Below are 115,343 nucleotides of genomic sequence, written 5' to 3'. Positions count from 1 at the left end.
AAGGCGGCGCGTTATCCAATCCGTCTCCGGATCACTATCTGCCATTACTGTACGTTTTAGGGGCGTGGGATGGTGCTGAGCCAATCACGCAGCCAACGGACGGGATCGTAATGGGATCGCTTTCGATGCTTTCCGTTCAGGTAGGTTAATTTGGCGAATAAAAAGGATAATGAATTTATTCATTATCCTTTTTTAGTTTTTTTATCCGACAATAGTATGCGGATAGAAACGTGACAGATCCTGGGTGATCAGTGCTTTATCTTCGCGGATGCCGATGCCGCAAGGTTGATCGTTGACCAGCCAGCTGCCGATCAGCGTGTAACTGCCTTCAAACACCGGCAGCGGATGGAACTGCTGCACGATCATGCCTTCCGCGCCATACGGGCCATCAACGCGGGCCACTTCCTGGCCTTTCTCGATGACTTTAATGTTCGCGCCTTCGCGGGAAAACAGCGGCTTCACCACGTAGTGATCCAGTTCCGGATGCGGGTCTTCGGCAAAATAAGCCGGTAACAGGTTCGGGTGATCCGGGAACATTTCCCACAACAGCGGTAACAAGGCTTTATTCGACAGAATGGCTTTCCAGGCCGGTTCCAGCCAGCGAACACCGGCATCTTCCAGTTTGGTCGCGAAGACTTCGCGGAACATGAATTCCCACGGATACAGCTTGAACAGATTCGAAATCACCTGATCCTGCGTATCGGTGAATTGTCCGCGTTCTCCCAGCCCGATTTCCTCGATAAACAGGAATTCGCTGGCCAGTTCTGCTTCCAGCGCGCAGTCCTGCAAATATTGCACCGTACCGCGATCTTCTTCAGTGTCCTGACAGCAGGCGATGTGCAGCAACGAGAAACCATGCTGATTTTTCAGCTCGGCAAAACGCTCAATCAGCTTTTCCTGCAGACTGTTGTACTGATCAGCGTCTTGCGACAAATTGCCTGCAGCTATCTGATCTTCAAGCCATAGCCACTGGAAGAAAGCGGCTTCATACAAAGACGTCGGCGTATCGGCGTTATTTTCCAGTAGCTTCGGCGGATTGACGCCGTCATAGGCCAGATCCAGACGTGAATACAGCGAAGGCTGTTGCGTGCGCCATGAACTGCGGACAAATTCCCAGACATGTTTTGGGATCTGGAATTTCGCCATCAGTTTGTCGTCATTCACCACGCGCTCAACGACCTTCAGGCACATCTGATGAATCTCCGCCGTCGCGTCTTCGATCTCTTCGATCTGCGCCAGCGTGAACTGGTAATAAGCATCTTCACACCAGTAGGGTTCGCCATACATGGTGTGGAAGTTGAAGCCAAACTCCGTGGCTTTTTCGCGCCAGTCCGGGCGCTCGTTAATGGCTAAACGTTTCATCAGAGTCTCTTAGCCACCCATGCTGCGGCCAGGGCTGCGTGACGTGGCAGAAGAGCTGCGTTGCATCGACGTTTGTTTTGCCACGCTGTCGCCAAAACCGCCACGGGTGATGGTGTTGGTCACGGCAGGTTTAGGGGCCATCGCCGTTCTCGGAACGTTCATGGTCCGGCCGCCCGCAGTTGCCGGGCCGTAGTTTTTACCGGTCGCATCGACGAATTTACCGTTCGCCGGGCTGGCCGGGTTTTTTGAGCTGAATAATGGCTGTTGCGCGTAACCGCCACCGCTCATCATGCGGCCCATCATGTAACCTGCCATCAGCGGCATCCACATGCTGCCACCGCTGCTCTGGTTTTCAGCCGTCGCGACGCCAGACTGTGCCGGAGCCTGAGTACACTGGCCTTCGCCGAATTCAGCGATACAGTCTTCGCGGCTGGCATATTTTGGTGCGGTTTTAGCCGCTTCCTGTTTCGCTGCATCATACGCTGCGACACATTGCGCGCTGCCGGAAGGATTGGCTTTCGAGCAGTCATCAGCGTTCTGATACAGAGAAACGGTTTCGTCGGTTTTCTCGCAGCCGGCCAGCATAAAGACTGCGCTGACTGCCAGAGCGACAGGAGTGATTCGAGAGCTACGCCATGATTTACGGAAGGTAGCCAGGTTAACGCGTTGTGTCCGTTTCATCGTTCTTATCCCATGTGTAGGGCTTTTTTGCCCTTTCCCAGTAGGGCCTAAGAATAGGGGAAAGCGGCTGATTGTTAAAGCAGCGACAGGCAATTGTTACGAGACTTTACAGAGCGGCGTGACACAGGCAAAAAAAAGCAGCCTTTTCAGGCTGCCTTAGTCGAAACGCAGGGAAACTTTTCCGTATCAGTTCTGGAAAGGATTGCCGCTTTTCTTCGGTGTGGTCGTTGCTGTGGATGCGCTGGCTTGTTGAACGCGTGGTACAGGTGCAGCCGCGGTTTTGTTGCCGTAACCGTCTGCAGCGGCATCCTGATCTGGCGTTTCTGGCGCAACCTGATCGGGGGCTGTCGGAACAGGTTTACCCAAAGCACCGTTCAGTGCCAGCAGGTCGCTTTCGTTCAGCGTACCCAGCGCTGATTTAATGTTCAGCTGATTAATCAGGTACGTGTAACGTGCGCTGGAAAGCTGTTGTTTGGCGTTGTACAGCGTGGTGGTGGCATCCAGCACATCAACGATGGTACGGGTACCGACCTGGTAACCGGCTTCCATCGCATCTAAAGAACTCTGTGCAGAAACAACGGCTTGTTTATAGGCGTTGATGCTGCTGATCGAGGCAGAGATGTTGTTGAAGGAAGACCGAACGGTTTGCACGACGCTGCGGTGTGCGCTTTCAAGCTGTTCGCTGGCACCCACGAAATTATACTGCGCCTGTTTCACCTGAGAGGTGACAGAACCGCCGCTGTACAATGGCAGGGAGAAGCTCAGACCAATTTTGTTCTGGCCTGCGTCAGCATCCTGATAGCTTGAAGAACCGCCGGTTTTGTCGCCGTGGTATTTGGTATTGCTGATGCCGGTAGAGGCCGTCAGATCAACCGTTGGCATGTGGCCGGTTTCCGCATAGCGGATTTGCTCACGTGCCAGATCCTGTGACAGACGCGCAGACAGCAAGCTCAGGTTACGGCTTTCTGCTTCTTTCAACAGCGTGGCGACCGGTTGCGGACGCGTGGTGTTGAAGTTGTCGACATTCAGGGAAGACAGTTGCGGATAATACATACCGGTAACCTGACGCAGGGATTCCAGCGCGTTATCCAGGTTATTACGGGCAGTCACTTCGTTTGCCAATACGGTGTCGTATTGTGAACGGGCGTTCTGCACGTCGGTAATAGCCACCAGGCCCACGTTAAAACGTTGAGTGGTTTGATCCAGCTGACGGTAAATAGCCTGTTTCTGCGCTTCGGTATACGAGAGTGAATCGATCGCACTCAGGACGTTGAAATAAGCCGTTGCGGAATTCAGGATCAGTGATTGTTGATCAGTCTGATAAGACACATCCTGAATACCGGCAGTTTTTTCCTGCAGCGTCAGGGCGCGCCATTTTGACATATCAAAGATGGTCTGCGTTAATTGCAGGCTGGCGCTGCCAACATCGCTGTTAACGCCATTCGCATCACGGTAGCCATTGGTATAATTGTAATCCGCACCTAATCCGAGTTGCGGTAATAAAGGACTGCGGCTTTCGTTAATTTTTTCGAATGCAGCATCCCGGTCAGCAGCAGATTTGCGCAGGTCCGGGTTACTTGTCCTGGCTTGCTGATAGACCTGCATCAGGTTTTCGGCCTGGCTTATCGTACTAAAGCCGCCCAGGCTGAGTCCGATGAGAAGGGGGAGCAGTTTCTTCATTTGCATTCCTTGTTGTGCAGCAATGTTGTTATGTATGGTGGCGCAGTCAAATTAACCAATAGACGCGGATTCTAGCAGAGTCAGGCTAGCGGGGCGGTTGGCTTAACGTGCCTTCCCGAGTGAATGAGCCTAAATCTATCACAAACAACCTTGATTATTATTAACGCATTTTCATCAAATTGACCTCAAAGGGCGATAAATTACCTTTATGAGGGATAAGGAAACATTCCATGTCTTCATTTAAACGGTCACCGGTTACTTTCGGCAAAGATGATGTAGAAATTATTGCACGTGAGACGCGATATAAAGGTTTTTTTTCTATTATTGCATATCGGTTTCGCCATCGGCTGTTTAATGGGGAAATGAGCGGCGAAGTCGTCCGTGAAGTCTTTGAGCGCGGTCATGCCGCCGTATTATTACCTTATGATCCGAAAAGGGATGAAGTCGTGCTGATCGAACAGATCCGCATCCCGGCTTTGGATTCCAGTGATACTCCTTGGCTTCTGGAGATGGTCGCCGGTATCATTGAAGAAGGCGAGACAGTTGAAGATGTTGCCCGCCGCGAAGCACTCGAGGAAGCGAACATTGTGGTGAAACGCTGCAAACCGGCTGTGAATTACCTGGCAAGTCCGGGCGGAACCAGCGAGCGTCTTTCCATTATGGTCGGTGAAGTCGATGCCACGACGGCAGAAGGAATTCACGGTCTGGAAGCAGAGAATGAAGACATCCGGGTACATGTGGTCAGCCGTGAACAGGCTTACCGCTGGGTGGAAGAAGGAGCGATAGACAATGCGGCGTCAGTGATTGCCCTGCAATGGCTGCAGCTGCACCATGAATCCCTGAGAAAAGAGTGGGCCAACTAATGATTAAGCGCTATACCCCTGATTTCCCTGAAATGATGAGATTGTGCGAAACCAATTTTGCACAATTGCGCCGTTTGATGCCACGTACCGATGAACCTGGTGAAACTGTGGCATATCAGGTGAGTAGCGCAACGTATTGCCTGACGATCCTCGAATCAACGCGTTACACATCCCTGATAGAAATCAAACAGACCGCACCGGCGGTGAGTTACTGGAGCCTGCCTTCGCTCACCGTTCGCCTGTACCATGATGCGATGGTGGCCGAAGTGTGTGCGAGTCAGCAGATCTTTCGCTTTAAAGCACGCTATGATTATCCGAATAAAAAGTTGCATCAGCGTGATGAAAAGCATCAAATTAACCAGTTCCTTGCGGATTGGCTGCGTTATTGCCTTGCGCACGGAGCGATGGCAGTTCCGGTTTGTTAGACAGACTTCAACAACAAAGGAAACGATTTGGAAAGCCTGTTTACACTGCCTTTGGTGAATGGGGCCAAAGTCAGGATTCTACAGATTACTGATACCCATCTTTTTGCCGGTGAAGATGAAACGTTGTTAGGCGTGAATACGTTTAACAGCTATCGCGCGGTGCTGGACGCCATCAAAGCGCAGCAGCGTGAAGTCGATATTATCGCGGCAACAGGTGACCTGGCACAGGATCAGTCGGTGGAAGCCTACCATCAGTTTGCCCGCGGCATCAGCGAGCTGACAGCGCCCTGCGTCTGGCTGCCGGGCAATCATGATTTCCAGCCTGCCATGGTCAATGCCTTGCAGGATGCGGGGATCAGCCCTTCTAAACACGTTCTGCTCGGTGAACACTGGCAAATTATCCTGCTTGATACGCAGGTGTTCGGTGTGCCGCACGGCGAGCTGAGTGAATATCAGCTGGAATGGATGGAGCGCTGTCTGAATGCGTACCCCGATCGTTTCACTCTGCTGATGTTACATCATCATCCGCTGCCTTCTGGCTGCACTTGGCTCGATCAGCACAGCCTGCGCAATGCGCATATGCTGGCGAACACCCTGGTAAATTACCCGAAAGTGAATACGCTTTTGTGCGGACATATTCATCAGGAGCTGGATCTCGACTGGTATGGCCGCCGTCTTTACGCCACGCCGTCAACCTGCGTACAGTTCAAACCGCATTGCACCAATTTCACGATTGATACCGTTGCGCCGGGCTGGCGCTACCTTGATTTGTATCCGGATGGCCGTGTGGAGACTGAAGTCTTCCGTCTGGAAACCAATGAGTTTCATCCTGACACGGAGTCGGACGGCTACGAATGAACACCTTACTTTACCTGCACGGATTCAACAGTTCTCCCAACTCGGCGAAAGCCACGGCGTTAAAAAACTGGCTGGCGGTTAATCATCCCCATATCGATATGGTTATCCCGCAATTACCGCCTTATCCGGCCGAGGCTGCCGAAGAACTCGAGAGTCTGGTGATCAGCAATGCAGGTAAAAAACTGGGGATTGTCGGCTCCTCGCTGGGCGGCTATTACGCTACCTGGTTGTCGCAATGTTTTGCCGTGCCGGCTGTGGTGGTGAACCCCGCCGTGAAGCCGTATGAGCTGCTGATCGACTTCCTGGGACAAAACGAGAACCCCTACACCGGCCAGCAATATGTGTTAGAGTCACGCCACGTTTACGATCTGAAAGTCATGCAGGTCGAACCGCTGGAGTCGCCGGATTTACTCTGGTTACTGCAACAAACGGGCGATGAAATTCTCGATTACCGTCAGGCTGTGGCGTACTACACCACCTGTCGCCAGACGGTCGAACCCGAGGGGAATCATGCATTTGTCGGCTTTGAACGCTATTTTTCGCCGATTGTAGATTTCCTGGAACTGGCCGCAGACTAACATCGTCAGGGTGACTTTTTCCCCCGGATTTATAGCGTCTGCTTGCTGCCAGAGCTTCCACCCGCCCACATACTGTATCGTTAGCCCACAAACCTATGAGCCACGAATAATCAACGATGAGCCAATCAACTTATAACGCGGATTCCATAGAGGTCCTCAGCGGACTCGAACCGGTACGCCGCCGTCCGGGCATGTACACCGATACAACCCGGCCAAACCATCTCGGCCAGGAAGTTATTGATAACAGCGTGGATGAAGCATTAGCTGGCCACGCCAAACGCATCGAAGTGATCCTTCACGAAGACCAGTCTCTCGAAGTCATTGATGACGGTCGCGGCATGCCGGTGGATATCCACGCGGAAGAAGGCGTTCCGGCGGTCGAACTGATCTTCTGCCGTCTGCACGCGGGCGGTAAATTCTCCAACAAAAATTACCAGTTCTCCGGCGGCCTGCATGGCGTGGGGATTTCGGTGGTTAACGCCTTATCAAAACGCGTCGAAGTGGCGGTAAAACGCGGTGGCGAAGTATATGAAATGGCGTTTGAAAATGGCGATAAAGTGCAGGATCTGCACGTTACCGGTACCTGCGGCAAACGCAACACCGGAACCAGCGTTCATTTCTGGCCTGACGGCAGCTTTTTCGACAGCCCGCGTTTTTCGGTCAGCCGCCTCAGCCATTTGCTGAAAGCGAAGGCCGTACTGTGTCCTGGCGTAGAAATCCTGTTCAAAGACAAAGTGAATAACACCGAGCAACGCTGGTGTTATGACGATGGTCTGACTGATTACCTGATGGAAGCGGTCAACGGCCTGATTACTCTGCCTGAAAAAGCGTTCGTCGGTAATTTTGCCGGTGATACAGAAGCTGTCGACTGGGCGCTGTTATGGCTGCCGGAAGGCGGTGAATTGCTGACCGAAAGCTACGTCAACCTGATCCCAACCATGCAGGGCGGTACACATGTTAACGGTCTGCGCCAGGGTCTGCTCGATGCCATGCGTGAGTTCTGCGAATACCGCAATATTCTGCCACGCGGCGTCAAGCTTTCTGCAGAAGATATCTGGGAACGTTGTGCGTATGTGCTGTCGGTAAAAATGCAGGATCCGCAATTTGCCGGCCAGACCAAAGAACGTCTGTCTTCGCGTCAGTGCGCGGCCTTCGTTTCCGGTGTGGTGAAAGATGCCTTCAGCCTGTGGCTGAACCAGAACGTTCAGGCGGCAGAACAGCTGGCGGAACTGTGCATTTCCAGTGCCCAGCGCCGTCTGCGTGCCGCAAAAAAAGTTGTGCGTAAGAAACTGACCAGCGGCCCTGCGCTGCCGGGCAAACTGGCTGACTGCACGTCACAAGATCTGAACATGACAGAATTGTTCCTGGTGGAAGGGGATTCCGCAGGCGGTTCTGCCAAACAGGCGCGTGATCGTGAATATCAGGCGATCATGCCGCTCAAAGGTAAGATCCTTAACACGTGGGAAGTCTCTTCTGATGAAGTGCTGGCCTCGCAGGAAGTGCACGATATTTCTGTGGCGATCGGTATCGATCCGGACAGTGAAGATCTGACGCAACTGCGTTACGGCAAAATCTGTATCCTGGCGGATGCGGACTCCGACGGCTTACACATCGCCACCTTGTTGTGCGCGCTGTTTGTCCGTCACTTCCGCTCCCTGGTGCGTGGCGGTCATGTGTATGTGGCAATGCCGCCTTTATACCGTATCGATCTGGGCAAAGAAGTGTTCTATGCGCTGGATGAGCAGGAAAAAGAAGGCGTGCTGGAGCAACTGAAACGTAAGAAAGGCAAGCCGAACGTGCAGCGTTTTAAAGGTCTGGGTGAAATGAACCCGCTGCAGCTGCGCGAAACCACGCTCGATCCGAACACCCGTCGTCTGGTGCAACTGACCATCGATGAGGACGATATCGACCAGACGCTGCGCATGATGGATATGCTGCTGGCGAAGAAACGGTCTGAAGATCGCCGTAACTGGTTGCAGGAAAAAGGCGATACCGCCGAACTTGACGTCTGATCCTTTCGCCGTCGCCATAAAAAAATGCCGGACGCTTTGCAGCGCCGGCATTTTTGTTTCCGAATTTAGCGATGTTCAGAAAATCAGACTTTCTCAATAATGTGGATCACCACATCCAGCACGTCGGCTTTGATGTTTTCACGGTGCTTATCCATGTGCTCAGCCTGCTGATGCGCTTCGAGGTGCGCCAGGCTTTCCCAGTCTTCCAGCATGAAAATGGAATCAGGTACTGTTTTACGCCAGGGGATCTGGCCGTTGAAATCAACATATGGCTCATAACGATGACAGCCTTTCTCTGCCAGAACGCTGGGCAGCAGTGCTGTAATTTTTTCTATAACCGAATCGCGACGGCCTGGTTTTACTTTGATTTCAGCAATAACAGTGATCATAAAAACCTCTTTCCCGGGTGACCTTCAACCTTAGGCCTGACCGAATACATTTTCAAGGTGAGCACGATAGCGTGCGAAATCGCCTTCCACATCAGGTTGTTTGATCACGTCGTTACACATAAAGGTTGGCAATGTATCAAGGCCGATAAACTGGTTGGCTTTGTGCTGTGCCATGTATACGCCGTCAACGCCCACGCCGTGGAAGAACTGTTCTTTATCTTCGAACGCTTCCAGCGGCGCGTTCCAGGTCACAGACAGCATGTAGCATTTGCCGTGCAACAGGCCGCCGGAACCGTATTTTTTCGATTCATCAGAACGGGTACGGCCATCGCTGGCGTACAGTTTACCGTGGCCTTCTGTGAACACTTCATCGATGTATTTTTTCAGTGTCCATGGCATCCCCATCCACCAGCCCGGCTGCTGATAAATGATGGCGTCCGCCCACAGATAGCTTTCAATTTCGGTCTGCACGTCGTAACCGTCTTCCAGAACAGTCACGCGCACGTCGTGGCCTTTGTCACGCAGAAAGCCGGTGGCGACGTCGGTCAGGCTGTTGTTCAGCGCCCCTTTGGAATGGGCAAAGGTCTTACCGGCGTTGATTATCAGGATGTTGCTCATGGTTTTTTCCTTATCGGGAATACTTAAATTCTGGTGGTCAGGCTGTTACCACGTAGTGTACTGAACTCTGCATGACAGAAAAATGTGATATTGCGCACAAGACTATTGACTCAGATGCAATAATTGAAGAAAGAGCGCGGCAATTTAACCAGTTTGTTGTGCAAAAACTGTTTAAAAATAAGGCATGAACACAGCAACTGTGACAGTCATACGGCAGATGATGTACTATCGCGAACATCATTGCCTCGCGGCAGCGGACATCGCGCGCCTGCGGGTGCAAGCTTCCTTAATTTCCAAAACGATAACGCCACGGGTCTGAGGATTAAACATCAATGAGCGAAATGACTCATGACGGAACAGAACGTTTAGCTCTGCACACGTTTACTGAGAACGCCTATCTCAACTATTCCATGTACGTCATCATGGACCGCGCGCTGCCGTTTATCGGTGACGGGCTCAAGCCAGTGCAGCGTCGTATTATTTACGCGATGTCCGAGCTGGGCCTGAGTAATAACGCCAAATTCAAAAAATCCGCGCGTACCGTCGGTGACGTGCTGGGTAAATATCATCCGCATGGCGACAGCGCCTGCTACGAAGCCATGGTTCTGATGGCGCAGCCATTCTCTTACCGCTATCCGCTGGTTGACGGGCAGGGAAACTGGGGCGCGCCGGATGACCCGAAATCCTTCGCCGCGATGCGTTATACCGAATCGCGCCTGTCAAAATATGCCGAAGTTCTGTTACGTGAATTAGGTCAGGGCACGGTCGATTATGTGCCGAACTTTGACGGCACCATGCAGGAGCCGAAAATGCTGCCTGCGCGTCTGCCGAATATTCTGCTTAACGGTACGACCGGCATCGCGGTCGGGATGGCGACCGATATTCCGCCGCACAACATCCGTGAAGTGGCTGCCGCTGCGGTGGCATTACTTGAGAAACCGAACAGCTCGCTCGAAGATCTGCTGGAATTCGTACAGGGGCCTGATTTCCCGACAGAAGCTGAAATCATTACGCCGCGCAATGAAATTCGCAAAATGTACGAGTCGGGTAAAGGCTCGGTGCGCATGCGTGCGGTCTGGCACAAAGAAGACGGCAGTGCGGTGATCACTGCGCTACCGCATCAGGTTTCCGGCGCGAAAGTGCTGGAGCAAATTGCCAGCCAGATGCGTGCCAAAAAGCTGCCTATGGTTGAAGACCTGCGTGATGAATCAGATCATGAGAACCCGACCCGCCTGGTCGTCGTGCCGCGCTCCAACCGTATCGATCTGGATCAGGTGATGAATCACCTGTTTGCGACTACCGATCTGGAACGCAGCTACCGCATTAACATGAACATGATCGGTCTTGATCATCGTCCGCAGGTCAAAGGGCTGCTTGAGATCCTGACGGAGTGGCTGGCTTACCGCCGCGATACCGTACGCCGTCGTCTGAACTTCCGCCTTGATAAAGTGCTGAAACGCCTGCATATCCTCGAAGGTTTGCTGACCGCGTTCCTTAATATCGATGAAGTGATCCACATCATCCGTACGGAAGATGAGCCGAAACCGGTACTGATGCAGCGTTTCGAACTGTCAGATACGCAAGCTGAAGCTATCCTTGAGTTGAAATTGCGCCATTTGGCGAAACTCGAAGAAACTAAAATCCGTGGTGAGCAGGATGAACTGGCGAAAGAGCGCGATCAGTTGCAGGCGTTGCTGGCGTCAGAACGTAAACTCAGCACGCTGATCCGCAAAGAGATTCAGGCGGATGCCGAAGCCTTTGGTGACGAGCGACGTTCGCCGATCACTGAGCGTGAAGAAGCCAGGGCGATGAGCGAGCACGATTTTATTCCGTCCGAGCCGGTGACCATCGTGTTGTCAGAATCAGGCTGGGTGCGCAGCGCCAAAGGCCACGACATCGATGCTTCCGGCCTGAGTTACAAAGCCGGTGACAGTTTCCGCGCTGCGGCCAAAGGCAAGAGCAATCAGCCCGTGGTGTTTATGGACTCCACCGGCCGCAGTTATGCGCTTGATCCGACCACGCTGCCTTCTGCGCGCGGCCAGGGCGAACCGCTGACCGGTAAACTGACACCACCGCCGGGCGCAACCATCGAGCACGTACTGATGGCGGCGGACGACCAGAAACTGCTGATGGCATCGGATGCCGGTTATGGCTTCGTTTGTACTTTCAACGATTTAGTGGCCCGTAACCGTGCCGGTAAAGCGATGATTACCTTGCCGGATAACGCCAAAGCCTTCACGCCAATGGAACTTCATGGCAGTGAAGATATGCTGTTGTCGATTACTGCAGCGGGACGTATGTTGCTGTTCCCGGTGGCGGATCTGCCACAGTTGTCGAAAGGCAAGGGTAACAAAATTGTTTCAATTCCGGCAGCGCAGGCGGCCAGTGGCGAAGATAAACTGGCGTGGTTGCTGGTTCTGCCACCGCAAACGTCGATCACGCTGCATGTCGGTAAACGTAAGCTGGTTCTCCGTCCGGAAGACCTGCAGAAATTCCGTGCCGAACGTGGCCGCAAAGGAACGCTTCTGCCGCGCGGGCTGCAACGTATCGATCGTGTTGAAGTCGATTCACCTGTTCGCATCAGCGGCGGTGACAGCGAAGAATAAGACCGCTGTTAATCGGCAAAAGTCAGGGCACATTTGTGCCCTGAAATCTTTCGATGGAATTCAGTGGTCTGAGACTGTCGCGCAGTGCAAAGATTTTACATTTGTATTAATAAAACCGTTGTGCCGTGTTGAATGAGGCTTGAGAATAGTTCACCGCACAGGGAGCGAAACTGCACAGGTTTCTTACCGGCTTCGGCTGTAGTTTTAAGAGGATGTTATGTTATTTATTTTGCGTCTGATTATCGTGGTGATTTACTCGATTCTGGTCAGTGTCTTTGGTTGCATCTACTGTCTTTTCAGTCCGCGGAACCCGAAACATGTGTCGACTTTCGGTAAGCTGTTTGGTCGTCTGGCACCGGTATTTGGTCTTCGTGTTGAAAAACGTATTCCTGCAGAAGCAGTGAATAACGGCAACTGTATTTATATTGCCAACCATCAAAACAATTACGACATGGTGACGGCTTCGTCCGTCGTCATGCCAGGAACGGTGACCGTTGGCAAGAAAAGCCTGGCCTGGATCCCGTTCTTTGGTCAGCTTTACTGGCTGACGGGCAACCTGCTGATTGACCGTGATAATCGCGCCAAAGCGCACGGTACTATTTCTCAGGTGGTGGCCCAGATTAAGAAAAAGAATCTGTCGATCTGGATGTTCCCCGAAGGGACGCGCAGCCGTGGTCGTGGTCTGATGCCATTCAAAACCGGCGCTTTCCATGCGGCGATTGCTGCCGGCGTGCCGATTGTGCCGATTTGTGTATCGAACACCAGCAACAAGGTGAAATTAAACCGCTGGTCTAACGGGCTGGTGATTGTCGAAATTTTGCCACCGATCGACACCAGTGGTTACACCAAAGAACGCCTGCGTGAATTGTCTGAGCATTGCCGTCAGATCATGGCGGACAAAATCGCCGAACTGGATGCCGAAGTGGCACAGCGCGAAGCCGCCGCAAAAAAATAATACTATTTATAAATCCACTAAATAATTCGAGTTGCCAACGCACCTGCAGCCTGAAGTATGACGGGGATTCTTCCCGCTGCCATTGATGGCGGCGGCGTTCAATACAGTTTATGGTTCGTTTTCATGGAGAAAATATGTCACTCAGTCGTCGCTCGTTCCTGCAAGCCTCCGGCGTGGCTCTTGCCGCAGGTGCTCTGCCTTTAAAAGCAGAAGCGAGTGGTTCGCAACCGGCATTACCTGTTCCCCCGTTGCTTGAATCGCGCCGCGGGCAACCGCTGTTTCTGACGTTGCAGGCCGCGCACTGGTCATTCCTGGGTGGCGCAAAGGCACCGGTCTGGGGCATTAATGGCATGTACCTCGGCCCGACCGTCAAAGTGCATAGCGGCGATGACGTCAAACTTATTTACAGCAACCGTCTGGCTGAACCGGTTTCTATGACCGTCAGCGGCCTGCTTGAACCAGGAACGTTAACCGGTGGCGCAGCACGTCTGATGCAGCCAGGCGTGGACTGGTCTCCGGTATTGCCTATTCGTCAGGCGGCGGCCACCTGCTGGTATCACGCCAATACCCCCAACCGCATGGCGCCACACGTTTATAACGGGCTGGCGGGGATGTGGATTGTTGAGGATGAAGTCAGCAAGAATCTGCCGTTACCGAATCACTACGGCGTGGATGATTTCCCGATTATCATTCAGGACAAGCGTCTGGATGGGTTCGGTGTGCCGCAATATGACACGCCAGCGTCAGGCGGGTTCTTCGGTGACACCATGCTGGTAAACGGTGTGCAAAGTCCTTATGTCGAGGTTTCGCGAGGCTGGGTGCGTCTGCGCCTGCTGAATGCATCGAATGCCCGCCGTTACGAACTGAGCATGACTGATAACCGCGCGTTTCACGTCGTGGCTTCCGATCTTGGTTTTCTGCCTGCGCCAATGACCGTTAAACGTCTGTCGCTCGGACCGGGAGAACGCCGCGAAGTGCTGGTGGATATGTCGCAGGGCGAAGAAGTGTCGATTACTGCCGGTGAAGCCGCAGGCGTGATGGACAGACTGCGTGGCCTGTTTGAACCCTCGAGCATTCTGGTGTCGACGATCGTGTTGACGCTGAAACCGACCGGCTTGTTGCCGCTGGTGACGGATAATCTGCCGATGCGTTTGCTGGCCGATCAGATCCTCTCCGGTAACGTTGTCCGCACCCGTGATTTGCGTCTCGGTGACAGTGAGCCGGGAATCAACGGCGCGATGTGGGATATCAACCGTATCGACCTGACTGCGCAACAGGGCACATGGGAACGCTGGACCGTTCATGCGGACATGCCGCAGACATTCCATGCAGAAGGCGTGTCCTTCCTGGTGAAAAGCGTCAACGGTGCGGCACCGCTGGTGGAAGATGCCGGATTCAAAGACACGGTCTGGGTGGATGGCGATGTCGAATTACTGGTGTATTTCAATCAGCCTTCCTATGAGCATTTCCCGTTTGTCTACCGCAGCGGAGCGCTGGAACTGGCTGACCGTGGCTCAGCGGGAAATATGCTGGTTCAGCCGTCGATGTAACGTTGTTCTGCTACATAAAAAAACCCGCCATGGCGGGTTTTTGCGTTATGACATTGACTGAATGGCTTACAGGCCTTTTTCCGGATCCGGCCCCAGACGGTGCTCTTTATCCAGCTTGGTGACTTCCGCCAGTTCTTCCTTCTCCAGTTTAAAGTCAAACACGTCGAAGTTTTCACGGATACGTTTAGGTGTCACCGATTTCGGGATAACAATCAGTCCGTTATCCAGATGCCAGCGGATGACAATCTGCGCAGGTGTTTTGTCATATTTTTCTGCCAGTTTCTGGATCAGCGGCTGATCAAATACCCCTTCGCCGCCCTGCGCCAGCGGGCTCCAGGATTCAGTGGCGATGGTGTGGGTGGCATTCCAGGTGTGCAACTGGCGCTGTTGCATCAGCGGGTGTAACTCAATCTGATTCACAGCAGGGAAAATACCGGTTTCGTCTTTCAGCTTCTGTAAGTGTTGCAGCGGGAAATTACACACGCCGACACTTTTCGCCAACCCTTGCTCTTTGAGTTTCAGCAGGGCTTTCCAGGCATCGACGTAATGCCCCTGGGCCGGTTGTGGCCAGTGGATCAGGTACAAGTCGACATAATCAGTTTTCAGCTTTTTAAGGCTGGTTTCCAGCGCCTGTGGCGCGTTTAGCTGATCGTCATTCCACAGCTTAGTGGTAATAAACAGCTCTTCACGCGGAACAAGGTTAGCAGCAATTGCTTCGCCGACGCCTTCCTCATTTTTGTAGATGGCGGCGGTATCGATGTGGCGATAGCCGGTTTCAATCGCCGTTTTCACCGCACTGGTGGCTTCCTGATTACTGGCTTTCCATACGCCAAGTCCTAACTGAGGCATCAGATTGCCATCGTGAAGTTTGATGATGGGTTGCGTTGCCATGAGTTTCTCCTTTCAGGGCAGAGTGCCCGCCGGAATGCACGGGCACCGTGTGGGGATTGACGTTAAGTCTAGTTAACGAAACGGCATCTTGCTGAGCAGGCTACTTATTTTAAGTGTAAAAAATACCTAAGCATGCATATCCAGTACCACGCGGTAGCGCGCTTTCCCTTCATGCAGATGCTCCACCGCGTCATTGATTTTACTCAGCGGGAAGTGCTCAACCTGCGGGGTAATGCCATGACGGGCGCAGAACGCCAGCATGTCGGCAAGACGGGAAGGGGCACCGGTCGGTGAACCGGAAATTTCTGCCTGTTTGCTGATAAGCGCCATCACATGCAGCGGTACGGCTTCGGGCACCACACCCACAAAGTGCAGACGGCCTTTGGGTGCCAGCGCGCCGAGAATGGCGTCCCAGTCCAGCGAGGCATTGGCTGTCACCATAATAAAGTCCAGCTGACCGGCGATTTTCTTCAGTTCTTCGCTGTCTCGGGTGGCGATAACGCGGTGCGCGCCAAGTGAAATCGCTTCGTCACGTTTAGCCAGTGATGACGTAAAGGCGGTGACTTCGCAGCCCCATGCATTCAGGAAGCGCAGCGCCATATGACCTAAACCGCCGATACCAATCACACCGACGCGGTGAGTTGGCAGTACGCCAAACTGCAGCAGCGGGTTGAAGACGGTGATACCGCCACAGAACAGCGGACCGGCGCTGGTGATATCCACGCCTTCCGGCAGCGGGATCGCCCACGCCCAGTGGCTGCGGATGCGGTCAGCGAAGCCGCCGTGATGGCCGATGATGGTGGCTTCCACGTCATGACAAAGGTGCTGATCGCCGGACATACAAGGATGGCAATGCATGCAACTGCCACGGTTCCAGCCCACGCCGACAATCTGGCCGACTTTCAGTCCTTTGTTCTGCGCATGATTACCTATTTTGACGATTTTACCGACCACTTCATGGCCTGGTACGAACGGATACTGCGTGATACCCCAGTCGTTATTGAGCATAGACAGATCTGAATGACAGACGCCGCAGTAATCAATCGCGACTTCAATTTCTTCATCGCCAATCGGACCTGCGTCGAAAGCAAATGCTTCCAGTGGCTGGTTCGGGCCGGCAGCGGCCCAGGCGTTAAAGGTGTTTTCAGCAGCAACAGGTGCAGACATACAATCCTCCGAACTTTCGGGTTAGACAAATAATGAATTGAAATAAGAAGTTATCAGAAAAATGAATCGGCGAACGAAGGTCGCTCACGATCAGCGAATGAAAAGTGCGTTCATACAGACTAGCAGTTCATCGCGTTTATGCAGGTGTGTCCCCTGCGGAAGGCGACATTAACTGTAAGAGAAAATGCGCAACAGGATGATGCCCATTTCTGCGAGAGTCTTGCCTGATTCTGCTTCTCTCTGTAGGAACGTAGGGTGTTATGGCAAAATCAATGTCAGTTTAATGAATGTGTGGAGCGGAATGATGGAAAACGTGAACAGCCTGTGCACCCGCATGGCAGCCAGAGTCGCCCGGCTCAGCGGAGATAAAAACCTGACGCCGTCGGCGGTACCGCAGGTGACGCTGATGTACACCACGCGTTACCATCCGCGCCAGCCGGTTTTGTACAATCCCGGCATCGTGATCCTTTTTCAGGGACGCAAAGTCGGTTATCTGGGCAAGAAAACCTTTTCCTACGATCCGCACAATTATCTGATGCTGACCGTGCCGTTGCCTTTCGAATGTGAAACGTTCAGCAGCCCCGAAGAGCCGCTGGCCGGTATCCAGATCAGTATTGATAACCTGATGTTGCAGGATTTACTGATGGATATGGGCGACGAAAGCGTGGTGCGTCAGAAAGAACCTTCAACCGGTATCAACTCCGGCGTGCTGGATGGCGATATTCTGTGTGCCACAGAGCGTCTGCTGGATGTGATGGATAAACCGCTGCATGCCCGCATTCTTGGGCCGAAGATTATCCGCGAAATCCTGTTCTTTGTTCTGACCAGCGAAAATGGCGGGGCGTTACAGGCGCTGGTCAACCGTCATACCCATTTCAGCCAGATTGCTAAATCCCTGCGCCGGATTGAAGCGCAGTACGCCGACAATCTTAGTGTGGAAGCGCTGGCCAGCGAAGTGAACATGAGTATTTCTGCGTTTCACCATAACTTCAAAGCCGTGACCAGCACGTCGCCGCTGCAGTATCTGAAAACCTATCGTCTGCATCGTGCGCGTACGCTGATGATTTTTGATGGTGTGAAAGCCAGTGTGGCGGCACTGCAGGTCGGGTATGAAAGCGCGTCACAATTCAGTCGTGAATTTAAGCGCTATTTTGGCGTCACGCCGAGTGATGAGATGGCACGTCTGCGCGAAGGGAGTTCCGGTGTGCTGGCGTTAGCCGATGTGGCATTTAAAGCCTGAACCGCGTGTTCAGGCCCGGCATTTGCGTTTCTTCCACACCACCACCAGTCCGCCAGCCAGCCCCATCACCAGCAACAGAACCGGTAAAATCATCAGCCCCGCCATAACCTGATCTTCATGGCGTTTAACCACCGGAATGTGGCTCAGCGCAAAACCGATGGTGATTACTCCGCCGACCCACAAAATGGCGCTCAGCCAGTTGAAGAACTGGAAGCGGGCGTTGTTCAGACCGGAGATGCCCGCCATCGTCGGCAGCAGGGTGCGGATAAACGCCAGAAAACGGCCCACCAGTAAAGCCATCAGCCCGTGTTGGGTAAACATCTGATGTGCGCGCTGATGATAATGCGCCGGAAGCTGTAACAGCCAGCCTTTTACCAAGCGGGTATGTCCGAGCCAGCGCCCCTGAATATAGCTCAGCCAGCAGCCCAGGCTGGCAGCGGTCACCAGGATAATCAGGGTCGGGAAGAAGCTCATGACGCCTTTGGCGATAAGCGCGCCGGTCAGCAGCAATAAGCTGTCGCCGGGCAGGAAAGCGGCGGGAAGCAGTCCGTTTTCGAGAAAAAGCGTGGCGAACAGAACAGCGTAAATAACCCAGAGAAGTTTCGGGTCGGCGAGCATAATAAAATCATGTCGCCAGAGCGCATGAAAAATGTCGCAAATAACTGCCATATTCTGTCCTGTTTCTGTTCATTAAAAACTGTCACTTACCAGTGTACCGCGATTTGCGCCGGAAGACGTTGATCTGAGGACATTGTGAAAAAGACAGAATGCTCCGGCGTAAATTTACCGGAGCTAAAAGTAGAGCTTACAGATTATTCTCATTTTGCGAACGAAAATACGTCACACACCTTACCGATCTGCGCGGTGTGTCGCAATCTGTGCGGTTCAGGATGTCGCAATCCGTTCAAAGGCTGTTGAAAGATCGGCGATCAGGTCGTCACAATTTTCCAGCCCGATATGCAACCGCACCAGAGTACCGCTGAAATCCACGGTTTCTGCCGGACGTATCGCCTGAATTTCTTCCGGCTGATTGGCTAAAACCAGTGATTCAAAACCGCCCCAGGAATAGGCCATGCTGAAATGTGCGAAGTGATCGAGATAGTCGGAAAGTTGCTGTTTGCTCAGGCGCTGTTTCAGCACGAAAGAGAACAGGCCGCAACTGCCGCTGAAATCACGTTTCCAGAATTCATGGCCTTTGCTGCCGGGTAATGCCGGATGGTTGACCACCGCCACTTCCGGCCGCTCTGCCAGCCACCGCGCAATGCGGAGACTACTTTCTGCATGCTGTTTCAGCCGCACGCCCATGGTGCGTAAACCGCGGCTGGCGACATACGCGGTATCAGCATCGACCATCTGGCCCATCAGATATGAGTGTTCCCGCAGTTGCACCCAGCAACGTTCATTAGAAACGGCGGTGCCAATCATCGCATCAGAATGACCGACGATATATTTGGTGCCTGCCTGAATCGAAATATCGATATCGAATTCCAGCGCTTTAAACAGAATGCCCGCCGCCCATGTGTTGTCGATCATGATGACGACGTCTGGATTCACGGCCCGCACGGCTTTCACCATCGCCGGAATGTCCGGGACTTCCAGGGTGATTGAACCCGGCGATTCCAGGAACACCACTCTGGTGTTGGGTTGCATCAGCGAGCCTAACCCCGCGCCGATATTGGCCGGAAAATAGGTGGTGGATACGCCGAGTTTTTTCAGCACTTTTTCGCAGAAATCCTGCGTCGGTTCGTAGGCTGAACCGGCCACCAGAATGTGGTCGCCGCTGCTGACAAATGAGAGTACGGCGTTACTGACTGCCGCCGCGCCACAAGGATACAGCGCGCAACCTGCGCCGCCTTCCAGCTCCACCATCGCTTCCTGGAATGAGAAATGCGTCAGGGTGCCACGACGACCGTAAAATAGTTCGCCGTTGGCGCGGTTAGCGGTGGCGTGTTTTTTATCCGCCACGGTTTCAAACACCAGCGATGAGGCGCGCTGGATCACGGCATTCACTGAACCCTGCGTGAATTTCTTGTCCCGTCCGGCGCTGACCAGCGCGGTTTCAATTTTCTTAGACGACATAATCCGTATTTCACCCTGTTTTATAGCGCGGTGCTCTCTGCATCCGCCGATATGTCATTAACTTAACATGATGAATTTCAGGGATCAGGCTTTTGGCGGGTGGATGAGAAAATTTCAGCAGCACGGCCAAAAAAAAGCCCGTCGTCACGACGGGCAAGGGAGAAACGATTTTTGGGCATCAGCCGGTATAAACGCCAAACAGTTTGGGCAGGAACAGCGAAATGGTCGGAATATAGGTCACCAGCATCAGCACCACGAACAGCACGCAGTAGAACGGCAGCATGGCTTTCACCACTTTTTCGATGCTCTGTTTACTCACCGCGCTGGCCACAAACAGCACCGAGCCGACCGGCGGGGTGATCAGGCCAATCCCCAGATTCACCAGCATGATCATGCCGAAATGCACCGGGTCGATGCCGAGCGATAACACCACCGGCAACAGCACCGGCGTCAGGATCAGGATGATCGGCGCCATGTCCATCAGTGTGCCGATCACCAGCAGCATGATGTTGATCCACATAAGGATCACGTACTTGTTGTCAGAGATCGAGGTGAAGAATTCGGTGATGCGCATCGGCAACTGCATGTAAGTCATGACTGCGCCAAAACTGGCGGCAAACCCTATCAGGATCATCACGATGCTGACGGTTTTCACCGTGCGATACATCAGTTTCGGTAGTTCGCTCCACTTGTAATCGCGGTAGATAAACATGGTGACGAAGAATGACCACAAACACGCGATCGCTGCGGATTCCGTCGCGGTAAATATTCCGCTGAGAATGCCGCCCATGATGATCACGATGGTCATCAGCCCCCACAGCGTGTCGATAAAAATCTTCAGCGCCTGGCGGAACGGCACGCGCTCACCTTTCGGGTAACCGCGTTTGTGAGCAAACACCACGCACATCACCATCAGCGTCAGGCTGAGCAGTAAACCGGGCAAAATACCGGCGATGAACAGCGCGGCAATCGACACCGTACCGCCGGTCGCCAGCGAGTAAATCACCGAGTTGTGGCTGGGTGGCGTCAGGATCGCCTGTACCGAGCCGCTGGCGGTGACTGCCGCCGCAAAGTCACGCGGATAACCTTTCTTCTCCATTTCCGGGATCATCACCGAGCCGATTGAGGCGGTATCCGCCACGGAAGAACCGGAGATCGCGCCAAAAAAGGTTGAGGCCACAATGTTCACCAGCGACAGCCCGCCGCGGATAAACCCGACAAAGATGTAGGCAAAACTGACCAGCCTGCGGGCGATCCCTCCTTCGGCCATGATCGCGCCTGCCAGAATAAAGAACGGGATCGCCAGCAGTGAAAATTTGTTCACGCCGTTGGTCAGCTGGATCATCAGCGCTTCAAACGGCAGGTCAATCCACCAGGCTCCTGCCAGCGCGCTCAGCCCGACGGCGTAAGCGACCGGCACGCCAATCGCCAGCATCACTGCCAGCGTTAACAACAAGATTAATGCATCCATAACAGGCTCCGGTCAGGCGTCAGAATTGCCCAGCATCACCACAGGCCGCTGATGTTGCGGGCCGGCAATGATCTGCTCAATGATGAATAACAACGTCAGTGCAGAACCTATAGGTAGCGGCAGATAGGTCTGTCCGGCGGTCAGCAGCGGGAATTCCGCCACCGGCTGTTGCCAGAGTTCACTGCACAATTGCAGGCTGTACCAGAAAATAAACACGCTGATGGCCAGCATCATCAGGTCAGCCAGCAGGGCAGAAAATTTTTTCAGCGCAGGTGGCAGGCGGTCAGTGACCATCGCAACGACGATGTGTGAACCAGCGCGGTAACTGACAGCGGCTCCGATAAAGGTGAACGTCACCATGCACATAATCGCGATCGGCTCCGGCCACGACAGGGCGCTGTTCATCACGTAACGGGCAAAGATCCCAACCGGGATCACCGCCACCATCAGCAGCAACGCGATGCCCGCGATCCACATCGCGCAGCGGTAAAGAATGTCCATCAGGGTGTGATAACTCGAAACCATAAATCCCCCGGCGAAAGATCAGAAAGAAGCAGCCCGCAGGCTGCCGGTGTCAGGGTTTACTTCACGTCAGCGATTTGCTGCATCAGATCCTGATGGTCTTTGCCGAATTCATCGCGCACGGATTGCGTGGCTTTGACATACGTCGCGGGGTCAATCTCATAGAATTTCACGCCGCCCGCTTTCATCGTGGCGAGGGCTTTCTCGTTATAGGCTTTCCACAGTTCGCGCTGTTCGTCCTGTGCTTCTTTCGCCAGTTTGAGGATTAACTGCTGGTCTTCCGGTTTCAGTTTGTCCCATTTCACTTTTGAATACAGGAACAGCTCCGGGATGATGAAATGGCGGCTGTAGGTGTAGTTTTTCACTACCGGCAGGTAGTTATGGGCGACAAAGGTTGGCGGGTTGTTTTCGGTGCCGTCAATGACGCCGGTCTGCATGCCGCTGAACACTTCACTGACGCCCATCGCCACCGGATTGGCACCCATCGCTTTCAGCGTTGCCAGCGCAATCGGACTGCCCTGTACGCGGATTTTCATGCCGTGCAAATCTTCCGGTTTCACCACCGGTTTTTTGGTGATCAGGTTACGCGTCCCGCCATCCATCCAGCCGAGAAAAACCAGTCGCGAATTCGGATTGTTGGTGATTTTATCGCCGATTTCTTTACCGATCTGACCGTCGAGCACTTTGTGCATATGGTCTTCGTCGCGGAAAATATAGGGCAGGGTGAAGACATTAATTTCTGGCAAAATCGAAGCAACCGGCGTCATCGACACACGGATGATATCCAGCGCACCGAGCTGCGCCTGTTCAATTTCCTGCTTTTCATCTCCCAGCACGCCGCCCGGAAACGTTTTAATTTCGAGGCGTCCGTCTGTTTGCTTTTGCAGTTTTTCGCCCATGTGCTGGACGGCGACCACGTTGGGATAGCCTTGCGGATGCACGTCGGCGGCTTTCAGCGTTTGTGCTGACACGCCATGCGTAAATAAGAGGGTCGCGGAACTCAGGCAAAGGCTGAGAAGTGCTTTTTGCATTTTCATCAGTTTGTCTCCAGGGTACTCGGTAAGGGAAAGATAAATGTGAACAAGTATCGAACAGGACGGGCGCAGAGGCGTTGCCGGTTCATTTTGAAAAATGTCTGAATAAGCTTTTAAATGATAGGGATGCATGACGTGCCGGTGTGAGGTCTTCGCCAGTGAATGCACTTTATCCTATTTTTTGTTGTGCGGTATTTGAGCGTTATCACAAACTCGTAACAAATGTAAAAAGCTGTTGCTTAATATTTAAAACGTTGTTTTAACTTGAGTAATGAAGCTCAGATGATTGATTTACTGTGTGATTTTTTTTGAAAGTGTGACGGAGGTTAAATTGTTCAACCTTTGTACAAACAGGAAAAACCTTGTCATCTGTCAATGACACGTCGGGCGGCAGGCGGGACAATGTAAATAATAATGAGAACGACTATCAATTAGGCCTTTTTCTTTGATATCATTCGGCGTTATTCATTCCTTCTACACACTGATTCTGGCTGGAGGCGACGCGTGAAAACGGCTCGCAATAAGATGAAAGAGGCGACCTCATTACTGATGTCGTTAATGTTGGTTGCTGGTCTGAGCGGCAACGCGATGGCTGCACCTGCGACGCCGGCGGGACAAGCCGTCAATTCTGCAGCAACTCAACCTGCAACGGCTGACGCACCGGCGACCGGTGACGCAACGCCAGCTCCGGTGATGCAACCCGCGCCAGCAGAGACGGCACCCGTGATCCCAACCGATTTGTCTGTTATGGGCATGTACCATCACGCTGATGTGGTGGTGAAGACCGTCATGATCGGTCTGCTGCTGGCTTCTGTGGTCACCTGGGCATTGTTATTCAGCAAGGGTGCGGAAGTCTTCACGGGCAAACGCCGTATGCGCCGTGAATTTGATGCGTTGTCCTCCGTTCGTACGCTGGACGAAGCCGCCGAGCAGGCTGAAAGTTTCGCTGCCAGCAGCATCAGCGCGCAGATGATCCGCGATGCGCAGAACGAGCTGGAACTGTCTGCCGGATCGACTGACAACAACGGCATTAAAGAGCGTACCGGTTTTCGCCTTGAGCGCCGCGTCAGCGCCGCGGGTCGTTACATGGGCCGTGGCAACGGTATTCTGGCGACCATCGGAGCAATCTCTCCCTTCGTCGGCCTGTTCGGTACCGTATGGGGCATCATGAACAGCTTCATCGGTATCGCACAGACGCAGACTACCAATCTGGCGGTCGTCGCACCGGGTATCGCCGAAGCCTTACTGGCCACGGCTGTGGGTCTGGTTGCGGCTATCCCTGCGGTGGTCATCTACAATATTTTCGCCCGTACCATCACCTCTTACCGTCATCAGGTAGGCGATGTGGCGGCGCAGATTATCCTGTTACAGGGCCGTGATTTGGATCTGGCTGCCAGCGAAGGCAATGCGCCACGCGGTCAGACAGGTCAGTTACGCGTAGGGTAAGAACAGATTATGGCTATTCGGTTAAACGACGATATCGACGAAAGTGGTGAAATGCATGACATCAACGTCACGCCTTTTATCGACGTCATGCTGGTATTGCTGATCATCTTCATGGTGGCGGCACCGCTGGCCACCGTAGATGTGCGGGTGGATTTACCGGCTTCGACGGCAAAACAGCAGCCGCGTCCGGAGAAACCGATTTTCCTGTCGGTGAAAGCTGACAAGCAACTGTTCCTCGGCGACACGCCCGTGAACAGCGATAATATGACCGCGATGCTGGATCAGCGTACTCAGGGTAACAAGCAGAGTACGATTTTCTTCCGCGCGGACAAAAGTGTCGATTACGAAACGCTGATGAGCGTGATGGATAACTTGCGTAAAGCCGGTTACCTGAAAGTCGGGCTGGTGGGTGCAGAACAAACCGGTGCCGCTGCGGCGCAGTAAGTTGTGAATCAAATCAGACGCACAAAAAAGGCCAGCATTGCTGGCCTTTCGTTTATCTGCAAAACGGTAACTCAGGTCACCGGCGCCGGGTTAAACACCGCCAGCGCATTATGGATGCCCCAGGTGTCTGACCAGGTTTTCTTGCGACCGCTGGCGATGTCCAGAATGAAATGGAACAGTTCCCAGCCCACATCCTCGATGGTGGCATCACCGGTCGCAATTGTCCCGGCATTGATATCCATCAGATCGTGCCAGCGGTTTGCCAGCGTGGTACGTGTTGCCATTTTAATCACCGGCACGGCAAGCAGGCCGTATGGCGTACCGCGTCCGGTGGTGAATACCTGAACGGTAATACCGGAAGCCAGTTGCTGTGTCCCGCAGACAAAATCGCTGGCAGGTGTGGCGGCGTAAATCAGGCCTTTTTTGGTCGGACGTTGTCCCGGAGACAACACTTCTGAAATCGCACTGGTACCGGATTTAGCAATCGAACCCAGGGCTTTTTCAACCACGTTAGCCAGACCGCCTTTTTTGTTGCCCGGAGACGGGTTGGCGCTGCGGTCGGTCTGACCCAGCGACAGATAATTATCGTACCAGGCCATTTCTTCCAGCAGACGTTTACCCACGTCGACGTCCGCTGCACGCGGTGTCAGCAGATGGATAGCGTCGCGCACTTCTGTGACTTCTGAAAACATCACTGTTGCACCGCAGCGCACCAGCAAATCCGAAGCGTAACCGACTGCCGGGTTGGCGGTGACACCGGAGAAGGCATCACTGCCGCCGCATTGTGTGCCCACAACCAGATCGGAAGCCGGACAGGTTTCGCGCTGGCGGCGGTTCAGGCGTTCCAGATGAAATTGTGCGACCGTCAGGATATCGTCAACCATCGACTGGAAACCGACATGTTGCTCATCCTGCAAACGCACAATGTGCGTGTCATCGAGTGAAATCGCCTGCACATCCGGCGTGCCTTCCAGCAGGCGCTCGGGTTGCAGCTTCTCACAGCCCAGACCGACCACCATGACTTCGCCGCCAAAGTTCGGGTTCAGCGCCAGATTGTGGATGGTACGGATCGGGATAATGGCCGCAGGGGCGTTAATCGCCACACCGCAACCGTACAAATGATTCAGTGCCACGACACCGTCGACGTTGGGGAATTTCGGCAGCAAATCACGTTCAATGATTTTCACTACGTAATCCACTACGCCCGCCACGCAGTGCACACTGGTGGTGATTCCCAGCAGATTTTTGGTGCCGACGCTGCCGTCGGCATTGCGGTAGCCTTCAAAGGTATAGCCTTCGAGTGGTGGCAGCGCGGGTGGCACACGGGTGGCCAGCGGCAGGCTGTAAAGTTCAGGGGCGACCGGTAATTCCACCAGGGATTCATCAATCCAGCTGCCCTGCGCGATATCCCGTACGGCATAACCAATGACTTCTCCGTAACGAATAATATCGCCGCCTTTAGCAATGGGTTCTAACGCCACTTTATGGCCTTGCGGAATATGCTCAATTAATTCCAGACCGTTCGCAAATCGGGTGCCGGCTTTTAAGCCGTTGTCATTCACAATAATCGCCACGTTATCGCTTTCATGAACTTTAATAAAAAGCGCTTCGGTAGCGTGTTCTTTATCTTTATTACGTGACATAACTGTCTCCGCGTTTATTAAACATCCCGGAACAAAAAATTCCGGTAAATTATCTGAAGTTGACGCTCAATAATGTTCTTGTAAACATGCTCTGGTAATACAGGGTATGGCATCCATTATAAGGCAGTCTTCCGGCAACCTCATTGTGCAACTGACCAGCTTTTTGCCCGATGAACGTCATTCTGTGTGGCAGGTGACAGAATAAATGTGATGTAAATCACCCTTTGATTTGAGCGGTTATCGGTTCCGCACAATCTGTGATTCTCCTCCCACACCGATGTGTGGATGCAAAAGAATAGTCACAATCAACGGGGCTATTCTTGGGCGAATGCACAGTGTTATTTCGTGGCCTCCTTTTTATACTGTATTGGCCCTCTGAAGGTGACGTTGAAAGTAATACAGGTAAATTTCAGGCGATCATAAATAAAGTGTTTATTGCCTGTTTCGAATTAAGACGCTGTACGGCGAATAACCACAGGTGAACGAAAAACGTTATTTCAATAACGGTGAGCTCCCTGAAAAATTTTCGCATTATGACAATGAGGGTCACCATGAACATTCAATCTCAGTCCGGGACAATCGCGCAAAGTAAGGTACGGACCCATATCCGTTACTATATTTTGCTGATTATCTTTTTAATCACGGCGGTGAATTACGCTGACCGCGCCACGCTCTCTATCGCGGGAACCGAGGTCGCGCGTGAGCTGGGCCTGGATGCTGCCGACATGGGACAAATCTTTGCCGCGTTCGGCTGGGCTTATCTGATTATGCAATTGCCCGGCGGCTGGCTGCTGGACAGATTTGGCTCCAAAAAAGTGTACACCTACAGCCTGTTCTTCTGGTCGCTGTTCACCCTGTTGCAGGGTTTTGTGGGCTGGTTCCCGCTGGCGTACGGCGCACTGACGCTGTTCATGTTGCGTTTCATGCTCGGTTTCTCCGAAGCTCCATCGTTCCCGGCGAACGCCCGTATTGTGGCTGCCTGGTTCCCGACCACTGAACGCGGCACGGCTTCCGCGATTTTTAACTCCGCACAGTATTTCTCACTGGCACTGTTTTCGCCTTTGCTGGGCTGGCTGACTTATGCCTGGGGCTGGGAACATGTTTTCATCGTGATGGGCGTGCTGGGTTTTGTCCTGACGCTGGTGTGGATCAAATTCATTCACAACCCGCCGGAACATCCACATATTTCTAAAAGTGAGCTGGAGTATCTGACAGACGGCGGTGCCGTTGTTGATATCGACCACAAGAAAACGGACAGCGCGAAAAGTGGCCCGAAATGGAGCTACGTTCGTCAGATGCTGAGCAGCCGCATGATGCTTGGGATCTTCTTCGGACAGTATTTCATTAACAGTATTACGTGGTTCTTCCTGACCTGGTTCCCGATTTATCTGGTTCAGGAAAAGGGCATGTCTATTCTTAAAGTGGGGATGATTGCCGCAATTCCTGCGCTGTGTGGTTTTGCGGGCGGTGTGCTGGGTGGCGTGTTCTCAGATTTTCTGATCAGACGCGGCTACTCGCTGACCGTGGCGCGTAAAATTCCTATCGTGCTGGGCATGTTATTAGCCACCAGCATCATTTTGTGTAACTACACAGACAATAACGTACTGGTCGTCACCCTGATGGCGCTGGCGTTCTTCGGTAAAGGCTTCGGAGCGCTCGGCTGGCCAGTGATTGCGGATACTGCGCCAAAAGAAGTCATCGGTCTGTGCGGCGGCATCTTCAACGTGTTCGGTAACGTGGCCTCCATCGTGACGCCGCTGGTGATCGGCTACATCGTGAAAGGTCTGCATTCTTTCAATATGGCATTAATTTTTGTGGGCTGTTCAGCACTGATGGCGATGCTTTGCTATCTGCTGGTGGTCGGCGATATCAAACGTCTGGAACTTAAGAAATAGTAAATTGCGATGCGGGGTAATCCGGGCATCCCGGCTCTGCCCCCTTTTATGAGGTCAGATATGAGTAATCAAATGATTCCAAACCGGTTCCGCCAGGACTTATTGCAAGGGAAAACCCTGATTGGCTGTTGGTCAGCATTATCCAGCCCGATCTCAACCGAAGTGCTTGGCCTCGCAGGTTTTGACTGGCTGCTGCTCGACGGCGAACACGCGCCAAACGATGTTAGCACTTTTGTGCCGCAGCTGATGGCGCTGAAAGGCAGCCGCAGCGCGCCGGTAGTTCGTCCGCAATTCAACGATCCGGTGGTGATTAAACGTCTGCTGGATATCGGTTTCTACAATTTCCTGGTGCCGTTTGTGGAAACACAGGAACAGGCTGAGCTGGCCGTTGCTTCGACCCGTTATCCGCCTGCCGGGATCCGCGGCGTTTCCGTTTCCCACCGCAGCAACATGTTCGGCACCGTGCCGGATTACTTCAACAGCATCAATGACAACATCGCGGTGATGGTGCAAATCGAAAGCCAGCAGGGCGTCGATAATCTGGACGCGATTGCTGCCGTTGATGGCATCGATGGCATTTTCGTCGGCCCGAGTGATCTGGCCGCAGGCATGGGGCATCTGGGCAACGCCGGACACCCGGACGTGCAGGCCGCTATCCGTCACATTTTTGCGCGTGCAAAAGCGCATGGCAAACCGAGCGGTATTCTGGCACCGGTTGAAGCGGATGCGCGCCGTTATCTGGAGTGGGGCGCGACCTTCGTGGCTGTCGGCAGTGATTTAGGCGTTTTCCGTGCAGGCACACAGGCGCTGTGCGATCGCTTCACCCAGTGATCCGCTCTCATTACATCAATATAAAGAGGATACCCGAATGAAAATTGGCTTTATTGGTTTAGGCATCATGGGCAAGCCTATGAGCAAAAACCTGCTGAAAGCAGGTTACGAGCTGGTCGTTATGGACCGCAATCAGGATACCGTCGGCGAAATTGTCCAACTCGGCGCGACAGCCGCAGACACACCAAAAGCGGTGGCTGCGGTTTCTGATGTGATCATCACCATGCTGCCAAACTCGCCGCAGGTGAGAGACGTGGCGCTGGGCGAAAATGGTCTGATTGAAGGCGCTCGTCCGGGCACCATTTTCATCGACATGAGTTCTATCGCGCCGCTGGCAAGTCGTGAAATCAGTGAGGCGCTGGCCACTAAACAAATCGCGATGCTCGATGCGCCGGTCTCCGGTGGTGAACCAAAAGCCATCGACGGCACTATGTCTGTCATGGTGGGTGGCGACAAAGCCGTGTTTGATAAATGCTATGAAATCATGAAATCCATGGCGGGTTCGGTGGTGCATACCGGTGATATTGGTGCAGGCAACGTGACCAAGCTGGCGAACCAGGTGATTGTGGCGCTGAACATTGCGGCGATGTCAGAAGCACTGGTGCTGGCAACCAAAGCGGGCGTGGATCCGGATCTGGTTTTCCAGGCAATTCGTGGTGGTCTGGCAGGCAGTACCGTGCTGGAAGCGAAAGCGCCGATGGTGATGGATCGCAACTTCAAACCGGGCTTCCGTATTGATTTACACATCAAAGATTTAGCGAACGCACTGGACACCTCACACAGCGTCGGCGCACAACTGCCTCTGACCTCGCTGGTCATGGAAATGATGCAGGCATTGAAAGCGGATGGTCATGGGCAATCTGACCATAGCGCTATTGCACGCTATTATGAAACCTTAGCGAAGGTTGAAGTTACCCGTTAGTCTGCGGCGGACGCGCGGCGCTGAATGAACACGGCCGGCGCGCGGCCCTTCAGGCAGGATGCAAAACTGACAGGACGCTTTTCCACATCGGCGCGTGCAGTTTATGAAGGTAATGACTTTATGAAAATAGTGATCGCACCGGATTCATACAAAGAAAGTTTGTCTGCTTTGGATGTGGCAAAAGCCATCGAGAGTGGGTTCCGTGAGATTTTCCCCGAGGCAGAGTACGTCAAGTTGCCGGTTGCCGATGGCGGCGAAGGCACGGTAGAGGCCATGGTGGCGGCTACCGGTGGGCGTGTGGTGAAGGTGAATGTCACCGGACCACTGGGCACCCCGCTTGAAGCGTTTTTTGGCCTTTCAGGTGATGAGAAAATCGCTTTCATCGAAATGGCGGCGGCCAGCGGGCTGGAAAGTGTTCCTCCGGCGCAACGTAATCCGCTGAAAACCACGTCGTATGGTACAGGTGAACTGATCCATTCTGCTCTCGGCCACGGCGTAAAACACTGCATTATCGGGATTGGTGGCAGCGCTACCAACGATGGTGGCGCTGGCATGATGCAGGCGCTGGGCGCGAAGTTGCTGACCAAAGATGGCAAATCTATTGGTCAGGGCGGAGGCGAGCTGGAAAAACTGCACCACATTGATATCAGCGGGTTGGATCCGCGAATTAAAACATGCCGCTTTGAAGTGGCCTGTGACGTCACGAATCCACTGACCGGCAAGGACGGAGCTTCTGCCATCTTTGGCCCGCAAAAAGGGGCAACACCGGAGATGATCGAACAGCTCGACGGCTATCTGCATCATTACGCCCGGGTGATCAAACAGGATCTGGGTATCGACGTTGAGCATGTTCCCGGAGCTGGTGCTGCTGGTGGCATGGGAGCGGCACTTTACGGGTTCTGTCATGCCGAACTGCGCCAGGGCATTGAGATCGTCACCGATGCGCTGGGGTTGGATGAACTGGTGAAAGATGCCACGCTGGTGATTACCGGTGAAGGGCGGATTGACAGTCAGAGCATCAATGGCAAAGTGCCAATTGGTGTGGCACGGGTGGCTAAACGTTACAACAAGCCCGTGATTGGTATTGCCGGCAGTCTGACAAAAGATGTTGATGTCGTTTACGACCATGGTCTGGATGCTGTTTTCAGCGTGCTCTACAGCATTTGTACGCTCGATGATGCCCTGAAAAACGCCGCAGACAACTTGCGTAAATCAGCACGAAATATTGCCGCCACTATTAAGTTATCGCAAAAGCTTTAACCGACAGCACTCAGGATATAAAACCGGTGTTCAGGCCCAGCCTGCGCCGGTTTTTGTATTTTATTTCCCTCGGTTTTACGTTAGGTTTTAAAGACATTCGCCAATGAGAAAACACGTATGTCAGAGATCGATTTTTCACAGCAGCCGGTTAATACGCAAACGAAAGGGCTGGGGCCGCTGAGTGACGGTGCGCGCATGCGCGATATCCGTGAACAGGGCTGGAATATCCTGCGTGAAGACGTCAGCCTGCCGGTGGCGGTGCTGCTCGAAGAGAGAATCGAACACAACCTTTCCTGGATGCGTGAATTTATCCAGCGTTATCAGCTTAAACTGGCACCGCACGGCAAAACCACCATGAGCCCTGAGTTGTATCAGATGCAGCTGGAATTCGGCGCATGGGGCATCACGCTGGCAACGGCACCGCAGGTTAATGCCGCGTTCCGGCACGGTGTGCGCAAAGTGATCATGGCGAATCAGCTGGTGGGGAAAGGCAACATGGCAATCATTGCCGGGTTGCTGCGTGATGACCCGGCATTTGATTTTACCTGCATCGTGGATTCTGCTGAGAACGCCGATGCGCTCGGGCACTATTTTGCCAGCCAGCGGCAGAAACTGCGGGTGATGTTTGAGTACGGCATAACGGGCGGGCGCACCGGTATTCGCACCGAACAACAGGAAGCCGACGTACTGGCGGCGGTGAAGCGCTGGCCGCAGTCACTGGCGCTGGTCGGCGTCGAGCTTTATGAAGGCGTGAGCAATGATGAAGCGGTGATCCGCAGCTTCCTGCGTCACGTGATGACACGTACCGAAGCGCTGGCGCAGGCCGGAGAATTTGCTGAACCCCAGGTGATTTTGACCGGTGCAGGTTCCGCCTGGTTCGATGTAGTTGCCGAGGAACTGACGCGGGAAGAAACCCATCTTGATGCAGAAAAACGCTACGTGCTGGATATCATTCTGCGTTCCGGTTGTTACGTGACACACGACGTTGGCGCGTATCAGGCGGCGCTGGAGCGTATGCAAACCAGCAATCCGGTGGCGCGTGAAATGAACAGCAGTTTACAGCCAGCGTTGCAGGTCTGGGCAGCCGTGCAGTCGTTGCCGGAACCGGGCAGGGCCATTATTGCGTTCGGCAAACGTGATGCCGGTTATGATGCCGGATACCCGAAAGCGGCCGGACATTTTCGTCCGCGCAGCGCCACACAGGCCGGATACACCACGGTGGTGCCCGCGCCTGACGACTGGAAAGTATTCGCGATGATGGATCAGCATGCGTTTATGTCGATCCCGGAAGATGCGGATTTGAAAGTCGGCGACATGCTGGTATTTGATATCTGCCATCCGTGCCTGACGTTCGACAAATGGCGTCAGTTGTTGCTGGTGAATGAACAGTGGGATGTGACCGGCGCGGTGACGACCTGGTTCTGACGACACGAAAACGCCCGGACGATGCCGGGCGTTAATCTTTTTAATGACTACCTCGGTAAATACGCCACTGCCGCACGCTTCACGTTGTCAATTTCATCAAGCAGTTCAAACCATTCCGGTTCCAGCGTTTCCACGCTGACGCCCTGACGAAGCTGTTGTTCAATGTAGAAACACAGCCGTTTCAGACGCGGTACGCCGCTGTAGCTGCAACTGCCATGAAGCTTGTGGATCAGCGCCAGAATATCGTCGTCCGGTTCGCCACGCGTGACGGCTTCCACCCGTTCTGCCACCTGCGGCAGAAACTCCACCAGCATTTGCAGCAAATCCTGCGCCAGCGCGACTTTATTGGCTGACTGACTCAGTGCCAGTTGCCAGTCGAGTGTGCTGATCGGCGCGAGTGACTCGCTGGCCTGCAACGGTGAATCCAGCTGTGTCTGATGCTGATGATGGCGCGACAGAACATTTTTCAGCATGCTTTCATCAATGGGTTTAGACAGGTAATCGTCCATCCCCAGTTTCAGTAACTGTTCACGCTCGCCGCTCAGCGAGTGCGCGGTGACGGCCACCACCGGCGTTTTGGCATGGCGCGCCATCTGGTGGATGATTTCGCTGGCGCGAATGCCGTCGATATCCGGCATCTGAATATCCATCAGAATAATATCCAGATCGGTATGACGTGCGACATCGATGGCTTCTTCACCGCTGTGACAAAGCACGGTGGTTTCCACCAGTTCTTCCAGCAAGGCGCCAATCAGTTTGAGGTTTGCCGGATTGTCATCCACCGCCATGGCGGTCAGCGGCAGACGCGAGGTTTTATCTTCGTCGTTACCGATCACCCTGACGGAAGCCTGTTGTTCATGTAACAACAGCGGCAGCAGGCGGATACTCGACATCGGTTTAATCAGACAGGCCTGAACGCCACGCCTTTTCAATTCTTCGGCATCCACCTGGAACTGACTCGGCAGCGCCAGCAGAAGGTGCTGTGTCATGCCCAGCACTTTCTGCAATTTACCCTCGTAGTCCGCCAGAACCTGATCCGGTTTGACCGGAATGCTGCACAACATGATGTCGTACCATGGCTCAGGAAGCGCAGCCAGCGTGGTGCGATGTGTGATATCCAGCGGTGTGGCCTGCAGGATTTCCATCGTGGCTTTCGCCGCCGCCGGATTGGCTTCAACATAGGCCAGACGTTTGCCTTCAAGATGATTCATGGAAACCGGCGTAATATGACGGTTTTCATTCAGCTCGAGCGTGACGTGGAACCAGAAGGTCGAACCGCGGTTCAGCTGGCTGTAGAAACTGATGTCTCCGCCCATTTCTTTCACCAGACGCTGGGTGATCACCAGCCCTAATCCGGTGCCGCCATGTCGGCGCGAAATGCTGGCATCAGCCTGACGGAAAGCCTGGAACAATTGCGACTGCTGACGTTCGGAAATCCCGATGCCGGTATCGTGGATCTGCACTTCCAGTTCCACCTGCAAATTGTTCTGCGAACGCAGCTCGACATTGATATCGATGTTGCCGGTTTCAGTAAATTTAATCGCATTTCCCAGCAAGTTAGTCACCACTTGCTGCATGCGCATTGGATCGCCCAGCACGTTTTCCGGCACGTTGTTGTGGACGTTCAGCGTCAGTTCCAGACCTTTATCATGCGCGGTGTGCGCCAGCAAAATAACCACTTCATCGAGCATTTCACGCAGCGAGAACGGAATATGCTCGAGCACCAGTTTGCCAGCTTCCAGCTTGGAGAAATCCAGCACGTCATTAATGATGGTTAACAGGTGATTCGCGGAGCGCTCAATGGTTTGCAGATAGTCCGCCTGCGTTGGCGAAAGCGGTGTTTTCAGTGTCTGGCGGGTAAAGCCGATCACGCCGTTGAGCGGTGTTCGCAGCTCGTGGGACATGTTCGCCAGGAATTCAGATTTGATACGCGCCGCTTCCTGGGCACGTTTCTTCGCCAGATCCAGCTCGACGTTTTGGATTTCCATCTGCTCCAGCGTTTCGCGCAGGTCTGACGTTGCCTGATCGATATTCTGCTGCACTTCTTCGTGGTAGGCCGTCAGCGACATCGCCATCGAGTTAATGCCGTTTTTTAGCATGCTCAGTTCGCCCGGCATGTTGCCTTCCACGCGGCTGTCGAGCTGCCCGCGGCGGATGCGGTCAACGGTATTCACCATGTTACGGATCGGTCCTGTCACGTCGCGCATCAGGCGGTAAGCGAACAGCGTGGCGATACCCAGACACAGCAATAACAGCATGGTGGATACGAACGCTTCCTGATATTGCGCCAGTTTTACCGAACGTAAATCCAGTTCAATGGCGATATAACCCAGCCGGTTGTCCGGCGAGGCACTGAAGGTTTCGTCATCCGCTTCCGTATGGTTTTCAGCCTGAATGGGCGTGCGCAGGATCAGCACATCGCCGGAACGGGTTTTCGTCAGCTCACGCGGAATGTCTTCGATGCGTTTTACCTGCAACGGACTGTCGTCATGCTGGCTGGTCGAACTGGCAAACAGTTTGTTCTCGCCATCAAACACACTGATGCTGCGTACAATATCAGAGTGATTACGGTGCAGACGGCTGATCAGCCGTTTCACCGGTTCGCGTTCCCGGAACGTCATGCCATATTCGCTTGCGACTGCCAGAGGCTCGATAATACTGGCTCCGGCTTCTGTCAGCTGGTTCTGCAACTCGTTGTAGCGGTGCACCACAAAGAAGGTGCTGAGCAGCAAACCGATCATTAATGTCGGTGCCAGGATCAGGATCATCATCCGTGCGCGAAGGCTATATTTGGTCATGAGGTTCCAATGTGGGAGAATTAGCTAAAGTAAGCTTAATAAACCAGCGTGTAATCGACAATAATGGCTCAATTCTACTCTCCGAACCGTCGCGTGACGACCCGGCAAACGATAACTGTGACCGCCACCGACCTTGATACTTTCGGGCAAGGTGTGGCACGCCACAATGGCAAAGCCGTATTTGTCAGTGGTTTACTGCCCGGCGAACAGGCAGAAGTCACTTTAACAGAAGATAAAAGCAAGTATGCCAAAGGTAAGCTGAAGCGTTTGCTGACCACCAGCGACGATCGGGTAAAACCGCTGTGTCCGCACTATTCCACTTGCGGCGGGTGTCAACAGCAGCACGCCAGCGAGGCACTGCAACAGCGCAGTAAATCAGCGGCGTTATTACGCCTGATTTCCCGCGAAACCGGTATTCTGGCGGATCCGCTGCCAGTGATTGCCGGTCCGCAATACGGTTACCGCCGTCGTGCGCGTCTGGGATTGCAAATTGCGGGCGTTAAACCGGGGCGTAAAGCCGGTGCCGTCAGCGGCCCGCTGGTGATGGGGTTCCGTCAGGAAGGCTCCAACGATCTGGTGGCGATTACCCGTTGCCCGGTGCTGCGGCCTGAGCTGGAGCAACTGCTGGTGCCGGTGCAGGAATGTTTGTCGTCATTATCGGCGGCGAAACGCCTCGGGCATCTGGAAATGGTGCTGGCGGATAACGGCCCGCTGTTGGTGCTGCGTCATCTTGATCCGCTCAGTGAAGCCGATCGTACGCGCCTGACGGCGTTTGCGGCGCAACATCAGTTAACGATTTTTCTGGCGCCTGACAGCGAGACTCTGGAGCCTTTGTGCGGCGAACCCCCTTATTATCAGATTGATGGTTTGAATCTGAAATTTGGCCCGCGCGATTTTATTCAGGTGAATGACGCCGTTAACCAGCAAATGGTGGCGCAGGCCCTGGACTGGCTGGAACTGACGCCGGAAGATCGCGTGCTGGATTTGTTCTGCGGGATGGGGAATTTTACCCTTCCGCTGGCAAAAAGAGCTAACCAGGTTGTCGGCGTCGAAGGTGTTGCTACACTGGTGGCGAATGGGCAAGATAATGCCCGGAATAATGGATTAGAGAATGTGTCCTTCTTCCATGAGAATCTGGAAGATGATGTCAGTAAACAACCCTGGGCGGCACAAGGTTTCAATAAAATCTTGCTGGACCCGGCCCGGGGTGGCGCTGCTGGCGTGATGACGCATATTGTTAAGCTTGCCCCGGCGCGTGTGGTGTATGTGTCATGCAACCCCACAACATTGGCGCGGGACAGTAAAATTTTGTTGGAGGCGGGTTATCGTTTGGCCGGGGTGCGTATGCTGGATATGTTCCCGCACACCGGTCACCTTGAATCGATGGCTCTGTTTATCAACCCGTCTGACACAGGTGTTGTGTCAGAAACGTAGGGAGAGGGTATGGTTGCGGTAAGAAGTGCACATCTGAACACGGCTGGCGAGTTCGCGCTCGACGACTGGATCAATAGTTTAGGACTGTCCAGCCAGCAATCATGTGAGCGTTTAGCCGAAACCTGGCGCTACTGCGAGCAACAAACGCAGGGCCATCCTGACGCCTCGCTGCTGCTATGGCGCGGTCTGGAGATGGTTGAAATCCTCTCGACCCTCAGCATGGATAACGACAGTATGCGCGCGGCGCTGCTGTTCCCGCTGGTTGATGACGGCATCATTGATGAAGACACCCTGACCCAACAGTTCGGTAAAGCCATTACTGATCTGGTACATGGCGTGCGTGATATGGATGCCATCCGCCAGCTGAAAGCCACGCAAAACGATTCCATGGCTTCCGAGCAGGTGGACAACGTCCGCCGCATGCTGCTGGCGATGGTGGAAGATTTCCGCTGCGTGGTGCTGAAACTGGCTGAACGTATCGCTCATCTGCGCGAAGTGAAAGATGCGCCGGAAGAAGAGCGCGTACTGGCGGCCAAAGAATGTACCAATATTTATGCGCCGCTGGCTAACCGTCTGGGTATTGGCCAGTTGAAATGGGAGCTGGAAGATTTCTGCTTCCGTTATCTGCATCCTGACGAATACAAACGCATTGCCAAACTGTTGCATGAACGCCGTATCGACCGTGAGCAGTACATCGACGATTTTGTGTCGACCGTTAAAAATGCGATGGCCGAAGAGGGCATCAAAGTTGATGTTTACGGCCGTCCCAAACATATCTACAGCATCTGGCGCAAGATGCAGAAAAAATCCCTGTCCTTCGACGAACTCTTCGACGTGCGTGCCGTGCGTATTGTGGTGGAGCGTTTACAGGATTGTTACGCCGCGTTAGGGATTGTGCACACTCATTTCCGCCATCTGCCGGATGAGTTCGACGATTATGTCGCCAACCCGAAACCGAACGGTTATCAGTCGATTCACACTGTGGTGCTGGGGCCGCGTGGGAAAACGCTGGAAGTGCAGATCCGCACGCGTCAGATGCATGAAGATGCTGAGCTGGGCGTCGCGGCGCACTGGAAATACAAAGAAGGCACCGCTGTGGTCGGTGGCCGCAGCGGGGGCTACGAAGGTCGTATTGCCTGGCTGCGAAAACTTATCGCGTGGCAGGAAGAAATGGCCGATTCGGGCGAAATGCTCGACGAAGTGCGCAGCCAGGTGTTCGACGATCGCGTCTACGTGTTTACGCCAAAAGGCGACGTGATCGACCTGCCGATGGGCTCCACGCCGCTCGACTTTGCGTATCACATCCACAGTGATGTGGGGCACCGGTGTATCGGGGCGAAAATTGGCGGCCGCATCGTGCCGTTCACCTATCAGCTGCATATGGGCGATCAGATTGAAATCATCACCCAGAAGCATGCGAACCCAAGCCGCGACTGGCTGAACCCAAGTCTGGGTTACGTCACGACCAGCCGCGGGCGCTCGAAAATTCAAAACTGGTTCCGTAAACAGGATCGCGATAAGAACATTATTGCCGGTAAACAAATCCTCGATGACGAGCTGGACAGACTGGATATCAGCATCAAAGATGCCGAGAAACTGCTGCTGCCGCGCTACAACGTCAACTCGCTGGATGAAGTGCTGGCCGCAATCGGTAACGGCGATATCCGTCTGAATCAGATGGTGAACTTCCTGCAATCGCAGCTGAAAAAGCCGAGTGCGGAAGAGCTGGATAAAGAAGCTTTGCGCCAGCTGACGCAGAAAACCACACCGCCACCGACCCGTACCAAAGACAATGGCCGCGTGGTGGTTGAAGGTGTCGGTAATCTGATGCACCACATTGCGCGCTGTTGTCAGCCGATCCCGGGCGACGAAATCGTCGGTTACATCACTCAGGGCCGCGGGATTTCCATCCACCGTGCCGACTGTGATCAACTGGAAGATTTACGTTCGAATGCGCCGGAACGTGTGGTCGATGCCGTATGGGGCGAAAGTTACTCCAGCGGGTATTCACTGGTGGTACGTGTGGTGGCTAACGACCGCAGCGGCCTGCTGCGTGATATCACCACGATTCTTGCCAATGAAAAAGTGAACGTACTCGGTGTTGCCAGCCGCAGCGACACACGCCAGCAACTGGCGACTATCGACATGGATATCGAAATCTACAACCCGCAGGTGCTGGGACGTGTGATTGCCAAACTGAACCAGTTGCCGGATGTAATTGAAGCCAAGCGGCTTCACGGCAGCTGATCAAACGCTTATAAGGCCCGCCAGTCGGGCCTTTTCTTTTATGTTTTTGACTCATCTCTTTTAAAACGGACAGATCCTATGACCGACTCTTCTTTACAACGCCTGCTCACCATTATGAAAACCCTGCGCGACCCTGAAGCGGGCTGCCCGTGGGATAAAGAGCAAACTTTCGAGACGATTGCCCCGTACACGCTGGAAGAAACCTACGAAGTGCTGGATGCCATCGCCCGCAAAGATTACGACGATGTGCGCGACGAACTGGGTGATCTGCTGTTTCAGGTGGTGTTTTACGCGCAGATGGGCAGCGAACAAGGGCTGTTTGAGTTTGACGATATCTGCAATGCTATTTCGGACAAATTAGAGCGCCGCCATCCGCAAATCTTTGGGCAGGAAGCGGCCTGGTCGAAAGACGCCAGCAGTCAGGATGTGCTGGTCAAATGGGAAGCGCGTAAGGCACAAGAGCGGGCGGAGAAATCCCTGCATTCGGCGCTTGATGACATTCCTTCCGCGTTGCCTGCGCTGATGAAAGCACACAAAATTCAGAAACGTTGTTCGAATGTCGGGTTCGACTGGACCACACTCGGGCCGGTGCTCGACAAAGTCTACGAAGAGATCGACGAAGTGATGTTTGAAGCGCGTCAGGCAGTGATCGATGAAGAAAAGCTCGGCGAGGAAATCGGCGACCTGCTGTTCGCGACGGTGAATCTTTCCCGCCATTTAGGCCACAAAGCGGAAGATGCGTTGCAGGCGGCCAACCGCAAGTTTGAGCGCCGTTTCAGGCAGGTCGAGGAAATTATCCGTGGAAAAGGCTTAAACATGGAAGATGCTACACTTGAGCAGATGGAAGACGCCTGGCAGCAGGTGAAAAAGCAGGAAGGCTGAGTTAGCTCTCCGACTTTGATCGGAAACAAGATCTGAATCTGCTGAAACGGTTAAGCTCAATGTCATTCAGTGCTTAACCGGCTGATCTGAGAGCAGTAAAGTCCAACAAATTGAAATCTAAGATGTTTTAGTGCGTCATGCGAACAACACAGCACTTTTTACAAGCTAACTGTTTGTTTTTGAACGAATGAAAGAACAGCGCTGGCAGGGTTAACCCTTCTGAACTGACGGTAAGGAAAACGATGATGGACAGCAAAACGTTTATTTGTGGCGCACACAAGGTTCCGGTATACTGTTTTCCCGTCTTGGTTACTCCATCATCTTTAAACCTAACCTCTCAGGTTCAGCATGACAACTAATTATATTTTTGTGACCGGCGGGGTCGTATCCTCTCTGGGTAAAGGCATTGCCGCAGCCTCTCTGGCGGCTATTCTCGAAGCCCGTGGCCTCAACGTGACCATCATGAAACTGGACCCGTATATCAACGTGGATCCGGGTACGATGAGCCCAACTCAACATGGCGAAGTCTTCGTTACCGAAGATGGCGCTGAAACCGATCTCGATCTGGGTCACTACGAGCGCTTCATCCGCACCAAGATGACTCGTCGCAACAACTTCACCACGGGCCGTATTTATTCCGACGTGCTGCGCAAAGAGCGCCGTGGCGACTATCTCGGCGCAACCATCCAGGTTATCCCGCACATCACCAACAACATCAAAGAACGCATCATTGAAGGCGGCGAAGGCCACGATGTCGTGCTGGTTGAAATTGGCGGTACTGTCGGTGATATCGAATCCCTGCCGTTCCTGGAAGCGATTCGTCAGATGGCGGTTGAAGTGGGCCGTGAGCACACGCTGTATATGCACCTGACACTGGTGCCTTACATGGCGGCAGCCGGTGAAGTGAAAACCAAACCGACCCAGCACTCTGTAAAAGAACTGCTGTCTATCGGTATCCAGCCGGACGTGCTGATTTGCCGTTCTGACCGCGCAGTGCCTGCCAACGAACGCGCGAAAATTGCGTTGTTCTGTAACGTGCCGGAAAAAGCGGTTATCTCCCTTAAAGACGTTGATTCTATTTATAAAATCCCGGCCCTATTGAAATCTCAGGGTCTGGACGACTATATTTGTAAACGTTTCAGCATCAACGCACCGGAAGCCAACTTGTCCGAATGGGAACAGGTTGTTTACGAAGAAGCCAATCCGGGCGGTGAAGTGACTATCGGCATGGTCGGTAAGTACATTGAGCTGCCAGATGCTTATAAATCTGTGATTGAAGCGCTCAAACACGGCGGCCTGAAAAATCGTCTGACCGTGAACATTAAACTTATCGATTCTCAGGATGTCGAAACCCGTGGTGTCGAGGTGCTGAAAGGCCTGGACGCGATCCTTATCCCGGGTGGCTTCGGCTACCGTGGTGTGGAAGGGAAAGTGGCAACGGCGCGTTATGCACGTGAAAATAACATTCCTTATCTGGGCATTTGTCTGGGTATGCAGGTTGCGCTGATTGAGTTCGCCCGTAACGTTGCGGGTATGGAGAACGCCAACTCCACCGAATTTGTGCCAGACTGTAAGTTCCCGGTGGTTGCACTCATCACCGAATGGCGCGATGAAGAAGGTAACGTCGAAGTACGTTCCGAAGACAGTGATTTAGGCGGCACCATGCGTGTGGGCGGACAGCAATGTCACCTGAACGACGGTAGCCTGGTTCGTGAGATGTACGGCGAGCCGACAATAGTTGAACGCCATCGTCACCGTTACGAAGTGAACAATATGCTGCTCAAACAAATCGAAGCCGCAGGTTTACGCGTAGCCGGTCGCTCTGGCGATAAGCAACTGGTGGAAATCATCGAGCTGCCTAACCATCCGTGGTTTGTCGCTTGTCAGTTCCATCCAGAATTTACGTCAACGCCGCGTGATGGTCATCCGTTGTTTGCAGGCTTCGTGAAGGCTGCCGGTGAGTATCAGAAGCGTCAGGTAAAATAAAATACCGGGGAAGAGATGCGCCATTGGCGCATCTCTTGTCTGAAGCTTTAGTTAACTTGTACTGAGGAAATCTTAATGTCTAAAATCGTTAAAGTTATCGGCCGTGAAATCATCGACTCCCGTGGTAACCCGACCGTAGAAGCTGAAGTTCATCTGGAAGGTGGTTTTGTTGGTCTGGCTGCTGCGCCATCAGGTGCTTCTACCGGTTCCCGCGAAGCGCTGGAACTGCGTGACGGTGACAAATCCCGTTTCCTGGGCAAAGGCGTACTGAAAGCCGTTGCTGCGGTTAACGGTCCTATCGCTCAGGCTGTAACCGGTAAAGACGCGAAAGATCAGGCTAACATCGACAAGATCATGATCGATCTGGACGGTACTGAGAACAAATCTAAGTTCGGTGCTAACGCGATTCTGGCTGTTTCCCTGGCTGCTGCTAAAGCGGCTGCGGCTTCTAAAGGTCTGCCACTGTACGCACACATCGCAGAACTGAACGGCACCCCAGGCAAATACTCTATGCCACTGCCTATGATGAACATCATCAACGGCGGCGAACACGCTGATAACAACGTTGATATTCAAGAGTTCATGATCCAGCCTGTTGGCGCTAAAACGCTGAAAGAAGCTATCCGCATGGGTTCAGAAGTGTTCCACACTCTGGCTAAAGTGCTGAAATCTAAAGGCATGGGTACTGCTGTTGGTGACGAAGGTGGCTACGCGCCAAACCTGGGTTCTAACGCAGAAGCGCTGGCTGTCATCGCTGAAGCGGTTAAAGCAGCAGGCTACGAACTGGGTAAAGACATCACTCTGGCGATGGACTGTGCGGCATCTGAGTTCTACAAAGATGGCAAATACGTTCTGGCTGGCGAAGGCAACAAAGCGTTCACTTCTGAAGAGTTCACTCACTTCCTGGAAGACCTGACTAAACAGTACCCAATCGTTTCTATCGAAGACGGTCTGGACGAGTCTGACTGGACTGGCTTTGCTTACCAGACTAAAGTTCTGGGCGACAAAATCCAGCTGGTCGGTGACGATCTGTTCGTCACCAACACCAAGATCCTGAAAGAAGGTATCGACAAAGGCATCGTTAACTCCATCCTGATCAAATTCAACCAGATCGGTTCTCTGACCGAAACTCTGGCTGCGATCAAAATGGCGAAAGACGCTGGCTACACTGCCGTTATCTCTCACCGTTCAGGCGAAACTGAAGATGCGACCATCGCTGACCTGGCTGTGGGTACCGCTGCTGGCCAGATCAAAACCGGTTCTATGAGCCGTTCTGACCGTGTTGCTAAATACAACCAGCTGATCCGTATCGAAGAAGCGCTGGCGGCTGCGGGTACTCCTGCTCCGTTCAACGGTCTGAAAGAAGTTAAAGGTCAGTAATTACTGCCCCGTAACGCTTTCATAAAAACCCGCTCCGGCGGGTTTTTTTATGTCTGCAATTCAGGGAGATCGTTAAGATCTCCGTCTTACAGCAATAAAGAAAGCGTGGCACTCGCGCTGTGTTCGCTGGCTTGCAGATAATCCGGAGAGTGCGTTAACAGCTGATTGATCAGTAATTCCACCAGCAGCATCCCGCCGACTTTGGACGTCAGTAAACCCGCCGTCAGCGGACCTTCGGGTTTGGCGGCCACCAGTAAAATATCGGCCAGTGAGGAAAGCGGGCTGCGCAACGTATTGCTGATACCGATGACTGTGGTGCCCTGACGCTTCGCCAGCGCGGCGGCGTGCAACACATCTTTAGTGGAACCTGAGCTGGAAATCACGACCACAATATCCTGACTATCCAGGCTCACGGCATTCATCGCCGCGCGGTGCATATCAGCGAAACATTGCGACGCTTTGCCCAGACGCAGCAGCTTGTAACCCAGATAATCCGCCACGATAGCGCTGGCTGCAACACCATACACCTGAACGGAACGCGCGTTATGAATGCGAAACGCGGCATCCGCCAGCACCTGCCGATCGAGCAGTTTTCCGGTATCACGCAGGGCAGTGATGCTGTCTTCGATCAGCGTCTGAACGTCGTCATTCCCTTCAGCGGACGGCAATGTCGGATTTTGTCGCGTCTCAAGCGCGAGGCCCATCTTAAACTCGGTAAACCCTTTGCAACCGAGCTGGCGGCAAAGCCGCGTGACGCTGGCTTCACTGGTATCACTCTCACGCGCCAGTTCAGTGATGGTCAGGTAAAGCACGCGCTGCGGCTGTTCCAGCACAAAACTGCCCAGCTTGTGCAGCGTCGGACTGTAATTCTCCAGTCCCTGACGCATTCGCAGTAACAGCGTGCCTGTTTCCTTGGTCTGACTCACTCGGCTCTCCTCAGAATAATTGACCTGACTAGTTTGGCTGATGTGACGCAGTTAACGCCAGAAGAATTCCATATGGATAACGTTGCACATTTGATGGTAATTATTATTTTAATTATATAGTGTGGTGAAAATAATTATCACAACAACATAACGCGGAGTTATCTCATGTCAATATTCAATGGTTCAGGGGGCGGGGCGTGGTTCGAAAGAGCCCAAAAGTTTGGCAAGTCTTTCATGTTGCCTATCGCTATTTTGCCCGCAGCCGGATTGCTGCTGGGTATTGGCGGGGCGCTTTCCAACCCCAATACCTTAACGGCATATCCGTTTCTGAATATTCCGGCCTTGCAGGCGATTTTCACCGTCATGGCCAGTGCCGGATCGATCGTCTTTGCCAATCTGGCGGTGTTGTTTGCCGTCGGGGTCGCCGTCGGGCTGGCACGCAGTGATAAAGGAACCGCAGGTTTGTCCGCGCTGCTCGGATACCTGGTGATGAACGCCACCATCAACGCCATCCTGATCCTCAAAGGGCAACTGGTGACCACCAATCTCAGTGCCGCCGGGCAGGGAATGGCGCTCGGCATTCAGACGCTGGAAACCGGCGTATTTGGCGGCGTGGTGATCGGTCTTGTGACGTGGTGGCTCCATCAGCGCTACAACAAAATCGAATTACCGCAGTTTCTCGGGTTTTTTGGCGGTTCCCGCTTTGTGCCGATCATCTCCTCCGTTGCGGCCATCGTGGTCGGGGCGTTGATGTTCTTCATCTGGCCACATTTCCAGAAAGTGATTTTTGGCATGGGCGGACTGGTGGATGCGACGGGATACCTTGGCACCTTCATTTACGGTTTTGTGCTGCGCATGCTCGGCCCGTTCGGCCTGCATCATATTTTCTATCTGCCTTTCTGGACCACCGCACTCGGCGGCAGCGAAGTGATTAACGGGCATCTGGTGGAAGGCACGCAGCGGATCTTCTTCGCCCAGCTGGCAGACCCCAATACGCAGCAGTTTTATATCGGCACTTCACGATTTATGTCCGGGCGCTTCATTACCATGATGTTTGGTCTGGTGGGTGCGTGTCTGGCGATGTACCACACGGCGCGGCCTGAGAATAAAAAACGCGTCGCCGGGCTGCTGCTGTCGGCGGCACTGACCTCCTTCCTGACCGGGATCACCGAACCCATTGAGTTCTCGTTCCTGTTTGTCGCGCCGATGCTGTATGTCCTGCATGCGGTATTCGACGGTCTGGCGTTTATGATTGCCCACATTTTGCAGATCACCATCGGACAAACTTTCTCCGGCGGCTTTATCGATTTCATTCTGTTCGGGGTTTTACAGGGCGAAAGCAAAACGCACTGGATGTACGTCCCGCTGGTCGGCGTGCCGTGGTTTGCCCTTTATTACTTCTCTTTCCGCTACCTGATCAGGCGCTTCAACCTGAAAACGCCGGGGCGTGATGAGGCTGAAATTCAGCAGGATAACGTCGTGACCGATCGCGCCGGACTGATTATCGAAGCACTGGGCGGCGCGGCCAATATCGCCGAGCTGGATTGCTGCGCAACGCGTTTGCGCATCAGCGTTCATCAGGCTAGCGAAGTGGATGAAAACAAGCTGAAGTCGAGCGGGGCACGCGCCGTGCTGATCCGCGGAAATGGTATTCAGGTGATCTACGGACCGCATGTCACGATTATTAAAAATGAAATTGAGGAGATGTTGGGAGTATGAATCAGTCAATGTTAACGACCGTCAGGGGACAGTTGATCGTGTCCTGTCAGGCGCTGGATGACGAACCGCTGCACAGCGATTTTATTATGAGCCGTATGGCACTGGCCGCTATGCAGGGCGGTGCCGCGGGGATCCGCGCCAACAGCGTCGCAGATGTGAAAGCCATCCGCGCTACCGTGCCGCTGCCGGTTATCGGCATCATCAAACGTGATTACCCCGCAAGCGATGTCTATATCACCGCAACCCTGAAAGAAGTCCGTGAGCTGATGACTGTTGCGCCGGACATGATCGCGATGGATGCCACGTTCCATCAGCGTCCGGGTGAACTGCAACTTGCGGCGCTGGTGCAACACATTCGTAAAGAGTTTCCGTCCCTGTTGCTGATGGCGGATATCGCGACCTTAGAAGAAGCGCAAAACGCGCAGGCTTTAGGTTTTGATTGTATCGGGACAACATTGCACGGCTATACTCAGGAGACGCAGGGCAGCAAACTCTGGCATGACGACTTCGCTTTCCTGCGTCAGGTGCTGGCGCAGTGCACGACGCCGGTCATTGCCGAGGGAAACGTGGATACCCCAGAAATGGCGGCGCGATGTTTAGCGCTGGGGGCGCATTCCGTTGTGGTCGGTGGTGCAATTACCCGACCGCAGCAGATCACGCAACGCTTTACTGACGCCATCCGCTCTTTGCGCTGATAAACATTTTTGCACACACTCCCGCTGCGCCCTGTATTTGGCGCAGCGCCTGCGATCTGCGATAATGCGCGCTGATTTTTTTAGAGATGACTGAGAAACCGATGCAGTACCCGATTAATGAGATGTTCGAAACCCTGCAAGGGGAAGGCTATTTTACCGGCGTGCCGGCGATTTTCGTTCGCCTGCAAGGCTGTCCTGTGGGTTGCAGCTGGTGCGATACCAAACACACCTGGGATAAAATTGCCGATCGGGAAGTCGATATGCAGCGCATTCTGGTCAAAACCGAAGAGAGTGATGCCTGGGGTAACGCCACCTCAGAACAACTGCTCGAGGTTATCGCGCAGCAAGGTTACACCGCGCGTCACGTGGTGATCACCGGCGGCGAGCCATGCATTTACGATTTGACTGAACTGACGTCATTGCTGGAAAAGAGCGGCTTCAGTTGCCAGATTGAAACCAGCGGCACGCACGAAGTCCGTTGCTCGGTGAATACCTGGGTGACGGTTTCCCCGAAAGTGAATATGCGTGGCGGTTACGACATTCTGCCGCAGGCACTGAAACGCGCCGATGAAGTGAAACATCCGGTGGCGCGTCAGCGTGATATCGACGCTCTGGATGCCCTGCTGGAAACACTGACTGACAGCAAAGCGCGGATTATTGCCCTGCAGCCAATCAGTCAAAAAGAAGAAGCCACCAGACTGTGCATTGCGACCTGCATTGCAAGGAACTGGCGGCTTTCAATGCAGACACATAAGTATCTCAACATTGCATAAGAGATATGCTGAGTTAACCTTTATATACGCAACCCGCGGTGCAGGTTTCTTTCACGCGCACGGCGCTGAGCAGTGGCAGCTTAGGTTTCATCTCGTTCCAGATCCACGCGGCCAGCACTTCGCTGGTCGGGTTTTCTAAGCCCGGAATGTCGTTCAGATTATAGTGATCGAGACGATCCAGAGTCGGATTAAACGCAGCTTTCAGTTCGGCGAAATCCATCACCCAGCCGGTATGCGGATCCACTTCACCGGTGATTTCTAAACGGACGGTGAAAGAGTGGCCGTGCAACCGTCCGCACTTATGCCCGGCGGGCACATGCGGTAAATGGTGGGCGGCTTCAAACTGAAAATCTTTAAATAATGTGGTGGTCATGAGGCATGTCTCGTTGCTCGAAAAAACGCGGCATAGTACCGGAATACCGGCTTACGTGCCATGACTTAACTGCGCTTTTCTTCACCAAATCCTGACTTTTACTCTCTTTACTCCGCCCGCATTGCTGGCATACAGTGAGCCGGTAGAAACTAACTTGTTGAGATAGTGAATGATTACTGTGCTTCGTTGCGCTGTTCTGGCGTTGTTGTTCTCGGCTGGTGTTCAGGCAGAGACCACTGCCACCCCTCAGCAGTCCGTCCCCGCTGCGGCTAAACCGGTTCAACCCGCGGTTAAAGCCTCTCCGGTTGCCAAAACTCCGGTCAGTAAAGCACCTCTGGTTTTCCCACCGGGATCCGGTGTGATGCATATTGCACTGGCACCGGGTAAAAAGCCGCTGGAAGTTTTCACCTATCAGCCTGTCGGTGCAGATGAGACTACGCCGGTGGTTATGGTGATGACCGGCGTGGACCGTAATGCCGCGACTTACCGCAATGACTGGATGACCGTTGCTGATCAGTATCATCTGCGCGTGGTCGTGCCGCATTTCAGCGAGCAGGATTTCCCCGGCGCCGCTGGCTATAACCTCGGTAATCTGACCGACAGCAAAACCCATCATCGTTTGCCGAAATCGCAGTGGGCGTTCAGCATGGTCGATAACTTGTTTACGACGCTGCAAAAGCAGGGCGTCACCAGCCAGAAACAATACTATTTATTTGGAAACAGCGCGGGTTGCCAGTTTGTACACCGCATGCTGACGCTGTTGCCTGAGCCGAATGTGAAAGCCGCGGTCTGTGCGGCGGCAGGCTGGTGGACATTACCGGATACCGATCAGCGCTGGCCTTACGGTTTACGCGAAGCGCCGGTGGCGGTCAGCCAGCAGCAACTGAATGATTACTTTGCCAAACCGGTGCTGATTGCCGTGGGGGCTGAAGACGACGATCCGGAAAACCGCCTGCTGCGCAAATCCAAGCAGGCGATGGCGCAGGGGACAAACCGTCTGGAGCGCGCCGAGAGTTATTTCACCACCTCCCAGCAACGCGCTGAACAGAACAACACACCGTTTAACTGGCACTTTATGGACCTGTCAGATGTCGGCCACAGTGGCAGTAAAATGTCAGTATTTGCCGCCGGACAGTTCGCCTGGTTTGAACAGCACAACGCTTTTCATCTTTAAAATCGTCACGCTTAGCTGAGTACTGAAAAATATTCATCACCCCGCTCCGGCGGGGTTTTTCTTTATGTATCCGGCACTTTGCAAAGAGCCTGCTCGCAGTGAGGTAAATTTTTTAGCGATTTCAGTAGGATAAAAATCATGCCTTACCACTTTTTCAGATAGACCTTACCTCTAAATCCTCTTAGTCATTTTGGTTATTTATTATTTCCATCACTTCTTTAATTGTTATTATCCTGCTCGTTAACCTACATCCTCTGAAAGGTTTTTCCCGCGCGAACATATACTGTAAAAAGCGCCGGAGGCCGGATTGATGACTTGCTTTTGCATAAGGGAATTCGTACCGCGATGACGACTCAGGCTCCTCCAACTTCACTGCTCCCGCTGACCCCCGAGCAAATGGCCCGCCTTCAATCGGCGATTGGTGATTACTCACCGACTCAGATGGCCTGGCTGTCAGGGTATTTCTGGGGCATGGTTAATCAGCAACCGGGTGCGGTGGCAGCTCCTGCTCCGGTACAGAATGCCGCGTCAGTCACTCTGATTTCCGCCTCGCAAACGGGTAACGCCCGCCGTGTTGCCGAGCAACTGCGTGATGACCTGATCGCCGCGAAAATTAACGTCAATCTGGTGAATGCCGGTGACTATAAATTCAAACAAATTGGTCAGGAAAAGCTGTTGCTGATCGTGGCCTCCACGCAAGGCGAAGGCGAACAGGCTGAAGAAGCCGTCGCGCTGCACAAATTCCTGCAATCCAAAAAAGCCCCGCAAATGAAAGACACGGCTTTTGCGGTGTTTGCGCTGGGTGATACCTCTTACGAATTCTTCTGTCAGGCAGGTAAAGATTTCGATACCCGTCTGGGCGAGCTGGGGGCAGAACGCCTGTTAGACCGCGTTGATGCTGATGTGGAATATAAAGAAGCCGCCGAAAACTGGCGTAAGCGTATTGTCGATGTGCTGAAACAGCGCGTACCGGCTGACACCGGGGCGCAGGCGGCTCCGACGCTGGCAGGCAGTGTGAATCAGGTCGACAGCAGCCCTTACACCAAAGAAGCGCCGCTGACCGCGACACTTTCCGTTAACCAGAAAATTACCGGCCGCGATTCTGATAAAGACGTGCGTCATCTGGAAATCGAACTCGGTGATTCCGGCCTGCGTTACCAGCCGGGCGATGCGCTGGGGATCTGGTTTGAAAACGATCCGCAACTGGTGCAGGAAATCGTTGAACTGCTGTGGCTGAAAGGTGATGAAATTGTCGAGGTGAACGACAAAAAACTGTCGCTTTCAGAAGCGCTGCAACATCACATCGAACTGACCCAAAACACCACGCCGATTATCGAAAAATATGCCGCGCTGTGCCGCGATGAACACCTGACCGGTCTGCTGGCTGACAAGCCTGCGCTGCAGCAATACGCCCAGACCGTGCCGTTTGCTGACATGGTACGCCGCGCACCGACTGAGCTGGATGCCCAGCAACTGGTGGATTTACTGCGTCCGCTGACGCCGCGCCTGTATTCGATTGCCTCCTCGCAGGCTGAAACTGAAACAGAAGTCCATATTACTGTTGGCGTGGTGCGTTATGACATCGATGGTCGTCCGCGCTCTGGTGGTGCGTCCGGCTTCCTGGCCGATCGTCTGGAAGAAGACGGTGAAGTGAAAGTCTTCATCGAGCATAACGATAACTTCCGTCTGCCGGTGAATCCGGAGACGCCGGTCATTATGATAGGACCCGGTACCGGCATTGCGCCATTCCGCGCCTTCATTCAGCAGCGTGATAACGACGGCGCCACCGGCAAAAACTGGCTGTTCTTCGGCAACCCGCACTTTACCGATGATTTCCTGTATCAGGTCGAGTGGCAGCGTTACGTGAAAGACGGCTTGCTGACCCATATCTCTCTGGCATGGTCACGCGACCAGGCGGAAAAAGTATATGTACAGGACAAGTTGCGTGAGCAGGGCGCTGAAGTCTGGCAGTGGTTGCAGGAAGGCGCGCACGTGTATGTCTGCGGCGATGCTAACCGTATGGCGAAAGATGTAGAACAGGCGTTACTGGAAATCATCGCCGAATACGGCGAAATGGATCTGGAAACGGCCGACGAATATCTCAGTGAATTGCGCCTTGATCGCCGTTATCAGCGCGACGTCTACTAACGAATCTGAGCAATGAGCGAAAACCTTATGAGCAATAAGTTGTGGAGTGAACTCAATCCCGGTCCGGGCCCGTTGATCGTCGATGCCCCGCTGGCTGACGCCGAACGCCTGAAGAAGGAAAGTAATTTCCTGCGCGGGACTATCACTGAGGATTTAAAAGACGGTCTGACCGGTGGCTTCAACGGAGACAACTTCCTGTTGATCCGCTTCCACGGCATGTATCAGCAGGACGACCGTGATATCCGTGCGGAACGCGCTGAGCAGAAGCTGGAACCGCGTCATGCCATGATGTTACGTTGCCGTTTGCCGGGCGGCGTGATGACGCCAGCGCAGTGGCTGGGCATCGATAAATTTGCTGAAGACAGCACACTGTACGGCAGCATTCGTATTACTAACCGTCAGACTTTCCAGTTCCACGGCATTCTGAAACCGAACGTAAAACCGGTGCATCAGTTACTGAATAAACTCGGTCTGGATGCACTGGCGACCGCCAACGACGTTAACCGTAACGTGTTGTGTACCTCGAATCCGGTGGAATCTGAACTGCATCAGGAAGCGTATCAGTGGGCGAAGAAAATCTCCGAGCACCTGCTGCCGCGCACCCGTGCTTACGCCGAAGTGTGGCTGGATCAGGAAAAAGTCGAAACCACCGACGAAGAGCCGATCCTGGGGGCGACCTATCTGCCACGTAAATTCAAAACCACCGTGGTGATCCCGCCGCAAAATGACGTGGATCTTCACGCCAACGACCTGAACTTTGTGGCGATTGCCGATAACGGCAAACTGGTCGGCTTCAACGTGCTGGTCGGCGGCGGGCTTTCTATCGCCCACGGTGATAAAGCCACTTACGCACGAACTGCCAGCGAGCTGGGCTTTATTCCGCTGGAGAACACGCTGGCCGTCGCCGAAGCCGTGGTGACCACGCAGCGCGACTGGGGTAACCGTACCAACCGTAAAAACGCCAAAACCAAATACACGCTGGAACGCGTCGGCGTGCCGGTATTCAAAGCCGAAGTTGAAAAACGTGCAGGCATTCAGTTTGGTGATATTCGTCCTTACGAATTCACCGGTCGCGGCGATCGCATCGGCTGGGTAAAGGGCATCGACAAACAATGGCATCTGACACTGTTTATCGAAAATGGCCGTATTCTTGATTATCCGGGCAAGCCGCTGAAAACCGGACTGGCAGAAATTGCTAAGATCCATAAAGGTGATTTCAGGCTTACTGCTAACCAGAACCTGATCGTGGCCGGTGTCGCGGAACAAGACAAAGACGCGATCGAAACCCTGGCGCGTAATCACGGCCTGATTGACGACGGTGTCACCGAGCAACGTAAAAACTCGATGGCCTGCGTGTCTTATCCGACCTGCCCGCTGGCGATGGCGGAAGCGGAACGTTTCCTGCCTGAGTTTGTGACCAAAGTAGAAGGCATCATGCACGGCCACGGCGTAGGCGATGAACACATCGTGCTGCGTGTGACCGGTTGTCCGAACGGCTGCGGTCGTGCGCTGCTGGCCGAAATTGGTCTGGTGGGGAAAGCGATGAACCGCTACAACCTGCACCTTGGCGGAAACCGCGCCGGAACACGTATTCCGCGCATGTACCGCGAAAATATTTCTGATGCAGAGATCCTGGGCATCATTGACGAACTGGTCGGACGCTGGTCGAAAGAGCGCGAAACCGGTGAAGGCTTTGGCGACTTTGTGATCCGCGCAGGGATCATTAAGCCCGTGCTGGATCCGGCACGTGACTTTTATGATTAAGAGCGATAACCGACAGGAGGCGATATGAGTTTGCTGAACCTTACTCTGGCTGAACTGAATGAACTGCCGAAGTCCGGACAATCCATGGCGCTGGCGGAAATTAACGTCAGCCTCGAAAAATTGTCCGCGCAGGAGCGTGTGCAATGGGCGCTGGAAAATATGCCTGGTGAATTCGCCCTGTCTTCCAGCTTCGGGATTCAGGCGGCGGTCTGTCTGCACTTAGTCACTCAGCAGAAACCGGACATTCCGGTGATCCTGACCGATACCGGCTATCTGTTCCCGGAAACCTATCAGTTCATCGATACGTTAACCGAACAGCTGAACCTGAATTTACAGGTATTCCGTGCTGAACATTCGGCAGCCTGGCAGGAAGCGCGTTACGGCAAACTGTGGGAGCAGGGCGTCGAGGGCATCGAGAAATATAATCACATCAATAAAGTCGAGCCGATGAATCGGGCGATTCAGACGCTCGGCGTGCAGACCTGGTTTGCCGGTCTGCGTCGTGAGCAATCCGGCAGCCGTGCGCATCTGCCGGTGCTGGCGGTGCAACGTGGTGTGTTTAAAATCCTGCCGATTATCGACTGGGATAACCGTCAGATCTTCCGTTATCTGCAAGATAACGGCCTGAGCTATCACCCGCTGTGGGATCAGGGCTATCTTTCCGTCGGTGACACGCACACCACGAAAAAATGGGAAGAAGGGATGAAGGAAGAAGACACGCGATTTTTTGGACTGAAACGCGAATGCGGCCTCCATGAATAAATCCCCGTCATACTTCGGGTTGCAGATGCGTTGGCTGCGCGCTCTTACCCCGGTCACATAGTAATCTATGCTCCCGGGGATGCGTTCACTTGCCGCCTTCCTGCAATCCGAATTATTTAGGGGATTCCTGTAATTAACGTCTCAACTCCCCATATTTAATCAGGCGTGTTTCGCCGGTTTCGCCAGATCCTTCAGCAACGGGAATAACACTTTCACCGTATCGCGGGAACGTTTTTCAATGCGTCCCGGCAGGGCTTTATCCAGATACTGCAGATTATCGAACTGGCTCTGATAACGCGTGGTACCCAGCGGGAAGTGGCTGGTGATCGCGCGTTGCTGGAGGCCGTCTTTCTTACCCAGCGCATAGTTAGTCGCCGTCACGTTCAGCAGCGGCAGCCGTGCGTCATCCAGCGCTTTTATGCCATCGCAGCAATGTACGCCTTCGTGGCTTTCTGCCGGAATACCCAGACTGTGCGCAATATTCAGCGCCCGTACGCGGGTGAGTTTCGCCACGGCCACGGAAGTATTCGCGCCGCTGTTGAAATACAACCGGTCACCGGTGATCAGCGAATTCAGGTTGATCACCAGCAGCGTATTTTTCTTCTCTTCAGCACTCATGCGGTTCACAAAGTCTTCCGCGCCTTTAGCACCGGTTTCTTCCGCACTCAGCGCCACGAAACGCAAGCTGTAGTGCGTCGGGATGGCCTGCATGCGTTCGGCCAGCTCAAGCATCACACCAACGCCGGAAGCGTTGTCATCGACCCCCTGCAGCGTCAGGCCGCCGAGATTATGGTTGGTATCACTGTCACTTTGCGGCACATAGGTATCGAAATGCGCCATCACGATGATTTGCTGCGGCACTTCTCCTGCACGTGCGGCAATCACCGACGTGGCGTGAATATTTTGCCAGTTCTTTTTGCCCGCATTGCTGGTGTAAAGATAGCGGGTATCGAAGCCACGTAAATCGCTCGTATATCCTAATTTATTGAACTGCTGATTCAGATAATCCGCAGCGATCAGTTCTGCCGGGCTGCCGGCCATGCGTCCGGGAAAATAGGTGGCGATATGGCGAATTTGCTGACTGGCGATCATCCCCACTGGCGGAAGCGGGGCGGACGCCGCCATCGCATGACCCATACAGACACAGCTCAGGCTCAGCGCCAGCAGCGTCCGCTTCATGCGTAAAAAAGAAAACATAGCCAAAAATCCTTATTTGCTGGTCAATATGACCGGAAGGCAATCAAACAACAGGCCGCGTGTGGCGGTCTTTCTGGGGCGTACAGTATGCGATTGTCTGTGCGATTAGACAATTTCCCGTTATCCCAAACCGCTCTTTTTGTCGGGCTATATTCCATTTAGTAACTAATCATTCCTTTTCGTCATTTCAGATCAATTATTGCCTGCACGTATAGTTTGTTTATTAACTCTGACAATCATTAAAGGCTTTTGTGGACTATCTACCAATATTTGCCGACCTCAAACAACGCCCTGTGCTGGTCGTGGGAGGTGGCGAAGTCGCTGCTCGCAAAATTGATCTCCTCCTGCGGGCAGGTGCGCAAGTACGGATAGTCGCACAGGCACTTTCTCCCGAGCTGGAACAACGCAGACAGGCCGCAGAAGTTAGCTGGTCGGCACAGGCATTTCTGCCGGAACAGCTCGACGATGTTTTTCTGGTGATTGCCGCCACCGACGACGCCGCGTTAAATGCTGAGGTTTTTGAACAGGCCAACCGCCGTCATGTTCTGGCTAACGTGGTTGACGATCAGCCGAAGTGCTCGTTCATTTTCCCTTCGATTGTCGACCGTTCGCCGATTGTGGTCGCGATTTCTTCCAGCGGTAAAGCGCCGGTACTCGCCAGAATGTTGCGCGAGAAGCTGGAAACTCTACTGCCGGGCAGCCTGGGGCAAATGGCCGATATCGCCGGACGCTGGCGCGACAATGTGAAAGTACAGTTCAGTTCAATGCGTGCGCGTCGCCGTTTCTGGGAACAACTGTTTGCCGGACGCTTTGCCAGCCTCGCTTCTGCGGGAAAGCTCGCAGAAGCAGAACAGGCGCTGCAACAGCAGTTAGAAAACGCGGAAGACATCTCGCATCGCGGGAATGTCACGCTGGTCGGTGCCGGGCCGGGTGATGCAGGATTGCTCACCCTTCGCGGGCTGCAGGTGATGCAGCAGGCCGATGTCGTGCTTTACGACTATCTGGTCAGCGAAGACGTGCTGGATTTAGTGCGCCGCGATGCGGACAAGATTTGTGTGGGTAAACGTGCGGGCAGCCATTCTGTCGCGCAGGAAGACACTAACCGTCTGCTGGTCGAACTGGCGCAGCAGGGGAAAAAAGTCGTGCGCCTCAAAGGCGGTGATCCGTTTATTTTCGGACGCGGCGGCGAAGAATTACAGGCGGTGCAGGCGGCAGGCATTCCTTTCCAGGTGGTGCCGGGTGTTACCGCGGCTGCCGGTGCGACAGCCTATGCAGGTATTCCGCTGACGCACCGCGATTACGCGCAAAGTGTGATATTCGTGACCGGGCATTGCCGCCCGGAAAACAACGGCGTGCAGTGGGAGACCCTCGCGAAAGGCCAGCAGACATTGGCGATTTATATGGGCACGCTTAAAGCTGCCGAAATCAGCCAGCAACTGATCGCTCATGGTCGCGCAGCGCATACGCCCGTTGCGGTCATCGGACGGGGAACGCGTTCTGATCAGCAGGTGCTGACCGGAACACTCGATAATCTTGAACATCTGGCTCAGCAGGCGCCGGTGCCGGCGTTACTGGTGATTGGTGAAGTGGTATCACTTCATCAGCAACTGGCCTGGTTTGGGCATCATCCTGAGACTGACGGCACCCAACGCCCGTCGGTTGTGAATTTGGCTTAAAGGATCTGTTATGGACGAAAAACGACTGACTCATTTGCGGCAACTGGAGGCGGAGAGTATCCATATCATCCGTGAAGTGGCTGCTGAATTCGCCAACCCGGTGATGATGTACTCCATCGGGAAAGATTCCTCGGTGATGTTGCATCTGGCGCGCAAAGCTTTCTTCCCGGGCACCTTGCCGTTCCCGCTGCTGCATGTGGATACCGGCTGGAAATTCCGCGAAATGTACGACTTCCGTGACCGCACGGCGAAGAATTACGGTTTTGAGCTGCTGGTGCATAAAAACCCGGAAGGCGTGGCAATGGGCATCAACCCGTTTGTGCACGGCAGTGCCAAACATACTGACATCATGAAAACTGAAGGTCTGAAGCAGGCGCTGAATAAATATGGCTTTGATGCCGCTTTCGGCGGTGCACGCCGTGACGAAGAAAAATCCCGTGCCAAAGAGCGTATCTATTCGTTCCGTGACCGCTTCCACCGCTGGGATCCAAAAAACCAGCGTCCTGAACTGTGGCACAATTACAACGGCCAGATTAACAAAGGCGAAAGCATCCGCGTGTTCCCGCTGTCTAACTGGACTGAGCTGGATATCTGGCAGTACATCTATCTGGAAAATATCGAAATCGTTCCGTTGTATCTGGCCGCACCGCGTCCGGTGCTGGAGCGCGACGGTATGCTGCTGATGGTTGATGATGATCGTATTGATCTGCAACCGGGCGAAGTGATCGAGAAGAAAATGGTGCGTTTCCGCACATTAGGCTGCTGGCCGTTGACCGGTGCTGTTGAATCTGAGGCACAAACGTTGCCGGAGATCATCGAAGAGATGCTGGTATCGACCACCAGTGAACGTCAGGGACGCGCGATCGACCGTGATCAGGCCGGTTCGATGGAACTGAAAAAGCGTCAAGGATACTTCTGAGGAGCCGCAGCTAATGAATAACGCAATTGCACAACAAATCGCGGAGCAGGGTGGCGTTGAAGCTTACCTGCACGCTCAGCAACACAAAAGCCTGCTGCGCTTTCTGACCTGCGGCAGCGTCGATGACGGCAAAAGCACCCTGATCGGGCGCCTGCTGCATGACACCCGTCAGATCTACGAAGATCAGCTGTCTTCTCTGCATAACGACAGTAAACGTCACGGCACCCAGGGCGAGAAACTGGATCTGGCACTGCTGGTGGATGGCTTACAGGCCGAACGCGAACAGGGCATTACTATCGATGTGGCTTACCGTTATTTCTCTACCGAGAAACGTAAGTTCATCATTGCGGACACCCCGGGGCACGAACAGTACACCCGCAATATGGCGACCGGTGCATCGACCTGTGATCTGGCGATCCTGTTGATCGACGCCCGTAAAGGTGTGCTGGATCAAACCCGTCGCCACAGCTTTATTGCGACCTTGCTCGGGATCCGTCACCTGGTGGTTGCCGTCAACAAAATGGATCTGGTGGATTACAGCGAAGCGGTATTCGAGCAGTTTAAACAGGATTATCTGGATTTCGCGCAGCAACTGCCGACCGATCTGGACATCAAATTTGTGCCGCTTTCCGCACTGGAAGGCGACAACGTTGCCACACCAAGCGATAAAATGAACTGGTACACCGGCCCGACGTTGCTCGACGTGCTGGAAACGGTAAACATTATTAACATTCGTGAACAGCAACCGATGCGCTTCCCGGTGCAGTACGTTAACCGCCCGAATCTTGATTTCCGTGGCTATGCGGGAACGCTGGCATCCGGTTCTGTCCGTGTCGGTCAGAAGGTGAAAGTATTGCCATCCGGTGTGGAATCTACCGTGGCACGCATTGTGACCTTTGACGGTGATTTGCAGGAAGCCTGGGCGGGCGACGCGATTACGCTGGTGCTGGCCGATGAGCGTGATATCAGCCGTGGCGACACGCTGGTCGATGCTGAAGAAACGGTTAAACCGGTACAAAATGCCAAAGTCGACGTGGTGTGGATGGCGGAACAGCCACTGAGCGTCGGGCAGAGTTACGACATCAAAGTCGGCGGCAAGAAAGCCCGTGCGCGTGTGGAAAATATCGAATATCAGGTGGAAATTAACTCGCTGACGCAGCGTGTGGTAGAAAACCTGCCACTGAATGGTATCGGACTGGTGGAACTGGCCTTCGACGAACCACTGGTGCTGGATAACTATCAGAGCAACGCGGTGACCGGCGGCATGATCTTTATCGATCGGCTGACCAACGTTACCGTGGGTGCTGGTCTGGTACGTGAAGCCATTGAACAGGTATATCAGGAATCGGATAAATACAGCGCATTTGAGCTGGAACTGAACAGCCTGGTTCGACGTCACTTCCCGCACTGGGGTGCGCGCGACCTGCTGGGTGGCAAATAAGATGGCGTCACAAGACAGCACTTTTTTAAAAGATGAGAATGTTGTCTGGCATCCGCACACGGTGACTCGTGCGGATCGCGAAAAGCAACATGGCCATCGTGGTGCGGTGCTGTGGTTCACCGGGCTTTCTGGCTCGGGGAAATCCACCGTGGCCGGTGCGCTTGAACAGGCGCTGTATGCGCAGGGCGTCAGCACTTATCTGCTCGATGGCGATAATGTCCGTCACGGACTGTGCCGTGATCTGGGCTTCACCGACGACGACCGGCGTGAAAACATCCGTCGTGTAGGTGAAGTGGCGAAACTGATGGTGGATGCCGGGCAGGTCGTGCTGACGGCGTTCATTTCACCTCACCGCGCCGAGCGTGAAATGGTGCGTGATTTGCTGGAAGACGGTCAGTTTATTGAAGTGTTTGTGGATACGCCGCTGGCTATCTGCGAGGCACGTGATCCGAAAGGTTTGTATAAAAAAGCCCGTGCGGGTGAACTGAAAAATTTCACCGGTATTGACTCAGAATATCAGCCGCCGGAAACCCCGGATGTGCATCTTGATGGTGAACAATTGGTAACACAATTGGTGCCTCAATTATTAGAAGTGATGCGCCAGCGCGCTATTATCAATCCCTGAATGTTGCCGGCCAAACGTCACAGAGCGTGCCGGTTTACACTGAAATACAGGGATCATCTATGCAGGCGTTATTTAGCAGACTTGTCAGTCGGAACCGCGTGGATCGCACCGGGGAAATTACCCCCCGGACACGCGTGCCGATACCGGAAACCGACAGTGCAGACACCGAAGATCCTTCCTACTCCATGCAGGGCGGATTCATCGGGTTTGTCTTCTACTGGCTGGCGTTCGCGATCCCTTTTCTGGTTTATGGTTCCAACACCCTGTTTTTCCTGCTCTACACCTGGCCGTTCTTCCTGGCGCTGATGCCCGTTTCCGTCCTGATAGGCATTGCGTTCAGCACGTTCTTTGGCGGTGGCTGGTTTAAAACCTCTCTGGCCAGCGCGGTCTGCGTTATCGGCATGTTCTGGACAGTCTTCTCTTTCCTGTCTGGCTGGTGACTTTTCCTGGCGGTTTTCCCTGCAAATTCCCTTCACGATGTAACCCATTGTGTCATTCTCACCCTTAATTGCGTGCGTAAGTCTGATTCTCACCGGCTTTACCACTGCCACAGTGGAGTCAGAGGGAAAGTTGTGGGATGATTGTCCAGCTTTTTTAGGGGGCGGGGATGGGCAAACTAACACTGCTATTACTGATTTTACTTGGCTGGCTACAGTATTCGCTGTGGCTGGGTAAGAATGGTATTCACGATTATGTACGTGTAAACGATGACGTTCAGGTGCAACAAGTTAATAACGGCAAACTGAAATCACGTAATGATCAACTTTTCGCAGAAATCGACGATTTAAACGGCGGTCAGGAAGCGATCGAAGAACGCGCACGCAATGAACTGGGCATGATTAAACCCGGCGAGACTTTTTATCGTCTGGTGCCTGACAACAAACGTGCGCCTGGTAGCACCGTTTCGCAAAACAACCTGAATCAATAGCCATGAGCCATATCGCAGTTTCCCTTCCAGAGGTTATTGCCGTGTTACCGGCTGCCGGCATTGGCAGCCGTATGCAGGCAGAATGCCCCAAGCAATATCTTTCTATTGGCGGTAAGACGCTGATAGAACACTCAATTTGCGCTTTGCTGCAAAGCGGCAAAGTCAGTCAGGTTATCGTGGCATTAAGCCCGCACGATACGCAATTCGAACAACTTCCCATTGCCCGTGATCCGCGTATTCGCGTGGTTGCAGGCGGTGCGGAACGTGCTGAGTCGGTGATGGCCGGGCTGGATGTTGCCGGAGACAGCGGCTGGGTGTTGGTACATGATGCGGCGCGCCCGTGTCTGCATCCTGACGATCTCCATAATCTGCTGGCGATTGCCACCACCAGTAAAGTGGGCGGGATCCTTGCCGCCCCCGTGCGCGACACGATGAAGCGTGGTGAACCGGGCATTACAGCGATTGCACATACGGTCGATCGTCAGGACCTGTGGCATGCACTGACGCCGCAATTTTTCCCGCTCGAATTACTGAAAACCTGCCTGCGCCGTGCACTCAATGAAGGTGCGGTGGTCACAGATGAAGCCTCGGCAATGGAATATTGCGGTTTTCATCCTATGCTGATCCCGGCACGGGCCGATAATATTAAAGTCACAAGGCCAGAAGATCTGGCCCTGGCTGAATTCTATTTAACCCGCTTATCCCAGGAGGAGAACGCATAATGCGTATCGGTCACGGTTTTGATGTACATAAATTTGGCGGCGAAGGCCCGCTGGTGATCGGTGGTGTGCGTATCCCTTATCCGCAGGGTTTACTGGCGCATTCAGATGGTGATGTTGCCCTGCACGCGGCTACGGACGCACTGCTTGGTGCCGCTGCGCTGGGAGATATAGGTAAACTTTTCCCGGACACTGACCCGGCATTCAAAGGTGCTGACAGCCGCGAACTGCTGCGCGAAGCCTGGCGCCGTATCCGTGCAAAAGGCTACAAGCTGGGCAATCTGGATATCACGATCATCGCACAGGCACCGAAAATGGCTCCGCACATCCCGCAGATGCGCGTGTTTCTGGCAGAAGATCTGCAATGTCATATGGATGACGTCAACGTGAAAGCCACGACAACCGAACAGCTGGGCTTTACTGGCCGTGGCGAAGGTATTGCCTGCGAAGCCGTTGCTCTGCTGATTAAGGAATGATGTTGTGGAAGATTACCGCATGATAGATATGTCCCGTCTCACCTGGTTGCTGGGCGAGCCTGTTGCCACCGGCCTGCTGAAAGCCAATCCCGAAGACTTTATTGTCGAAGAGGATCTGGGTTTTGAGCCGGATGGCGAAGGTGAACATCTGTTGGTGCGGATCCGCAAAAATGGCTGTAACACGCAGTTTGTCGCGGAACAACTGGCGCGATTTGCCAAAGTGCATCCGCGCGATGTCAGTTATGCCGGTCTCAAAGACCGCTATGCCGTTACCGAACAATGGTTTTGCCTGCATCTGCCGGGCAAGACTGATCCCGATTTAAGCCAGTTTGATCTCGAAGGCTGCGAAGTTGTCCGCGCCTCACGCCATCGCAAAAAGATGCGTATCGGTACGCTGAAAGGCAACGCGTTTACGCTGGTGCTGCGTCAGGTAAGCGATATGGCTGATGTCGAGGCGCGTCTGGAAAAAATCACCCAACAGGGCGTACCGAACTATTTCGGCACCCAGCGCTTTGGTCGTGGTGGCAATAATCTGGTGCAGGCGAAACGCTGGGCAACCAATGAAGCCCGTCCGAAAGAACGCGCGAAGCGCAGTTTTTATCTTTCCGCCAGCCGTAGTGCGATGTTCAATATCGTCGCCAGCCAGCGTCTGGCCGATGGCACCGTACGTCAGCCGATGCTGGGCGATGCCCTGCAACTGAATGGCCGTGGCAGTTGGTTTGTGGCGAAAGCCGAAGAGTTCGAATCGCTGCTACCGCGCGTTGAAAACGGTGAATTGCTGGTAACCGCACCGTTGCCGGGAGATGGCCCGCTGGGCACACTCGAAGACGCTGAAGCCTATGAGCTGGCCTGTCTGAATGGTCAGGAGGATTTACTGTCGCTGCTTAACCGTGAGAGGGTCGAACCGGCACGTCGTGCCATCATGCTGCAACCTTTGCAGATGCAATGGCAGCGCTGGGATGATGTTACTCTGGAACTCAAATTCTGGTTACCGGCCGGCAGTTATGCCACCAGCGTGGTGCGTGAACTGATGAATCTGGATGAAAGTGATGCGGATATTACTGAGTAACGACGACGGCGTACTGGCTCCGGGTATACAGGCGCTGGCGTCAGCACTGCGTGAATTTGCTTACGTGACGCTGGTGGCCCCTGATCGTAACCGTAGCGGCGCATCTAATGCGTTGACGCTGGACGGCCCGTTGCGTATTCAGTCTTACCCTAACGGGGATACCGCCGTAATTAACGGTACGCCGACCGATTGTGTGTATCTTGGCGTGAATACGCTGATGCGCCCTAAGCCAGATATCGTGGTCTCTGGCATCAATGCGGGGCCGAATCTGGGTGACGACGTCATCTATTCCGGTACGGTTGCCGCCGCGATGGAAGGCCGCCATCTGGGCTTTCCCGCGCTGGCGGTCTCACTGGACGGCCATCAGCATTATGACACGGCGGCGATCATCACCTGTCGGATCCTCAGGGCTCTGGCGCGTGAGCCTTTGCGTACTGGCAAAATTCTGAATATTAACGTCCCGGATTTGCCACTTTCGCAGATCAAGGGGATCAAGGTGACGCGTTGCGGTAGCCGTCATCCGGCCGAGCAGGTATTTTGTCAGCAGGACCCGCGTGGTCAGGACTTGTACTGGATTGGCCCGCCGGGGGATAAATTTGATGTCGCACCTGATACTGATTTTGCTGCTGTCGCGCAAGGTTATGTTTCAGTGACGCCACTTCAGGTGGATTTAACCGCCTATGCGGCTCAGGATGTCGTGGTCTCATGGTTGGAAAAGGCCGGGGTGAGCGCGAATGGTGAATAAACCGATGTACAACCTGCTGGAACAACTTCGCCAGCAGGGCATTCATGATGAAAAACTGTTGCATGCCATAGAATCTGTGCCGCGTGAGCGTTTCGTGGATGAGGCATTTCAGCATAAAGCTTACGAAAACACTGCGTTGCCTATTGGCTCCGGTCAGACCATTTCTCAGCCTTATACCGTGGCGAGAATGACCGAGCTGCTGCGCCTTGAACCGTCGTCTCGTGTGCTGGAAATTGGCACCGGGTCAGGCTATCAGACTGCGATTCTGGCACACCTGGTTGAACATGTTTTCTCGGTTGAGCGCATCAAAGGGTTGCAGTGGCAGGCCAAAAGACGCCTCAAGCAACTCGATTTGCATAATGTCTCCACCCGTCATGGTGACGGCTGGCAGGGCTGGCCTTCGCGTGGCCCGTTTGATGCCATTATTGTCACTGCTGCACCTCCTGAAATACCTCAAGATCTACTGCAACAACTCGATGATGGCGGCGTATTAATTCTGCCCGTGGGCGAAGAAAATCAAACATTGCAACGGGTCACACGACGTGGTGACGAGTTTGTTGCAGAGACTATCGAAGCCGTTCGTTTTGTCCCGCTGGTGAAAGGCGAGCTCGCCTGAAACCGGTGATAAGCCGATCCCTGCAGGACTAACCTCTTAAAATTTAAATACAACTGTTATATGGTGCTGTACTGGCGATGTTGATAGCATCCACTACAGTTTTTTATGGCACAGCGGCATTTGGGCAAAGGCCTGAATGAGCATGTTGCCTGCCCGCACCGTGTCTGATGACACGAAAAGCGCCAGCTGGCGCGGTGTGCGAGGTTAAAGAGATATTCTGAGATTGCCGTAACGGGGGAAATATGAGCACGGGAAGCCCAATAAAAACACTAAGCCGCATTGTAATGTGTACTTTTATCAGTGCCTGGATGGCGGGATGTACGAACAATTCAACGACATCTGCACCCATCAGCAGCGTTAATGGCGGCGGTGGCAGTGGCAATAGTAGTCAGAATACTCTGAATTCCACTCCGCAAATGGCGCCTGCTGTCGGCCCTGGCGGACACATTGTGTACAACCGCAGCTATAACTCAATCCCTAAGGGAAGTTACAGTGGCAGCACCTATCAGGTGAAGCGTGGCGACACTCTGTTTTATATTGCATGGATCACGGGCAATGACTTCCGCGACCTGGCCGCGCGCAATAATATCCCAGAGCCATACAGCCTCGAAGTTGGCCAGACAATCCAGATAAATAACGTCTCTTCCGCAGCAAGTACCGGGGGTGCGATAGCGGTCACAGATGCCACAAATGGCGGTGTTCCGAAAGTTCCAACCGGGGGCATGCTCACAGGTTCTGTGGTTGCATCTCAACCAACTACCACGTATTCTGATTCTTCTGGTAAACAGAATGTAGGCAAGATGTTGCCTTCATCAGGTGCAGTTACTACCACCACAACACCTGTTGCTGTAGCCAGCACTCCCGTCGCCACATCTACAAATAATGGCGGTCCGGTTTCCTCCTGGAAATGGCCGACTGACGGGAAAATTATCGATAATTTCTCAGCTTCTGAAGGGGGAAATAAGGGGATCGATATTGCTGGTTCGCGTGGACAGTCTGTCGTAGCAACCGCCTCGGGGCGTGTGGTCTACGCCGGTAATGCTCTTCGCGGTTACGGTAATCTAATCATCATCAAACACAATGATGATTACCTGAGCGCCTATGCACATAACGATACAATGCTGGTCCGGGAACAACAAGAAGTGCAGGCGGGTCAAAAAATAGCGACTATGGGTAGCACCGGAACCAGTTCAGTAAGATTGCATTTTGAAATTCGTTACAAGGGGAAATCCGTAAACCCGCTGCGTTATCTTCCGCAGCGATAAATCGGGGCAGAGCATCGATTCTGCCCTCGGGACCACGGGTAGGAGCAGCTTATGAGTCAGAATACGCTGAAAGTTAACGAGTTACATGATGATGTAGATTTCGATGAGAACAGCGCTGAAGCCTTTGACGAGAAAGCAATAGTCGAAGAGACTGCCGACAACGATGCTGAAGAAGAATTGTTGTCGCAGACTGTAAGCCAACGAGTGCTGGATGCCACTCAACTGTACCTCGGTGAAATCGGTTATTCCCCTCTGCTTACCGCAGAAGAGGAAGTTTATTTCGCACGACGCGCGCTGCGGGGAGATGTTCCTTCCCGCCGCCGTATGATTGAAAGTAATCTGCGTTTGGTGGTTAAAATTGCCCGCCGCTACAGTAACCGCGGTCTGGCACTGCTGGATTTGATCGAGGAAGGTAACCTGGGTCTGATCCGTGCGGTTGAAAAATTCGACCCTGAGCGCGGCTTCCGTTTCTCTACCTATGCAACATGGTGGATCCGTCAGACAATCGAACGGGCGATTATGAATCAAACCCGTACTATTCGTCTGCCGATTCATATCGTTAAAGAACTGAACGTTTACCTGCGTACCGCACGTGAACTTGCACATAAACTGGACCATGAACCGAGCGCTGAAGAGATTGCTGAGCAACTCGACAAACCGGTACATGACGTCAGCCGTATGTTGCGCCTGAATGAACGCATCACTTCTGTAGACACCCCATTGGGTGGTGACTCAGAGAAAGCGTTGTTAGATATTCTGGCGGATGAAAAAGACAACGGCCCGGAAGACACCACACAAGACGACGATATGAAACAGAGTATCGTGAAGTGGTTATTCGAGTTGAATGCAAAACAGCGTGAAGTGCTGGCGCGTCGTTTTGGCCTGTTAGGCTATGAAGCGGCAACGCTGGAAGATGTGGGCCGCGAAATTGGTCTGACACGTGAACGTGTTCGTCAGATTCAGGTAGAAGGTTTGCGTCGCCTGCGTGAAATCCTGCAGGGGCAAGGACTGAGTATCGAAGCACTTTTCCGTGAGTAAATAACTCACAGGCAATTGCCACAATATGCAGCATCCAATAAAAACGGTGGGTTAATCCCCACCGTTTTTTTATGCATCCGGTTCAGTTCAGCGGACGTTTACACCATATCTTTCAGACGATAGATCCATTCCAGCGCCTGACGTGGCGATAAAGAATCTGCATCCAGTGACTCCAGTGCCTCAACTGCCGGAGACACTTCTTCGGTCAGTAAAGCCAGTTGCGGACCGTCAACTTTGCTGGCGGCAGCGTTGTTCGACAACGTTTCCAGCTCTTTCAGTTTCTGACGGGCGCGCTTAATCACATCACGTGGCACACCAGCCAGTGCGGCAACGGCCAGACCATAACTCTTGCTGGCGGCGCCATCCTGTACGCTGTGCATAAACGCGATAGTGTCGCCGTGTTCGATAGCATCCAGATGCACGTTGACGGTGCCTTCCATTTTTTCCGGCAGGGTGGTCAGCTCGAAATAATGGGTGGCGAACAACGTCATGGCTTTAATACGGCTGGCGAGGTTTTCCGCACATGCCCATGCCAGCGACAAACCATCGTACGTTGATGTCCCGCGCCCGATTTCATCCATCAGCACCAGGCTGTTTTCGGTCGCGTTGTGCAGGATATTCGCCGTCTCTGTCATTTCCACCATAAAGGTCGAACGCCCGGAAGCCAGATCGTCCGCGGCACCGACACGGGTGAAGATGCGATCCACCGGCCCGATGACAGCGGCTTCCGCCGGTACATAGCTGCCGATATGCGCCATCAGAACAATCAGTGCTGCCTGGCGCATATAGGTACTTTTACCGCCCATGTTCGGACCGGTGATAATAAGCATCCGTCGCGCCGGGGACATGTTCAGCGGGTTAGAAATAAACGGTTCACTTAGCACCTGCTCAACCACCGGATGGCGACCGCCGGTAATATTAATACCCGGTTTTTCACTCATGGTCGGACAGGCGTAATTGAGCGTGTAAGCACGTTCCGCCAGATTGCTCAGCACATCCAGTTCGGCCAGTGCACTGGCGCTTTGCTGTAATGCAGACAGGTGCGGCATCAGCAAATCGAACAACTCTTCGTACAGCGCCTTTTCCAGAGACAAGGCTTTACCTTTGGAGGTCAGCACCTTGTCTTCGTACTCTTTCAGCTCAGGAATGATGTAGCGCTCGGCATTTTTCAGCGTCTGGCGACGGACGTAATGAATCGGCACCAGATGGCTCTGCCCACGGCTGACCTGAATGTAATAACCGTGAACGCCGTTGAAACCGACTTTCAGCGTATCCAGCCCCAGCTTTTCACGTTCGCGGATCTCCAGACGATCGAGATAATCCGTCGCGCCGTCTGCCAGCGCACGCCATTCATCCAGCTCAGCGTTGTAACCTGGTGCGATTACGCCACCGTCACGCACCAGAACCGGCGGGCTTTCGATCACAGCGCGTTCAAGCAGTTCCACCAGTTCGGTAAAGTCACCGGTTTGCTCCACCAGCGTTTTCACATGAGCGGCTTCGGTTCCCTGCAAGATCTCGCGGATTTCCGGCAGTTGCTGCATGGCATGACGCATACGGGCCAGATCACGCGGACGTGCGCTGCGCAGTGCCAGACGTGCCAGAATACGCTCGAGGTCGCCGACCTGACGCAGCACCGGCTGTAAATCGGCGGTGATATCCTGTAACGCACCAATCGCCTGCTGACGATGCGTCAGCAGTTTGATATCGCGGCTCGGCATGTGGATCCAGCGCTTGAGCATGCGGCTGCCCATCGGCGTTACGGCCTGATCCAGCACTGCCGCCAGCGTGTTCTCTACACCACCCGCCAGATTTTGCGTCAGCTCCAGATTACGGCGCGTGGCCGCATCCATAATAATCCCATCCTGCTGGCGCTCCATGGTGACGCCACGGATATGCGGCAGGGCGGTGCGCTGGGTATCTTTAACGTATTGCAGCAGACAACCGGCAGCACGCAGCGCCTGAGCAGCCTGCTCAACGCCGAAGCCGCTCAGATCGCGGGTACCGAATTGCAGATTAAGCTGCTGTTTCGCGGTTTCCAGCTCGAATTCCCACATCGGACGGCGGCGCAGGCCACGGCGGGAGGAAATCAGCGACATGGCTTCAAAGCTTTCCGGGTAGAGTAATTCCGCCGGATTTGTGCGCTGTAATTCGGCTGCCATGGTTTCCAGATCGTCAGGCTGTGCGACGCGGAAACGGCCGGAACTGATATCCAGCGTGGCATAACCAAACCCGCGCCCGTCCTGCCAGATAGCCGCCAGCAGGTTATCATGACGCTCGCTCAGCAATGCTTCGTCACTGACGGTGCCCGGCGTGACGATGCGTACCACTTTGCGTTCAACCGGCCCTTTACTTAGGGCCGGGTCGCCAATTTGTTCAGCAATCGCGACGGATTCCCCTAGCTGGACCAGTTTCGCCAGATAACCTTCTACCGCATGATAAGGCACGCCCGCCATCGGGATCGGCTCACCGGCAGAAGCGCCGCGTTTGGTCAGGGAGATATCCATCAGCTGAGATGCGCGTTTCGCATCGTCATAAAACAGTTCGTAAAAGTCACCCATGCGATAGAACAGCAGAACTTCCGGGTTCTCAGCTTTCAGACGCAGATACTGCTGCATCATCGGGGTGTGGGCATCCAGGTTTACATTATTTGTCATAGACTTAATCTTTTTAATCCATTTTTCGACGCGATGGGTTTAAGGATTTTTTCTGTTGCGTATCTTAGCCCAGCGGGCAAGAAGCTGTCACAACTAAAAATGGAAAGCATCGCGCAAACCAGATATGTAACACCCCCTTCGTTTGCAGAGCGTAAAGGTCAGGGGATTTGAACATGTTGCAACGGGCGTAATAATAGAGTTTTTATTTTTTTGAGAGTAATAATAAGGGGGTGATAATAATAAAAAACGTGCCGTTATATTAATGGGTTAGTTGTTCGTAATATTATTAATAATAAGTATATAAAATGAATTAAGTGTGGATATGAATGTTGTACTCCTCTGCTAGGGTGATGGCTGTTCCCGGATGACCTTATTAATACGGGATTTTCCACACTATTTATCCATCTTTGCGGAGAAGTATTATGCAATTGCAATTTAAATTAAACATGATCAACGATGCCTGGTATCCCACTCTCGATTTGAATGAGATTAAATCAACGTCTGGCGGCGCGGTTGATATTAAAGAAAAGTTAGTGATCGTATTTTCAGCACCCGGAAAAATAACTGCCGGTGATATTAATGTCGAAACCAATCCGTGGAAACCGCTCGGCACGAAAGTGGAATCCACGGAAGTTGGCGGCGGGATTTTTGATGTCAAAGTGACGATTGAGCCGACCGATGGACAGCCTGTAGGCGATGCCATTCAGAAAATTCATATGGGGCTGAACGTCTCCTCTGCGGATTCGCCTGCCTGGTCTGATTTCCGCGAAACCTTTGCGCTGGCCGCTGATGAAGAACCGGGTGTTACCGGTGAATTGTCGGTCAGTTGTCCGCCGTTGCCTGCCGGGCTGACAAATGCCGCACTCGAACTGCGTCTGGTGCGCGGCGATAAAACATTGCGCGTTTTGCCAGAGTTTGGTCACGTCTCTAAATTTTCCGTCAATGCGGGGAATTACAGTGTCTTTGCAGCAGAATTAAGCACGGAAGACGGTACTGTCCGCGTGCCTGTCAATCTCGGACAGACAGAAATCACCATTGATAAAGGCCGTACCACCTCGCTGGCCGTCACTTTCGGCGCTGTGGATCGCAGTACAACTATTGATGTGGCACTGAATTTTTCAGGCATTGCCGGTTTGCGCGATGAAGAGCTGACGCTGATTTGCAGCGAGAACGGCACAGATAAACTGAGCCTGCCAGTACGCTCCGGCCAGCAATATCGTCTGGAACATTTACCTGCTACCGGCCGCTTTGAAATCCGTATTGCCGATTTACGTCTGAACAATATTCATTATCTGTTTGATGATTACGACGGTCAGTTCGACGGCCAGTATCACAGTATTAACTTCACTCAGGCGCAGGTCAGCCAGCGTGGTGATTCACAGCCAAATGCTGCGAAGCTGACGGTCAGTGTGAAAGCGGAAAGCGCGGTCAGTAAATCCATTTCCCTGCGACTGACAGACAATTCGGCTACACCTCGTCAGTACCGCTTCGATGCGATTGCCGCGCAAAATGGCAGCATTGAGCAGCCAGTTCTGGTTGTGCCGGGTTCTTATACCGTGGTCTCGGGAACCTTTATTCACAACGGCATCGTACATTACGTGGATGTCAGCCCTCAGCCGTTACTGGTCAGCGCGAATGCACCGGCACAGCTGAATGTGACGATTGTGAAAGGGGCGAATCTGCACGTGAAAGGTTTCCCTGAGTTCCTCACCTTTGGTGCCTGCGCCAATATGGTGCCGACTAACGTGGATGATTTTGCCGCGGCGCGTGTGTCTTCAATTTTCAAATATTCCGGTGATGACGGCATGGGCGATGCGGGCGATTATCTGTCACCGTCTAAAGAACCGACGCTGCAAATTATTAAAATGGCACGGGACGTCTCCGCCAAACTGAATGAACCCGTGTTGCCGCTGATGGTGTCTTACACCTGTAACTTATCATTGGGTGATGTGCCGAATATTATTGCTGATCCGGTACGCCATAAATTCAGCTTCGCCAACTTTATTCAGTCGTTGCAAATGGCGCAATCCCAGCAGGATGCGGAACATCCGGTACCAGCCGGGTATATTGTGAATCCGGATTATCTCGGCGAATGCCAGAAATACGGTTTCCTGCCAACGTATGAAATTCCGGTTCGTCAGCCTCTGAGCGAAGCACTTGCCCACCACAATGTGAATGTGCAGGTTCCGGCAGGCATCACCAATACCCTGAAAGGCTATATCCGGGCGGTAAACTGGCTGACGCGCGTGGTTGCGCCAGACGTCGTACTCGGCTGGCAGGTCAACCTGTGGGGAGTGGCAGGTTCGCAGTGGATTTATAAAGATTTCGTCTACGATGATGTTTTTGATGCCGCTGACGGGCAACATAAAAAAATGACGGTTGATCCGTTCACTGCGGGCAGACTGACGGCGCAATATGCCTTGCTGGTCGGCGTGTTTGATGACATCGAATATATCCGTGCAGACGGTTCTCCTGACGTGGCGAAGGGCGCTGATTTTATGGCCGCTGACCGTTATGAGGCTGATGACTTCACTATCCGTTCATATGCCAATGGTTATTGTTATTCGCCATACGAATGGGAGCGTACGTTCGATTTCTGCGCATCCTTAAGTCGCCACCTGCGTCAACCGGTTCTGCCATGGCAGATCCCGGCCAGCCATCTGCCAACTTCCGCAGATGAGGTTAATGCTGATTTCAACACCCAGAACTGGGGCAGCGGCGGCAGCTACCTGATGGGGCATTCCGAAATTGGTGCCTCGGTGGATGCCATCCATGAACGCCTTCTGCCGCTGAAATTCGATGCCGCTTATGCCTCAATGATGGGCCACGACACCCGGGAACTGTTCTCCCGGCATTCATGGGATCTTTCCACACCTAAGTATCTGGATTTCCCGTCACGCGGTATTTTCCATGTCCACCTGGGCGGCGGAGCGACGACCGGGGTGATCAGCGGCGTGGGTGATGCCAGCAGCTGGATGCGCAACAAGCTGAAAGCTTATCGTGATAATCCGGTGAAATTTGAGGAAAGCAGTACGCTTAAATCAGGCAGCCAGTGGCGTTCCAAGACGCCGTCGGTGAAATAATTACGCAGTATTTTTAACACGTGCGGGTCCGTTACAGCGGGCCCGTCACTTAGAATTTTTGTGCCTTGTAAAGACGATGATTTTCAGTTTTTTCGGCTTTAATAATGCTCTACCATATCCGCACCTCTTTTATTGCATGGTTACGGATATCCGATGCGCCACCTGGCAGTCATTCTTCCCCTGGTTCTTACACTTTCTGCATGTAGCAGTAATAAGCCCGCACCTCAACCTGAAGGCCCGCGAAATCCTTTTTCCGATGGAAGAAATGCCAGTGCGAATACGGTTCCCGCTGGTGGTTTTCTGCTGCAGGCTGAGCACACCGGTGCCGTCCAGACCGGTGATTTCGCCTATGATCCGGCCATGAACCAGTTTGTTGACAAAATGGTGCGCGAGCACGGATTTGACCGTCAGCAATTGCATGATGTCCTGTCGCAAACCAAACGTCTGGGATTTGTATTACGACTGATGGATCAGCAGGCGCCATCTGGCCCGCCATCTACCGTGCCGAATGGCGCATGGAACCGCTATCGCAGCAAATTCATTACGCCGGATAACGTGCAAAACGGCGTAGTGTTCTGGAATCAGTATCAGGATGCGTTACAGCGTGCGGAACAGGTTTACGGCGTGCCGCCGGAAATCATTGTCGGGATTATCGGTGTGGAAACCCGCTGGGGACGCGTAATGGGTAAAACCCGCATAATCGATGCGCTGGCGACCTTATCCTTTGCTTATCCGCGCCGGGCAGAATATTTCTCCGGCGAGCTGGAAACCTTCCTGCTGATGTCCCGCCGTGAAGGCGATGATCCGCTGAGTTTACGTGGTTCCTTTGCGGGTGCGATGGGCTATGGCCAGTTTATGCCATCCTCTTATAAGGACTACGCTGTAGACTTTAACGGTGATGGTCATGCCAACCTGTGGGATCCGATTGATGCCATCGGCAGTGTCGCCAATTATTTCAAGGCACACGGCTGGACGAAAGGCGCACCGATTGCGGTGCCGGCAGCAGGCCAGGCGCCTCTGCTGGAGAATGGCTTCAAAACCAAGTATCCGTTGTATACGCTCAAAGCAGCGGGGCTTAGCCCGCTGGGTTCACTGGGCAATTATCAGGAAGCCAGCTTGCTGCGCCTTGATATGGGCACTAATTACCAGTACTGGTACGGATTGCCGAATTTCTACACCATCACCCGCTACAACCACAGCGTGCATTATGCGATGGCGGTATGGCAACTGGGTGAAGCGGTGAAAGCCGCGCGCTAACGCCGGTGAGTTAATCTTTCATGAGGGCCGCAGATTGTGGCCCTTCTTTTTCTTTTTATTCCAATTCTGAATACATCGCGCAAAACGCTTCGACGGGACTCACAGACCGGAAGAGAAATGCTAACATCGGGTCAGTTTCAGATGACCCGCCAGGAGGGAGTATGAGCGAAAAACGTTTACATGAACTGAGTGTGGAAATCGGGGCGGCGCTGAAAGCGAAGGGATGGTGGGTAACCTGTGCGGAATCCTGTACCGGTGGCCTGATTGCCAAAGCGATTACCGATATTGCCGGAAGCTCCGCCTGGTTTGACCGCGGATTTGTCACTTACAGCAATGCGGCCAAGCATGAATTGCTGGGCGTTTCTGAAAGCACGCTTGAGCAATATGGCGCAGTGAGTGAGCAGGTGGTGCATGAAATGGCACTGGGCGTGTTACATGCGGCGGGTGCTGATGTGGCGGTTTCGGTCAGCGGTATCGCCGGCCCTGACGGGGGTTCTGCAGAAAAGCCTGTCGGCACTGTCTGGTTTGGATTTGCCGGAAAAGACGGACGGGTTCTGACCGCGAAACAGCAGTTTTCCGGCGATCGCGAAGCAGTGCGTTTGCAAGCTGCTGTTTTTTCGTTACAAACTGCATTGCGTGAGTTTATTAAAAATTAGGCTTGATACTGTATGAGCATACAGTATAATTACTGCCAATTACCTGTACATAAATTATATTCAGTGATGCAGGCGGGATGTTCCCCTGTATCAGACGAGGAGTAAAAATGGCTATTGATGAGAACAAGCAAAAAGCGTTAGCTGCAGCACTGGGCCAGATTGAAAAGCAATTCGGTAAAGGCTCCATCATGCGTCTGGGTGAAGATCGCTCCATGGACGTCGAAACGATCTCTACCGGCTCTTTGTCTTTGGATATCGCGTTAGGTGCTGGCGGCTTGCCAATGGGCCGTATCGTTGAAATTTATGGTCCGGAATCCTCCGGTAAAACCACGCTGACTCTGCAGGTTATCGCTGCTGCACAGCGTGAAGGCAAAACCTGTGCGTTCATCGATGCAGAACACGCGCTGGACCCTATCTACGCTAAAAAACTGGGCGTCGATATCGATAACCTGCTGTGTTCTCAGCCAGATACCGGTGAACAGGCTCTGGAAATCTGTGATGCGCTGACCCGTTCAGGCGCCGTTGACGTTATCATCGTTGACTCCGTTGCCGCACTGACGCCAAAAGCTGAAATCGAAGGCGAAATTGGTGACTCTCACATGGGCCTCGCAGCTCGTATGATGAGCCAGGCGATGCGTAAGCTTGCGGGTAACCTGAAAAACGCCAATACCCTGCTGATCTTCATCAACCAGATCCGTATGAAAATCGGTGTGATGTTCGGTAACCCGGAAACCACCACCGGCGGTAACGCCCTGAAATTCTATGCCTCTGTACGTCTGGATATCCGTCGTATCGGCGCTATCAAAGAAGGTGATGTGGTTGTCGGTAGTGAAACACGTGTGAAAGTCGTGAAGAACAAAATCGCCGCACCATTTAAACAAGCTGAATTCCAGATCCTGTACGGCGAAGGTATCAACATCAACGGCGAACTGATCGACCTGGGCGTTAAGCACAAACTGATCGAGAAAGCGGGTGCATGGTACAGTTACAACGGCGAGAAGATTGGTCAGGGTAAAGCGAACTCTTGTAACTACCTCAAAGAAAACCCGAAAGTTGCTGCTGAACTGGACAAAAAACTGCGTGATATGCTGCTGAGCGGCACCGGTGAATTGAGCGTTGCGACTACTGCTGAAGACGCTGACGACAACATGGAAACCAGCGAAGAGTTTTAATTTCGCGGTTGTCTGACAAAGACATTTGAAGGGCAGGGGACTTTGTCCGCTACTTTCAACAGTCGTTAAAATGCCAGTCTGGTTTCCAGACTGGCATTTTGCATATCAGGGGGAAATCTTATGCCCGATGAAAAAATACTTAATGAAAAAATCGTCGACCTGAAAAAATTGCTGGAAGACGTTGCGCAAAACAGTGAGTCCACGCTGTTTGAGCCGCAGAAAAAAGACGGTGATGCAGCGAAAATCAACACGCTGATTAACCGCGCTATGCGCCTGCTTTCTCAGCGTGATCACGGCGAAACAGAGTTGCGCCGCAAGTTGCTTATTCCACCAATGCCTTTTGTTAAACCTCAGAATAAGAAAAACAGCTGGTCATCACGTAAAAAAGCGGAGCAAAATGCGTTTGCTGAAGAAGAGGTGGTGAGAGCTAAACCTCAGCCGCGGCCAGTGCCAGAAGAAATTGCGGAAGAACATGTGCAGGCGGTGATTGACTACTGCTATCAGCATCACTGGCTCGATGATGCCAAATTTGCCAGCCGTTATATTTCCGGTCGCAGTAACAAAGGTTACGGTGCGCAGCGCATCCGTTCGGAATTACTGCAAAAAGGCGTCGATAAAGAAATCATTACAGTGGCGCTGGAAAACACTGAGGTAGACTGGTGCGTTCTGGCGCGGGATTTGGCCGTCAGGAAATTTGGTGAAAATTTACCGACTGACTGGAAAGAAAAATCAAAAGTTCTGCGTTATTTGCTCTACCGGGGCTTCTTTCAGGAAGAAATACAGTCTATTTATCGCGATTTTGACGATTGACCGCATACGGTATTTTACTTCCCCGCGCAGAAATTTTATCTTATCCGCACTTTTTCGTTCGTGAGCTGAACAGATTGCTGCCATATGCAGCGTTATCCGGCTCAAGAGCCGTTCTTCCAGCATGATTCCGGGACATTTATGAGCAAGAGCACCGCTGAGATCCGTCAAGCGTTTCTCGATTTCTTCCATAGTAAGGGACACAACATTGTTTCAAGCAGTTCGCTTGTCCCGACAAACGATCCGACACTGTTGTTTACCAATGCCGGGATGAACCAATTTAAAGATGTTTTCCTCGGTCTGGATAAGCGTGATTACAACCGCGCCACCACATCTCAGCGTTGCGTCCGCGCAGGCGGTAAGCACAACGACCTCGAAAACGTCGGTTATACCGCACGTCACCACACCTTCTTCGAAATGCTGGGCAACTTCAGCTTCGGTGATTACTTCAAACACGATGCCATCAACTACGCCTGGGAACTACTGACCGGCGAAAACTGGTTTAATCTGCCGAAAGAGAAGTTGTGGGTCACCGTCTATGAGACTGATGACGAAGCCTTCGAAATCTGGGAAAAAGAAGTCGGCGTTCCAAAAGAACGTATTATCCGCATTGGCGATAATAAAGGCGGCGCATTTGCTTCTGATAACTTCTGGCAGATGGGCGATACCGGCCCTTGCGGCCCTTGTACCGAGATTTTCTATGATCATGGCGATCACATCTGGGGCGGTCCTCCGGGTTCTGCTGAAGAAGATGGCGACCGTTATATCGAGATCTGGAACCTGGTGTTCATGCAGTTCAACCGTCAGGCTGACGGCACCATGCTGCCACTGCCAAAACCATCCGTAGATACCGGGATGGGGCTTGAGCGTATCACTGCGGTTATGCAACATGTGAACTCAAACTACGACATCGACTTGTTCCAGAAACTGATCGCTGCGGTGGCAGAAGTCACTGGCGCGACCGATTTGAGCAACAAATCCCTGCGCGTTATTGCTGACCATATCCGTTCATGCGCATTCCTGATTGCAGATGGCGTTATCCCGTCGAATGAAAACCGTGGCTATGTGCTGCGTCGTATCATTCGTCGTGCGATCCGTCACGGCAACATGCTGGGGGCGCAAGACACGTTCTTCTACAAACTGGTTGCTCCGCTGATTGAAGTGATGGGGCCGGCTGCGACAGAACTGAAAGAACAGCAGGCGATGGTTGAGCAACTGCTGAAAACCGAAGAAGAACAGTTTGCCCGTACTCTGGAGCGCGGACTGGCGTTGCTGGACGAAGAATTGGCTGCACTGAAAGGCGACACTCTGGACGGCGAAATTGCTTTCCGTCTGTACGACACCTTTGGTTTCCCGCTGGATCTGACTGCTGACGTTTGCCGTGAACGTAATCTGAAAGTGGATGAAGCCGGTTTTGAAAAAGCGATGGATGTTCAACGCCGCCGCGCACGTGAGTCCAGCGGTTTCAGCGCAGACTACAACAGCATGGTGCGTGTTGACGGCGTGACTCAGTTCTCAGGCTACGAACATTTGCAGCGCCATTCCAAAGTCGTGGCGCTGTTTGTCGATGGGCAGCCAGTGAATGATATTCAGGCTGGCGTTAATGCTATCGTGGTTCTGGATGACACGCCGTTCTACGGTGAATCTGGTGGACAGGTTGGCGATAAAGGCATTCTGAAAACGACTACTGGCGTATTCTCTGTTTCTGATACCCAGAAATATGGAAAAGCGATCGGTCATCAGGGCGCACTGAGCGCAGGTAAACTGAGTATCGGCGACAGCGTCGAAGCAGAAGTTGATGTCGCCCGCCGTGACCGCATCCGTCTGAACCACTCGGCAACGCACTTGCTGCATGCCGCGCTGCGTCAGGTGCTGGGCAAGCACGTTGCTCAGAAAGGTTCTCTGGTTAACGATAACTATCTGCGTTTTGACTTCTCGCATTTTGAAGCAATGAAACCAGAGGAAATTCGCCAGGTAGAAGATCTGGTGAATGCCCAGATTCGTCGCAACTTGCCGATTCAGACCACCATCATGGATCTGGACGAAGCGAAAGAAAAAGGTGCAATGGCGCTGTTTGGTGAGAAATACGAAGACAGCGTTCGTGTGCTGAGCATGGGCGATTTCTCTACCGAATTGTGTGGCGGTACGCACGCCAGTCGTACCGGTGATATCGGCCTGTTCCGTATTCAGAGTGAATCCGGTACTGCAGCAGGTGTTCGTCGTATTGAAGGGATCACCGGTGAAAACGCGATTAATGCCCTGCATCAGCAAAGTGATTTGCTGCAGGATGTCGCGCATCTGGTTAAAGGGGATGTGAACAGCATCACCGATAAAATTCGTTCTCTGATTGAGCGTTCACGTACGCTGGAAAAAGAACTTCAGCAGGTGAAAGGTCAGCAAGCCGCGCAGGAAAGTGCATCACTGTCCAGCCAGGCGAAAGAAGTGAAAGGCGTTAAACTGTTGGTTCGTCAATTGGATAACGTAGAGCCTAAAATGCTGCGTACGATGGTTGATGACCTGAAAAATCAGTTAGGATCAGTGATTATTGTCCTGGCAACCATTGCCGATGACAAAGTCAGCCTGATTGCAGGTGTCACAAAGGATCTGACCGATCGTGTTAAAGCCGGTGAGCTGATTGCTTCTGTGGCACAGCAGGTCGGTGGCAAAGGTGGTGGTCGTCCTGATATGGCGCAGGCTGGCGGCAGCGATGTACAGGCATTGCCTGCCGCGCTGGCGACTGTTGAAGCCTGGGTTGAAGCTAAGCTGTAATAAGAAATAAATAGCTAACCATGAAAACGTCATAATGTATTGTGCTGTATGGCGTTTTCAGTCTTAATGGCAATGTAAGCTTCGCGATTAAAGTCGCGACAATGACGATATCGGCTAAACTTAAAGTACTCATGGCTGAAGTTGCAGGCTGCTTACATTTTATGTAGGGGTCATGGCTTACGTTTTACCCGCTTATGATCGATAATGGCCGGGAAACTGAGAGACCCGACTCTTTTAATTATTCAAGGAGCAAAGAATGCTTATTCTAACTCGCCGAGTTGGTGAAACCCTCATGATTGGCGATGAGGTTACTGTTACCGTATTAGGTGTTAAAGGTAATCAGGTGCGCATTGGTGTGAATGCGCCGAAAGAGGTCTCTGTTCACCGTGAAGAGATTTATCAGCGTATTCAGGCTGAAAAGTCACAGCAGACGAGTTACTGATTTACGAGGCGTCTCGCTAATGGCGAGGCGCTGAACCTCTTTTGTGTGTGTTATCCCTTATTCTTCCCTCGTTTTCCTGCGTTTTAGTTTTTAATTTCTTCCTGTGTCTTATCTCCTGAATTGTCTTTTTCTAAAAATGAAGGCGTTTTTTACGCGTTCGCGGCCTGTTATTGTGTTCAAACTGCTCAGGTTGCGCGTGAAATGTCCAAACGGGTGATTGTTAGGAAAAAAGGGTTTGACTTATAAGGGCCAGAAAGTAATATGTGCGCCACGCAGTGCCGATGAGCTTGAACAAAGTTAGTCAGCACACTCGCAAGAGGCGTATGGTGAGGTGGCCGAGAGGCTGAAGGCGCTCCCCTGCTAAGGGAGTATGCGGTCAAAAGCTGCATCCGGGGTTCGAATCCCCGCCTCACCGCCATTTAAAATGCACCCATAGCTCAGCTGGATAGAGTACTCGGCTACGAACCGAGCGGTCGGAAGTTCGAATCTTCCTGGGTGCACCATACTTTCCTGAATGTATGTTGATTTGCAATCAAATGAGCGTGAAGGGCAAAAGCGAAAGCTGATGTAGTACGGTAAAATGGTCAGGTAAATCTGCAGTAAGAATCAAAATGCACCCATAGCTCAGCTGGATAGAGTACTCGGCTACGAACCGAGCGGTCGGAAGTTCGAATCTTCCTGGGTGCACCATTCTTTTAGCAATTTCCGAAATAAAATCTGTAGTAACCCAATGCACCCATAGCTCAGCTGGATAGAGTACTCGGCTACGAACCGAGCGGTCGGAAGTTCGAATCTTCCTGGGTGCACCATATTTTGTGTATGTTGAAGCGATTTTTGTCTTTCAGCATTAGAAAACCCGCTTCGGCGGGTTTTTTGTTTTCTGGATTTCACGTCTGTATCTCACTCTTCTTTTTCATTTTCCTGATCTTTCTGACGTGTTCTGATGTGCTGTGCGCGTGGACAAAATGCGACTTTCTACAGACTTTGCGATAAAGTAGTTTTCCTGTTTTTTCGTGATCATGGAGCATTCGATGTACGATCGATACGAAGGGCTAATATTTGATATGGATGGCAACATATTGGATACCGAACCTACGCACCGTAAGGCATGGCATCAGGTCTTGACCAAATACAGCATGCGGTATGATGTCGACTCCATGGTCGCTCTGAATGGCTCTCCAACCTGGCGGATCGCCAAGTTTGTTATAGACAGTAATAATGTTGAGATGGACTCCCATCTTCTTGCTGCTGAGAAAACGGCTGCCGTGCAGGAAATGTTGCTCGATACCGTACGTCCTCTGCCGCTGATTGATGTCGTGAAGGCTTATCATGGCCGGCGTCCAATGGCGGTAGGAACAGGAAGTGAGCACTGGATGGCGGATGCACTCTTACGGCATTTAGGGCTGCGCGATTGCTTTGATGCGATTGTGGGGGCCAATGACGTGAAGAATCACAAACCTGCACCGGACACTTTTTTGCGTTGTGCGGAGCTGATTGGCGTGCCTCCTGAAAAATGTGTCGTCTTTGAAGATGCAGATTTTGGTATTGAGGCAGCAAAACGCGCCAATATGGATTTTGTGGACGTGCGTACGCTGTGAGCAGCGCCCTGGCGCTGGCTTCCTTATTCGGCAGCAGCTTTTTAAGTGCCACATTATTGCCTGGGAATTCAGAAGTCTTATTAGTGGCTTTATTGTCAGCTGGCAGCGCAATGCCAGCGGCACTGGTTTTGTCTGCATCAGTTGGCAATACCTTAGGTGGCATAACCAACGTCATCATCGGACGCTTTTTGTCGCAGCTTAAGCCTCAACGTGGACTCAATGTTGCACAGGGCTGGCTGAAGCGCTTCGGACCTGCGGCGTTATTGCTGAGCTGGTTACCGGTGATTGGTGATGTGTTATGCGTATTAGCAGGTTGGCTGCGAATGCCGTGGGGTCCTGTCGTCTTTTTCATGTTTATCGGAAAAGCAGTGCGTTACATCCTTTTGACTTTTGTAACGCTGGAGGGGCTCTCATGGTTCGGTTAGATTGGCATCAGCTATCAATTATGGTCACATCTATGCAGATTCAGTATGCTTGCAAATTAATGGTTTCACCAAGCGGGAGGTCAATTTGATCCCGGATGTATCTCAGGCGCTTTCCTGGCTGGAAGCCCACCCTCAGGCATTAAAAGGTATTCGTCGTGGTATCGAGCGTGAAACGCTTCGGGTTAATCCTGACGGTTCATTAGCGACTTCGGGCCACCCGGAATCTTTAGGTGCGGCTCTGACGCATCGCTGGATCACCACCGATTTTGCTGAAGCCTTATTAGAATTTATTACGCCCGTCGATGACAATATTGAACATCTGATGGCGTTTCTCCGTGACATTCATCGTCATGTGGCCCGTGAGCTTGGTGACGAGCGTATGTGGCCGTTCAGCATGCCCTGCTTTATCGAATCCGGACAGGATATCGAACTGGCGCAATATGGTTCGTCGAACATCGGGCGTTTAAAGACACTTTATCGCGAAGGCCTGAAAAACCGCTATGGCGCGCTGATGCAGGTAATTTCCGGCATCCATTACAATTTCTCGCTGCCGATGACGTTTTGGCAAGAGCGGTTGGGCGTGACTGATACGGAAAGCGGGAAAGAGGCGATCTCTGCAGGTTATTTCAAACTCATCCGTAACTATTACCGTTTCGGTTGGGTGATCCCGTATCTGTTTGGGGCTTCGCCTGCAATCTGTTCCTCATTCCTCAAAGGACGTGAAACGGATCTGCCTTTCGAATATACCGAAGGTGGATTGTGTTATCTGCCTTATGCGACATCACTGCGTCTGAGTGATTTAGGGTATACCAATAAGTCACAGAGCAATCTGGGCATCACTTTTAATGATCTGAACACCTACGTTCAGGGCGTGAAGAGAGCGATCCGCACACCGTCTGCTGAATATGCGGAAATGGGTGTGAAAAAAGACGGGAAATACCTTCAGCTGAACACCAATGTGTTACAGATTGAGAACGAACTTTATGCGCCAATCCGTCCTAAACGGGTCACCAAATCGGGTGAAACACCTTCGGATGCGCTGATGCGCAGCGGGATCGAATATATTGAAGTCCGCTCGCTGGACGTCAACCCGTTCTCTCCGGTGGGTATTGATGCAACCCAGGCGCGTTTCCTGGATCTGTTTTTGGTATGGTGTGCTTTAGCGGATGCGCCGGAAATGAACAGCGATGAGCTGCTTTGTACGCGTAAAAACTGGAACCGTGTGATCCTCGAAGGACGTAAACCGGGCCAGACGATTGGTATCGGGTGTAACGATGAACGTCAGCCGTTAGCCAGCGTTGGCAATGCGTTGTTTGCTGATCTGAATCGGGTAGCTCAGATCATGGATAACCAAAACGGTGATCATCTCTATCAGGATGTTTGTAAAAAGCTGGTTGCTGCGTTTGATGATCCTGAACTGACTTACTCTGCCCGCATCCTCAAGGATCTGAAACAGCAGGGCGTCGGTAACCTCGGGCTGGAACTGGCAGAAAAATATCGTCAGATGCTGGTGAGTGAACCGCTGGAAGTGTTGGATGAAAGCGCTCTGATGGCTGAACAGGATGGTTCATGGCAGCGTCAGCGCACACTGGAAGCCAGTGATAAGCTAAGCTTTGAAGAATACCTGGCTGCGAATGCAGGCAGTAGCAATGAGTAGAAAAGAAAAAGGCCACAATTAATGTGGCCAAATAAACATCTCTGTTTACAGGGATGATGATAACAAATGCGCGTCTTTCACTAATTAAGACCCGCATGCTGGGAAAAGGTTTCCTGAGTTCGTAAAAAAAATTAATTTATTTAGGAGAGGTGACGATATGCCACTGTTGGATAGCTTTACCGTAGACCATACCCGTATGGCAGCACCTGCTGTTCGCGTCGCAAAAACCATGAAAACCCCGCACGGGGACACGATCACTGTGTTCGATCTGCGTTTCTGCCGCCCGAATATTGAAGTGATGCCGGAACGTGGTATCCACACGCTCGAGCACCTGTTCGCGGGTTTCATGCGTAATCATCTGAACGGTAACGGTGTTGAAATCATTGATATTTCTCCGATGGGTTGCCGTACCGGTTTTTACATGAGCCTGATTGGTGTGCCGGAAGAGCAACGGGTTGCTGACTCCTGGAAAGCAGCGATGGCTGACGTTCTGAAAGTGAAAGAGCAGCGCCAGATCCCTGAGCTGAATGAATACCAGTGCGGGACTTACGAAATGCATTCCCTGAAAGAAGCCCAGGAAATTGCACAGCACATTCTCGATCATGATGTTGTTGTGAACCATAACGATGATCTGGCTCTGCCAAAAGAGAAATTGTCCGAACTGCACATCTAGTTTTTAGTTTGTGCGGATGACAAAAAAGACGCGAAATTCGCGTCTTTTTTATGTCTGAAATTCAGAGGATTAGCGCTGATTCACACTGCTTTGCAACGGTTGTAACGGACGGACCTGCACCTGTTTGATCATGTTGTCCTGAACATCCAGGATCTCAACTTCATAGTCCTCAATGCGCAGATTAGTACCGATTGTCGGGATCTCTTCCAGCACTTCCAGCAGCATGCCGTTGATAGTTCTCGCTTCTTCGGCTGGCAGATGCCAGTTAAAGGCTTTATTCAGTTCCCGCACGTTCGCGCTGCCTTCGATCAGTACTGAACCATCACTTTGCGGCGTGACTTCTTCTGCCAGCGTTGGCGACATCGACGTCGTGAAATCACCGACGATTTCTTCGAGGATATCCTCAACCGTTACCAGCCCCTGAATATCACCGTATTCATCAACCACGATGCCCACTTTCTTTTTATTTCGCTGGAATTTTACCAGCTGAATATTCAGCGGCGTGCCTTCCGGAATGTAGTAAATCTCGTCAGCGGCGCGCAGCAGATTTTCTTTGGTGAACTCTTTTTTCTCGGTCATCAGGCGATAAGCTTCGCGCAAACGAAGCATCCCAATAGCGTCGTCGAGTGAGTCTCGGTAAAGCACAATACGGCCATGAGGTGAGTGGGTAAGCTGACGAATAATCGATTTCCAGTCGTCATTGATATCAATACCGACGATTTCATTGCGCGGAACCATGATGTCATCAACAGAGACTTTCTCAAGATCAAGCACGGAAAGCAGCATGTCCTGATTCCGGCGCGAGATATTCGAGCGTGACTCGTTCACGATGGAACGCAGCTCTTCTTTACTGACGGCGTCACTGAGGCTTGTGGTGGTTTTGATACCAAACATTCGCATCAGCAAACGCGAGAGACTGTTAAGGATCCACACCAGCGGCATCATAATGGTTTGCAGCGGACGCAACAAAATGCTGCTCGGAAACGCGATGCGTTCAGGATTCAGGGCGGCAAATGTTTTAGGCAGCACTTCTGCAAACAGCAGTACGACAAATGTCAGTACACCCGTGGCAATCGCTACACCGGCATCGCCGTAAAGACGGATGCCCACAATGGTTGCCAGAGCGGAAGCAAGGATGTTGACCAGGTTGTTACCGATAAGTACCAGACTGATCAGCTGGTCCGGGCGTTTTAACAGCTTTTCGACGCGCCGCGCCGCGCGGTTACCCTGTTTAGCCAGGTGACGTAACCGGTAACGGTTGAGTGTCATCATACCGGTTTCGGAGGCTGAAAAATAAGCCGAAACCACCACCATGATGATCAATGTGATGATCAGGGTTGTTGTTGAGACGTGCTCCAACGGGTATTCCTTTTAATTAATGAACCATGATTTGCTGGATCAGGCGACTGCCAAAATAGGCAAGAGTAAGCAGGATGGCGCCCGCCATGCTGAACCATACCACGCGACGGCCACGCCAGCCTTCGTGATAATGGCCCCACAGCAGAACGATATAAACAAACCATGCCAGTATCGATAAGACAGCCTTGTCGATATTCTCTGGGCTGAACAGGTTGTTCAGATAAAGTAATCCGGTGCACAACGTCAGCGTCAGTAAAATAACGCCAATCTGAGTGATGTGAAAAAGTTTGCGTTCAATACTCATTAACGGCGGCATATCAGCCGTAAACGTCAGGCGTTTATTCTTTAGCTGATAATCCAGCCACGCCAGTTGCAACGCGTAAAGGGCGGCAATCATCAGCGTGGCATAAGAGAATAATGCCAGGCCGATATGTACCAGTAAGCCTTTGCTTTCTTCAAGATGCGTGATGAATTCGCCAGGAAGAAACGTCACGAACGCCAGATTGATCAGCGAAAAGCTGTAAACAATTGGCAAAACAAACCAGCCGCGATTGCGCGAGGCTACGATGGTCATCACCGTTCCGATGATTAAACTGACCACCGAACCGATATTGACCAGGCTGAGGTTCTGGCCGGTGCTGACGTCGAAAATACGTTGCTGCAATGCGACAGCGTGGCAAACAAGTGCCACCACAACGGAAATCAGTGCTAAACGCCGGTATGCGCTGTTCTTCCGGATGATGCTCGGAATGATCAGTGCAAGGCTGAGCAGATAGGCCAACATGGCGACGAGAGCAAAAACTGACATAGCGTTTCGGTAGCATCGAAAAGTGAATGAGAACCGCAGTATAACGTTACCCGCGTCACGCTCCAACCTATCTGAGATGCCAAAGCAGAGATCGTCCGCGCTTCGTGTTATAATCCCGCAATTACGTCGCAAAAGCGGCCTGTCATTACGTTGAGCAAGAGACGATGTTTGAGAATTTAAGCGATCGATTGTCGCGCACACTGCGCAATATCAGCGGCCGCGGGCGGCTGACCGAAGAAAATATCAAAGAGACATTACGTGAAGTGCGTATGGCCTTACTGGAAGCGGACGTTGCGCTGCCGGTCGTACGTGACTTCATCAGCCGGGTGAAGGAAAGCGCTGTTGGCCATGAGGTCAATAAGAGTCTGACGCCGGGGCAGGAATTCGTCAAAATTGTCCAGAAAGAACTGGAAACTGCGATGGGCGAGGCGAACACCGAGCTTAACTTAGCGGCGCAGCCTCCGGCCGTGGTTCTTATGGCGGGTTTACAAGGTGCAGGTAAAACAACCAGCGTCGGTAAACTGGCGAAATTCCTGAAAGAAAAGAAAAAGAAAAAAGTACTGGTGGTGTCCGCCGACGTTTATCGCCCTGCGGCGATCAAACAGCTGGAAACCCTGGCGCAGCAAGTTGAAGTGGATTTCTTCCCGTCTGATGCACAGGAGAAGCCGGTTGATATCGTTAGCCGCGCCCTGCAGCAGGCGAAACTGAAATTCTACGACGTGCTGATTGTCGATACCGCCGGCCGTTTACACGTCGACGAAGCGATGATGGACGAAATCAAACAGGTACATGCCGCGATTAATCCGGTTGAAACCCTGTTTGTGGTCGATGCTATGACCGGTCAGGATGCCGCGAATACCGCGAAAGCGTTTAATGAGGCGCTGCCGTTGACCGGTGTGATCCTGACAAAAGTCGACGGTGATGCCCGCGGCGGTGCTGCGCTGTCGATTCGTCACATCACCGGCAAGCCGATTAAATTCCTGGGTATGGGTGAAAAAACCGATGCGCTGGAGCCGTTTCATCCGGATCGTATTGCCTCCCGTATTCTGGGTATGGGCGACGTTCTCTCTCTTATCGAAGATATTGAGAGCAAAGTTGACCGCGCGCAGGCTGAAAAACTGGCCAGCAAACTCAAGAAAGGCGACGGCTTTGACCTGACCGATTTTCTCGAGCAGCTCAAGCAAATGCGTAATATGGGCGGCATGGCGAGTATGATGAGCAAACTGCCGGGTGTCGGTCAGTTGCCGGATAACGTCAAATCCCAGATGGATGACAAAGTGCTGGTGCGGATGGAAGCGATCATCAACTCGATGACGCTGAAAGAGCGCGCTAAGCCAGAAATTATTAAAGGTTCCCGTAAGCGTCGTATCGCGATGGGTTCCGGCATGCAAGTGCAGGACGTCAACCGCTTACTTAAGCAGTTCGACGATATGCAGCGCATGATGAAGAAAATGAAGAGTGGCGGCATGGCGAAAATGATGCGTGGCATGAAAGGTATGATGCCACCAGGTTTCCCTGGCCGTTAATCGACGTCACTGCCTATATATCAGCCATATAGGTGGCTCATGCAAAATGGTGGCTAAGGTTTCTACGCTTTAGATTGCTTTTTGCGCCAAAATGAGTAAAATTTTCGGGCTTTTTATATTGCAACCAGACCCCGTTCCCCGATGGGGTCTGGTTGTTTTATTAACTAAAGAGGATGTTATGGTAACAATTCGTTTAGCACGTGGCGGCGCAAAAAAGCGTCCGTTTTATCAAGTAGTAGTGACCGACAGCCGCAACGCTCGTGACGGTCGTTTCATCGAACGCGTAGGTTTCTTCAACCCATTGGCTTCTGGCCAGGCTGAAGCACTGCGTATGGATCTGGACCGTGTTGCCCATTGGGTTGGTCTGGGTGCTACCGTTTCTGATCGCGTTTCTGCGCTGATCAAAGACGCTAAGAAAGCAGCTTAATCTGTCGCGGTGGTGGCAATGAGCAAGCAATCCAATCCAGTGGTACCCGCTGAGCCGTTAGTTCTTGGCAAAATGGGTTCAACGTACGGCATTCGTGGTTGGCTCAGAGTGTTTTCATCCACCGAAGACGCTGAAAGCATCTTTGACTACCAGCCCTGGTTTATCCAGCGTGCCGGTAAGTGGCAAGTTGTCGAGCTGGAAGGCTGGAAACGCCACACTCAGGACCTGATTATCAAAGTCAAAGGCGTTGATGATCGGGATGCCGCGAATCTTCTGACTAATTGCGAAATTGTCGTCGATTCAAAGCAACTGCCTCCACTGGAAGACGGTGACTACTACTGGAAAGACCTTTTCGGTTGCCAGGTAGTGACAACTTCCGGTTACGAACTGGGCAAAATCATCGATATGATGGAAACCGGTTCTAACGATGTGATGGTAGTTAAAGCCAACCTGAAAGATGCCTTCGGACTCAAGGAGCGGTTGATTCCGTTCCTCGATGGGCAGGTTATCAAGAAAGTCGATCTCGCTACTCGCACTGTTGAAGTAGATTGGGATCCTGGTTTTTGACCTCCGTAGTGTTTACTGATGTAAACAACGTCTGGTTGAGCGGTCAAACATTTGGAAGGGGTAGGCTATGTGGATTGGTATAATTAGCCTGTTTCCTGAAATGTTCCGCGCAATTACGGATTACGGGGTAACTGGCCGGGCAGTTAAGAATGGCCTGTTGAGCGTAAATTGCTGGAGTCCTCGTGACTTCGCATACGATCGACATCGTACCGTGGATGAGCGCCCTTATGGCGGTGGTCCCGGAATGCTGATGATGGTGCAACCCTTACGGGAAGCTATTCATGCAGCAAAAGCAGCGGCAGGCGAAGGTGTGAAGGTGATTTATCTTTCACCTCAGGGGCGCAAACTGGATCAAACCGGTGTTTGCGAGCTGGCGGCCCATCAGAAAATTATTCTGGTTTGTGGCCGTTATGAAGGGATCGATGAGCGCATAATTAAAACCGAAATTGATGAAGAATGGTCAATTGGCGATTATGTTCTTAGCGGTGGAGAGTTGCCGGCAATGACTCTGATTGATTCAGTTTCCCGCTTTATACCGGGCGTTCTGGGTCGTCAGGCTTCAGCAGAAGAAGATTCTTTCGCTGACGGATTGTTGGATTGTCCCCATTATACCCGCCCTGAAGTGTTGGAAGGCATGGAGGTACCGTCAGTTTTACTGTCGGGCAACCACGCTGATATACGTCGCTGGCGCCTGAAACAGTCGCTGGGTCGAACCTGGCTTAGAAGACCTGAACTTCTGGAAAACCTAGCTCTGACTGACGAGCAAGAGGTGTTGCTGAGAGAGTTCCAAAAGGAACATCGGCTCAGTCAACAAAACTATGAAGGGAACGCCAAAGCATAACGCGAGGCCGTCCCGATATATCAGTTTACCTAGGGTAAGAGACATATTATGAGCAATATCATTAAACAAATCGAACAAGAGCAGATGAAGCAAGACGTACCTGCATTCCGTCCAGGTGATTCTCTGGAAATTAAGGTATGGGTCGTTGAAGGTTCTAAAAAGCGTCTGCAGGCATTCGAGGGCGTGGTTATCGCTATTCGTAACCGCGGTCTGCACTCTGCATTCACTGTTCGCAAAATTTCTAACGGCGAAGGTGTTGAGCGTGTATTCCAGACTCACTCCCCGGTAATCGACAGCATTACTGTTAAACGTCGTGGCGCCGTTCGTAAAGCTAAACTGTACTACCTGCGTGAGCGTACTGGTAAGTCTGCTCGTATTAAAGAGCGTCTTAACTAAGGTATCGCTAACGCGACATCTACTAGTTAATATAGAACAAGGGGTTAGCCATCGGCTAACCCCTTTTTTTTACATCAGTGACTACAAAATGGCTACGCAGTGGCAGGTTGGCTACCCGGTTTTGAGATAACCCGGGCGACTGATTCATGCGTCGCAAAAGTACAACTGCATTTGATATTCTGGCACTGATGATAGCGTTCCTTGGTCGATTCACTCAGATAGCGGCTCGAACGCGTATGGGCTACTTTTCCGCAAAGTGGACAATGCATCATAAAAACCTCCGGCATAACAGGTAAGCAATGAGGTAATTATGAACTTATAACTCGCAAAAGCAAGTTATAATTGCAAAATTGACGACTGATAAGTGATATCTGCAACATAAGGCTTCAGAATCAATTTAGTAGTAAAACCTTTCTCATTAATCTCATGCAGAGCTGAATCAATCACCCAGCGCTGACTGTCGATCACGTCTTTAAACCCTTGCACATTGACCGGAGATTGCGCACTCAAATCAGCACGTCCCAGGGCCAGCCGTATGCTGAATGTTGCGGCATCATTCTGAATCTGATTGAACACTGAATCCGCAGCCCGCTTAGCAGTCTCTTCGTCAGGAAATATTTTGCCCAGTTCAAGAACATTTGTCCCGGATCCCGCGATGTAACTGGCAGGCTGGGCTTCTTTGCCTTCTGCGGGCGAACGCTTGAGAGCAACATTGCTGGTGGTCGCCGTTTTGAGATCATGCCACTGCGCCTTCACGCCATCGTATGCCTTCTTATCGACCATCTGATAGTTGTGGTTATCGCCGTCACTGCGGACAATGGTTTTCCAGGGGATTGCTTGTCCGGAAGAGGTTCGACCGGTGCCTGCTTTAAAAAATAAAATTGCGCCGTTTTTAACCGTTACCTGCGCACCGTAACGTTGTGCCAGCCGGGTGAGAAAGTAGCTGTCCGTTTCGCTGGTCTGGTCAATATGCGGGATCTTAACGCTATCAAGTTCCTGCGGGATTACTGGCAGATCTAATTTATTCCGGCTTGAAATGATTCTGACAATCGCGCCGAGCGTGTAATCATCGTAAGACTGGCTGATTTTGTTATCAAAAGAACCGCGGAAATCAGCGCTGCGGGCAACCACTCCTATTTTGTCCGGAGAGCCGGAATGAGTGACTGTATCGACCGTGAAATAGCCGCAGTCATAGAGCGCCTGTTTCGACCATCCCAGATGCAGATGCAAAACGGTGCCGCGAACGGGCATTTGCAATTGCCCGTCGCTGTCATCGAAGGTTAAATTCAATGTGTCTGCGGTAAAACCGCTGTTATCCGTGACAGATAAACTGATGATCCGAGCAGAGATATTTTCTTCCAGCACCTTATTTTTTATCGTCAGCGTGAATGCGGGCGTGATGCGTGCGCCAACGGGTAGCTGCAAATCAGTAAGCATGATCAGACTCCGCTGGCGAAATTGTTGAGTGCCGAACTGGCCTTGTTATATAAGCCCTCGGCCTGGGTCAGCAGATCGCCGAACATGGCGGCCTGCGATTCATCGACGCGCGTCAGATTGAGCGTGAAATTGATGCTTCGCGCCTGGCCGCTGGAAGTAAACTCGGCATTGTCATTGGCTATACTTTTGATAACGAACATGCCGTAAATCGTGCCACTGCCTTCAATGAGCGGCCATGCCCGCCCTGAATCTGCCATGCTCTGCAGTGCCTGCAAATAGCGCATGCCGCCGGTCATTTCAGGCAATAATTGCCCGGTGATTTTTATCGTTTCCTCACCCAGCCCGAGAAACTGAGAGACCGGACGCTGTCCGAAACGCGCGTTCGCCCCCCAGCCATAGTTCACCTGACGGTTCGTATTCTGATAGGGCAGCGTGCTCAACTTAAACACAAATAAACCCAGCGACATCATCATGAGTAAATCCCTCCGTTGTTGTACTGGCTGAGGAGATTGTTGGTATTGCTCCATTCCCGCTGGTTAATGGAATCCTCGATCCAGGCTCTGACCTGGTTATGATCCGTCTCCGGGGTAGCTGTGAAACTTAAATTTACCGTCGTTGCCCGGTTATCCGTCAGGTTGTTGGCCACGCTGCTTTTAGCTGGCTGATACAGGTTCAGCGCGCTGCAGGTTGGAGATATGCCATCTAAGGGCGGTGTTGAAATATCCGGGCGTTCAGCGGGTTCACTGTCACCAAAAATGGAGTCCCATCCTTTTTTCGCCCAGCTAAAGACTTCGCCGATTTGAGAGACGGCTTTATTCAGCGTGACGAAAATCTCTGCGATCGCTTCTCCAACCCCTTTGCCGATATCAGTGAAGCCGCTCAGGGTGTCCTGAGTGAAGTGGATTGGCTCAAACAAATCCGTAATCCATCCCAGCGCGGTTTTGAACGGTGTAAACGCGCCACTTATTGGCCCCATTGCCGCAGTAAATCCGTCAATTACTCCGCCGACAAAGGCACTGATCGGTTCCCAAAGTTTCACTACGGCGATCCCGATCCCGGCAATCAGTGCGATGACGGGCAGAAGTGGCAACCCGATGGCCGTGAACGCTGCGGCAATCATGCCACCGGTACCGGTAAAAATAGTCCCAAGCAAACCGGCTCCCGCCATCAGCATATTGATGCCGCTGAGCACCGGCGCGATGACCATGCCGAGCGCACCCATACCGCCGACAATGCCCGTGATGCCTAATGCCAGACCGAGCAGGGAATTCACCAGCATAGGATTATCGGTGATCCAGGTATTGATCGTGCCCAGCCAGCTGGTAGCCGTTTGCGTCAGTTCACGCAGGGCGGCACTTTGCCCGTCAAAAAGATTGATACGGATAGTGTCCCAGGTGGCAAATAACTTAGTGATATCGCCATCCAGATTGTCGCCTTTCACGGTCACCGCCATCTGCGCAGCAGGCGTTGCGCCATTCAGTGCCGCCGGTGTTTGTTCCAGAACCTGATCGGCATTCATTCCGCCTTTCGCTAATGCCTGCTGTCTGGCGACAACCTCCGCTGGCGAATGGCCGGAAGCCGCCATCGAAAGACTTTGCTGACGCAGAGCGGCAATGTGCGGATCGTCATTTTTCAGTCCGAGGACCGACTGCACTTCAGCCAGCCCGGCCTCCAGATCTGCACCCGGTTTGAGAAAAGTTTGCGCCAGCGCCAGTTTGGGTTGTGCAAAGGAAAGGGCTGATGAGCTGATATTTTTTAACTGGCCAATTTTCAGTTCGCGATTTTTAAACTGTTGCCCGATCTCCAGCCCTTTCTGTTCCATTTGCATCGGGCGTTGCTGCCGCAACTTTTCTGCCGACTGGCTGGCCACCGCCTTTTTCAGGCCGGAAAATGCCTGCGTTTCGGTTTCGCTGTCCGGGGCGAAAAGCGACTTTTCAAACTGAAGGGAAGCATCAGTGATGTCTTCTGAAACAACGCTGAATAATGTCTTCCCGGGCAGCATCAGCAGGTTTTCTCTGACCTTGTCGGTTTCGGCCCTGAAGGTGGCCAGATCCTGATTTATTTTTTCCAGCGTGTGAGGTAACTGTTCGAGATTACTCATCTGTTTTTACTCCGCTGCGTTGCAGTGCCTTATGTCGCCAGTTCAGCAGATCGGTGAGTGACATGCCGTCCATCTCAGACGGCGGCCAGTGAAATATCACCGCGATATCTGCCATCAGGTCATCCACGGTGAGGCGGGGCGCAATACTTACGCCACCGGTTTCGGCGATAAAAAACCTATCACCTTACCTGCCAGCGCGATCAGATCGGGAAGCTCCAGGCGTGAGCATTCTTCTTTGGTCAGATTCGGATACGTGATGCGCGGCAAAATAGTGATCAGCGCGTCCACATCGGCGTTCGCCAGCGCCGCGAGGCCGATACCCCGCAGGCTACCGGCTGTGGGTTTAGTCACCTGAACTTCAGTGATTTCCATTTCACCGCGTTTTAGCGGAACATCCAAAATCACGGTGTTGTCGTTGATATCAGTGAGATTCATACGTTTTCCTGCTTAAATCGGAAATCAAGCCGGCAAAAGCTGCCGGCTCAGGGAAGGGATTACAAGCCGAGCGCGGTGCGGTGTTCCGCCAGACGGTCAACGCCGTTGACGACTTCCACCATATTGACGGTGTCGATCTCGATCAGCTCTTTGCCGTCGATGGTCAGTTTGAAATACGTACACTGGGTGGTGACTTTGGTTTCAGTATCTTCACCCTGTTTGTACTCGCCGAAATCAAACTCTTTGTGACGGCCACGCATCATGACTTCTACCGCAGAGACATCACCGGTGTCGTCGCGCTGCAATGAACCGGCAAACCGCAGCGGAATATCTGATGTGCTGCCCCATTGCTGCAGAACCAGCTCATCCAGACCGCCGATGGACCATTCCAGCGTCAGCGCGTCGTCATCCAGCCCGAAGTCCACCGCGACCGAACCGCTCATGCCGCCGCCACGATAGTTTTGCAGTTTACGGGTGAGTTTCGGCAGCGTCAGTGAGGAGACCAGACCGAGGTAGCTGTTCCCGTCATTAAACAGGTTCAGGTATTTCAATTTCTTAGGAAGTGCCATGAGTTTTTGTCTCCTTAGCTGTTTACGGACGCGGCAAAGTTCACCAGGTAAGAGTCGGTGATACGCTGGCGCAGGGTCAGATCTTCCAGTGGAGGAACCGGAGTGTAGTCGTAATCGATATACAACTTACCGGCCTTCAGAGTTTCAGCGGTGTTCGCGGTTTCGTCATACCAGCAGTCGCCGTCAATGATGTAACCCGCTGATTTCATTTCGCGCATTTTGGCTTTGATGCCGTCAATCATGTCGCGCACCAGTGTCGGGGTCATTGGTTTATCGACCGCCCACATGTGCGCTTCGGCCATGGTGTCGGCCAGAACCTGCGCTGTACGGGTGTAGTTTTCGAACAGGAACAGTGTGTCATCGCTGCAGGTCCGGTTGCCCCAGAAACGGAAACCGTCTTTGCGCACCAGTGTTGTCACACAGGCTTCGTTCAGCAGATCCGCGTCGGTACCCGTTGCCTGCAAATCCCAGAAGACACTGGCGGACAGGCCGGTAACACCGTTAACGCCGACGTTGGATAAGGTTTTATGCCAGCCAGTGTCCTGGTCAATTTTGGCGCGTAAACCCAGAGCGCGGGCGGTGGCATAAGCGATATCAGACTGGCTGGTGGTGGTATTCCAGTTAACAAAGTCTGGCCAGATCAGCATCAGCTCGCGCTGGCTGAAGTTGTCGCGGTATTTGATCGCATCAGAAATGGTTTTTGCACCATAAACGCTGACATAACCGAACGCACGCAGCTGCTGACAAACACCTGCCAGCGCGGTCGCGACAGCCTGGTTATCCAGACCAGGAACACCCAGAATACGAGGCTTCACGCCCAGCTCTGCCTGCGCAGAAAGCAGCGCTTTCATACCGGTGTAACGGCCATTGGCATCAGAACCGCCAATGATGTTGCTGGTGGTTGCGGCTTCATCTTCACCCGTGGCGACACGTACCACGACGGTGACCGGTTTACACTGGTCTGCAATTGCCAGAAGCGCGGCACGCAATGTTCCGCTGGTGCCCGCTTTACCGCTGGCCGCCAGAACGTCAGTGATCAGAACCGGGGTATTCAAAGGGAAAACAGTCGCATCCGCATCTTCTGCGGTACAAACCATGCCGATAATTGCTGTGGAAACGGTGGAAATAACGCGGGTGCCGTCGTTGATTTCGACAACACGCACGCCGTGATGATAATCAGCCATCAGGGTGACTCTCTCTGTTGTGGGTGGTAAAGCAAGGATGCCGGTTCGCAACAGAAAGCGCATTTGATCAGGGGCGTGGGGGCGGTGGCACAACAGAGAGGGGAAATAAAAAAGAGATAATAATAATTATCTCTTTGCACAGGTCCGGAAGTTTTTACGTTTTAAGAGGATCAGGCTGCCCGAACAATATAATTAAAAGCGATATTACGAGGACGCATAGTGATCCATACACCAGCAGGATTTGTCAAACCGGAGGATGATTGTACGGCGGTCATGCTGTTGTCCGCCAAGATGGAGCCAAGAGTAGTGTTGGCTGGGCTTTTCGCTCCTGCGGGCTGTAAAGTGCTAGCTGAGTCAGCGGCAACAAACGAAGTGCCTATTGTTGCTCCGGCCGCTGTCTCATCGACTCCGAAGTAATCCAGCGCCGCGGTTCTGATCCCGGTAGCTCCCTGAGCGCCATAGATCACTCGTCCGGTATCAACTCCTCGGCCATCATCCCAACCACGAATAAACTCGCCTCGCAAATCAGGCAACAAACCCAGTGGGTAAACAGCGGCGAGCTTAGGATATTTTGCTTTATCAAACGCAGCGCCATTACATTTTAACCAACCAGCCGGTGGAGTTGCTGTCGGCCAGGGAAGGGGGATACCAACCGGTATTTCATATTGTGGATGAGGCGAAGCTGCCGCCAGGTGAGCAGCCATAAGGCTGTCTGCATAGGCCTTAACCTCAATGACTTTATCATCGACATATTTGCGTGTTGCCAGTACCACAGACGGATCAATTTTCAGCGTGACCGCGTCCGTGCTGTTTACCACTAAAATCATACGAACCGTCTGCGTCCGGCCACTGCCTTCCTGTAACTGGGGTTTATAGGTTTCAGGGCAGTTGGCGATAGCAATCAGCGTATTGTCCTGATCAAATAAGCCAATTTCTCGGATCCAGAATCCGCCCTGATCCTCAGGGATAATTTGTTCGGCGATAATCTGATTAGTATTTGCCGGATCAACACTCAGTGAATTGAGCGCCGCCCGGCGTTTTTCGCCAATTAATTGCGTTTGAGCAGGGTCCGGTGTTGGCAGGGTACCGCCGCCATCACCGACCGCCATTTGGGTCAGGCTGAGTTGCGTACCCAGCGCCGTCGCATTGGCCAGTTTCGCTGCGCCCAGATTGGTCAGCAGGGCATAATATTTAGCTGTCATAATTCACTCTCAGGTTGTCGATTAAATGGATTGCTGAACCGGTAAACGCGGATCCGGATGCTGTAATGGTTTCGGGGAAATACGGATAAACCGTCAGTTCTTCTCCGTCGTAAGTCGCTGCTGCTATATAAAAATTACCCGTGACATCCAGATTGATGGAGAGACCGTTCAGATGGCGGCTGCAGGGTTTGGCATCGGTGATCAGACGTTCGAGTTCCTGATACATTTCTTCCGTGATGCCCGTTTCAAGCACGCCGACATCGAGGCGAAAAGTGCCCGGAATATCGTTGGTCTGCCACCATTCGGTGACGCGAATTAAATATCCCAGCGGTTCAACGACCCGCCGCAAAGCCCCGATAGTTCCTTTATGTTTATGAACGAACCAGGCCGCGCTAACTGCAGAGCGTTTCGCTGGTTCGGTCCAGTTTTCATCCCAGCGATCGACCGAAAATGACCAGGCAAGATAAGGCAGCAGCTCCAGCGGACAGGTATCAGGATCCCAGAGTTCACGCAGAGGAACGCTGAGATTACCGATGTGCGATAGCGCCTGTGCGGCCGCAACTTCAAGCTGAGTGGAACCCGAGGGTAACAGACGATCACTCATCCGAGCCTCCCACTGTCAGTGAGTAACCGGTACAGAGTGACGCCTGAGTTTTATCAAGCACGATATCCGCCAGCGGTGACGACAGCTCTACCCGCTGAACGCCTTCAACATGCAGAGCGGCATAGATTGCAGAAAGCCGGATATCACGGCCTAGCCGACTTTGCGTATTGATATACGTTTTTAACTGCGCTTCAGAGGCCGCGCGAACAGGCTCAATTTCAGGTGTGGGCAAGACATACAGCACGGCATCAATCTGATAAGGCACAATCTCGGCCGCCTGCACAGTGACGCGATCGGCAACAGGCCTGACATCTTCATCGTTCAGGGCTTTTTCAACGGCAATGAGCAAGTCATCAGAGGCAACGCCATCGTTGTCTCGTGACAAAATAGTGACGGTCACTTCAGCGGGAGACGGGCTGATAGCCGATGCATCCGCAATGCGTCCGTCTGCCGAACGAGCATGATATTCGTAAGCTCCGGTCGGGCCCGCCACGCTCAACCCTTCGAACGCCTGAGGAATACGCACGCGTAAATCGCTATCGGCTTCTAGAACGGCGGCTTTTGGGGGGATTGTATTGATATCCGCAGGCTGTAAAACCAGGCGCTGAACGTTGAAATTCGCCGCAAGCTGATCCAGATCACTGCCCGTCGCATAGGCCACCATCACGGCGCGTGCGGCTTCGTTCACCCGCTGGCGCAGGATCAGTTCGCGGTAGGCATTCTCCTGCAACAGTTTGACCAGCGGTTCGGATTCCAGCGTCAGCGTGCGGCTGATGGCCTCCTGCTGATCGGCTGGATAGAGCGAAATCAGCGTCGTTTTACGTTCTTCAAGCAGGCTTTCATAATCCAGTTCTTCGACCACATCAGGGGGCGGTAACTGGCTTAAATCGATCGTTGCCATAAGTGTCAGCTCACAGGAATATTCAGGGAAAAATCCGTTGCCGTGTCGTTACGGCTTCCGGTCAGTTCCACCACCATCTTGCCGGTGTAATCGGTCTCGAAAGTGATGGCATTCAGTGAAATGCGGGGTTCCCACTGCAACAATGCGGTGTAGCAAATTGCCATCATCTGCAGTTGCAGTGCGCCGTTTTGCGGCTGGTCGATCAGCTCAGAAAGTAACGAACCGTAATTGCGGCGCATCACTCTGGAACCGACCGGTGTATTCAAAATGTCGCTCACGGACTGGCGGATATGGTCGAGATCTTCGATAGCCATACCGCTGTTTCTGTTCATCCCCAGGTACTTGGGATTGCTCATTGCGGGCCTCCTGTCTGACCGCCGCCGGTCTGAACACCGCTGTGGCGGTGAGTGTGCACAACGATGCCGTTGGATGTCAGGCTGCCGCCGCTGTGGGTTAAGTTGCCGGTCAGCGTGCCGCCTTGTTTCACCTCGAGAGATCCGGTAGTCAGTTTGCTGGTGCAAACTACTTCCGGCGTGTCGAGCGTGATGCGGGTGCTGGCGGTACAGCGGATTTCGGGTGCGCTCACCTCAACCTTTTGCGCTGCGTTAATCACGGCTGTTTTAATTCCCGTCACTTTCAGAGCGCTTTGTGCCGGTTCGTATTCAAAAACTGCGCCGTCCGGGAAGGCCAGATGAAAGGCGTCCGGCGAGGCAGATGGGGCGGGCGAAGCATCAGAAAATACTGCCGGTAACACGAATGCCGTATTAAGCTCGCCGCCCATCGAGAGCAGCAAAACCTGTTCACCGACGGAGGGCGCCCACCAGCTGCGCGTACGTCCGGCGCGATGCGTCATCCACGGCAGCCAGGCTGTCACGTTGCTGCCCGTTTTGACGCGGCAGCGGGCGTTGGCAAGATCCAGTTCGGAGACTTTGCCGATGCGTACCAGATTGCCAATCAGCCGCATTATGTCGTTGAGTTGAAGAGTCGTATTCATGGGATAAAGGATGCCGTTTCAGAGGGTTGAGCGACAACCGGTGACCGTTCGCCAGCGGCTGACACAACAAGGTTTATCGGGTTACACCGTCCAGCTGCTGATCAGTTCGCCGTTGAGATAAACCTGACGCGGCAGCGCCACATTTTCTGGCAGTGGCGGTTCCGGGAGATGAGTGATGGTGCGCACCTCATCCTTGTCACTTACCTGGACGCGTTCTGTCAGTTGCAGCACCAGAGCGAGGCTTCGTTCCTGCTGAGTGAAGGTAAAATCATTTAGCCGGTGCAAGGCGTTGCCGAGAATTTCAGGCTGATTAACCTGCAGCCAGTCGAGAACGGTGACCACGGCCAGATCGACCAGCGTTTCGCTGAGCGCGTCGTCAGTGATCGTCACTGTCAGCGGATAGCGGTACTCAAAAGAAAGCGAAGGTGCAGATGTGGCCACCACATTGCCCGGCCCGGTGGCAATCACCAGTTTTTCAGGCGTAGCCGCAAGCAAGGGGATCTGTTCAATCAGCCGTTGTTGCAATTGAATCGGTTTTTGCATGTTGTGCCTCCTGACACTTTTTGATGGCTTCAATTTGTAAGCCGCAATCCATCAGCGCGGACTCCAGCTGAAGAATGTCGGTACTCAGATCTTTATTGGTGGCCGGTTTGCTGGCCGGAATAGGGCATGAGCTGACCGCCGGACAGCCAACGTAAATAATCGCTGGCGGAGCTGAAGGCGGGACGCTGGTGCAACCGGTTGATATCAGCAGGCAGACTGCTGTCAGCCCACTGACGGGTTTGCGGATCATCATGGAGGCTCCTCTGCCTTTGTTGCTCACGGCTTTGCATCACTTGCCGGGCGGTGTTCAGGTCTTCGCGTAACGCCAGTTCAGCTTGCTCGCGCTGGCGCATTTGCTGGTTCAGTGTGGCGATCAACTGCTCGCGTTGTTGTAACTGTGTAATCAGGGCATCGCGTTGCTGACTGGCATTGTTGAGGTCGTGCTGTAATGAGCGATTGGAAAGCAACAGGATGGCGACCAGTAAAACCATCCCCGCCAGAAGTGCTGTTAACAGACGCATTCAGACTCCTTTCAGGCAGAGAGTACGTTCGGCATTTCGCCTGCGTTCCAGACCCCGGTTGCGTTCGCCATTAACGAAAACCCACCGTGGCAACTGGTCGCAGGCTTGTTGCCACTGCTGCTGGTTGATGAAAAACGCCAGTGTTGATTTACAGGCGGCACCGGTGCCGACGTTAAAACTGAAGGACACCACGGCATCAAAAACCGGTTGCGGCATGATCACCGGCATACATTTTTTTACGGCGCGCTCTGTCTGCTGAATATCCCCCAGCAGATTTTCAGCGGCCTGATGTTCGGTGACTTCCTGTGCCGGTTTAACGCTGGCCGTATGACCGATGCCGCTGGTCCATACGCCAGCGTTGCATTGATAGGGTTGCAGCTGACAGCCTTCAAAATCGGTGATCAACCGCAGACCCTCTTCTGACACCTGCAAGGAGCTGTAGCCTGGCAGTGCTGCCATCAGCCCCAGGACCACGGCGGCACTACAGCGTTTAAGAGTTGAGGTTTTCATAGTCGTCTTTGCTCAGACCTTTACGTGCCAGCAACTGATAGCTTTTGCGCCGGTAGTACCAGTTGATCAAAAACGTGCCGACGCCAACTGCTGAGCCGACCAGAAAGGCGACGTCCTGCGATGTCAGACTGGCGAGCCAGGTCAGCGAAGTGGCGATGAAATAGGCGCAGCCTGAACTGATGCGCTCCGTATTCAGTCCCATAATTTGATCGTTTCCTGAACCGGTTGTTCTGCAATGTCGGGCATAAAGACGGCTGTGCCGTGAGGTAATAACGGGCCTAAATCCGCGATGCCAATATTGGCGGCATACACTTTTTCGACGACGAGTGCCGTGCGGTTGTAATAGCGCCAGCAAAGAGAATCGAGGGTATCGCCCTGTTCTGCATAGACTTTCATGAACTTTCTCCACAAGTGAGTGAAATCGTCAGGAGGTGAGTTCAGTCTGCGCAATAGCACTCCGGGCGGCAATCTGAGTGGGATGTGAAACAGCTGGCACAACAGGTAAGCAGACAGCGAAGAGAGGGAAAGGGCGGGGCGCTTAGTCCGGAGGGAAACCGGTCGGGCAAGCGCCAGTAATGTTGGCTACTACCGCCGCAGGATCTGGCAATCAGTGGGTGTCGTCAGTGCTCCCGTTGCAATACACAACGTCCTGGTTCTCGTCAGTCAGCGCCTGGCTGGCCAGCTCTGAGATCAGTGACATCACGACCAGGAATTCTTTTGGATTGCATTGCGCCGTCTGCGAAATGTCTGCGATCAATTGTATCCTGGACAACGTTAACTGTTGTTTAGTCAGGTTTTCCATTTTCTCCCCTCGCCAGATACTGTGTTTATATACAGTATTCTTTAATTGATCTGATACGTCAACAGCCAGAGTATTTTAAAATTTATAATCCATTGAATTTATGTATGAATTTTTATTGGCGCGATTTTTGTATCAATGACTGACTTTGTCAGGCGGGAGGCGATCCACAGTTATTGACAGAACTCCAAGGTATACGAATCTTCGATATTTCCGTATAAGAAGGCCGGTGACGGACAATCCGCCACTGTGCAGTGTGTGTCAGAAAAATATGAGAGATGCCCAGATGAGGGGCATAAATGCCGATGACTTTATTGCGGGGCTCTTCGTAGGCATTTTTCTCCTCGCTGAGTTGACGGGCAACGCGAACCGTTTGCGCCTTGCGGGGAATGTGAATACCACCCTGTGCCTGAATATAACGGGCGAAATCACCTTCATCGGCAGCGCTGCGCACGTTTTCAACCCGTGCGTCAAAACGGCTGGTCAGATTCTGGTAGCGGATCCGCCTGCATTCTCGCCAGGCGCCGACCGAGGGAATACCGATGGCGTGGAATTGTGGGATCCGCCACGTCGAGGCCCAGGAGGTGACCGCAGTGGCGATATCTGTCAGCAAGCGTCCAGAGTCAAAATCGGTTTCGCCATCGAGCGCGTATCCATCGATATTCTTGGCGACGTATTTCGCGATATATCCGGCTGCGCCACCCCGGTTTAGCGGCTTGCAATTGAAACGTGACTCAGCGGCACCCGGTTCATCCGAATCTTCTTCAAGAGCATAACGGCGCATAACCTCTGTCACTTTTTGCTGCTGATCCTGCGGTGTGAACAACATCATGTGCCAGTGCGGCGTGCCGTCATGATGCGGTTCGACGACGCGCACGCCGTAAACTTTCAGGTTCCGGTCTTTAAAAGTGGTACGGATTTTTGCCCAGACAGCCACCAGATAACGCTGCGCATCTTTGGGGGTAAACGCGTGCTGATCCCATTTCTGGTTAAAAACGGGTGATGAACCGATGCCAGTCGTTTTTAGCGGATGGTATTTTGACGGCGTGGTCAGCGTGATAAACAGGCCGCAGTCCCGCTGCTGGTCAGCAACATCTTCGACGCCGGCGATCAGCGTCATCAGTTCCATACGACGAAGTTTGGGATTGGAAATGCTGGCCAATACGGTATCCAGCAAACTCAGCGTTTCACCGGATTCAACATTTTCGAGCTGGCACTGTTTCAGGTAGTTGATGGCGGATAAGCGGCGTGATACCACGTCACGGATGGCGTTTTTACTGGCATAAGGCGATGTCGCGCGGCTGACATAACCGCAGGCAATCATCAGGGATTCCCGCCACAAACGCTGTTTTGAACGCAGCTGTTTTTCCCACCATTCGCCGCTGACCAGACGTGAAATGCTTGCGACAGCCGAATGCGTTGTCATACGGCCTTTTTGCCATTTCTGCCAGTAAAGAGGTTGTACGCGGCAGGAACGTGCCATCGCGGCGACATGGCTGTAAATTTCCTGCTGTGTGCTGTCGCGCAACAAAATGCCGGGTTCGTCAGGACGGTTTTTCAGCCAGCATTCACAGTGATATTCATAGGCATCCTGCATTTGCACGGCAAGTTTGTTGGCCAGCCTTCTCAGACCGTCATCATTAAGATCGGGCAAGCGGTTAAACATTTCTTCTTCAGTGAGTAACTTTTGCGAGATTTGACGATTCAGTGTGTTTCGCGCATTTACCAGCTTAATACGCGGCCATACGCGTTGCGTGAAAACTGTCATCAGGAAATGGAACGCCGCGCGTACTCCTTTAGTTTCCAGTAAAAATGTATACCGCTGATATAACGGCGTGCGCACGCAACGGGGCAGTGCTGCCAGCTGAGAAAGGGCCGTTTGCTGGCGCTGACAAAAGTCACGGGTCAGTGGTTTTTCCAGCGGGCTGCTGAGCGCTGCGCGGGGGGCATTCCACCACCAGGTACCCGCAAAATATTGCCCTGGTGTCCGGTTAAATGCAGGTGGGGGCGAAGGGATTGTTCTGCCTCTGATATTCTCTGACATACATTTATTCCGAAAAATAAAATAGAAAATCCTCTCCGGAAATAATATTATTTCCAGCGTGATGATTAATTTAAATAATATTAATTAGACTTTTTATACGGGGCGGTAATTCTTTCTTTTAATCTCCTCAATTTCCTGACATTCAATACATCGCTGTACACCGGGGATGATTTTCCTGCGTGGCTCCGCAATCGGAGAATCACAATCCCCGCAGAAGAAGGCCGACAGTGCAGGCCGGGTACGGGTTGCCTGCGTAATCTGCGCTTCGAGGATTTTTAACTGATACTCCTGCGATTCATCTATCCAGTCTGCCATCAGTAAAGTTCTCCTTTAAATATCGCCGTGAAGTGGCGAAGTGATAATAATGCCTGCATTATTTTCATTTTTTCCTCATTATTTAATTGTGAATATGTCAGTAAGGTATGATGGCGTTTAAGACCGGCGTGAAAACATAATGTGAGTTTCCATTTTTCAGGAGCCTGATCATAAATAACCTCAACCTGATTCTTACTCTGAACGAAATAAGTTTCTTTCAGATGAGCGATATGGCGCAGGCCGGTCTGGCGCTGCTGCTCTGTTCCTAAAAACATCGCGTCTCCTTATTTCTCCACGACGCCGTAAATTTGGTATCATGGTCGTCTGTCGGTACATTACATAATCAATCTAAACTTGCATTTGCGAGTTGTCAAGATGATATTTACAGATTCAGGGGTTTTCGCCAGATGCAATTAGATGAACTTGAAGGTGGAAAAGCTGTTCTGACGCGTATGCTTCAGGCTTACGGCTTTAGCATGCAGAAGGAACTGGGGGATCTGTATGGATTATCATCTGGCACGATAAGTACCTGGGTAAGAAGAGATTATTTCCCCGGTGATGTGGTCGTGGCCTGTGCGCTGGATACCGGCGTCTCGTTGCGCTGGCTGGCAACGGGCAAAGGCGCGATGCAGGATGCAAGCTCTTCGGCTGCCGTGGCGTCAGGTGAAATCCGTCAGCTTAAAAAATTGAGATTGCGCGGCGGGGAGCTTGAGGAAGAAGGCTTCTGGACGGTTGACCCTTCGCTATTGGACGATTCGCTGGCGCAGCCTGCGTATATCGTGAAAGGCAATCATTCATGGATTATCGATCTGGGCAGCACACATCCCGGCAATGGTCGCTGGCTGTTGGACATTGATGGTGATCTGGACGTTTATGATGTGGCCCGTATTCCTGGTAACCGTCTGAGCGTGACGCGTCAGGAAAGCCATTTCGAGTGTGGCGTGGATGAAGTGACTGCTTTAGGGCAGGTATTTATTACCCTGGATCGTAATCTGTAAATTTCGTCTCCTCAGCAGCTCCCTGTTGCTGAGGGCATTTCTGACGTTGTTCTCCTTTCCTCCCCTGAAATTCCTTTTTCACCGCTGACAAACCGTGTGTAATATTTACGGTACATCCTTTTCGTCTGATCCGCTTTTTATGTAAAGTTAACTTTCCGTTGTCTGCATATCAATGGTGAAATGGTAATGTTAAGTTTACAACTAAGGCTTGCTAAGTTTACGTGCTGTGTTAATGTTGTCCGCAGATGCCGCCGTGGCAGCCCATTTTCCTTATAACGGAACACGATCATGCAAAAAGACGCCCTGAATAATGTTCATATTACTGCTGAACAAATCCTTATCACTCCTGAAGAGCTGAAAAACCGTTTTCCTTTAAGCGTCAGCGACGAAAACAGTATTTCCGAAGCACGTAAAACCATCGCGGATATCGTCCATGGTCGTGATCCTCGTCTTCTGGTGGTGTGTGGCCCTTGCTCAATTCATGACGTGGATGCGGCGCTGGATTACGCGCGTCACCTGAAAACACTGGCGGCCGAACTCAGCGATCGTTTGTACATCGTGATGCGTGTTTACTTTGAAAAGCCGCGGACCACTGTCGGCTGGAAAGGGTTAATTAACGATCCGCACATGGACGGCACGTTTGATGTGGAAGCGGGTCTGCACATTGCCCGTGATTTGTTGCTGCAACTGGTTGGCATGGGTTTACCGCTGGCGACAGAAGCGCTGGATCCCAACAGTCCGCAATACTTAGGTGATCTGTTCAGCTGGTCAGCAATCGGTGCGCGTACGACCGAATCTCAGACTCACCGCGAAATGGCGTCTGGTTTGTCAATGCCGGTGGGCTTCAAGAACGGGACTGACGGCAGCCTGGGTACGGCGATCAATGCGATGCGTGCTGCAGAAATGGCGCACCGCTTTGTGGGGATCAATCAGGCCGGTCAGGTTTGCCTGTTGCAGACTCAGGGCAACCCGGACGGGCATGTGATTTTGCGCGGCGGCAAAATGCCAAACTACAGCGAGCAGGACGTTCAGGCCTGTGAAAAACAGATGGCCGATGCGGGACTCCGTCCTTCCTTGATGATAGATTGCAGTCACGGTAACTCAAACAAAGACTATCGTCGCCAGCCTGTCGTGGCTCAGTCTGTCATCGATCAGATTAAAGCCGGTAACCGCTCTATCACGGGGCTGATGCTGGAAAGTCATCTGAACGAAGGCAGCCAGTCTTCTGAACAACCGCGTTCAGAAATGAAATACGGTGTGTCTGTTACGGATGCCTGCATTAACTGGGAAACCACGGAAAACCTGCTGCGCACGATGCATCAGGAACTGGGCGACGCGCTGGCGGCACGAATCGCAGGAGAGTAAGTTTTTATGGTGGCAGAACTTAACGCGTTGCGCGATCAGATCGACGACGTTGATAAAGCGTTGTTAGATCTCTTATCACGGCGTCTTGCGCTGGTGGCAGAAGTCGGGGAAGTCAAAAGTCGTTATGGTTTGCCGATTTATGTCCCTGAACGGGAAGCGGCAATGCTGGCTTCACGCCGTCAGGAAGCGCAGAACCTCGGTGTTCCGCCCGATCTGATTGAAGATGTATTGCGCCGCGTGATGCGTGAGTCCTACTCAAGCGAAAACGATAAAGGCTTCAAAACATTGCATCCGGCATTGCGCCCGGTGGTGATTATTGGCGGAAACGGGCAGATGGGGCGCTTGTTCACTCGTCTGCTTGAACTTTCCGGTTATCAGGTAAAAGTGCTGGAGCAGGAAGACTGGCCGCAGGCAGAAACATTACTGGCGGATGCCGGAATGGTGATTGTCAGCGTACCGATCCATCTGACTGAAGAAGTGATCGCACGTCTGCCAAAACTGCCGGATGACTGTATTCTGGTGGATCTGGCGTCAGTGAAAAATCGTCCGCTGCAGGCGATGCTGGCGGTGCATGAAGGTCCGGTGCTTGGCTTGCATCCTATGTTTGGGCCGGATGTCAGCAGCCTGGCAAAACAGGTTGTGGTGTACTGCGATGGTCGTGAACCTCAGGCCTATCAGTGGTTGCTGGAGCAGTTACAGGTCTGGGGTGCTCGCCTGCATAAAATCAGTGCGGTCGAGCACGACCAGAACATGGCGTTCATTCAGGCGTTACGCCACTTTGCAACGTTTGCTTATGGCATGCATTTATCAGAAGAAAACGTTGAAATCGAACAGTTGCTGGCTCTGTCTTCACCGATCTATCGCCTCGAACTGGCGATGGTTGGTCGCTTGTTTGCACAGGATCCGCAGCTTTACGCTGATATTATTATGTCGTCAGAAAGTAATCTGGCGCTGATCAAACGTTACTATCAGCGTTTTGGCGATGCACTTGCTCTGCTGGAAACGGGTGATAAACAGGCGTTTATCGATAAGTTCAGGCAGGTTGAGCACTGGTTCGGTGATTATGCACCGCGTTTCCTGAAAGAAAGTGGTGCGTTACTCCGTCAGGCCAACGACAACCGCAAGTAAGCTTTTCGGAAATGCTGTCTGTAAATGAAAAGAAGGGCGTTGCAGCTGTATGCAGCGCCCTTTTTGTTTGCGGAAAATTACAGGTCGACGGAAACGACGTTTTCGCTTGGATAACAGCCGAGAACTTTCAGCGAGCGTGTGATTGGAGCCAGATCCTTCAGCGCCTTTTTCATCTCTTCTGAACGCAGGTTTGCCTGCACATCGATATAAAACATCTCTTCCCACGGATTACCGTTGATCGGACGTGATTCCAGCTTGGTCATGATGATGCCCTGATCACGCAGCACCAGAAGCGCGTTCACCAGCGCCCCCGCTTGCTGGCCAGTGGCCATAATCAGCGTGGTTTTAGCCGGAACCTGGTCTGTCACTTCAATGGCTTTGCGCGCCAGAATAATGAAGCGGGTGATGTTTTCCTGCTGGTTCGCCAGGTTGTGTTCGAGCACCTGCAATTTGTACAACGCGCCACCGGCTTCGCTGCCCAGCGCAGCCACGTGCGGAGAATTGGCTGCCGCCACTTTCTCCATCGCCGCCGCAGTGCTTTCGCAGTATTCAATTTTCCAGTGAGGGAAGCGGTTAATGAACTGGCTGCATTGCTGGAAGGGTTGCGGATGGCTGTAAACCGTCTGAATCTGAGATAAATCCGTGTCTGCCGCCACCAGAACGCAATGATCGATAGGGTTTGTCAGCTCGCCCACAATCGACAAACTGGTGTGTTGCAACAGGTCATAAACATCATTGATTGAGCCGGAACTGGTATTTTCAATCGGCAATACCGCGTAATCAGCCTGGCCGGTTTCAACCTGAGAAAAGATATCCTGGAATTTCTGGCAGCCACATTCGATGAACTGGTCGAAATGACGTGCGGCAAACTGACGGGCGGCGAGATGTGAATATGAACCTTTCGGACCGAGGAAAGCGATGCGGGCTGAATCAGAAGAGGTTTTATTCAGATGTTGCTGCAGGAGTGCCTGCTGTGTGAGAACGGAATCTTCAATGATTAGCTGATAAACGCGGGTGATATAATGACCGTCCAGCCCCTGTTTTTTCCCTTCCTGAATCAGTGTGTTAATCAGTTCGGCTTCGCGTTCTTTATCGCGGATAGGGCGGTGAGAGTGCATTTTGGATTGCGCGACCTCAATCGCCATCGTACGTCGTTCTGCCAGCAGGGCCAGCAATTTCAGGTCTAATGCGCTGATGCGTTCGCGCAGAGCCAGTAATGAGTTCTCGGTCATGTTATTACCCTTTTAGATGTTCTTTCTTTCAGCAAAATGTGTAAAACGCAGGCATAAAAAAAGCCCCCTTTTCAGGAGGCTTTGTTGTTCGTCTTCGCATTCATTCTTTCGCGACGAAACGCCTCCCAATCAGGGGAAGGTAAAAAAGAATGCGAAGAAAAACAGACGGGTATTCATGTATACGTTGTTTCCATAAGTTTGAGCAGAGTCTTAAAGTAACCGCTGGGTTTTCCCTGTGTCAATAAGATTCCTTCAGACACAAAAAACGCGCCCCTCAGAGCGCGTTGTTACTGACATGCCGGATAACCCGGTTATTCCTCTTCTTCCTGCACCGGTTCCAGATTGAGTTCTTTGACGCCGGACTCTGCACGGCGGGCCTCACCTTTATGCTGCGCTTTATTGAGCTGGCGCTCGAGTTTGGTCGTCATTTCGTTAATCGCAGCGTACATATCATCGTGCGTAGCACTGGCAACCAGTTTTCCGTTTGGTGTACTGATGGTCGCATCGGCGACAAATCCCTGAGGTTCTTTCGACAGGATTATGTGTGGGTTAATGAGCTGAGTTTGCCATTTATCCAGTTTTTTCAGACGCCCTTCGATGTGTTCACGAATCGCGGGGGTGATGTCCATTTGTTTACTGGTAATGTTGACTGTCATATAACTTACCTCTCTTCTTTCCGTCTCCGATGAATCCAACATACCAGCCTTTTTTACGAAATGCGTCCCTAAACTCGCGGTTTTTTGTCACTTTTTGTCAATGTTGAAGTTTATGTGACTCAGGGTAATTAATGGCCGGAAAGGCCTTGAGACTTCATTCAGGAGCAGGCATGATTGATGGGATCAGTTCGTTATTCTTTCCTGTGTTTCTGCAATTATCCCCTAAAAAGAGCCAAAAAAAACGGCAGCCTGAGCTACCGTTTGTCCACGGACATGTAAAATTATGCTGCGCTGTTGGCGGCAATAATTTTCGCGACTTTATCAGCCTGAGTGTTCAGCTGCAGTTCACGGTAGGCGTTTTCCATCAACGGCAGCGCATCATGCGTTGCTTTCGTATCCGGATAATCTTTCAGCATTTGTTCTACACGGTTAACGACAGCGACGTAAGCACCGCGTTTAGTGTAGTATTGCACCACTGACAGCTCGTATTTCGCCAAACGATCTTTCAGGAATACCAAACGTTTAGTCGCGTCAGTGGCGTACTGGCTGTTTGGATACGTGTGGATCAACTGGCTGAAATCACGGAATGCTGCACGTGCATGCTGTGGATCACGGTCTGAACGATCAACACCGAAAAATCCTTGCAGGGCACTGTCATCCAACGCCATATCCGTTAAACCACGCATATACATGACGTAGTCGATATTCGGATGTGTTGGGTTCAGACGCATAAAGCGATCAATAGAAGCCTGAGCCATAGGCAAGTCAGCAGACTTGTAATAGGCATAAATCAGATCTAACTGAACTTGCTGCGAGTAAGGCCCAAACGGATAGCGGTTATCCAGCGCTTCTAATTGCGCAATAGCGCCTTTAAAGTTACCGTCCTGCAGCTTTTGCTGGGCAGTGGCATAAAGGACGTTAGGCGGGTTATCGGGAACCGTTTCTTTGGAACTGGAGCAACCGACCAGCGCCAGGCTCAACGTGGCTGCTGCCACCAGATATTTCACACGCGTCATGACGTTTTGATTATCCTCAGGTGTTATTCTGGGAGACTGTCCGTTAAGCTCCCGACAAAGACCAGCTACAATAGCACATTATTTTAAACGGCATCGCCGTGAAAACCCAACGTTAACCAAGAAGCTGCATATGGCACAACAAGTACAACTCACCGCAACGGTGGCCGAATCTCAACTCGGTCAACGGTTAGATCAGGCTTTGGCCGAATTGTTCCCTGATTATTCAAGATCTCGCATAAAAGATTGGATCCTTGAAGACAGGGTCACGGTCAATGGCAAAAAAGTGACCAAACCAAAAGAAAAAGTGTTGGGTGGCGAGGCTATCGCAATCGATGCGCAAATTGAAGAAGAAGCGCGTTGGCTGCCACAAGATATCGCTTTAGATATCGTGTATGAAGATACTGATATTTTAGTCATCAATAAACCCCGTGATCTGGTTGTTCATCCGGGCGCCGGGAATCCTGATGGCACGGTACTGAATGCGCTGCTGCATTATTACCCTGCAATTATTGATGTACCGCGCTGCGGCATCGTGCATCGCCTGGATAAAGATACCACCGGTCTGATGGTGGTGGCGAAGTCGGTGCCTGCACAAACGCACCTGGTGACCGCACTTCAGGCCCGCGAAATTACCCGCGAATATGAAGCTGTGGCGATTGGTACAATGACGGCAGGCGGCACAGTGAATGAGCCGATTGCGCGCCATTCCACCAAGCGTACGCATATGGCGGTTCATCCGACTGGCAAACCGGCGACGACACACTATCGCATCATGGAGCATTTCCGTGCTCATACGCGTCTGCGCTTGCGTCTGGAGTCCGGTCGTACACACCAGATCCGCGTGCATATGGCGCACATTAACCATCCTCTGTTAGGCGATCAACTGTATGGTGGCCGTCCACGTCTGCCAAAAGGTGCTTCAGAACCGTTCATTAATATGCTGCGCGGATTCGATCGTCAGGCTCTTCACGCTACCATGCTGCGTCTTTATCATCCGGTCACTGGTATTCAGATGGAATGGCATGCGCCACTTCCGCAGGATATGGTTGACCTGATCAATGCGCTTAAAGCGGATACCGAAGAGTTCAAGGACCAGATGAACTGGTAATGAGCGTGCTTATCCAGCCTCAGTGGCCGCAACCGGCATCGGTGCGGTCATGTGCGACAACCCGCGAAGGAGGCGTCAGTCTGCCTCCTTACGGTTCGCTTAACCTCGGCAGTCATGTCGGGGATTCTCCTGAGCATGTTGCGCTGAACCGCCAGCGGTTGATCGCGCTGGGCGGTCTGCCTGCTTCGCCACACTGGCTTGAGCAGGTTCATGGCACCGACGTGGTTCGTTTATCATCGCAAACTCCCCTTATTCCGACACAGATTGCCGATGCGGCCTATACCCGCGAGCCAGGCGTTGTCTGTGCAGCAATGACAGCCGATTGTTTACCGGTTCTGTTTTGCAGTAAAAACGGCGATGAAGTCGCTGCAGCTCATGCGGGCTGGCGGGGATTGTGTGCGGGTGTATTAGAAAATACAGTGGCCTGTTTTGAAGCGACTCCCGGGGACGTGATGGCATGGATGGGACCGGCGATTGGCCCTTCTCATTTTGAAGTTGGCGGCGAAGTTCGCGAAGCCTTTATGGCTGTGGACTCTGCCGTATCCGTCGCTTTCAGACCTGCAGGTGCCAAATTCATGGCCGACATTTACCAGCTTGCACGGTTTCGCTTGCAAGCTGCGGGTATCACCGCCCTCTACGGCGGTGAATATTGCACTGTGACAGACAGCAACAAATTTTACTCTTACCGGCGCGACGGAATTACCGGACGGCTGGCAAGTTTAATTTGGCTGATATAACCTATCGAATCAAGACGATCCATCACGCATAACAGCTGTCCTCTGAATATACTGCCAAGATAACCTTGAAAACGTGAGGGTTGACCTCATCTAATCTCCAGTAGCAATTTTGTTCAGTATTGGAGGTGTTATGCGTCTGGATCGTCTTACCAGCAAATTCCAGCTTGCCCTCGCGGATGCCCAGTCACTCGCGCTCGGGCGCGACAATCAATTTATCGAACCTGTTCACCTGATGAGTGCTTTGCTTACTCAGGAAGGCGGAACCGTACGTCCTTTATTAACGGCGGCTGGGATAGATACCCAGAAACTGCGCACGGACGTTGATCAGGCTTTGGGGCGTTTGCCGCAAGTTGAAGGTACCGGCGGTGATGTTCAACCATCCCATGAGCTGGTACGTGTTTTAAATCTTTGTGACAAGCTGGCACAACAACGTGCCGATACTTTCATCTCTTCAGAACTGTTTGTTCTGGCCGTGATGAAAGACCGCGGCTCTTTAACGGATCTGTTAAAAGCCAGCGGTGCAACGGCCGAGAAAATCACAGCGGCTATCGATCAAATGCGTGGGGGTGAGAAAGTGGATGACCAGAATGCCGAAGACCAGCGTCAGGCATTAAAAAAATTCACTATCGATCTGACCGAACGTGCCGAGCAGGGCAAACTGGATCCGGTCATCGGTCGTGATGAAGAAATTCGCCGGACTATTCAGGTTCTGCAACGTCGTACCAAAAATAACCCGGTGCTGATTGGTGAGCCAGGTGTCGGTAAAACCGCGATTGCGGAAGGACTGGCACAGCGCATCATTAATGGTGAAGTGCCGGAAGGTCTGAAAAATAAACGTGTGCTTTCATTAGACATGGGTGCATTGGTTGCCGGTGCCAAGTATCGCGGTGAATTTGAAGAACGTCTGAAAGGCGTGCTGAGTGATCTGGCTAAACAGGAAGGCAACGTCATTCTGTTTATCGACGAATTGCATACCATGGTCGGTGCGGGTAAAGCCGATGGCGCAATGGATGCCGGCAATATGCTGAAACCGGCTCTGGCGCGTGGTGAACTTCACTGTGTAGGTGCGACGACATTAAATGAATATCGTCAGTTCATCGAGAAGGATGCGGCGTTAGAGCGTCGTTTCCAGAAAGTGTTTGTTGCCGAGCCTTCTGTTGAAGACACCATCGCTATCTTGCGTGGTCTGAAAGAACGCTATGAGCTGCATCACCATGTACAGATTACTGACCCGGCTATCGTTGCGGCGGCCACACTGTCGCACCGTTATATCTCGGATCGTCAGTTACCGGATAAAGCAATCGACCTTATAGATGAAGCGGCATCCAGCATTCGTATGCAGATGGACTCTAAACCGGAGTCTCTGGACCGTCTCGATCGCCGTATTATTCAGCTCAAACTGGAACAGCAGGCACTGAAAAAAGAGTCTGATGATGCCAGTGTGAAACGTCTGGAAATGCTGGAAACCGAACTGAGCCAGAAAGAGCGTGAATATTCTGAGCTGGAAGAAGAGTGGAAAGCTGAGAAAGCATCCCTGACCGGCACGCAGAATATTAAAGCCGAGCTGGAGCAGGCAAAGATTACGCTTGAACAGGCTCGCCGCGTTGGCGATCTGGGCCGTATGTCAGAATTGCAGTACGGTAAAATCCCGGAACTGGAAAAACAGCTGGCAGCGGCGACTCAGGCAGACGGTAAAACCATGAAGCTGCTGCGCAACCGTGTGACAGATGTGGAAATTGCCGACGTGCTGGCGCGCTGGACCGGTATTCCGGTTGCCCGGATGCTTGAAAGTGAACGTGAAAAACTGCTGCGTATGGAAGAAGAACTTCATAACCGTGTGATTGGCCAGAACGAGGCGGTAGAAGCAGTATCGAATGCCATTCGTCGTAGCCGCGCAGGATTGTCAGATCCAAACCGTCCGATCGGGTCATTCCTGTTCCTCGGTCCGACCGGTGTGGGTAAAACAGAGCTGTGTAAAGCGCTGGCGACATTCCTGTTTAACAGCGATGACGCGATGGTTCGCATCGATATGTCAGAGTTTATGGAAAAACACTCCGTTTCACGTCTGGTCGGTGCGCCTCCGGGTTATGTCGGTTATGAGGAAGGGGGTTACCTGACCGAAGCGGTTCGTCGTCGTCCTTACTCTGTCATCTTGTTAGATGAAGTTGAGAAGGCGCACCCGGATGTCTTCAACATCTTATTGCAGGTGCTGGATGACGGCCGTTTAACTGACGGGCAGGGGAGAACAGTTGATTTCCGCAACACGGTTGTCATCATGACCTCTAACCTGGGCTCTGACATTATTCAGCAGCACTTCGGTGAGGCCAGCTATGCGCAGATGAAAGCGTCGGTAATGGAAGTGGTCACACACAGCTTCCGTCCGGAATTCATCAACCGTATAGATGAAGTGGTTGTGTTCCATCCGCTGGGTCATGCGCATATTAAGAATATCGCCAAGATCCAGCTGGCACGTTTGTATAAACGCTTAGAAGAACACGGCTACACGGCAACGCTGACCGATGCGGCGCTGGAACTGCTGGGTAACACAGGATTTGACCCGGTTTATGGTGCGCGTCCATTGAAACGTGCCATCCAGCAGGAGATTGAGAACCCGCTGGCTCAGCAAATCTTGTCTGGCAAGCTGATCCCAGGCAAACCAATTACTGTCGATGTGGAAGATGATCACATCATCGCAAGACAGTAAATAGATAAGTAGCGGCCTTATAACGGGCTCCGGAGTCATTCGGAGCCCGTTTTTTATGCATTACTTGTGTGTTACTTATTCATTTGGTGAATTTATGAACGCTTGGTAGGAAAAGTGAAATTAGCCCTTGCGGCCTGCTGAGAACTCCCTATAATGCCGCTCCATCGACAGGGAACAACGTGAACAACATCACGAAGTGACCGGGTCGGAAAGATTAAAAACAGCGGCAACCGGATAAAATAAACGGTTGACACTGAATGAGGAAAGCGTAATATACGCCACCTCGAGTTAGCAAGCGAAAGCGCGTAACTCACTGCTCTTTAACAATTTATCAGACAATCTGTGTGGGCACTCACAAGACGATATCAGCCACCTCGGTGGCAAAAAATATCAAGTCTTAGAGTGACCAAGCAGTAATTCATTTAGTTGAATTATTACGAAGTAATCTCTGAGCACCGCTTCACTTGTTGAAGCAAATCGAACTTTTAATTGAAGAGTTTG

Annotated in this window: 111 protein-coding genes, 4 tRNA genes and 1 other annotated feature (1 of these 116 running past the window's edge); of the genes, 68 read left to right on the top strand and 47 right to left on the bottom strand. The window is 52.6% G+C overall.

Going from position 1 to position 115,343, the window contains the following annotated elements:
• Positions 1 to 149, top strand: the end of a protein-coding gene (gene ygiD / locus LC431_RS18535) for a 4,5-DOPA dioxygenase extradiol (protein WP_223510156.1). 640 nt of this gene lie to the left of the window's left edge; only the last 149 of its 789 coding nucleotides appear in the window; its start codon lies off the left edge, out of view; it ends in the stop codon at positions 147 to 149.
• 52 nt (positions 150 to 201) lie between these two features.
• Here the strand turns inward: ygiD and LC431_RS18530 are convergent, their stop codons facing one another.
• From LC431_RS18530 to tolC, 3 genes are all read right to left on the bottom strand, one after another.
• On the bottom strand, positions 202 to 1,362 hold the full coding sequence (locus LC431_RS18530) for a glutathionylspermidine synthase family protein (RefSeq protein ID WP_013573961.1): 1,161 nt from the start codon (positions 1,360 to 1,362) through the stop codon (positions 202 to 204).
• A 9-nt stretch (positions 1,363 to 1,371) separates the two neighbouring features.
• Positions 1,372 to 2,043 carry a DUF1190 family protein gene (locus LC431_RS18525; RefSeq protein ID WP_013573962.1) on the bottom strand — a complete coding sequence of 224 codons (672 nt, stop codon included), beginning with the start codon at positions 2,041 to 2,043 and terminating at the stop codon, positions 1,372 to 1,374.
• Positions 2,044 to 2,229: 186 nt separating this feature from the next.
• Positions 2,230 to 3,729: an outer membrane channel protein TolC gene (gene tolC, locus LC431_RS18520; RefSeq protein ID WP_272942954.1), complete on the bottom strand. Its 1,500-nt coding sequence runs from the start codon at positions 3,727 to 3,729 to the stop codon at positions 2,230 to 2,232.
• Between the two features lie 224 nt (positions 3,730 to 3,953).
• Between tolC and nudF the strand changes: the two genes are divergently transcribed.
• The 5 genes from nudF to parE all read left to right on the top strand — a co-directional run bounded on the left by nudF (position 3,954) and on the right by parE (position 8,459).
• Positions 3,954 to 4,586, top strand: coding sequence for an ADP-ribose diphosphatase (gene nudF, locus LC431_RS18515; protein WP_013573964.1), 633 nt, complete (start codon positions 3,954 to 3,956; stop codon positions 4,584 to 4,586).
• A complete protein-coding gene (locus tag LC431_RS18510) occupies positions 4,586 to 5,011 on the top strand; it encodes a DUF1249 family protein (protein ID WP_013573965.1) in 426 nt (141 codons plus the stop codon). The genes nudF and LC431_RS18510 overlap by 1 nt, the downstream gene beginning before the upstream one ends.
• Positions 5,012 to 5,038: 27 nt before the next feature.
• Positions 5,039 to 5,869, top strand: coding sequence for a 3',5'-cyclic-AMP phosphodiesterase (cpdA, locus tag LC431_RS18505; RefSeq protein WP_013573966.1), 831 nt, complete (start codon positions 5,039 to 5,041; stop codon positions 5,867 to 5,869).
• Positions 5,866 to 6,447 carry an esterase YqiA gene (gene yqiA / locus LC431_RS18500; protein ID WP_013573967.1) on the top strand — a complete coding sequence of 194 codons (582 nt, stop codon included), beginning with the start codon at positions 5,866 to 5,868 and terminating at the stop codon, positions 6,445 to 6,447. Before cpdA ends, yqiA begins: the two co-directional genes overlap by 4 nt.
• A 116-nt stretch (positions 6,448 to 6,563) precedes the next feature.
• Positions 6,564 to 8,459 carry a DNA topoisomerase IV subunit B gene (gene parE / locus LC431_RS18495; RefSeq protein WP_013573968.1) on the top strand — a complete coding sequence of 632 codons (1,896 nt, stop codon included), beginning with the start codon at positions 6,564 to 6,566 and terminating at the stop codon, positions 8,457 to 8,459.
• 83 nt (positions 8,460 to 8,542) lie between these two features.
• On the opposite strand, the gene LC431_RS18490 is transcribed toward parE, so the two are convergent.
• Entirely contained in the window at positions 8,543 to 8,848 is a 306-nt protein-coding gene (locus LC431_RS18490; RefSeq protein WP_013573969.1) for a putative quinol monooxygenase, read from the bottom strand.
• 30 nt (positions 8,849 to 8,878) lie between these two features.
• Positions 8,879 to 9,466, bottom strand: coding sequence for an NAD(P)H-dependent oxidoreductase (locus LC431_RS18485; RefSeq protein WP_013573970.1), 588 nt, complete (start codon positions 9,464 to 9,466; stop codon positions 8,879 to 8,881).
• Between the two features lie 332 nt (positions 9,467 to 9,798).
• Between LC431_RS18485 and parC the strand changes: the two genes are divergently transcribed.
• The 3 genes from parC to ftsP all read left to right on the top strand — a co-directional run bounded on the left by parC (position 9,799) and on the right by ftsP (position 14,577).
• Positions 9,799 to 12,072, top strand: a complete 2,274-nt coding sequence (gene parC, locus LC431_RS18480) for a DNA topoisomerase IV subunit A (RefSeq protein ID WP_112152112.1) — start codon at positions 9,799 to 9,801, stop codon at positions 12,070 to 12,072.
• A gap of 217 nt (positions 12,073 to 12,289) precedes the next feature.
• Entirely contained in the window at positions 12,290 to 13,027 is a 738-nt protein-coding gene (locus tag LC431_RS18475) for a 1-acylglycerol-3-phosphate O-acyltransferase (protein ID WP_013573972.1), read from the top strand.
• 134 nt (positions 13,028 to 13,161) lie between these two features.
• Entirely contained in the window at positions 13,162 to 14,577 is a 1,416-nt protein-coding gene (ftsP, locus tag LC431_RS18470; RefSeq protein WP_013573973.1) for a cell division protein FtsP, read from the top strand.
• Positions 14,578 to 14,643: 66 nt separating this feature from the next.
• On the opposite strand, the gene dkgA is transcribed toward ftsP, so the two are convergent.
• Together dkgA and LC431_RS18460 are read right to left on the bottom strand one after the other, a co-directional pair.
• The gene (dkgA, locus tag LC431_RS18465) at positions 14,644 to 15,468 is read right to left on the bottom strand and encodes a 2,5-didehydrogluconate reductase DkgA (protein WP_013573974.1); all 825 of its coding nucleotides are present in this window, start codon (positions 15,466 to 15,468) and stop codon (positions 14,644 to 14,646) included.
• Between the two features lie 126 nt (positions 15,469 to 15,594).
• Positions 15,595 to 16,635: an NAD(P)-dependent alcohol dehydrogenase gene (locus LC431_RS18460; protein ID WP_013573975.1), complete on the bottom strand. Its 1,041-nt coding sequence runs from the start codon at positions 16,633 to 16,635 to the stop codon at positions 15,595 to 15,597.
• A 304-nt stretch (positions 16,636 to 16,939) separates the two neighbouring features.
• Here LC431_RS18460 and LC431_RS18455 point away from each other — a divergent pair, with 304 nt between their 5' ends.
• Positions 16,940 to 17,875: an AraC family transcriptional regulator gene (locus tag LC431_RS18455; protein WP_013573976.1), complete on the top strand. Its 936-nt coding sequence runs from the start codon at positions 16,940 to 16,942 to the stop codon at positions 17,873 to 17,875.
• Between the two features lie 9 nt (positions 17,876 to 17,884).
• Here the strand turns inward: LC431_RS18455 and LC431_RS18450 are convergent, their stop codons facing one another.
• The 5 genes from LC431_RS18450 to LC431_RS18430 all read right to left on the bottom strand — a co-directional run bounded on the left by LC431_RS18450 (position 17,885) and on the right by LC431_RS18430 (position 22,984).
• Positions 17,885 to 18,544: a DedA family protein gene (locus LC431_RS18450; protein WP_013573977.1), complete on the bottom strand. Its 660-nt coding sequence runs from the start codon at positions 18,542 to 18,544 to the stop codon at positions 17,885 to 17,887.
• 216 nt (positions 18,545 to 18,760) lie between these two features.
• The gene (gene metC / locus LC431_RS18445; protein WP_013573978.1) at positions 18,761 to 19,954 is read right to left on the bottom strand and encodes a cystathionine beta-lyase; all 1,194 of its coding nucleotides are present in this window, start codon (positions 19,952 to 19,954) and stop codon (positions 18,761 to 18,763) included.
• Between the two features lie 178 nt (positions 19,955 to 20,132).
• A complete protein-coding gene (locus LC431_RS18440) occupies positions 20,133 to 21,425 on the bottom strand; it encodes a TRAP transporter large permease (protein ID WP_013573979.1) in 1,293 nt (430 codons plus the stop codon).
• A 12-nt stretch (positions 21,426 to 21,437) separates the two neighbouring features.
• Entirely contained in the window at positions 21,438 to 21,950 is a 513-nt protein-coding gene (locus LC431_RS18435; RefSeq protein WP_013573980.1) for a TRAP transporter small permease, read from the bottom strand.
• Between the two features lie 56 nt (positions 21,951 to 22,006).
• Positions 22,007 to 22,984 (bottom strand): TRAP transporter substrate-binding protein, encoded by a 978-nt coding sequence (locus tag LC431_RS18430; RefSeq protein ID WP_013573981.1) that lies wholly within the window; start codon positions 22,982 to 22,984, stop codon positions 22,007 to 22,009.
• A 522-nt stretch (positions 22,985 to 23,506) separates the two neighbouring features.
• Here LC431_RS18430 and exbB point away from each other — a divergent pair.
• Both exbB and exbD read left to right on the top strand, forming a co-directional pair.
• Positions 23,507 to 24,427, top strand: a complete 921-nt coding sequence (gene exbB / locus LC431_RS18425) for a tol-pal system-associated acyl-CoA thioesterase (RefSeq protein WP_191996295.1) — start codon at positions 23,507 to 23,509, stop codon at positions 24,425 to 24,427.
• 9 nt (positions 24,428 to 24,436) lie between these two features.
• Positions 24,437 to 24,871, top strand: a complete 435-nt coding sequence (gene exbD / locus LC431_RS18420) for a TonB system transport protein ExbD (protein ID WP_013573983.1) — start codon at positions 24,437 to 24,439, stop codon at positions 24,869 to 24,871.
• 71 nt (positions 24,872 to 24,942) lie between these two features.
• On the opposite strand, the gene garD is transcribed toward exbD, so the two are convergent.
• Positions 24,943 to 26,514: a galactarate dehydratase gene (gene garD, locus LC431_RS18415; RefSeq protein ID WP_013573984.1), complete on the bottom strand. Its 1,572-nt coding sequence runs from the start codon at positions 26,512 to 26,514 to the stop codon at positions 24,943 to 24,945.
• Between the two features lie 551 nt (positions 26,515 to 27,065).
• On the opposite strand from garD, the gene LC431_RS18410 reads away from it, so the two are divergent.
• The 5 genes from LC431_RS18410 (at position 27,066) to LC431_RS18390 (ending at position 32,847) form a co-directional block, all read left to right on the top strand.
• Positions 27,066 to 28,409: an MFS transporter gene (locus tag LC431_RS18410; protein ID WP_015689387.1), complete on the top strand. Its 1,344-nt coding sequence runs from the start codon at positions 27,066 to 27,068 to the stop codon at positions 28,407 to 28,409.
• 60 nt (positions 28,410 to 28,469) lie between these two features.
• Positions 28,470 to 29,240 (top strand): 2-dehydro-3-deoxyglucarate aldolase, encoded by a 771-nt coding sequence (garL, locus tag LC431_RS18405; protein ID WP_013573986.1) that lies wholly within the window; start codon positions 28,470 to 28,472, stop codon positions 29,238 to 29,240.
• Complete coding sequence (gene garR / locus LC431_RS18400; protein WP_370633890.1) at positions 29,224 to 30,162, top strand: 2-hydroxy-3-oxopropionate reductase; 939 nt, start codon at positions 29,224 to 29,226, stop codon at positions 30,160 to 30,162. The genes garL and garR overlap by 17 nt, the downstream gene beginning before the upstream one ends.
• 120 nt (positions 30,163 to 30,282) lie before the next feature.
• Positions 30,283 to 31,422, top strand: coding sequence for a glycerate kinase (locus LC431_RS18395; protein WP_013573988.1), 1,140 nt, complete (start codon positions 30,283 to 30,285; stop codon positions 31,420 to 31,422).
• Positions 31,423 to 31,539: 117 nt separating this feature from the next.
• Positions 31,540 to 32,847: an amino acid deaminase gene (locus LC431_RS18390; protein WP_013573989.1), complete on the top strand. Its 1,308-nt coding sequence runs from the start codon at positions 31,540 to 31,542 to the stop codon at positions 32,845 to 32,847.
• Positions 32,848 to 32,894: 47 nt separating this feature from the next.
• Here LC431_RS18390 and barA read toward each other — a convergent pair whose 3' ends face one another.
• A complete protein-coding gene (gene barA, locus LC431_RS18385; RefSeq protein WP_013573990.1) occupies positions 32,895 to 35,645 on the bottom strand; it encodes a two-component sensor histidine kinase BarA in 2,751 nt (916 codons plus the stop codon).
• A 63-nt stretch (positions 35,646 to 35,708) separates the two neighbouring features.
• Between barA and rlmD the strand changes: the two genes are divergently transcribed.
• From rlmD to eno, 5 genes are all read left to right on the top strand, one after another.
• A complete protein-coding gene (rlmD, locus tag LC431_RS18380) occupies positions 35,709 to 37,079 on the top strand; it encodes a 23S rRNA (uracil(1939)-C(5))-methyltransferase RlmD (RefSeq protein WP_223510151.1) in 1,371 nt (456 codons plus the stop codon).
• 9 nt (positions 37,080 to 37,088) lie between these two features.
• Positions 37,089 to 39,326, top strand: a complete 2,238-nt coding sequence (gene relA / locus LC431_RS18375; protein ID WP_013573992.1) for a GTP diphosphokinase — start codon at positions 37,089 to 37,091, stop codon at positions 39,324 to 39,326.
• A 78-nt stretch (positions 39,327 to 39,404) separates the two neighbouring features.
• A complete protein-coding gene (gene mazG / locus LC431_RS18370; protein ID WP_013573993.1) occupies positions 39,405 to 40,208 on the top strand; it encodes a nucleoside triphosphate pyrophosphohydrolase in 804 nt (267 codons plus the stop codon).
• A gap of 348 nt (positions 40,209 to 40,556) precedes the next feature.
• Positions 40,557 to 42,194 carry a glutamine hydrolyzing CTP synthase gene (gene pyrG, locus LC431_RS18365; protein ID WP_013573994.1) on the top strand — a complete coding sequence of 546 codons (1,638 nt, stop codon included), beginning with the start codon at positions 40,557 to 40,559 and terminating at the stop codon, positions 42,192 to 42,194.
• 75 nt (positions 42,195 to 42,269) lie between these two features.
• Positions 42,270 to 43,574: a phosphopyruvate hydratase gene (gene eno, locus LC431_RS18360; RefSeq protein WP_013573995.1), complete on the top strand. Its 1,305-nt coding sequence runs from the start codon at positions 42,270 to 42,272 to the stop codon at positions 43,572 to 43,574.
• Between the two features lie 86 nt (positions 43,575 to 43,660).
• On the opposite strand, the gene LC431_RS18355 is transcribed toward eno, so the two are convergent.
• Positions 43,661 to 44,461 carry a MurR/RpiR family transcriptional regulator gene (locus LC431_RS18355; RefSeq protein WP_183065404.1) on the bottom strand — a complete coding sequence of 267 codons (801 nt, stop codon included), beginning with the start codon at positions 44,459 to 44,461 and terminating at the stop codon, positions 43,661 to 43,663.
• A 204-nt stretch (positions 44,462 to 44,665) separates the two neighbouring features.
• Here LC431_RS18355 and LC431_RS18350 point away from each other — a divergent pair, with 204 nt between their 5' ends.
• The 3 genes from LC431_RS18350 (at position 44,666) to queE (ending at position 47,687) form a co-directional block, all read left to right on the top strand.
• Complete coding sequence (locus LC431_RS18350) at positions 44,666 to 46,219, top strand: PTS transporter subunit EIIC (protein WP_013573998.1); 1,554 nt, start codon at positions 44,666 to 44,668, stop codon at positions 46,217 to 46,219.
• A gap of 8 nt (positions 46,220 to 46,227) precedes the next feature.
• Entirely contained in the window at positions 46,228 to 46,914 is a 687-nt protein-coding gene (locus LC431_RS18345) for an N-acetylmannosamine-6-phosphate 2-epimerase (RefSeq protein ID WP_173362081.1), read from the top strand.
• Between the two features lie 101 nt (positions 46,915 to 47,015).
• Entirely contained in the window at positions 47,016 to 47,687 is a 672-nt protein-coding gene (queE, locus tag LC431_RS18340) for a 7-carboxy-7-deazaguanine synthase QueE (protein WP_013574000.1), read from the top strand.
• 13 nt (positions 47,688 to 47,700) lie between these two features.
• Here queE and queD read toward each other — a convergent pair whose 3' ends face one another.
• Positions 47,701 to 48,060, bottom strand: a complete 360-nt coding sequence (queD, locus tag LC431_RS18335) for a 6-carboxytetrahydropterin synthase QueD (protein WP_013574001.1) — start codon at positions 48,058 to 48,060, stop codon at positions 47,701 to 47,703.
• A 169-nt stretch (positions 48,061 to 48,229) separates the two neighbouring features.
• Here queD and LC431_RS18330 point away from each other — a divergent pair, with 169 nt between their 5' ends.
• The 4 genes from LC431_RS18330 (at position 48,230) to LC431_RS18315 (ending at position 53,908) form a co-directional block, all read left to right on the top strand.
• Positions 48,230 to 49,234, top strand: coding sequence for a hypothetical protein (locus LC431_RS18330; protein WP_112152121.1), 1,005 nt, complete (start codon positions 48,230 to 48,232; stop codon positions 49,232 to 49,234).
• Between the two features lie 345 nt (positions 49,235 to 49,579).
• Positions 49,580 to 51,382, top strand: a complete 1,803-nt coding sequence (cysJ, locus tag LC431_RS18325; protein ID WP_223510150.1) for an NADPH-dependent assimilatory sulfite reductase flavoprotein subunit — start codon at positions 49,580 to 49,582, stop codon at positions 51,380 to 51,382.
• Positions 51,383 to 51,409: 27 nt separating this feature from the next.
• Positions 51,410 to 53,146, top strand: coding sequence for an assimilatory sulfite reductase (NADPH) hemoprotein subunit (cysI, locus tag LC431_RS18320; RefSeq protein ID WP_013574004.1), 1,737 nt, complete (start codon positions 51,410 to 51,412; stop codon positions 53,144 to 53,146).
• A 24-nt stretch (positions 53,147 to 53,170) separates the two neighbouring features.
• Positions 53,171 to 53,908, top strand: a complete 738-nt coding sequence (locus LC431_RS18315) for a phosphoadenylyl-sulfate reductase (RefSeq protein WP_013574005.1) — start codon at positions 53,171 to 53,173, stop codon at positions 53,906 to 53,908.
• A gap of 159 nt (positions 53,909 to 54,067) precedes the next feature.
• Here LC431_RS18315 and LC431_RS18310 read toward each other — a convergent pair whose 3' ends face one another.
• On the bottom strand, positions 54,068 to 55,105 hold the full coding sequence (locus tag LC431_RS18310) for an aminopeptidase (protein ID WP_013574006.1): 1,038 nt from the start codon (positions 55,103 to 55,105) through the stop codon (positions 54,068 to 54,070).
• 251 nt (positions 55,106 to 55,356) lie between these two features.
• Between LC431_RS18310 and cysG the strand changes: the two genes are divergently transcribed.
• The 13 genes from cysG (at position 55,357) to rpoS (ending at position 66,622) form a co-directional block, all read left to right on the top strand.
• Positions 55,357 to 56,781, top strand: coding sequence for a siroheme synthase CysG (cysG, locus tag LC431_RS18305; RefSeq protein ID WP_223510149.1), 1,425 nt, complete (start codon positions 55,357 to 55,359; stop codon positions 56,779 to 56,781).
• A 10-nt stretch (positions 56,782 to 56,791) separates the two neighbouring features.
• A complete protein-coding gene (cysD, locus tag LC431_RS18300) occupies positions 56,792 to 57,700 on the top strand; it encodes a sulfate adenylyltransferase subunit CysD (RefSeq protein WP_013574008.1) in 909 nt (302 codons plus the stop codon).
• 13 nt (positions 57,701 to 57,713) lie between these two features.
• Entirely contained in the window at positions 57,714 to 59,141 is a 1,428-nt protein-coding gene (gene cysN, locus LC431_RS18295; protein WP_134706347.1) for a sulfate adenylyltransferase subunit CysN, read from the top strand.
• Between the two features lies 1 nt (position 59,142).
• On the top strand, positions 59,143 to 59,766 hold the full coding sequence (gene cysC / locus LC431_RS18290) for an adenylyl-sulfate kinase (RefSeq protein ID WP_013574010.1): 624 nt from the start codon (positions 59,143 to 59,145) through the stop codon (positions 59,764 to 59,766).
• A 59-nt stretch (positions 59,767 to 59,825) separates the two neighbouring features.
• The gene (locus LC431_RS18285) at positions 59,826 to 60,206 is read left to right on the top strand and encodes a DUF3561 family protein (RefSeq protein WP_013574011.1); all 381 of its coding nucleotides are present in this window, start codon (positions 59,826 to 59,828) and stop codon (positions 60,204 to 60,206) included.
• A 167-nt stretch (positions 60,207 to 60,373) separates the two neighbouring features.
• Positions 60,374 to 60,694, top strand: a complete 321-nt coding sequence (gene ftsB / locus LC431_RS18280; RefSeq protein ID WP_013574012.1) for a cell division protein FtsB — start codon at positions 60,374 to 60,376, stop codon at positions 60,692 to 60,694.
• A 2-nt stretch (positions 60,695 to 60,696) separates the two neighbouring features.
• Entirely contained in the window at positions 60,697 to 61,416 is a 720-nt protein-coding gene (gene ispD / locus LC431_RS18275; RefSeq protein ID WP_013574013.1) for a 2-C-methyl-D-erythritol 4-phosphate cytidylyltransferase, read from the top strand.
• Positions 61,416 to 61,889, top strand: a complete 474-nt coding sequence (gene ispF / locus LC431_RS18270; RefSeq protein WP_013574014.1) for a 2-C-methyl-D-erythritol 2,4-cyclodiphosphate synthase — start codon at positions 61,416 to 61,418, stop codon at positions 61,887 to 61,889. The genes ispD and ispF overlap by 1 nt, the downstream gene beginning before the upstream one ends.
• Before the next feature lie 22 nt (positions 61,890 to 61,911).
• Positions 61,912 to 62,958 carry a tRNA pseudouridine(13) synthase TruD gene (gene truD, locus LC431_RS18265; protein ID WP_223510155.1) on the top strand — a complete coding sequence of 349 codons (1,047 nt, stop codon included), beginning with the start codon at positions 61,912 to 61,914 and terminating at the stop codon, positions 62,956 to 62,958.
• The gene (gene surE, locus LC431_RS18260) at positions 62,939 to 63,703 is read left to right on the top strand and encodes a 5'/3'-nucleotidase SurE (protein WP_223510148.1); all 765 of its coding nucleotides are present in this window, start codon (positions 62,939 to 62,941) and stop codon (positions 63,701 to 63,703) included. Before truD ends, surE begins: the two co-directional genes overlap by 20 nt.
• Positions 63,693 to 64,319: a protein-L-isoaspartate(D-aspartate) O-methyltransferase gene (locus tag LC431_RS18255; RefSeq protein WP_013574017.1), complete on the top strand. Its 627-nt coding sequence runs from the start codon at positions 63,693 to 63,695 to the stop codon at positions 64,317 to 64,319. Before surE ends, LC431_RS18255 begins: the two co-directional genes overlap by 11 nt.
• A 242-nt stretch (positions 64,320 to 64,561) precedes the next feature.
• Positions 64,562 to 65,584 carry a murein hydrolase activator NlpD gene (gene nlpD, locus LC431_RS18250; RefSeq protein ID WP_013574018.1) on the top strand — a complete coding sequence of 341 codons (1,023 nt, stop codon included), beginning with the start codon at positions 64,562 to 64,564 and terminating at the stop codon, positions 65,582 to 65,584.
• Positions 65,585 to 65,635: 51 nt separating this feature from the next.
• On the top strand, positions 65,636 to 66,622 hold the full coding sequence (gene rpoS / locus LC431_RS18245) for an RNA polymerase sigma factor RpoS (protein ID WP_013574019.1): 987 nt from the start codon (positions 65,636 to 65,638) through the stop codon (positions 66,620 to 66,622).
• Between the two features lie 98 nt (positions 66,623 to 66,720).
• On the opposite strand, the gene mutS is transcribed toward rpoS, so the two are convergent.
• Positions 66,721 to 69,276, bottom strand: coding sequence for a DNA mismatch repair protein MutS (gene mutS, locus LC431_RS18240; RefSeq protein WP_013574020.1), 2,556 nt, complete (start codon positions 69,274 to 69,276; stop codon positions 66,721 to 66,723).
• A gap of 422 nt (positions 69,277 to 69,698) precedes the next feature.
• On the opposite strand from mutS, the gene LC431_RS18235 reads away from it, so the two are divergent.
• From LC431_RS18235 to luxS, 15 genes are all read left to right on the top strand, one after another.
• Positions 69,699 to 72,359: a hypothetical protein gene (locus LC431_RS18235; protein ID WP_013574021.1), complete on the top strand. Its 2,661-nt coding sequence runs from the start codon at positions 69,699 to 69,701 to the stop codon at positions 72,357 to 72,359.
• 153 nt (positions 72,360 to 72,512) lie between these two features.
• The gene (gene mltB / locus LC431_RS18230) at positions 72,513 to 73,616 is read left to right on the top strand and encodes a lytic murein transglycosylase B (protein ID WP_013574022.1); all 1,104 of its coding nucleotides are present in this window, start codon (positions 72,513 to 72,515) and stop codon (positions 73,614 to 73,616) included.
• A gap of 161 nt (positions 73,617 to 73,777) precedes the next feature.
• The gene (pncC, locus tag LC431_RS18225) at positions 73,778 to 74,272 is read left to right on the top strand and encodes a nicotinamide-nucleotide amidase (protein ID WP_013574023.1); all 495 of its coding nucleotides are present in this window, start codon (positions 73,778 to 73,780) and stop codon (positions 74,270 to 74,272) included.
• Between the two features lie 107 nt (positions 74,273 to 74,379).
• A complete protein-coding gene (recA, locus tag LC431_RS18220; protein WP_013574024.1) occupies positions 74,380 to 75,444 on the top strand; it encodes a recombinase RecA in 1,065 nt (354 codons plus the stop codon).
• Positions 75,445 to 75,615: 171 nt separating this feature from the next.
• Positions 75,616 to 76,254, top strand: a complete 639-nt coding sequence (recX, locus tag LC431_RS18215) for a recombination regulator RecX (protein WP_370447458.1) — start codon at positions 75,616 to 75,618, stop codon at positions 76,252 to 76,254.
• Positions 76,255 to 76,392: 138 nt separating this feature from the next.
• Complete coding sequence (gene alaS, locus LC431_RS18210; RefSeq protein ID WP_015689392.1) at positions 76,393 to 79,020, top strand: alanine--tRNA ligase; 2,628 nt, start codon at positions 76,393 to 76,395, stop codon at positions 79,018 to 79,020.
• A 256-nt stretch (positions 79,021 to 79,276) separates the two neighbouring features.
• A complete protein-coding gene (gene csrA, locus LC431_RS18205; protein ID WP_013574027.1) occupies positions 79,277 to 79,462 on the top strand; it encodes a carbon storage regulator CsrA in 186 nt (61 codons plus the stop codon).
• 325 nt (positions 79,463 to 79,787) lie between these two features.
• Positions 79,788 to 79,880, top strand: a tRNA-Ser gene (locus LC431_RS18200).
• Positions 79,881 to 79,888: 8 nt separating this feature from the next.
• Positions 79,889 to 79,965: transfer RNA gene (locus LC431_RS18195), tRNA-Arg, on the top strand.
• 110 nt (positions 79,966 to 80,075) lie between these two features.
• A tRNA-Arg gene (locus tag LC431_RS18190) sits at positions 80,076 to 80,152 on the top strand.
• 42 nt (positions 80,153 to 80,194) lie between these two features.
• Positions 80,195 to 80,271: transfer RNA gene (locus tag LC431_RS18185), tRNA-Arg, on the top strand.
• 222 nt (positions 80,272 to 80,493) lie between these two features.
• Entirely contained in the window at positions 80,494 to 81,060 is a 567-nt protein-coding gene (gene yqaB / locus LC431_RS18180; protein ID WP_223510147.1) for a fructose-1-phosphate/6-phosphogluconate phosphatase, read from the top strand.
• Positions 81,057 to 81,485: a YqaA family protein gene (locus tag LC431_RS18175; protein WP_223510146.1), complete on the top strand. Its 429-nt coding sequence runs from the start codon at positions 81,057 to 81,059 to the stop codon at positions 81,483 to 81,485. Before yqaB ends, LC431_RS18175 begins: the two co-directional genes overlap by 4 nt.
• A gap of 85 nt (positions 81,486 to 81,570) precedes the next feature.
• On the top strand, positions 81,571 to 83,142 hold the full coding sequence (gshA, locus tag LC431_RS18170; RefSeq protein WP_223510145.1) for a glutamate--cysteine ligase: 1,572 nt from the start codon (positions 81,571 to 81,573) through the stop codon (positions 83,140 to 83,142).
• A 157-nt stretch (positions 83,143 to 83,299) separates the two neighbouring features.
• On the top strand, positions 83,300 to 83,815 hold the full coding sequence (gene luxS / locus LC431_RS18165) for an S-ribosylhomocysteine lyase (protein ID WP_013574031.1): 516 nt from the start codon (positions 83,300 to 83,302) through the stop codon (positions 83,813 to 83,815).
• Positions 83,816 to 83,884: 69 nt separating this feature from the next.
• Here the strand turns inward: luxS and LC431_RS18160 are convergent, their stop codons facing one another.
• Positions 83,885 to 85,174, bottom strand: coding sequence for an HlyC/CorC family transporter (locus tag LC431_RS18160; protein ID WP_013574032.1), 1,290 nt, complete (start codon positions 85,172 to 85,174; stop codon positions 83,885 to 83,887).
• A gap of 16 nt (positions 85,175 to 85,190) precedes the next feature.
• Positions 85,191 to 85,982: an inner membrane protein YpjD gene (locus LC431_RS18155; RefSeq protein ID WP_013574033.1), complete on the bottom strand. Its 792-nt coding sequence runs from the start codon at positions 85,980 to 85,982 to the stop codon at positions 85,191 to 85,193.
• Positions 85,983 to 86,146: 164 nt separating this feature from the next.
• Between LC431_RS18155 and ffh the strand changes: the two genes are divergently transcribed.
• The 5 genes from ffh (at position 86,147) to rplS (ending at position 89,739) form a co-directional block, all read left to right on the top strand.
• The gene (gene ffh, locus LC431_RS18150) at positions 86,147 to 87,508 is read left to right on the top strand and encodes a signal recognition particle protein (protein WP_013574034.1); all 1,362 of its coding nucleotides are present in this window, start codon (positions 86,147 to 86,149) and stop codon (positions 87,506 to 87,508) included.
• A gap of 178 nt (positions 87,509 to 87,686) precedes the next feature.
• Complete coding sequence (gene rpsP / locus LC431_RS18145; protein ID WP_015689395.1) at positions 87,687 to 87,935, top strand: 30S ribosomal protein S16; 249 nt, start codon at positions 87,687 to 87,689, stop codon at positions 87,933 to 87,935.
• An 18-nt stretch (positions 87,936 to 87,953) separates the two neighbouring features.
• Positions 87,954 to 88,502: a ribosome maturation factor RimM gene (gene rimM / locus LC431_RS18140; protein WP_013574036.1), complete on the top strand. Its 549-nt coding sequence runs from the start codon at positions 87,954 to 87,956 to the stop codon at positions 88,500 to 88,502.
• Positions 88,503 to 88,569: 67 nt separating this feature from the next.
• Entirely contained in the window at positions 88,570 to 89,343 is a 774-nt protein-coding gene (gene trmD, locus LC431_RS18135) for a tRNA (guanosine(37)-N1)-methyltransferase TrmD (RefSeq protein WP_015689396.1), read from the top strand.
• A 48-nt stretch (positions 89,344 to 89,391) separates the two neighbouring features.
• The gene (gene rplS, locus LC431_RS18130) at positions 89,392 to 89,739 is read left to right on the top strand and encodes a 50S ribosomal protein L19 (RefSeq protein ID WP_013574038.1); all 348 of its coding nucleotides are present in this window, start codon (positions 89,392 to 89,394) and stop codon (positions 89,737 to 89,739) included.
• Between the two features lie 92 nt (positions 89,740 to 89,831).
• On the opposite strand, the gene LC431_RS18125 is transcribed toward rplS, so the two are convergent.
• The 23 genes from LC431_RS18125 to LC431_RS18015 form a co-directional block, all read right to left on the bottom strand.
• Positions 89,832 to 90,011 (bottom strand): ogr/Delta-like zinc finger family protein, encoded by a 180-nt coding sequence (locus LC431_RS18125; protein WP_013574039.1) that lies wholly within the window; start codon positions 90,009 to 90,011, stop codon positions 89,832 to 89,834.
• Between the two features lie 64 nt (positions 90,012 to 90,075).
• Positions 90,076 to 91,176: a contractile injection system protein, VgrG/Pvc8 family gene (locus LC431_RS18120; RefSeq protein WP_013574040.1), complete on the bottom strand. Its 1,101-nt coding sequence runs from the start codon at positions 91,174 to 91,176 to the stop codon at positions 90,076 to 90,078.
• Positions 91,177 to 91,178: 2 nt separating this feature from the next.
• Complete coding sequence (locus tag LC431_RS18115) at positions 91,179 to 91,649, bottom strand: phage tail protein (RefSeq protein WP_015689398.1); 471 nt, start codon at positions 91,647 to 91,649, stop codon at positions 91,179 to 91,181.
• A complete protein-coding gene (locus LC431_RS18110; RefSeq protein WP_223510144.1) occupies positions 91,646 to 93,277 on the bottom strand; it encodes a phage tail tape measure protein in 1,632 nt (543 codons plus the stop codon). Before LC431_RS18110 ends, LC431_RS18115 begins: the two co-directional genes overlap by 4 nt.
• Positions 93,270 to 93,404 carry a GpE family phage tail protein gene (locus tag LC431_RS18105; RefSeq protein WP_013574043.1) on the bottom strand — a complete coding sequence of 45 codons (135 nt, stop codon included), beginning with the start codon at positions 93,402 to 93,404 and terminating at the stop codon, positions 93,270 to 93,272. Before LC431_RS18105 ends, LC431_RS18110 begins: the two co-directional genes overlap by 8 nt.
• 20 nt (positions 93,405 to 93,424) lie before the next feature.
• The gene (locus LC431_RS18100; RefSeq protein ID WP_013574044.1) at positions 93,425 to 93,712 is read right to left on the bottom strand and encodes a phage tail assembly protein; all 288 of its coding nucleotides are present in this window, start codon (positions 93,710 to 93,712) and stop codon (positions 93,425 to 93,427) included.
• A 59-nt stretch (positions 93,713 to 93,771) separates the two neighbouring features.
• Positions 93,772 to 94,281: a phage major tail tube protein gene (locus tag LC431_RS18095; protein WP_013574045.1), complete on the bottom strand. Its 510-nt coding sequence runs from the start codon at positions 94,279 to 94,281 to the stop codon at positions 93,772 to 93,774.
• A 14-nt stretch (positions 94,282 to 94,295) separates the two neighbouring features.
• Positions 94,296 to 95,465: a phage tail sheath protein gene (locus LC431_RS18090; RefSeq protein ID WP_013574046.1), complete on the bottom strand. Its 1,170-nt coding sequence runs from the start codon at positions 95,463 to 95,465 to the stop codon at positions 94,296 to 94,298.
• A gap of 170 nt (positions 95,466 to 95,635) precedes the next feature.
• Positions 95,636 to 96,667: a phage tail protein gene (locus tag LC431_RS18085; protein ID WP_153376025.1), complete on the bottom strand. Its 1,032-nt coding sequence runs from the start codon at positions 96,665 to 96,667 to the stop codon at positions 95,636 to 95,638.
• Positions 96,657 to 97,271 carry a phage tail protein I gene (locus LC431_RS18080; protein WP_013574048.1) on the bottom strand — a complete coding sequence of 205 codons (615 nt, stop codon included), beginning with the start codon at positions 97,269 to 97,271 and terminating at the stop codon, positions 96,657 to 96,659. The genes LC431_RS18085 and LC431_RS18080 overlap by 11 nt, the downstream gene beginning before the upstream one ends.
• Complete coding sequence (locus LC431_RS18075) at positions 97,264 to 98,172, bottom strand: baseplate assembly protein (RefSeq protein ID WP_013574049.1); 909 nt, start codon at positions 98,170 to 98,172, stop codon at positions 97,264 to 97,266. The genes LC431_RS18080 and LC431_RS18075 overlap by 8 nt, the downstream gene beginning before the upstream one ends.
• A 5-nt stretch (positions 98,173 to 98,177) precedes the next feature.
• Entirely contained in the window at positions 98,178 to 98,528 is a 351-nt protein-coding gene (locus LC431_RS18070; protein ID WP_013574050.1) for a GPW/gp25 family protein, read from the bottom strand.
• Positions 98,525 to 99,166 (bottom strand): phage baseplate assembly protein V, encoded by a 642-nt coding sequence (locus tag LC431_RS18065; protein ID WP_223510143.1) that lies wholly within the window; start codon positions 99,164 to 99,166, stop codon positions 98,525 to 98,527. The genes LC431_RS18070 and LC431_RS18065 overlap by 4 nt, the downstream gene beginning before the upstream one ends.
• An 81-nt stretch (positions 99,167 to 99,247) precedes the next feature.
• Positions 99,248 to 99,709 (bottom strand): phage tail protein, encoded by a 462-nt coding sequence (locus LC431_RS18060; RefSeq protein WP_013574052.1) that lies wholly within the window; start codon positions 99,707 to 99,709, stop codon positions 99,248 to 99,250.
• Positions 99,672 to 99,914: an Rz1-like lysis system protein LysC gene (lysC, locus tag LC431_RS18055; protein WP_370633889.1), complete on the bottom strand. Its 243-nt coding sequence runs from the start codon at positions 99,912 to 99,914 to the stop codon at positions 99,672 to 99,674. The genes LC431_RS18060 and lysC overlap by 38 nt, the downstream gene beginning before the upstream one ends.
• The gene (gene lysB, locus LC431_RS18050; RefSeq protein WP_013574053.1) at positions 99,802 to 100,230 is read right to left on the bottom strand and encodes an Rz-like lysis system protein LysB; all 429 of its coding nucleotides are present in this window, start codon (positions 100,228 to 100,230) and stop codon (positions 99,802 to 99,804) included. Before lysB ends, lysC begins: the two co-directional genes overlap by 113 nt.
• Positions 100,231 to 100,740: a lysozyme gene (locus LC431_RS18045; RefSeq protein WP_223510142.1), complete on the bottom strand. Its 510-nt coding sequence runs from the start codon at positions 100,738 to 100,740 to the stop codon at positions 100,231 to 100,233.
• Positions 100,721 to 100,942, bottom strand: coding sequence for an HP1 family phage holin (locus LC431_RS18040; RefSeq protein WP_013574055.1), 222 nt, complete (start codon positions 100,940 to 100,942; stop codon positions 100,721 to 100,723). The genes LC431_RS18045 and LC431_RS18040 overlap by 20 nt, the downstream gene beginning before the upstream one ends.
• Positions 100,933 to 101,136, bottom strand: a complete 204-nt coding sequence (locus tag LC431_RS18035) for a tail protein X (protein ID WP_013574056.1) — start codon at positions 101,134 to 101,136, stop codon at positions 100,933 to 100,935. Before LC431_RS18035 ends, LC431_RS18040 begins: the two co-directional genes overlap by 10 nt.
• A 211-nt stretch (positions 101,137 to 101,347) precedes the next feature.
• Complete coding sequence (locus LC431_RS18030) at positions 101,348 to 101,542, bottom strand: hypothetical protein (protein ID WP_013574057.1); 195 nt, start codon at positions 101,540 to 101,542, stop codon at positions 101,348 to 101,350.
• Positions 101,543 to 101,690: 148 nt separating this feature from the next.
• Entirely contained in the window at positions 101,691 to 103,583 is a 1,893-nt protein-coding gene (locus tag LC431_RS18025; protein ID WP_223510141.1) for a replication endonuclease, read from the bottom strand.
• Positions 103,584 to 103,676: 93 nt separating this feature from the next.
• On the bottom strand, positions 103,677 to 103,898 hold the full coding sequence (locus LC431_RS18020; RefSeq protein WP_223510140.1) for a TraR/DksA C4-type zinc finger protein: 222 nt from the start codon (positions 103,896 to 103,898) through the stop codon (positions 103,677 to 103,679).
• Entirely contained in the window at positions 103,898 to 104,173 is a 276-nt protein-coding gene (locus tag LC431_RS18015; RefSeq protein WP_037034122.1) for a DUF5347 family protein, read from the bottom strand. The genes LC431_RS18020 and LC431_RS18015 overlap by 1 nt, the downstream gene beginning before the upstream one ends.
• 132 nt (positions 104,174 to 104,305) lie before the next feature.
• Here LC431_RS18015 and LC431_RS18010 point away from each other — a divergent pair, with 132 nt between their 5' ends.
• The 3 genes from LC431_RS18010 (at position 104,306) to tyrA (ending at position 107,389) form a co-directional block, all read left to right on the top strand.
• Positions 104,306 to 104,896 carry a helix-turn-helix domain-containing protein gene (locus LC431_RS18010; protein ID WP_223510139.1) on the top strand — a complete coding sequence of 197 codons (591 nt, stop codon included), beginning with the start codon at positions 104,306 to 104,308 and terminating at the stop codon, positions 104,894 to 104,896.
• A 288-nt stretch (positions 104,897 to 105,184) separates the two neighbouring features.
• On the top strand, positions 105,185 to 106,261 hold the full coding sequence (locus LC431_RS18005) for a 3-deoxy-7-phosphoheptulonate synthase (protein ID WP_037034120.1): 1,077 nt from the start codon (positions 105,185 to 105,187) through the stop codon (positions 106,259 to 106,261).
• Between the two features lie 6 nt (positions 106,262 to 106,267).
• A complete protein-coding gene (tyrA, locus tag LC431_RS18000; protein WP_013574063.1) occupies positions 106,268 to 107,389 on the top strand; it encodes a bifunctional chorismate mutase/prephenate dehydrogenase in 1,122 nt (373 codons plus the stop codon).
• Positions 107,390 to 107,466: 77 nt separating this feature from the next.
• Here the strand turns inward: tyrA and pheA are convergent, their stop codons facing one another.
• From pheA to bamD, 4 genes are all read right to left on the bottom strand, one after another.
• A complete protein-coding gene (gene pheA / locus LC431_RS17995) occupies positions 107,467 to 108,621 on the bottom strand; it encodes a bifunctional chorismate mutase/prephenate dehydratase (protein ID WP_013574064.1) in 1,155 nt (384 codons plus the stop codon).
• Positions 108,622 to 108,674: 53 nt separating this feature from the next.
• Positions 108,675 to 108,799 (bottom strand) — a sequence feature (Phe leader region).
• Positions 108,751 to 108,798 (bottom strand): hypothetical protein, encoded by a 48-nt coding sequence (locus tag LC431_RS26415; RefSeq protein WP_369794779.1) that lies wholly within the window; start codon positions 108,796 to 108,798, stop codon positions 108,751 to 108,753. Its footprint overlaps the feature before it by 48 nt.
• A 133-nt stretch (positions 108,800 to 108,932) precedes the next feature.
• The gene (raiA, locus tag LC431_RS17990) at positions 108,933 to 109,277 is read right to left on the bottom strand and encodes a ribosome-associated translation inhibitor RaiA (protein ID WP_013574065.1); all 345 of its coding nucleotides are present in this window, start codon (positions 109,275 to 109,277) and stop codon (positions 108,933 to 108,935) included.
• Between the two features lie 281 nt (positions 109,278 to 109,558).
• Positions 109,559 to 110,293 carry an outer membrane protein assembly factor BamD gene (gene bamD, locus LC431_RS17985; RefSeq protein ID WP_013574066.1) on the bottom strand — a complete coding sequence of 245 codons (735 nt, stop codon included), beginning with the start codon at positions 110,291 to 110,293 and terminating at the stop codon, positions 109,559 to 109,561.
• 130 nt (positions 110,294 to 110,423) lie between these two features.
• Between bamD and rluD the strand changes: the two genes are divergently transcribed.
• The 3 genes from rluD (at position 110,424) to clpB (ending at position 114,842) form a co-directional block, all read left to right on the top strand.
• A complete protein-coding gene (rluD, locus tag LC431_RS17980; RefSeq protein ID WP_037034119.1) occupies positions 110,424 to 111,401 on the top strand; it encodes a 23S rRNA pseudouridine(1911/1915/1917) synthase RluD in 978 nt (325 codons plus the stop codon).
• The gene (yfiH, locus tag LC431_RS17975; protein ID WP_126124628.1) at positions 111,401 to 112,138 is read left to right on the top strand and encodes a purine nucleoside phosphorylase YfiH; all 738 of its coding nucleotides are present in this window, start codon (positions 111,401 to 111,403) and stop codon (positions 112,136 to 112,138) included. The genes rluD and yfiH overlap by 1 nt, the downstream gene beginning before the upstream one ends.
• Positions 112,139 to 112,268: 130 nt before the next feature.
• Positions 112,269 to 114,842, top strand: coding sequence for an ATP-dependent chaperone ClpB (gene clpB, locus LC431_RS17970; protein ID WP_217216791.1), 2,574 nt, complete (start codon positions 112,269 to 112,271; stop codon positions 114,840 to 114,842).
• Positions 114,843 to 115,343 lie beyond the last annotated feature (501 nt).

Source organism: Rahnella sp. GSA61A, assembly GCF_019969905.1.
In the GTDB taxonomy this organism is placed as follows: Bacteria; Pseudomonadota; Gammaproteobacteria; order Enterobacterales; family Enterobacteriaceae; genus Rahnella; species Rahnella aceris.
This window is presented reverse-complemented; position numbering and strand designations above follow the sequence as displayed.

Coding starts and splice junctions, on each gene's coding strand:
- LC431_RS18530 (WP_013573961.1), bottom strand. CDS start 1,362: ATGAAACGTTTAGCCATTAACGAGCGCCCGGACTGGCGCGAAAAAGCC.
- LC431_RS18525 (WP_013573962.1), bottom strand. CDS start 2,043: ATGAAACGGACACAACGCGTTAACCTGGCTACCTTCCGTAAATCATGG.
- tolC (WP_272942954.1), bottom strand. CDS start 3,729: ATGCAAATGAAGAAACTGCTCCCCCTTCTCATCGGACTCAGCCTGGGC.
- nudF (WP_013573964.1), top strand. CDS start 3,954: ATGTCTTCATTTAAACGGTCACCGGTTACTTTCGGCAAAGATGATGTA.
- LC431_RS18510 (WP_013573965.1), top strand. CDS start 4,586: ATGATTAAGCGCTATACCCCTGATTTCCCTGAAATGATGAGATTGTGC.
- yqiA (WP_013573967.1), top strand. CDS start 5,866: ATGAACACCTTACTTTACCTGCACGGATTCAACAGTTCTCCCAACTCG.
- parE (WP_013573968.1), top strand. CDS start 6,564: ATGAGCCAATCAACTTATAACGCGGATTCCATAGAGGTCCTCAGCGGA.
- LC431_RS18490 (WP_013573969.1), bottom strand. CDS start 8,848: ATGATCACTGTTATTGCTGAAATCAAAGTAAAACCAGGCCGTCGCGAT.
- LC431_RS18485 (WP_013573970.1), bottom strand. CDS start 9,466: ATGAGCAACATCCTGATAATCAACGCCGGTAAGACCTTTGCCCATTCC.
- parC (WP_112152112.1), top strand. CDS start 9,799: ATGAGCGAAATGACTCATGACGGAACAGAACGTTTAGCTCTGCACACG.
- LC431_RS18475 (WP_013573972.1), top strand. CDS start 12,290: ATGTTATTTATTTTGCGTCTGATTATCGTGGTGATTTACTCGATTCTG.
- ftsP (WP_013573973.1), top strand. CDS start 13,162: ATGTCACTCAGTCGTCGCTCGTTCCTGCAAGCCTCCGGCGTGGCTCTT.
- dkgA (WP_013573974.1), bottom strand. CDS start 15,468: ATGGCAACGCAACCCATCATCAAACTTCACGATGGCAATCTGATGCCT.
- LC431_RS18460 (WP_013573975.1), bottom strand. CDS start 16,635: ATGTCTGCACCTGTTGCTGCTGAAAACACCTTTAACGCCTGGGCCGCT.
- LC431_RS18455 (WP_013573976.1), top strand. CDS start 16,940: ATGGAAAACGTGAACAGCCTGTGCACCCGCATGGCAGCCAGAGTCGCC.
- LC431_RS18450 (WP_013573977.1), bottom strand. CDS start 18,544: ATGGCAGTTATTTGCGACATTTTTCATGCGCTCTGGCGACATGATTTT.
- metC (WP_013573978.1), bottom strand. CDS start 19,954: ATGTCGTCTAAGAAAATTGAAACCGCGCTGGTCAGCGCCGGACGGGAC.
- LC431_RS18440 (WP_013573979.1), bottom strand. CDS start 21,425: ATGGATGCATTAATCTTGTTGTTAACGCTGGCAGTGATGCTGGCGATT.
- LC431_RS18435 (WP_013573980.1), bottom strand. CDS start 21,950: ATGGTTTCGAGTTATCACACCCTGATGGACATTCTTTACCGCTGCGCG.
- LC431_RS18430 (WP_013573981.1), bottom strand. CDS start 22,984: ATGAAAATGCAAAAAGCACTTCTCAGCCTTTGCCTGAGTTCCGCGACC.
- exbB (WP_191996295.1), top strand. CDS start 23,507: ATGAAAGAGGCGACCTCATTACTGATGTCGTTAATGTTGGTTGCTGGT.
- exbD (WP_013573983.1), top strand. CDS start 24,437: ATGGCTATTCGGTTAAACGACGATATCGACGAAAGTGGTGAAATGCAT.
- garD (WP_013573984.1), bottom strand. CDS start 26,514: ATGTCACGTAATAAAGATAAAGAACACGCTACCGAAGCGCTTTTTATT.
- LC431_RS18410 (WP_015689387.1), top strand. CDS start 27,066: ATGAACATTCAATCTCAGTCCGGGACAATCGCGCAAAGTAAGGTACGG.
- garL (WP_013573986.1), top strand. CDS start 28,470: ATGAGTAATCAAATGATTCCAAACCGGTTCCGCCAGGACTTATTGCAA.
- LC431_RS18395 (WP_013573988.1), top strand. CDS start 30,283: ATGAAAATAGTGATCGCACCGGATTCATACAAAGAAAGTTTGTCTGCT.
- LC431_RS18390 (WP_013573989.1), top strand. CDS start 31,540: ATGTCAGAGATCGATTTTTCACAGCAGCCGGTTAATACGCAAACGAAA.
- barA (WP_013573990.1), bottom strand. CDS start 35,645: ATGACCAAATATAGCCTTCGCGCACGGATGATGATCCTGATCCTGGCA.
- rlmD (WP_223510151.1), top strand. CDS start 35,709: ATGGCTCAATTCTACTCTCCGAACCGTCGCGTGACGACCCGGCAAACG.
- relA (WP_013573992.1), top strand. CDS start 37,089: ATGGTTGCGGTAAGAAGTGCACATCTGAACACGGCTGGCGAGTTCGCG.
- mazG (WP_013573993.1), top strand. CDS start 39,405: ATGACCGACTCTTCTTTACAACGCCTGCTCACCATTATGAAAACCCTG.
- pyrG (WP_013573994.1), top strand. CDS start 40,557: ATGACAACTAATTATATTTTTGTGACCGGCGGGGTCGTATCCTCTCTG.
- eno (WP_013573995.1), top strand. CDS start 42,270: ATGTCTAAAATCGTTAAAGTTATCGGCCGTGAAATCATCGACTCCCGT.
- LC431_RS18355 (WP_183065404.1), bottom strand. CDS start 44,461: ATGCGTCAGGGACTGGAGAATTACAGTCCGACGCTGCACAAGCTGGGC.
- LC431_RS18350 (WP_013573998.1), top strand. CDS start 44,666: ATGTCAATATTCAATGGTTCAGGGGGCGGGGCGTGGTTCGAAAGAGCC.
- LC431_RS18345 (WP_173362081.1), top strand. CDS start 46,228: ATGTTAACGACCGTCAGGGGACAGTTGATCGTGTCCTGTCAGGCGCTG.
- queE (WP_013574000.1), top strand. CDS start 47,016: ATGCAGTACCCGATTAATGAGATGTTCGAAACCCTGCAAGGGGAAGGC.
- queD (WP_013574001.1), bottom strand. CDS start 48,060: ATGACCACCACATTATTTAAAGATTTTCAGTTTGAAGCCGCCCACCAT.
- LC431_RS18330 (WP_112152121.1), top strand. CDS start 48,230: ATGATTACTGTGCTTCGTTGCGCTGTTCTGGCGTTGTTGTTCTCGGCT.
- cysJ (WP_223510150.1), top strand. CDS start 49,580: ATGACGACTCAGGCTCCTCCAACTTCACTGCTCCCGCTGACCCCCGAG.
- cysI (WP_013574004.1), top strand. CDS start 51,410: ATGAGCAATAAGTTGTGGAGTGAACTCAATCCCGGTCCGGGCCCGTTG.
- LC431_RS18315 (WP_013574005.1), top strand. CDS start 53,171: ATGAGTTTGCTGAACCTTACTCTGGCTGAACTGAATGAACTGCCGAAG.
- LC431_RS18310 (WP_013574006.1), bottom strand. CDS start 55,105: ATGTTTTCTTTTTTACGCATGAAGCGGACGCTGCTGGCGCTGAGCCTG.
- cysD (WP_013574008.1), top strand. CDS start 56,792: ATGGACGAAAAACGACTGACTCATTTGCGGCAACTGGAGGCGGAGAGT.
- cysN (WP_134706347.1), top strand. CDS start 57,714: ATGAATAACGCAATTGCACAACAAATCGCGGAGCAGGGTGGCGTTGAA.
- cysC (WP_013574010.1), top strand. CDS start 59,143: ATGGCGTCACAAGACAGCACTTTTTTAAAAGATGAGAATGTTGTCTGG.
- LC431_RS18285 (WP_013574011.1), top strand. CDS start 59,826: ATGCAGGCGTTATTTAGCAGACTTGTCAGTCGGAACCGCGTGGATCGC.
- ftsB (WP_013574012.1), top strand. CDS start 60,374: ATGGGCAAACTAACACTGCTATTACTGATTTTACTTGGCTGGCTACAG.
- ispD (WP_013574013.1), top strand. CDS start 60,697: ATGAGCCATATCGCAGTTTCCCTTCCAGAGGTTATTGCCGTGTTACCG.
- ispF (WP_013574014.1), top strand. CDS start 61,416: ATGCGTATCGGTCACGGTTTTGATGTACATAAATTTGGCGGCGAAGGC.
- surE (WP_223510148.1), top strand. CDS start 62,939: ATGCGGATATTACTGAGTAACGACGACGGCGTACTGGCTCCGGGTATA.
- LC431_RS18255 (WP_013574017.1), top strand. CDS start 63,693: ATGGTGAATAAACCGATGTACAACCTGCTGGAACAACTTCGCCAGCAG.
- nlpD (WP_013574018.1), top strand. CDS start 64,562: ATGAGCACGGGAAGCCCAATAAAAACACTAAGCCGCATTGTAATGTGT.
- rpoS (WP_013574019.1), top strand. CDS start 65,636: ATGAGTCAGAATACGCTGAAAGTTAACGAGTTACATGATGATGTAGAT.
- mutS (WP_013574020.1), bottom strand. CDS start 69,276: ATGACAAATAATGTAAACCTGGATGCCCACACCCCGATGATGCAGCAG.
- LC431_RS18235 (WP_013574021.1), top strand. CDS start 69,699: ATGCAATTGCAATTTAAATTAAACATGATCAACGATGCCTGGTATCCC.
- mltB (WP_013574022.1), top strand. CDS start 72,513: ATGCGCCACCTGGCAGTCATTCTTCCCCTGGTTCTTACACTTTCTGCA.
- pncC (WP_013574023.1), top strand. CDS start 73,778: ATGAGCGAAAAACGTTTACATGAACTGAGTGTGGAAATCGGGGCGGCG.
- recA (WP_013574024.1), top strand. CDS start 74,380: ATGGCTATTGATGAGAACAAGCAAAAAGCGTTAGCTGCAGCACTGGGC.
- alaS (WP_015689392.1), top strand. CDS start 76,393: ATGAGCAAGAGCACCGCTGAGATCCGTCAAGCGTTTCTCGATTTCTTC.
- csrA (WP_013574027.1), top strand. CDS start 79,277: ATGCTTATTCTAACTCGCCGAGTTGGTGAAACCCTCATGATTGGCGAT.
- yqaB (WP_223510147.1), top strand. CDS start 80,494: ATGTACGATCGATACGAAGGGCTAATATTTGATATGGATGGCAACATA.
- luxS (WP_013574031.1), top strand. CDS start 83,300: ATGCCACTGTTGGATAGCTTTACCGTAGACCATACCCGTATGGCAGCA.
- LC431_RS18155 (WP_013574033.1), bottom strand. CDS start 85,982: ATGTCAGTTTTTGCTCTCGTCGCCATGTTGGCCTATCTGCTCAGCCTT.
- ffh (WP_013574034.1), top strand. CDS start 86,147: ATGTTTGAGAATTTAAGCGATCGATTGTCGCGCACACTGCGCAATATC.
- rpsP (WP_015689395.1), top strand. CDS start 87,687: ATGGTAACAATTCGTTTAGCACGTGGCGGCGCAAAAAAGCGTCCGTTT.
- rimM (WP_013574036.1), top strand. CDS start 87,954: ATGAGCAAGCAATCCAATCCAGTGGTACCCGCTGAGCCGTTAGTTCTT.
- trmD (WP_015689396.1), top strand. CDS start 88,570: ATGTGGATTGGTATAATTAGCCTGTTTCCTGAAATGTTCCGCGCAATT.
- rplS (WP_013574038.1), top strand. CDS start 89,392: ATGAGCAATATCATTAAACAAATCGAACAAGAGCAGATGAAGCAAGAC.
- LC431_RS18125 (WP_013574039.1), bottom strand. CDS start 90,011: ATGATGCATTGTCCACTTTGCGGAAAAGTAGCCCATACGCGTTCGAGC.
- LC431_RS18120 (WP_013574040.1), bottom strand. CDS start 91,176: ATGCTTACTGATTTGCAGCTACCCGTTGGCGCACGCATCACGCCCGCA.
- LC431_RS18115 (WP_015689398.1), bottom strand. CDS start 91,649: ATGATGATGTCGCTGGGTTTATTTGTGTTTAAGTTGAGCACGCTGCCC.
- LC431_RS18110 (WP_223510144.1), bottom strand. CDS start 93,277: ATGAGTAATCTCGAACAGTTACCTCACACGCTGGAAAAAATAAATCAG.
- LC431_RS18100 (WP_013574044.1), bottom strand. CDS start 93,712: ATGAATCTCACTGATATCAACGACAACACCGTGATTTTGGATGTTCCG.
- LC431_RS18095 (WP_013574045.1), bottom strand. CDS start 94,281: ATGGCACTTCCTAAGAAATTGAAATACCTGAACCTGTTTAATGACGGG.
- LC431_RS18090 (WP_013574046.1), bottom strand. CDS start 95,465: ATGGCTGATTATCATCACGGCGTGCGTGTTGTCGAAATCAACGACGGC.
- LC431_RS18085 (WP_153376025.1), bottom strand. CDS start 96,667: ATGACAGCTAAATATTATGCCCTGCTGACCAATCTGGGCGCAGCGAAA.
- LC431_RS18080 (WP_013574048.1), bottom strand. CDS start 97,271: ATGAGTGATCGTCTGTTACCCTCGGGTTCCACTCAGCTTGAAGTTGCG.
- LC431_RS18075 (WP_013574049.1), bottom strand. CDS start 98,172: ATGGCAACGATCGATTTAAGCCAGTTACCGCCCCCTGATGTGGTCGAA.
- LC431_RS18070 (WP_013574050.1), bottom strand. CDS start 98,528: ATGAGCAATCCCAAGTACCTGGGGATGAACAGAAACAGCGGTATGGCT.
- LC431_RS18065 (WP_223510143.1), bottom strand. CDS start 99,166: ATGAATACGACTCTTCAACTCAACGACATAATGCGGCTGATTGGCAAT.
- LC431_RS18060 (WP_013574052.1), bottom strand. CDS start 99,709: ATGCAAAAACCGATTCAATTGCAACAACGGCTGATTGAACAGATCCCC.
- lysB (WP_013574053.1), bottom strand. CDS start 100,230: ATGCGTCTGTTAACAGCACTTCTGGCGGGGATGGTTTTACTGGTCGCC.
- LC431_RS18045 (WP_223510142.1), bottom strand. CDS start 100,740: ATGAAAACCTCAACTCTTAAACGCTGTAGTGCCGCCGTGGTCCTGGGG.
- LC431_RS18040 (WP_013574055.1), bottom strand. CDS start 100,942: ATGGGACTGAATACGGAGCGCATCAGTTCAGGCTGCGCCTATTTCATC.
- LC431_RS18035 (WP_013574056.1), bottom strand. CDS start 101,136: ATGAAAGTCTATGCAGAACAGGGCGATACCCTCGATTCTCTTTGCTGG.
- LC431_RS18030 (WP_013574057.1), bottom strand. CDS start 101,542: ATGGAAAACCTGACTAAACAACAGTTAACGTTGTCCAGGATACAATTG.
- LC431_RS18025 (WP_223510141.1), bottom strand. CDS start 103,583: ATGTCAGAGAATATCAGAGGCAGAACAATCCCTTCGCCCCCACCTGCA.
- LC431_RS18020 (WP_223510140.1), bottom strand. CDS start 103,898: ATGGCAGACTGGATAGATGAATCGCAGGAGTATCAGTTAAAAATCCTC.
- LC431_RS18015 (WP_037034122.1), bottom strand. CDS start 104,173: ATGTTTTTAGGAACAGAGCAGCAGCGCCAGACCGGCCTGCGCCATATC.
- LC431_RS18010 (WP_223510139.1), top strand. CDS start 104,306: ATGCAATTAGATGAACTTGAAGGTGGAAAAGCTGTTCTGACGCGTATG.
- LC431_RS18005 (WP_037034120.1), top strand. CDS start 105,185: ATGCAAAAAGACGCCCTGAATAATGTTCATATTACTGCTGAACAAATC.
- tyrA (WP_013574063.1), top strand. CDS start 106,268: ATGGTGGCAGAACTTAACGCGTTGCGCGATCAGATCGACGACGTTGAT.
- pheA (WP_013574064.1), bottom strand. CDS start 108,621: ATGACCGAGAACTCATTACTGGCTCTGCGCGAACGCATCAGCGCATTA.
- raiA (WP_013574065.1), bottom strand. CDS start 109,277: ATGACAGTCAACATTACCAGTAAACAAATGGACATCACCCCCGCGATT.
- bamD (WP_013574066.1), bottom strand. CDS start 110,293: ATGACGCGTGTGAAATATCTGGTGGCAGCAGCCACGTTGAGCCTGGCG.
- rluD (WP_037034119.1), top strand. CDS start 110,424: ATGGCACAACAAGTACAACTCACCGCAACGGTGGCCGAATCTCAACTC.
- yfiH (WP_126124628.1), top strand. CDS start 111,401: ATGAGCGTGCTTATCCAGCCTCAGTGGCCGCAACCGGCATCGGTGCGG.
- clpB (WP_217216791.1), top strand. CDS start 112,269: ATGCGTCTGGATCGTCTTACCAGCAAATTCCAGCTTGCCCTCGCGGAT.